Origin of the sequence: Rhizobium lusitanum, from assembly GCF_014189535.1 — a bacterium.
Lineage (GTDB): Bacteria > Pseudomonadota > Alphaproteobacteria > Rhizobiales > Rhizobiaceae > Rhizobium > Rhizobium lusitanum_C.
The window spans coordinates 111,872-224,763 of the sequence record NZ_CP050308.1 but is presented as its reverse complement, the minus strand read 5'-3'; the positions used below and the strand labels follow the sequence as shown (position 1 = coordinate 224,763).

The 112,892-nt window shown below is 58.4% G+C and carries 115 protein-coding genes, 2 tRNA genes and 3 pseudogenes (2 of these 120 running past the window's edge); 59 read left to right on the top strand and 61 right to left on the bottom strand.

The genetic code is table 11. The annotated features are described in order from the left end of the window. The 9 genes and pseudogenes from tatC to HB780_RS14835 form a co-directional block, all read right to left on the bottom strand. Window positions 1-104 carry the beginning of a twin-arginine translocase subunit TatC gene (gene tatC, locus HB780_RS14875; RefSeq protein WP_183693025.1) on the bottom strand. The gene continues 724 nt to the left of window position 1, outside the view, so the window shows 104 of its 828 coding nt (coding positions 1-104); its start codon is at window positions 102-104; its stop codon lies beyond the left edge, outside the window. After that, complete coding sequence (tatB, locus tag HB780_RS14870) at window positions 101-787, bottom strand: Sec-independent protein translocase protein TatB (protein ID WP_183693023.1); 687 nt, start codon at window positions 785-787, stop codon at window positions 101-103. The genes tatC and tatB overlap by 4 nt, the downstream gene beginning before the upstream one ends. Before the next feature lie 55 nt (window positions 788-842). Next, window positions 843-1,051, bottom strand: a pseudogene (locus tag HB780_RS14865) (twin-arginine translocase TatA/TatE family subunit). Window positions 1,052-1,301: 250 nt separating this feature from the next. Next, window positions 1,302-2,000 (bottom strand): SMC-Scp complex subunit ScpB, encoded by a 699-nt coding sequence (gene scpB, locus HB780_RS14860; protein WP_183693021.1) that lies wholly within the window; start codon window positions 1,998-2,000, stop codon window positions 1,302-1,304. 35 nt (window positions 2,001-2,035) lie between these two features. Next, window positions 2,036-2,887, bottom strand: a complete 852-nt coding sequence (locus tag HB780_RS14855; protein ID WP_183693019.1) for a segregation and condensation protein A — start codon at window positions 2,885-2,887, stop codon at window positions 2,036-2,038. A gap of 24 nt (window positions 2,888-2,911) precedes the next feature. Beyond that, entirely contained in the window at window positions 2,912-3,925 is a 1,014-nt protein-coding gene (nagZ, locus tag HB780_RS14850; RefSeq protein WP_183693017.1) for a beta-N-acetylhexosaminidase, read from the bottom strand. 131 nt (window positions 3,926-4,056) lie between these two features. Further along, window positions 4,057-6,780, bottom strand: coding sequence for an SPOR domain-containing protein (locus tag HB780_RS14845; protein WP_183693015.1), 2,724 nt, complete (start codon window positions 6,778-6,780; stop codon window positions 4,057-4,059). Between the two features lie 62 nt (window positions 6,781-6,842). Beyond that, window positions 6,843-8,603, bottom strand: coding sequence for an arginine--tRNA ligase (gene argS, locus HB780_RS14840; protein ID WP_183693013.1), 1,761 nt, complete (start codon window positions 8,601-8,603; stop codon window positions 6,843-6,845). Window positions 8,604-8,657: 54 nt separating this feature from the next. Beyond that, window positions 8,658-9,875, bottom strand: a complete 1,218-nt coding sequence (locus HB780_RS14835) for a deoxyguanosinetriphosphate triphosphohydrolase (protein WP_183697148.1) — start codon at window positions 9,873-9,875, stop codon at window positions 8,658-8,660. A 210-nt stretch (window positions 9,876-10,085) separates the two neighbouring features. On the opposite strand from HB780_RS14835, the gene erpA reads away from it, so the two are divergent. Both erpA and xth read left to right on the top strand, forming a co-directional pair. After that, a complete protein-coding gene (erpA, locus tag HB780_RS14830; protein ID WP_183693011.1) occupies window positions 10,086-10,418 on the top strand; it encodes an iron-sulfur cluster insertion protein ErpA in 333 nt (110 codons plus the stop codon). 125 nt (window positions 10,419-10,543) lie between these two features. Next, window positions 10,544-11,335: an exodeoxyribonuclease III gene (gene xth, locus HB780_RS14825; protein WP_183693009.1), complete on the top strand. Its 792-nt coding sequence runs from the start codon at window positions 10,544-10,546 to the stop codon at window positions 11,333-11,335. 77 nt (window positions 11,336-11,412) lie between these two features. On the opposite strand, the gene exoR is transcribed toward xth, so the two are convergent. From exoR to HB780_RS14795, 6 genes and pseudogenes are all read right to left on the bottom strand, one after another. Beyond that, a complete protein-coding gene (gene exoR, locus HB780_RS14820) occupies window positions 11,413-12,216 on the bottom strand; it encodes an exopolysaccharide production regulator ExoR (RefSeq protein WP_183693006.1) in 804 nt (267 codons plus the stop codon). Window positions 12,217-12,921: 705 nt separating this feature from the next. Further along, window positions 12,922-14,175, bottom strand: a complete 1,254-nt coding sequence (locus HB780_RS14815; RefSeq protein ID WP_183693004.1) for an OmpP1/FadL family transporter — start codon at window positions 14,173-14,175, stop codon at window positions 12,922-12,924. A gap of 405 nt (window positions 14,176-14,580) precedes the next feature. Further along, window positions 14,581-17,424, bottom strand: coding sequence for a valine--tRNA ligase (locus HB780_RS14810; RefSeq protein WP_183693002.1), 2,844 nt, complete (start codon window positions 17,422-17,424; stop codon window positions 14,581-14,583). Window positions 17,425-17,545: 121 nt separating this feature from the next. After that, on the bottom strand, window positions 17,546-18,460 hold the full coding sequence (locus tag HB780_RS14805; RefSeq protein ID WP_183692995.1) for a PopZ family protein: 915 nt from the start codon (window positions 18,458-18,460) through the stop codon (window positions 17,546-17,548). Window positions 18,461-18,704: 244 nt separating this feature from the next. Continuing rightward, window positions 18,705-19,377: pseudogene (locus HB780_RS14800) on the bottom strand (protein-L-isoaspartate O-methyltransferase family protein). A 153-nt stretch (window positions 19,378-19,530) separates the two neighbouring features. Continuing rightward, window positions 19,531-20,673, bottom strand: coding sequence for an acyltransferase family protein (locus tag HB780_RS14795; protein ID WP_183692993.1), 1,143 nt, complete (start codon window positions 20,671-20,673; stop codon window positions 19,531-19,533). 226 nt (window positions 20,674-20,899) lie between these two features. Between HB780_RS14795 and HB780_RS14790 the strand changes: the two genes are divergently transcribed. The 5 genes from HB780_RS14790 to HB780_RS14770 all read left to right on the top strand — a co-directional run bounded on the left by HB780_RS14790 (window position 20,900) and on the right by HB780_RS14770 (window position 24,135). Further along, window positions 20,900-20,973 (top strand) — tRNA-Cys (locus tag HB780_RS14790). Between the two features lie 189 nt (window positions 20,974-21,162). Further along, window positions 21,163-21,414: a DUF982 domain-containing protein gene (locus tag HB780_RS14785; protein WP_183692991.1), complete on the top strand. Its 252-nt coding sequence runs from the start codon at window positions 21,163-21,165 to the stop codon at window positions 21,412-21,414. Window positions 21,415-21,637: 223 nt separating this feature from the next. Then, complete coding sequence (locus tag HB780_RS14780) at window positions 21,638-21,901, top strand: hypothetical protein (RefSeq protein WP_183692989.1); 264 nt, start codon at window positions 21,638-21,640, stop codon at window positions 21,899-21,901. A gap of 527 nt (window positions 21,902-22,428) precedes the next feature. Next, on the top strand, window positions 22,429-23,535 hold the full coding sequence (locus HB780_RS14775) for a porin (RefSeq protein ID WP_183692987.1): 1,107 nt from the start codon (window positions 22,429-22,431) through the stop codon (window positions 23,533-23,535). Between the two features lie 252 nt (window positions 23,536-23,787). Then, entirely contained in the window at window positions 23,788-24,135 is a 348-nt protein-coding gene (locus HB780_RS14770) for a hypothetical protein (protein ID WP_183692985.1), read from the top strand. Between the two features lie 188 nt (window positions 24,136-24,323). Here the strand turns inward: HB780_RS14770 and HB780_RS14765 are convergent, their stop codons facing one another. From HB780_RS14765 to HB780_RS14755, 3 genes are all read right to left on the bottom strand, one after another. Further along, window positions 24,324-24,494 (bottom strand): hypothetical protein, encoded by a 171-nt coding sequence (locus HB780_RS14765; protein ID WP_183692983.1) that lies wholly within the window; start codon window positions 24,492-24,494, stop codon window positions 24,324-24,326. 225 nt (window positions 24,495-24,719) lie between these two features. Continuing rightward, window positions 24,720-24,968: a hypothetical protein gene (locus HB780_RS14760; protein WP_183692981.1), complete on the bottom strand. Its 249-nt coding sequence runs from the start codon at window positions 24,966-24,968 to the stop codon at window positions 24,720-24,722. A gap of 279 nt (window positions 24,969-25,247) precedes the next feature. Further along, window positions 25,248-25,322, bottom strand: a tRNA-Asn gene (locus tag HB780_RS14755). 117 nt (window positions 25,323-25,439) lie between these two features. On the opposite strand from HB780_RS14755, the gene HB780_RS33065 reads away from it, so the two are divergent. Continuing rightward, window positions 25,440-25,754 (top strand): hypothetical protein, encoded by a 315-nt coding sequence (locus HB780_RS33065; protein ID WP_286203116.1) that lies wholly within the window; start codon window positions 25,440-25,442, stop codon window positions 25,752-25,754. Window positions 25,755-25,765: 11 nt separating this feature from the next. On the opposite strand, the gene HB780_RS14745 is transcribed toward HB780_RS33065, so the two are convergent. Beyond that, a complete protein-coding gene (locus HB780_RS14745; protein WP_183692978.1) occupies window positions 25,766-26,323 on the bottom strand; it encodes a sugar O-acetyltransferase in 558 nt (185 codons plus the stop codon). Window positions 26,324-26,810: 487 nt separating this feature from the next. Here HB780_RS14745 and HB780_RS14740 point away from each other — a divergent pair, with 487 nt between their 5' ends. From HB780_RS14740 to HB780_RS14725, 4 genes are all read left to right on the top strand, one after another. Next, window positions 26,811-28,163: an extracellular solute-binding protein gene (locus tag HB780_RS14740; protein ID WP_183692976.1), complete on the top strand. Its 1,353-nt coding sequence runs from the start codon at window positions 26,811-26,813 to the stop codon at window positions 28,161-28,163. Window positions 28,164-28,256: 93 nt separating this feature from the next. Continuing rightward, window positions 28,257-29,141, top strand: coding sequence for an ABC transporter permease subunit (locus HB780_RS14735; RefSeq protein ID WP_183692974.1), 885 nt, complete (start codon window positions 28,257-28,259; stop codon window positions 29,139-29,141). 7 nt (window positions 29,142-29,148) lie between these two features. Further along, on the top strand, window positions 29,149-30,066 hold the full coding sequence (locus HB780_RS14730; RefSeq protein ID WP_183692973.1) for an ABC transporter permease subunit: 918 nt from the start codon (window positions 29,149-29,151) through the stop codon (window positions 30,064-30,066). Between the two features lie 77 nt (window positions 30,067-30,143). Then, a complete protein-coding gene (locus tag HB780_RS14725; RefSeq protein WP_183692971.1) occupies window positions 30,144-30,698 on the top strand; it encodes a chloramphenicol phosphotransferase CPT family protein in 555 nt (184 codons plus the stop codon). 86 nt (window positions 30,699-30,784) lie between these two features. Here HB780_RS14725 and HB780_RS14720 read toward each other — a convergent pair whose 3' ends face one another. Beyond that, complete coding sequence (locus HB780_RS14720) at window positions 30,785-31,897, bottom strand: sn-glycerol-3-phosphate import ATP-binding protein UgpC (RefSeq protein WP_183692968.1); 1,113 nt, start codon at window positions 31,895-31,897, stop codon at window positions 30,785-30,787. Between the two features lie 241 nt (window positions 31,898-32,138). Here HB780_RS14720 and HB780_RS14715 point away from each other — a divergent pair, with 241 nt between their 5' ends. Further along, window positions 32,139-33,596, top strand: a complete 1,458-nt coding sequence (locus HB780_RS14715) for a cryptochrome/photolyase family protein (RefSeq protein WP_183692966.1) — start codon at window positions 32,139-32,141, stop codon at window positions 33,594-33,596. Between the two features lie 4 nt (window positions 33,597-33,600). Here the strand turns inward: HB780_RS14715 and HB780_RS14710 are convergent, their stop codons facing one another. Next, complete coding sequence (locus tag HB780_RS14710; protein ID WP_183692963.1) at window positions 33,601-34,428, bottom strand: SDR family NAD(P)-dependent oxidoreductase; 828 nt, start codon at window positions 34,426-34,428, stop codon at window positions 33,601-33,603. Between the two features lie 298 nt (window positions 34,429-34,726). Between HB780_RS14710 and HB780_RS14705 the strand changes: the two genes are divergently transcribed. The 5 genes from HB780_RS14705 (at window position 34,727) to HB780_RS14685 (ending at window position 38,579) form a co-directional block, all read left to right on the top strand. Next, complete coding sequence (locus HB780_RS14705; RefSeq protein WP_183692961.1) at window positions 34,727-35,767, top strand: cysteine synthase A; 1,041 nt, start codon at window positions 34,727-34,729, stop codon at window positions 35,765-35,767. A 4-nt stretch (window positions 35,768-35,771) separates the two neighbouring features. Continuing rightward, complete coding sequence (locus HB780_RS14700; RefSeq protein ID WP_183692959.1) at window positions 35,772-36,509, top strand: alanyl-tRNA editing protein; 738 nt, start codon at window positions 35,772-35,774, stop codon at window positions 36,507-36,509. 63 nt (window positions 36,510-36,572) lie between these two features. Next, complete coding sequence (gene sseA / locus HB780_RS14695) at window positions 36,573-37,430, top strand: 3-mercaptopyruvate sulfurtransferase (RefSeq protein WP_183692957.1); 858 nt, start codon at window positions 36,573-36,575, stop codon at window positions 37,428-37,430. A 57-nt stretch (window positions 37,431-37,487) separates the two neighbouring features. Next, window positions 37,488-38,000: a GNAT family N-acetyltransferase gene (locus HB780_RS14690; protein ID WP_183697145.1), complete on the top strand. Its 513-nt coding sequence runs from the start codon at window positions 37,488-37,490 to the stop codon at window positions 37,998-38,000. Window positions 38,001-38,069: 69 nt separating this feature from the next. After that, entirely contained in the window at window positions 38,070-38,579 is a 510-nt protein-coding gene (locus HB780_RS14685) for a DUF1203 domain-containing protein (protein ID WP_183692955.1), read from the top strand. 16 nt (window positions 38,580-38,595) lie between these two features. Here the strand turns inward: HB780_RS14685 and ald are convergent, their stop codons facing one another. Continuing rightward, the gene (ald, locus tag HB780_RS14680) at window positions 38,596-39,714 is read right to left on the bottom strand and encodes an alanine dehydrogenase (RefSeq protein ID WP_183692953.1); all 1,119 of its coding nucleotides are present in this window, start codon (window positions 39,712-39,714) and stop codon (window positions 38,596-38,598) included. A gap of 132 nt (window positions 39,715-39,846) precedes the next feature. Here ald and HB780_RS14675 point away from each other — a divergent pair, with 132 nt between their 5' ends. Continuing rightward, window positions 39,847-40,308: an Lrp/AsnC family transcriptional regulator gene (locus HB780_RS14675; RefSeq protein WP_183692951.1), complete on the top strand. Its 462-nt coding sequence runs from the start codon at window positions 39,847-39,849 to the stop codon at window positions 40,306-40,308. A gap of 6 nt (window positions 40,309-40,314) precedes the next feature. On the opposite strand, the gene HB780_RS14670 is transcribed toward HB780_RS14675, so the two are convergent. Then, on the bottom strand, window positions 40,315-41,124 hold the full coding sequence (locus HB780_RS14670) for an endonuclease/exonuclease/phosphatase family protein (RefSeq protein ID WP_183692949.1): 810 nt from the start codon (window positions 41,122-41,124) through the stop codon (window positions 40,315-40,317). 104 nt (window positions 41,125-41,228) lie between these two features. Then, window positions 41,229-41,537, bottom strand: a complete 309-nt coding sequence (locus tag HB780_RS14665; protein WP_286203115.1) for a lysozyme inhibitor LprI family protein — start codon at window positions 41,535-41,537, stop codon at window positions 41,229-41,231. A gap of 425 nt (window positions 41,538-41,962) precedes the next feature. Between HB780_RS14665 and HB780_RS14660 the strand changes: the two genes are divergently transcribed. The 3 genes from HB780_RS14660 to HB780_RS14650 all read left to right on the top strand — a co-directional run bounded on the left by HB780_RS14660 (window position 41,963) and on the right by HB780_RS14650 (window position 45,258). Beyond that, window positions 41,963-42,322, top strand: a complete 360-nt coding sequence (locus HB780_RS14660) for a PilZ domain-containing protein (RefSeq protein WP_183692947.1) — start codon at window positions 41,963-41,965, stop codon at window positions 42,320-42,322. 136 nt (window positions 42,323-42,458) lie between these two features. Then, entirely contained in the window at window positions 42,459-44,447 is a 1,989-nt protein-coding gene (locus HB780_RS14655) for a bifunctional 2',3'-cyclic-nucleotide 2'-phosphodiesterase/3'-nucleotidase (protein ID WP_183692945.1), read from the top strand. A 274-nt stretch (window positions 44,448-44,721) separates the two neighbouring features. After that, window positions 44,722-45,258, top strand: coding sequence for an AAA family ATPase (locus HB780_RS14650; RefSeq protein WP_183692943.1), 537 nt, complete (start codon window positions 44,722-44,724; stop codon window positions 45,256-45,258). A 135-nt stretch (window positions 45,259-45,393) separates the two neighbouring features. Here HB780_RS14650 and HB780_RS14645 read toward each other — a convergent pair whose 3' ends face one another. Further along, window positions 45,394-46,362, bottom strand: coding sequence for a LysR family transcriptional regulator (locus HB780_RS14645; RefSeq protein ID WP_183692941.1), 969 nt, complete (start codon window positions 46,360-46,362; stop codon window positions 45,394-45,396). Between the two features lie 136 nt (window positions 46,363-46,498). On the opposite strand from HB780_RS14645, the gene HB780_RS14640 reads away from it, so the two are divergent. Further along, the gene (locus HB780_RS14640; RefSeq protein ID WP_183692939.1) at window positions 46,499-47,113 is read left to right on the top strand and encodes an FMN-dependent NADH-azoreductase; all 615 of its coding nucleotides are present in this window, start codon (window positions 46,499-46,501) and stop codon (window positions 47,111-47,113) included. Window positions 47,114-47,164: 51 nt separating this feature from the next. Here the strand turns inward: HB780_RS14640 and HB780_RS14635 are convergent, their stop codons facing one another. Then, complete coding sequence (locus tag HB780_RS14635; RefSeq protein ID WP_286203114.1) at window positions 47,165-47,299, bottom strand: hypothetical protein; 135 nt, start codon at window positions 47,297-47,299, stop codon at window positions 47,165-47,167. Window positions 47,300-47,475: 176 nt separating this feature from the next. Between HB780_RS14635 and HB780_RS14630 the strand changes: the two genes are divergently transcribed. Further along, window positions 47,476-47,952: an OsmC family protein gene (locus tag HB780_RS14630; protein ID WP_183692937.1), complete on the top strand. Its 477-nt coding sequence runs from the start codon at window positions 47,476-47,478 to the stop codon at window positions 47,950-47,952. An 81-nt stretch (window positions 47,953-48,033) separates the two neighbouring features. On the opposite strand, the gene HB780_RS14625 is transcribed toward HB780_RS14630, so the two are convergent. Beyond that, window positions 48,034-48,375 (bottom strand): HlyU family transcriptional regulator, encoded by a 342-nt coding sequence (locus HB780_RS14625; protein ID WP_183692935.1) that lies wholly within the window; start codon window positions 48,373-48,375, stop codon window positions 48,034-48,036. Between the two features lie 37 nt (window positions 48,376-48,412). After that, on the bottom strand, window positions 48,413-49,627 hold the full coding sequence (gene ilvA, locus HB780_RS14620; protein WP_435693937.1) for a threonine ammonia-lyase: 1,215 nt from the start codon (window positions 49,625-49,627) through the stop codon (window positions 48,413-48,415). Between the two features lie 439 nt (window positions 49,628-50,066). Here ilvA and HB780_RS14615 point away from each other — a divergent pair, with 439 nt between their 5' ends. Together HB780_RS14615 and HB780_RS14610 are read left to right on the top strand one after the other, a co-directional pair. Next, window positions 50,067-50,408: a hypothetical protein gene (locus tag HB780_RS14615; RefSeq protein WP_183692931.1), complete on the top strand. Its 342-nt coding sequence runs from the start codon at window positions 50,067-50,069 to the stop codon at window positions 50,406-50,408. 309 nt (window positions 50,409-50,717) lie between these two features. Further along, window positions 50,718-51,944 (top strand): tyrosine-type recombinase/integrase, encoded by a 1,227-nt coding sequence (locus HB780_RS14610; protein ID WP_183692929.1) that lies wholly within the window; start codon window positions 50,718-50,720, stop codon window positions 51,942-51,944. A gap of 59 nt (window positions 51,945-52,003) precedes the next feature. Here the strand turns inward: HB780_RS14610 and HB780_RS14605 are convergent, their stop codons facing one another. The 3 genes from HB780_RS14605 to HB780_RS14595 form a co-directional block, all read right to left on the bottom strand. Beyond that, a complete protein-coding gene (locus HB780_RS14605) occupies window positions 52,004-52,744 on the bottom strand; it encodes a hypothetical protein (RefSeq protein ID WP_183692927.1) in 741 nt (246 codons plus the stop codon). Window positions 52,745-52,963: 219 nt separating this feature from the next. Beyond that, a complete protein-coding gene (locus HB780_RS14600; RefSeq protein ID WP_183692925.1) occupies window positions 52,964-53,509 on the bottom strand; it encodes a hypothetical protein in 546 nt (181 codons plus the stop codon). Between the two features lie 419 nt (window positions 53,510-53,928). Next, a complete protein-coding gene (locus HB780_RS14595; protein WP_183692923.1) occupies window positions 53,929-54,150 on the bottom strand; it encodes a hypothetical protein in 222 nt (73 codons plus the stop codon). 787 nt (window positions 54,151-54,937) lie between these two features. Between HB780_RS14595 and HB780_RS14590 the strand changes: the two genes are divergently transcribed. Genes HB780_RS14590 through HB780_RS14580 form a run of 3 tightly spaced genes read left to right on the top strand, consistent with a single transcriptional unit; the run spans window position 54,938 to window position 56,858 of the window. Beyond that, a complete protein-coding gene (locus HB780_RS14590; RefSeq protein WP_183692921.1) occupies window positions 54,938-56,011 on the top strand; it encodes a MobA/MobL family protein in 1,074 nt (357 codons plus the stop codon). A gap of 38 nt (window positions 56,012-56,049) precedes the next feature. Further along, window positions 56,050-56,364 (top strand): hypothetical protein, encoded by a 315-nt coding sequence (locus HB780_RS14585; protein WP_183692919.1) that lies wholly within the window; start codon window positions 56,050-56,052, stop codon window positions 56,362-56,364. A 26-nt stretch (window positions 56,365-56,390) separates the two neighbouring features. Continuing rightward, complete coding sequence (locus tag HB780_RS14580; protein ID WP_183692917.1) at window positions 56,391-56,858, top strand: hypothetical protein; 468 nt, start codon at window positions 56,391-56,393, stop codon at window positions 56,856-56,858. A 49-nt stretch (window positions 56,859-56,907) separates the two neighbouring features. On the opposite strand, the gene HB780_RS14575 is transcribed toward HB780_RS14580, so the two are convergent. The 3 genes from HB780_RS14575 to HB780_RS14565 all read right to left on the bottom strand — a co-directional run bounded on the left by HB780_RS14575 (window position 56,908) and on the right by HB780_RS14565 (window position 60,038). Continuing rightward, on the bottom strand, window positions 56,908-57,654 hold the full coding sequence (locus HB780_RS14575) for a hypothetical protein (RefSeq protein ID WP_183692915.1): 747 nt from the start codon (window positions 57,652-57,654) through the stop codon (window positions 56,908-56,910). A gap of 199 nt (window positions 57,655-57,853) precedes the next feature. After that, a complete protein-coding gene (locus HB780_RS14570) occupies window positions 57,854-58,780 on the bottom strand; it encodes a M48 family metalloprotease (protein ID WP_183692913.1) in 927 nt (308 codons plus the stop codon). Continuing rightward, window positions 58,740-60,038, bottom strand: coding sequence for a type IV secretory system conjugative DNA transfer family protein (locus tag HB780_RS14565; protein WP_286203206.1), 1,299 nt, complete (start codon window positions 60,036-60,038; stop codon window positions 58,740-58,742). Before HB780_RS14565 ends, HB780_RS14570 begins: the two co-directional genes overlap by 41 nt. 9 nt (window positions 60,039-60,047) lie before the next feature. On the opposite strand from HB780_RS14565, the gene HB780_RS33060 reads away from it, so the two are divergent. After that, the gene (locus tag HB780_RS33060) at window positions 60,048-60,224 is read left to right on the top strand and encodes a hypothetical protein (RefSeq protein WP_286203113.1); all 177 of its coding nucleotides are present in this window, start codon (window positions 60,048-60,050) and stop codon (window positions 60,222-60,224) included. Here HB780_RS33060 and HB780_RS33055 read toward each other — a convergent pair. Then, a complete protein-coding gene (locus HB780_RS33055; RefSeq protein ID WP_286203112.1) occupies window positions 60,221-60,472 on the bottom strand; it encodes a hypothetical protein in 252 nt (83 codons plus the stop codon). The two genes, HB780_RS33060 and HB780_RS33055, sit on opposite strands and share 4 nt — an antisense overlap. A gap of 435 nt (window positions 60,473-60,907) precedes the next feature. Here HB780_RS33055 and HB780_RS14560 point away from each other — a divergent pair, with 435 nt between their 5' ends. Then, window positions 60,908-61,876 (top strand): TIR domain-containing protein, encoded by a 969-nt coding sequence (locus HB780_RS14560; RefSeq protein WP_183692911.1) that lies wholly within the window; start codon window positions 60,908-60,910, stop codon window positions 61,874-61,876. Window positions 61,877-61,890: 14 nt separating this feature from the next. Continuing rightward, complete coding sequence (locus HB780_RS14555; protein ID WP_183692909.1) at window positions 61,891-62,361, top strand: hypothetical protein; 471 nt, start codon at window positions 61,891-61,893, stop codon at window positions 62,359-62,361. An 8-nt stretch (window positions 62,362-62,369) separates the two neighbouring features. On the opposite strand, the gene HB780_RS14550 is transcribed toward HB780_RS14555, so the two are convergent. Both HB780_RS14550 and HB780_RS14545 read right to left on the bottom strand, forming a co-directional pair. Continuing rightward, window positions 62,370-62,948 carry a Fic/DOC family protein gene (locus tag HB780_RS14550; RefSeq protein ID WP_183692907.1) on the bottom strand — a complete coding sequence of 193 codons (579 nt, stop codon included), beginning with the start codon at window positions 62,946-62,948 and terminating at the stop codon, window positions 62,370-62,372. A 3-nt stretch (window positions 62,949-62,951) separates the two neighbouring features. Further along, window positions 62,952-63,161: a hypothetical protein gene (locus HB780_RS14545; protein WP_047524527.1), complete on the bottom strand. Its 210-nt coding sequence runs from the start codon at window positions 63,159-63,161 to the stop codon at window positions 62,952-62,954. A 456-nt stretch (window positions 63,162-63,617) separates the two neighbouring features. Between HB780_RS14545 and HB780_RS14540 the strand changes: the two genes are divergently transcribed. Continuing rightward, on the top strand, window positions 63,618-63,818 hold the full coding sequence (locus tag HB780_RS14540; RefSeq protein ID WP_183692905.1) for a hypothetical protein: 201 nt from the start codon (window positions 63,618-63,620) through the stop codon (window positions 63,816-63,818). Continuing rightward, window positions 63,815-64,330 (top strand): antirestriction protein ArdA, encoded by a 516-nt coding sequence (locus HB780_RS14535; RefSeq protein ID WP_183692903.1) that lies wholly within the window; start codon window positions 63,815-63,817, stop codon window positions 64,328-64,330. Before HB780_RS14540 ends, HB780_RS14535 begins: the two co-directional genes overlap by 4 nt. 47 nt (window positions 64,331-64,377) lie before the next feature. Here HB780_RS14535 and HB780_RS14530 read toward each other — a convergent pair whose 3' ends face one another. The 8 genes and pseudogenes from HB780_RS14530 to HB780_RS14495 all read right to left on the bottom strand — a co-directional run bounded on the left by HB780_RS14530 (window position 64,378) and on the right by HB780_RS14495 (window position 71,475). Beyond that, window positions 64,378-64,518, bottom strand: coding sequence for a hypothetical protein (locus HB780_RS14530; RefSeq protein ID WP_183692901.1), 141 nt, complete (start codon window positions 64,516-64,518; stop codon window positions 64,378-64,380). 5 nt (window positions 64,519-64,523) lie between these two features. After that, window positions 64,524-64,826, bottom strand: a complete 303-nt coding sequence (locus HB780_RS14525; RefSeq protein ID WP_183692899.1) for a hypothetical protein — start codon at window positions 64,824-64,826, stop codon at window positions 64,524-64,526. Beyond that, window positions 64,823-65,699: pseudogene (locus HB780_RS14520) on the bottom strand (phage integrase N-terminal domain-containing protein). The gene HB780_RS14525 and the pseudogene HB780_RS14520 overlap by 4 nt, the downstream one beginning before the upstream one ends. Window positions 65,700-66,697: 998 nt before the next feature. Continuing rightward, window positions 66,698-67,408 carry a hypothetical protein gene (locus HB780_RS14515; protein WP_183692897.1) on the bottom strand — a complete coding sequence of 237 codons (711 nt, stop codon included), beginning with the start codon at window positions 67,406-67,408 and terminating at the stop codon, window positions 66,698-66,700. Between the two features lie 86 nt (window positions 67,409-67,494). Next, window positions 67,495-69,300 carry a hypothetical protein gene (locus tag HB780_RS14510; RefSeq protein ID WP_183692895.1) on the bottom strand — a complete coding sequence of 602 codons (1,806 nt, stop codon included), beginning with the start codon at window positions 69,298-69,300 and terminating at the stop codon, window positions 67,495-67,497. An 8-nt stretch (window positions 69,301-69,308) separates the two neighbouring features. Continuing rightward, window positions 69,309-69,761, bottom strand: coding sequence for a hypothetical protein (locus tag HB780_RS14505; protein ID WP_183692893.1), 453 nt, complete (start codon window positions 69,759-69,761; stop codon window positions 69,309-69,311). Window positions 69,762-70,284: 523 nt separating this feature from the next. Beyond that, window positions 70,285-70,659, bottom strand: a complete 375-nt coding sequence (locus HB780_RS14500; protein ID WP_183692891.1) for a hypothetical protein — start codon at window positions 70,657-70,659, stop codon at window positions 70,285-70,287. Between the two features lie 270 nt (window positions 70,660-70,929). Further along, entirely contained in the window at window positions 70,930-71,475 is a 546-nt protein-coding gene (locus tag HB780_RS14495; protein ID WP_183692890.1) for a recombinase family protein, read from the bottom strand. A 343-nt stretch (window positions 71,476-71,818) separates the two neighbouring features. On the opposite strand from HB780_RS14495, the gene HB780_RS14490 reads away from it, so the two are divergent. From HB780_RS14490 to HB780_RS14475, 4 genes are read left to right on the top strand one after another with little or no spacing between them, the layout of a single operon-like run. Continuing rightward, on the top strand, window positions 71,819-72,265 hold the full coding sequence (locus HB780_RS14490; RefSeq protein WP_183692888.1) for a hypothetical protein: 447 nt from the start codon (window positions 71,819-71,821) through the stop codon (window positions 72,263-72,265). A gap of 45 nt (window positions 72,266-72,310) precedes the next feature. Continuing rightward, the gene (locus HB780_RS14485) at window positions 72,311-72,724 is read left to right on the top strand and encodes a type 1 periplasmic-binding domain-containing protein (protein ID WP_183692886.1); all 414 of its coding nucleotides are present in this window, start codon (window positions 72,311-72,313) and stop codon (window positions 72,722-72,724) included. 11 nt (window positions 72,725-72,735) lie between these two features. Then, the gene (locus tag HB780_RS14480; RefSeq protein ID WP_183692884.1) at window positions 72,736-73,281 is read left to right on the top strand and encodes a hypothetical protein; all 546 of its coding nucleotides are present in this window, start codon (window positions 72,736-72,738) and stop codon (window positions 73,279-73,281) included. Continuing rightward, window positions 73,278-73,475: a hypothetical protein gene (locus HB780_RS14475; protein ID WP_183692882.1), complete on the top strand. Its 198-nt coding sequence runs from the start codon at window positions 73,278-73,280 to the stop codon at window positions 73,473-73,475. Before HB780_RS14480 ends, HB780_RS14475 begins: the two co-directional genes overlap by 4 nt. A gap of 91 nt (window positions 73,476-73,566) precedes the next feature. Here HB780_RS14475 and HB780_RS14470 read toward each other — a convergent pair whose 3' ends face one another. The 5 genes from HB780_RS14470 to HB780_RS14450 all read right to left on the bottom strand — a co-directional run bounded on the left by HB780_RS14470 (window position 73,567) and on the right by HB780_RS14450 (window position 76,635). Further along, window positions 73,567-74,079: a hypothetical protein gene (locus tag HB780_RS14470; RefSeq protein ID WP_183692880.1), complete on the bottom strand. Its 513-nt coding sequence runs from the start codon at window positions 74,077-74,079 to the stop codon at window positions 73,567-73,569. Then, entirely contained in the window at window positions 74,076-74,549 is a 474-nt protein-coding gene (locus HB780_RS14465) for a hypothetical protein (protein ID WP_183692878.1), read from the bottom strand. The genes HB780_RS14470 and HB780_RS14465 overlap by 4 nt, the downstream gene beginning before the upstream one ends. Window positions 74,550-74,736: 187 nt before the next feature. Next, entirely contained in the window at window positions 74,737-75,129 is a 393-nt protein-coding gene (locus tag HB780_RS14460) for a VOC family protein (RefSeq protein ID WP_183692876.1), read from the bottom strand. Between the two features lie 571 nt (window positions 75,130-75,700). After that, window positions 75,701-76,108 (bottom strand): hypothetical protein, encoded by a 408-nt coding sequence (locus tag HB780_RS14455; protein WP_183692874.1) that lies wholly within the window; start codon window positions 76,106-76,108, stop codon window positions 75,701-75,703. 101 nt (window positions 76,109-76,209) lie between these two features. Further along, window positions 76,210-76,635: a helix-turn-helix domain-containing protein gene (locus HB780_RS14450; protein ID WP_183692872.1), complete on the bottom strand. Its 426-nt coding sequence runs from the start codon at window positions 76,633-76,635 to the stop codon at window positions 76,210-76,212. Window positions 76,636-77,447: 812 nt separating this feature from the next. On the opposite strand from HB780_RS14450, the gene HB780_RS14445 reads away from it, so the two are divergent. Together HB780_RS14445 and HB780_RS14440 are read left to right on the top strand one after the other, a co-directional pair. Further along, window positions 77,448-78,899, top strand: coding sequence for a toll/interleukin-1 receptor domain-containing protein (locus HB780_RS14445; protein ID WP_183692870.1), 1,452 nt, complete (start codon window positions 77,448-77,450; stop codon window positions 78,897-78,899). An 89-nt stretch (window positions 78,900-78,988) separates the two neighbouring features. After that, the gene (locus tag HB780_RS14440) at window positions 78,989-79,624 is read left to right on the top strand and encodes a hypothetical protein (protein WP_183692868.1); all 636 of its coding nucleotides are present in this window, start codon (window positions 78,989-78,991) and stop codon (window positions 79,622-79,624) included. Between the two features lie 15 nt (window positions 79,625-79,639). Here HB780_RS14440 and HB780_RS14435 read toward each other — a convergent pair whose 3' ends face one another. After that, a complete protein-coding gene (locus tag HB780_RS14435) occupies window positions 79,640-79,849 on the bottom strand; it encodes a DUF2188 domain-containing protein (protein ID WP_183692866.1) in 210 nt (69 codons plus the stop codon). Window positions 79,850-80,182: 333 nt separating this feature from the next. Here HB780_RS14435 and HB780_RS33050 point away from each other — a divergent pair, with 333 nt between their 5' ends. Next, a complete protein-coding gene (locus HB780_RS33050; RefSeq protein ID WP_286203110.1) occupies window positions 80,183-80,521 on the top strand; it encodes a ParB/Srx family N-terminal domain-containing protein in 339 nt (112 codons plus the stop codon). A 30-nt stretch (window positions 80,522-80,551) separates the two neighbouring features. After that, window positions 80,552-82,111: a ParB/RepB/Spo0J family partition protein gene (locus tag HB780_RS14430; protein WP_286203109.1), complete on the top strand. Its 1,560-nt coding sequence runs from the start codon at window positions 80,552-80,554 to the stop codon at window positions 82,109-82,111. Window positions 82,112-82,267: 156 nt separating this feature from the next. On the opposite strand, the gene HB780_RS14425 is transcribed toward HB780_RS14430, so the two are convergent. Next, window positions 82,268-82,564, bottom strand: coding sequence for a hypothetical protein (locus tag HB780_RS14425; RefSeq protein ID WP_183692864.1), 297 nt, complete (start codon window positions 82,562-82,564; stop codon window positions 82,268-82,270). A 925-nt stretch (window positions 82,565-83,489) separates the two neighbouring features. Here HB780_RS14425 and HB780_RS14420 point away from each other — a divergent pair. After that, a complete protein-coding gene (locus tag HB780_RS14420; RefSeq protein ID WP_286203108.1) occupies window positions 83,490-84,716 on the top strand; it encodes a Hint domain-containing protein in 1,227 nt (408 codons plus the stop codon). A 146-nt stretch (window positions 84,717-84,862) separates the two neighbouring features. After that, window positions 84,863-86,284, top strand: coding sequence for a Hint domain-containing protein (locus HB780_RS14415; protein WP_183692862.1), 1,422 nt, complete (start codon window positions 84,863-84,865; stop codon window positions 86,282-86,284). Window positions 86,285-86,288: 4 nt separating this feature from the next. Here the strand turns inward: HB780_RS14415 and HB780_RS14410 are convergent, their stop codons facing one another. Both HB780_RS14410 and wrbA read right to left on the bottom strand, forming a co-directional pair. Beyond that, complete coding sequence (locus HB780_RS14410; protein ID WP_183692860.1) at window positions 86,289-86,606, bottom strand: hypothetical protein; 318 nt, start codon at window positions 86,604-86,606, stop codon at window positions 86,289-86,291. A gap of 223 nt (window positions 86,607-86,829) precedes the next feature. Further along, window positions 86,830-87,429, bottom strand: a complete 600-nt coding sequence (gene wrbA, locus HB780_RS14405) for an NAD(P)H:quinone oxidoreductase type IV (RefSeq protein WP_183692858.1) — start codon at window positions 87,427-87,429, stop codon at window positions 86,830-86,832. 238 nt (window positions 87,430-87,667) lie between these two features. Between wrbA and HB780_RS14400 the strand changes: the two genes are divergently transcribed. The 8 genes from HB780_RS14400 to HB780_RS14365 all read left to right on the top strand — a co-directional run bounded on the left by HB780_RS14400 (window position 87,668) and on the right by HB780_RS14365 (window position 97,851). Further along, complete coding sequence (locus tag HB780_RS14400) at window positions 87,668-88,441, top strand: competence/damage-inducible protein A (protein ID WP_183692856.1); 774 nt, start codon at window positions 87,668-87,670, stop codon at window positions 88,439-88,441. A gap of 117 nt (window positions 88,442-88,558) precedes the next feature. Next, a complete protein-coding gene (locus HB780_RS14395; RefSeq protein ID WP_183692854.1) occupies window positions 88,559-89,401 on the top strand; it encodes a universal stress protein in 843 nt (280 codons plus the stop codon). A gap of 349 nt (window positions 89,402-89,750) precedes the next feature. Further along, entirely contained in the window at window positions 89,751-90,248 is a 498-nt protein-coding gene (gpt, locus tag HB780_RS14390; protein WP_183692852.1) for a xanthine phosphoribosyltransferase, read from the top strand. 771 nt (window positions 90,249-91,019) lie between these two features. Further along, complete coding sequence (locus tag HB780_RS14385) at window positions 91,020-94,814, top strand: vitamin B12-dependent ribonucleotide reductase (protein ID WP_183692849.1); 3,795 nt, start codon at window positions 91,020-91,022, stop codon at window positions 94,812-94,814. A 201-nt stretch (window positions 94,815-95,015) separates the two neighbouring features. Continuing rightward, complete coding sequence (locus tag HB780_RS14380) at window positions 95,016-95,711, top strand: HAD hydrolase-like protein (RefSeq protein ID WP_183692848.1); 696 nt, start codon at window positions 95,016-95,018, stop codon at window positions 95,709-95,711. Window positions 95,712-95,861: 150 nt separating this feature from the next. Next, entirely contained in the window at window positions 95,862-96,434 is a 573-nt protein-coding gene (locus tag HB780_RS14375; RefSeq protein ID WP_286203107.1) for a flavin reductase family protein, read from the top strand. Window positions 96,435-96,623: 189 nt separating this feature from the next. Continuing rightward, complete coding sequence (locus HB780_RS14370; protein ID WP_183692844.1) at window positions 96,624-97,232, top strand: DUF2026 domain-containing protein; 609 nt, start codon at window positions 96,624-96,626, stop codon at window positions 97,230-97,232. Window positions 97,233-97,440: 208 nt separating this feature from the next. Beyond that, window positions 97,441-97,851, top strand: coding sequence for a hypothetical protein (locus HB780_RS14365; RefSeq protein WP_286203106.1), 411 nt, complete (start codon window positions 97,441-97,443; stop codon window positions 97,849-97,851). Window positions 97,852-97,988: 137 nt separating this feature from the next. Here the strand turns inward: HB780_RS14365 and HB780_RS14360 are convergent, their stop codons facing one another. Next, window positions 97,989-98,411 carry a MerR family transcriptional regulator gene (locus HB780_RS14360; RefSeq protein WP_183692840.1) on the bottom strand — a complete coding sequence of 141 codons (423 nt, stop codon included), beginning with the start codon at window positions 98,409-98,411 and terminating at the stop codon, window positions 97,989-97,991. 70 nt (window positions 98,412-98,481) lie between these two features. On the opposite strand from HB780_RS14360, the gene HB780_RS14355 reads away from it, so the two are divergent. Next, window positions 98,482-100,770 carry a heavy metal translocating P-type ATPase gene (locus HB780_RS14355; RefSeq protein WP_183692838.1) on the top strand — a complete coding sequence of 763 codons (2,289 nt, stop codon included), beginning with the start codon at window positions 98,482-98,484 and terminating at the stop codon, window positions 100,768-100,770. A gap of 66 nt (window positions 100,771-100,836) precedes the next feature. Here the strand turns inward: HB780_RS14355 and HB780_RS14350 are convergent, their stop codons facing one another. Continuing rightward, on the bottom strand, window positions 100,837-101,805 hold the full coding sequence (locus HB780_RS14350; protein ID WP_183692836.1) for a DUF1402 family protein: 969 nt from the start codon (window positions 101,803-101,805) through the stop codon (window positions 100,837-100,839). A gap of 164 nt (window positions 101,806-101,969) precedes the next feature. Here HB780_RS14350 and HB780_RS14345 point away from each other — a divergent pair, with 164 nt between their 5' ends. Then, a complete protein-coding gene (locus tag HB780_RS14345) occupies window positions 101,970-102,293 on the top strand; it encodes a hypothetical protein (RefSeq protein ID WP_183692834.1) in 324 nt (107 codons plus the stop codon). Here the strand turns inward: HB780_RS14345 and HB780_RS14340 are convergent. Continuing rightward, window positions 102,281-102,955, bottom strand: a complete 675-nt coding sequence (locus tag HB780_RS14340; protein WP_183692833.1) for a transglutaminase-like cysteine peptidase — start codon at window positions 102,953-102,955, stop codon at window positions 102,281-102,283. The two genes, HB780_RS14345 and HB780_RS14340, sit on opposite strands and share 13 nt — an antisense overlap. Before the next feature lie 275 nt (window positions 102,956-103,230). Here HB780_RS14340 and HB780_RS14335 point away from each other — a divergent pair, with 275 nt between their 5' ends. Continuing rightward, window positions 103,231-104,520 carry a hemolysin family protein gene (locus tag HB780_RS14335; RefSeq protein ID WP_183692831.1) on the top strand — a complete coding sequence of 430 codons (1,290 nt, stop codon included), beginning with the start codon at window positions 103,231-103,233 and terminating at the stop codon, window positions 104,518-104,520. Window positions 104,521-104,658: 138 nt separating this feature from the next. Then, a complete protein-coding gene (locus tag HB780_RS14330) occupies window positions 104,659-106,281 on the top strand; it encodes an ABC-F family ATP-binding cassette domain-containing protein (protein ID WP_183692828.1) in 1,623 nt (540 codons plus the stop codon). A gap of 27 nt (window positions 106,282-106,308) precedes the next feature. Here the strand turns inward: HB780_RS14330 and HB780_RS14325 are convergent, their stop codons facing one another. From HB780_RS14325 to HB780_RS14310, 4 genes are read right to left on the bottom strand one after another with little or no spacing between them, the layout of a single operon-like run. Next, on the bottom strand, window positions 106,309-107,322 hold the full coding sequence (locus HB780_RS14325) for an OmpA family protein (protein WP_183692826.1): 1,014 nt from the start codon (window positions 107,320-107,322) through the stop codon (window positions 106,309-106,311). Next, entirely contained in the window at window positions 107,316-108,296 is a 981-nt protein-coding gene (locus HB780_RS14320; RefSeq protein ID WP_183692825.1) for a hypothetical protein, read from the bottom strand. Before HB780_RS14320 ends, HB780_RS14325 begins: the two co-directional genes overlap by 7 nt. Continuing rightward, window positions 108,296-109,114, bottom strand: coding sequence for a hypothetical protein (locus tag HB780_RS14315; protein WP_183692823.1), 819 nt, complete (start codon window positions 109,112-109,114; stop codon window positions 108,296-108,298). Before HB780_RS14315 ends, HB780_RS14320 begins: the two co-directional genes overlap by 1 nt. Then, entirely contained in the window at window positions 109,092-110,540 is a 1,449-nt protein-coding gene (locus tag HB780_RS14310; protein ID WP_183692821.1) for a hypothetical protein, read from the bottom strand. The genes HB780_RS14315 and HB780_RS14310 overlap by 23 nt, the downstream gene beginning before the upstream one ends. 265 nt (window positions 110,541-110,805) lie before the next feature. Here HB780_RS14310 and HB780_RS14305 point away from each other — a divergent pair, with 265 nt between their 5' ends. The 3 genes from HB780_RS14305 to dapA all read left to right on the top strand — a co-directional run. Then, complete coding sequence (locus tag HB780_RS14305; protein WP_183692820.1) at window positions 110,806-111,822, top strand: ketopantoate reductase family protein; 1,017 nt, start codon at window positions 110,806-110,808, stop codon at window positions 111,820-111,822. A 153-nt stretch (window positions 111,823-111,975) separates the two neighbouring features. Then, window positions 111,976-112,203 carry a hypothetical protein gene (locus HB780_RS14300; RefSeq protein ID WP_183692818.1) on the top strand — a complete coding sequence of 76 codons (228 nt, stop codon included), beginning with the start codon at window positions 111,976-111,978 and terminating at the stop codon, window positions 112,201-112,203. 14 nt (window positions 112,204-112,217) lie between these two features. Further along, on the top strand, window positions 112,218-112,892 hold the 5' portion of the coding sequence (gene dapA, locus HB780_RS14295; RefSeq protein WP_183692816.1) for a 4-hydroxy-tetrahydrodipicolinate synthase. 267 nt of this gene lie beyond the right edge of the window; the window shows 675 of its 942 coding nt (coding positions 1-675); the start codon lies at window positions 112,218-112,220; the stop codon falls past the right edge of the window.

Here is a 112,892-nt window from a genome sequence, read left to right as displayed (position 1 = left end):
ATGAAGGCGATGAAGAACGTCACAAGCGACCAGATCAGCCGCGTGCGCAGTTCCATGAGGTGTTCGATAAGCGGCTGCGGCTTATCGTCAATATCACCCGTCATGCCTTGTCCTTCGTTTTAGACGCTGTTTTGGCGACCGGTGTTGTCTTGGCCGCCGTTACACGCTTTTTGGGAGCCGCGGCAACGGGAGCCTCGGTGGCAACTACGACGACCTTGCGCGGCGCACGCTTCGGCTTTTCCGCAACGACCGGCGTTGCGGCCACCGCAGCAGCCACCTCATCCGTCTTGGCCGGTGTCTTTGCCGGCGACTTACGTACGGCCTTCGGCTTTGTAGGTGTTTCCTGGGTAACGGCAACCGGTGCCGGCGCAACGACCGGAGGCGCCCCGCTTATCGCAGAGGCAACCGACGGCGTTTCCGGCAGTCCCATGGACGGCTCCGAAACCGGTTCGGCGGGGGTCGATGTGGCGGCAGGCTTGTCCGACGTCGTCGAACGCTGCAAATCCGCCTTGATATCGTTACCCATCTGCCGCAGCGGGTTCATTGCCTCACGCAACGAATTGACCGGGTTGAGCTTCTGAGCGTCGGAGATCGTCTGGCGCACATCGTCCAGATCCGCCTCGCGCATGGCCTCATCGAACTGCGAACGAAACTCGCCCGCCATTTTTCGGGCACGCGCAGTCATCTTGCCGATCGTTCTAAGCGTCGCCGGCAGTTCCTTTGGGCCAATGACCACAAGCGCCACCACGGCGATAACCAGCAGCTCGGACCAGCCTATATCGAACATAAAAAGGCTCCTGGGCCGACAGCGAGCGTTTCAGCCCCTGACGCGCCCGACATGATTACTTCGATTCGTCGGCCTTGTGTTCGACGGTACGGGACGTTGTCGACTGCGCCGGCGGCGTCGTCTCTTCGTCGTCGTTCATGCCTTTTTGAAGCTCTTGATGCCCTTGGCGACGTCACCCATCAGCTCCGGGATCTTTCCACGGCCGAACAACAACAGCGCGATGGCCAGAACAATCAGCCAGTGCCATATGCTTAGAGAACCCATTGCGATAACTCCGATTTCAGTGTCTTCCCGATGTAAGACGTTTGTGAATGTTTTTCAAACACCAAAATGTACTGCATCGACGCTTATGGGAATACCGAGCGCCAATGCAATAGCCAAACGTCTCCAAACCCGGAGAATGACGCCCATATTCGCATCCGCTGATGGCAAAACCGAGACCTGACGCTGTTGGATGGAAAAAACTTAACACCCCAAGCCCACCTATAACGGGCTTACAGGGCCGATTTCGGGTTCAATCGTCCGAAGCGCCGCCCGGTGTCAGGAGGCCGAGCTCCTCAAGATCCATCTGCGTGATCGGATCTTCATCCTCGGTCAATTCATCGCTCATCAACGGCGAAGGCACGTTGAAATTGGCGGGGATCCGGCCAGAGAGCAGGCCTGCACCCTTCAACTCCTCGAGACCGGGCAGATCGCGCAATTCTTCAAGGCCGAAATGATCGAGAAAATCCCTTGTTGTGCCGAGCGTCACGGGCCGTCCGGGCGTGCGCCTGCGGCCGCGAAAACGAACCCAGCCGGCCTCCATCAGCACGTCGAGCGTACCCTTGGAGGTCTGCACGCCTCTGATATCCTCGATCTCGGCGCGGGTCACCGGCTGATGGTAGGCGATGATCGCCAGAACTTCCAACGCGGCACGCGACAGTTTCCGGGCCTCGTTGTCATCACGGCGAATGACGAAGGAAAGATCGGCGGCCGTGCGAAAGGCCCAGGCGCCATCGACCTGGATCAGATTGACGCCCCGCATCGCGTAATCGGCTTTCAGCCGCTGCATGATGGAGCTGATATCGGCGCCCTGCGCCACACGCTCGGCGATAAAGCCCTCGGAAACGGGCTGCGCGGAGGCAAAGACCAGCGCTTCGGCGATGCGTTCCGCTTCGCGCAGAGCACGCTCATCGATAGCCGCCACCGCTGGCGTCGCCACATCATCATCCATATGCTGATCGTTATCAGGACCGCTCACGCTCGCACCTATTCCGCAGCCTCAAGCTCATCGACATCATGCTTCGGCCCACGCCGCATATAGAGCGGCTGGAACGCACCCTCCTGGCGAATTTCCAGCTTGCCCTCGCGCACGAGTTCCAGCGAGGCGGCGAAAGCACTGGCGATGGCGGTGACTCGCTCGCTGGGACTGGTCATATAGCGCAGCAGATAGTGTTCCAGGGCCGTCCAGTCGGTGATCTCGCCGATCATCCGATTGAGGATCGTACGGGCGTCGCCCAATGACCAGACCTGGCGCCGCTCGATCGTTACCTGCGTGACCGCTTGTCGCTGGCGCAGGCCGGCATAGGCGCTCAGAAGATCGTAGAGGCTGGCATCATAGGCGGACCGGCGGCGGTCGGGAATATGTTCCGGCGCACCGCGCACGAAGATGTCGCGGCCGAGGCGATTGCGGTTGACGAGGCCAGTTGCCGCATCGCGCATGGCTTCGAGGCGTTTCAGGCGAAAGGCAAGCGTCGCGGCCATCTCCTCGCCGCTCGGGCCGTCTTCCTTGCTCTGCTGTGGAATGAGCAGCTTCGACTTGAGATAGGCAAGCCAGGCGGCCATGACGAGATAATCGGCCGCAAGCTCGATACGGATGCGACGGGCCGTGTCGATGAACAGCAGATATTGCTCGACCAGCGCCAGAACGGAGATGCGCGACAGATCGACCTTCTGGTTGCGGGCAAGATGCAGCAACAGGTCGAGCGGGCCTTCGAAGCCGGCGATATCCACGACCATGGTGGGCTCGTGCATGCCGCGCTCGCCGTTGCCGTCCTGCCATAGCTTGTCCATCGGCGCTGTCGCCTGCTGGCTCTTTTCCGTGCCGCTCACCTTGTTCACCCGTCAAATCCCCGGAGTATGGTCCTAGGCCACCGCAAACATCGTATCGAATTCGGCGCGAATCGAAGCTTCATCCGCGCCATCATTATAGCCGAAAGCTGCTTCCACCGCTTTCACCCGCTCCAACGCAGCACCTGCCAGCACCGGCACATTGCGCACCACCTGCTGCATCTCATCCATGACGCCATTGCAATGCAGCACGATATCGCATCCGCCCGCAACAATATTCGCCGCCCGCTCGCCGATCGTGCCGGCAAGAGCATTCATCGAGGTATCGTCGGAGAGCAGCAGGCCCTTGAAGCCGATATGGCCGCGGATGATCTCCTCGATGACCTTGCGCGAGGTGGTCGCCGGATTGGCCGGATCGATGTCTGCAAAGACGACGTGGCAAGTCATGGCCATCAACTCGTCCTTGAGCGCAACGAAGGGCGGGAAATCATGCGCTTCCAGCTCTGCACGGGACACGGTGACGACCGGCAATTCATGATGCGAATCGGCAAAACCGCGACCATGGCCGGGCATGTGCTTCATCACCGGCAGGACGCCGCCGGCCTTCAGGCCTTCGGCCGCAGCACGTCCCATCTCGGTCACCGTCACCGGATCGCCGCCATAGGCACGATTGCCGATGACATTGCTCGACCCTTCGACCGGTACATCCAGCACCGGCAAGCAATCGGCATTGATGCCGAACTTCAGAAGATCAAAGGCATGGAGCCGCGACATCAGCCAAGCGGCGCGCAAACCCTGCTCACGGTTCTGGCGATAGATATCGCCCAGCGCCTGGCCGGACGGATAATGCGGTAGGATCGGCGGACGGATACGCTGCACCCTGCCCCCTTCCTGATCGATAAATACAGGCGCATCGCGACCGACGCTATCGCGCAGGGACGCGACCAGATCGGCAATCTGCGCCGGCTCGGAGATGTTGCGTCCGAAAAGGATGAAGCCCCATGGCTGTTCCGCCTGATAGAAGGAACGCTCTTCGGGTGTGATGGAATGGCCGCTACAGCCGAGGATCATGGATTTTGATTCGGTCATGTCCGAATCATAGCGGCGGCTTCGTGAAATGCGAAGCACGTCAAGGCGAGATACATAAAAAGAAGCTGGCTCAAAGGAAAACGGCGGGCTCTCGCCCGCCGTTTTCAGCTGATGCCTGGTGCTTGGATCTCTTATTTCGAGATCAGGCAGGTGCCGCCCGCGGCGCGTAGGCGCACGCAGAGGTCGGCGGCATCGTCCTTGGAGCCGGCGACGACACGAACGCGATAGTAGGTGCCCTTGCCGGCAATGTCGGCCTTGCGGATTTCGAGCGGGTGACCGCCGATAACGCTGGCAAACTTGGTCTTCAGGTTCGCCTGCGACCGCTGCGCTTCCGCCTCGGAAGGCAGCGAAGCGATCTGCACGCCATAGGCACCGCCGGCACTTGCCGAGGCGACAGGGGCCTGCGTTGCGGCGGGGCTTGCCGAAGCAACCTGCTGCGGCTTCGGCTGGGCCTGTGCCGGATGGGCAGCGACGTTTTCAGTGGCCGCAGCCACCTTCTGCGCCGGCCGCGCGCTCGGAACCGGGGCCGTCTTGACGACGCGGATCGGGGTGCTTTCAGCGCTGGCAGCGTCATTATCGACACTGGCCGGTTGCGATGCCTGCGTGTCCGTGGTGGCCGGGCGAAGATCGGTGGAAGCGACCTGATTGTCGGTTGCCGGCTTGGCCGCATTGGTTTTCGGCGCCAAGGCCGGAGCAGCAGCAGCCGTCGTGGATGTGCCGGCTGCCGGCTCGTCACGAGCGACCAGCGAGCCATCCGGCTTGACGATCATCGTACGCACCTTGCGTGGCGAGACCGACGGAACCTGTCCGTCATCGTTGGCGGCCATATCGGCATTGTCGCCGTTCTGGCTCGGCAACAGCCGCGGATCCTGGGTTTCGCCAACCGGAGTCGGCGTGACCTGATCGGCACTGCCGTCATCGGGCGAGACCGCTTCGGGGATCAACGTCTTCTGAACGACATCGACCGGCTGCTCGTTGGAGGACACCAGCTGCTTCTGCTTTGGCGCGGCAGCGCCATCGCCGGCGACTCGGTCGTAGACGGCCTTGTCCTGATTCGGCACAACCGTTCCGCCCGGATTTTCCGGAGCGACCTTGATCGGTTCGGCATCGGCCGTGATCACACGCGGCTCACCGGAGAAGCTCGAAATCGGCGAACCGTGACGAACCCAGCCATAGATGCCATAGGCGCCGAGACCGAAAACCGCGATGAGAGCAGCCGCTGTCGCCACGCCACGGAACGAGCGTGCCGGACGCCGGACGGCCTGCACGACCGGGTTCAGCGTCATGCGCGCGACATTCTCAACTGGATTGGATGCCTCGCGATAAGTACGGCGGAAGTCCTCCTCCAGAGCCCGCTCGAACTCGTCGAACTCTTCGACAGGCTGCTTGGCGGCTGCGGCAACAGGCTTTGCCGCCGCATTCTTGGACCAGGACGCTGCAGCCATCGCGCCGCCAAGAGCGGCTGCGGCCGCCGGCTTGATCGGCTCGGGTGCTGCTTCCTTGGCAGGCGTTCCGAACAGGCTCGCCATTTCGGCATCGATATCGAAATCATATTCCGAGGGAACCGCGATCGGCGCTTCCGGCTCGACAGGCGGCAGGTTTGGAACATGCGAGCCTTCGAAGGTCTCGATGCGGTCTTCCGTATCTGAGATTTCCGACGGGTCGAAAGGCAGAGCCTGATCGATATCGAGCATCGGCGCTGCCATTGCAACAATCGGCGCTGCGGCAACGACGGGTGGCGCGGCAACCGCAGCCACAGGAGCCTGTACTATCGGCGTAGCTCTCGAGACGATCGGCTGCGGCACAGCGACCGGAGCAGGCGGCGTGACCGGAGCAGACTTATTCGCTTCCGCGAAATCAAGTTCGGCAAGCTCCATCTCGATATCAGCGAGATCGAATTCGAAGTCCTCTCCGGCGAAGGGATCCTCAGCCTCCAGCAAGATCGGCTTCGGCTCTTCGCGCTGCGGCGTAGCAACAGCAACCGGAGCGACGAAAGCTTCGACGGCAGGGACAGCCGGCGTTACGGGCTGCGAGGCGAAAATATCAAAATCCGGCTCGACCTTTGCCGCCGGCTCACTGCCTCTGGCAGGAACGGGATAGCGGTCGACATCGGCCAGCAGATCGTCGATCTCGGCGGAAAGAGCCGCCGCGTCGAAGCTCGGCGACTTGACCGGCTCCGCCGCATTGGCGACGGGCTGAACCACGACAGGCTCGACGCTCTGAGCAGCCCCCATCGTCGGCAGTTCAAAATCGAGCGCATCCACGATGGGCTGCGCTTGAGCGACCGGGGCGACCACGGGAGCCTGAACAAAGGTCGTTGCCGGCGCGGACGGAGGCGCCAGTGTGAAATTGGCAAGCGGCAGACGCACAGTGGCAGCGGCGTGCTGCGGCGTCGGCTTGACGACCGGGGGAGCGGCGGGCTGCGGAACCGATGCGGCCTGCAATGCAGGCGCGATCGACATTTCAAGTTCATCGATCAGATCGCGTGCACCGACGGTCGGCTTGATCGGCGCCGCAGGCTGTTGCTGCAACTCGACAGGCTGAGGTTCGTGATACTCGGCACTGACCGGTTCGGCTGGACGAGAGAGCTCGGCTTCACCCGCGAAGGGCTGATCTTCCGGCAAGGCCGGAATGTCATTCGCAGGACTTAAACGTGGCGCATCATAGCGCTCGAATTCCCGGAGGAGCTCGTCTTCGAGATCGAAGGCCGGCTCTTGCCGTTGAGACGCAGGCGCCGCCTGAGCGGCAGGCCGCGGCTCGAAACCGACGATGCGGGCGAGTTCGGCAAGCGGATCATCATCCGCAAAGAACCCGTCGTTTCCGCTTGCGCGATACGCCAACTGTTTTTCTGCCATCACCCAATCCACTCGCAAACGCTACAGTTAAATGCCAGTGTAATGTGGGCAAACGGTGACGTTTATCGCATTTCATCCGGTGCGGCGGTCCCGGTTATACCAAGACCCGACTTCAAAACCGACGCGACAGCGTGCACCAGCCCAAGTCTGGCAATGCTCAATTCTCGGTTCTTATCGTTAACAAATCGTAATTCAGGTAAATCTTTACCTTTATTCCAATGTCCGTGGAAAGAACTTGCCAGATCGTAAAGATAAAAGGCGATGCGATGAGGCTCCTGCGCCTGCGCTGCAGCTTCGATGATTCGCGGGAATTCGGCAATCTTTGCGACGAGCTGCAACTCGGCCGGATCGGAGATCACGCCGCCAACCGCTTTCGCCAGATCGAGCGAGGCAATATCGAGATCCGGAAAGGCTTCCTTGGCCTGCCGAAAGACCGACATGCAGCGCGCATGCGCATATTGCACGTAGAATACCGGATTGTCCTTGGACTGTTCCGTGACCTTGGCGAAATCGAAATCCAGCGGCTCTGAGCTCTTCCTGTACAACATCATGAACCGCACGGAATCGCGGCCGACCTCGTCGACCACCTCGCGCAGCGTAACGAAATCGCCAGAACGCTTCGACATCTTCACCGGTTCGCCGTTACGGAACAGCTTGACCAGCTGGCACAGCAGCACCGTCAGCTTCGCCTTGCCCTCGGAGACGCCGCGCGCCACGGCTTCCAGCCGCTTGACGTAGCCGCCGTGGTCGGCGCCGAGAATATAGATCATCTCGCTGAAGCCGCGATCGAACTTGTTCTTGAAGTAGGCGACGTCGGCGGCGAAATAGGTATACGAGCCGTCAGACTTGATCAGCGGCCGGTCGATATCGTCACCCACTTCCGTCGAACGGAACAGGGTCTGCTCGCGATCCTCCCAATCCTCAGGCACCTGCCCCTTCGGCGGCGGCAAGGCACCCTTGTAGACATAGCCCTTGAAGGTGAGGTCATTGATGGCGGTGCGGATAAGGGCCGCGCCATTGGCATGCAACGTCCGCTCCGAGAAGAAGACGTCGTGCTGGACGTTCAGAGCCGCCAGATCCTCGCGAATCATCGCCATCATCGCGTCGATGGCGCGTTCCTTGATGATTGGCATCCATTGTTCTTCCGGCATGCCGCGAAGCTTGGTGCCGAATTCCTTGGCCAGCGCCTCGCCGACCGGAACCAGATAGTCGCCGGGATAGAGACCCGCCGGGATGTCGCCCACCTGCTCGCCGAGCGCCTCGCGGTAGCGGATGAACACAGACCGCGCCAGCACGTCGATCTGCGAGCCGGCGTCGTTGATGTAGTATTCCTTGGTGACCTCATAGCCCGCAAAGCCGAGCAGGTTCGCCAGTGTGTCGCCGACCACGGCGCCACGGCAATGGCCGACATGCATCGGCCCCGTCGGATTGGCGGAGACATATTCGACATTGACCTTCTGGCCGACACCGAGCGTTGAGCGACCGAATTTCTCACCTTCGGAAATCATCGTTGCCAACAGGCGCTGCCAATAGCTGACAGACAGGCGAATATTGATGAAGCCCGGACCGGCCGCTGAGACATCGGCGACGTCGGCATCTTCCTTCAATTTCGCGATGATGATCTCAGCAAGCGCGCGCGGATTCATACCCAGCGGCTTTGACAGCACCATGGCCGCATTGGTCGCGACATCGCCGTGGCTGGCGTCCCGAGGCGGCTCCACGCCGATACGGCTGAAGTCGAGCTCGGATCGCTTTTCCCTTACAATATCAATTTGCTCGAGAGCGCTCTTAATTCTTACTTCGAAGTCGGTGAAAAGGTTCATCATATTATCCACGCATAGCTTTGGCGGGCTCTGTCGGCCCAACGCCGCCGCTGCCTACCGCAAATCGGGAGTCTGGTCAAACAAACGCCTATGGGCGCTGATGGCATAGGTATCGGTCATACCAGCCAGATAATCACCCACATGGCGCGCCTTGGCGGCGACGGCAAGGCCGGCAATATGGTCGACCCAATAGTGGCTCTGCATCTCCTTGGGATTGTCCATATAGGCCTGGAACAGATCGGTGACGATCTGCGCGGCGCCAGTACGAATACGCATGATATCCGGGTGGCGGTATATCCGCTTGAACAACATCCGCTTGATCTGCTTGTCCGTCTCGGCCATCTCGGGAGAGAAGGTGGCGATGACGCGGCCAGCGCCCCGGATATCGGCAACGCTGCCCGGCCTGATCTCGCTCAGCGCCTGCTGCGCAACGGAGATCACGTCCTCCACCATGCGCGTGATCTGCCGGCGCATGATTTCATGCGTGAAGCGGCTTGCCTCCAGATTGGGATAGCGCGCCCTCACCTCCGCCATCAGCTCCGAGAGAAATGGTATTTCCTCCAGCATGTCGAAGGTGAGATAGCCCGAGCGCAGGCCGTCATCGATGTCATGGGTATTGTAGGCGATGTCGTCGGCGATCGCCGCGACCTGTGCCTCCAGGCTGGCATAGGTGGCAATCTCCAGATCATGGATTTCGCAATAGTCGAGGATCGGCTGCGGCACAGGGCCGCGCGTGTCCTTGCCATCTGGCGTCAGCAACGGGCCATTGTGCTTGACCAGACCCTCCAGCGTCTCCCAGGTAAGGTTCAAGCCATCGAATTCGGCATAGCGGCGCTCGAGTTTCGTGACAATGCGCAGGGACTGCGCATTGTGGTCGAAGCCGCCATAGGGCAGCAGCATCTCGTGCAGCGCGTCCTCGCCCGTATGACCGAAAGGGGTATGGCCGAAATCATGAACGAGCGCCACGCCCTCGGCGAGATCCTCGTCGAGCTTCAAGGCACGCGCCAGGGCGCGGGCAACCTGTGCCACTTCGATCGTATGCGTCAGGCGCGTGCGGTAATGATCGCCGTCCTGCGCGATGAACACCTGCGTCTTGTGCTTCAGCCGCCGGAAAGCGGTCGTATGCACGATGCGGTCGCGGTCGCGCTGGAAATCGGAGCGCGTCGGGCTCGATCCCTCTTCATAGAGCCGTCCGCGCGAAGTCCAGGGGTCGGTCGCATAGACCGCCTTCTCGCCATAACCGAAACCCAATGCATGCCTGTCGATCGTCATCATCCATCCATTCAGGCGCCAGCCCATTGACGCCGCCTCGCGGCCTTCATACCTATACCGAATACAAACAGCAAAATGGCACATGGCTCAACCATGAAACCATAGCTGTCACCCGCCGCGCTTTCATGATAAAGGCTATTGATATCAGCCGTTTGAAAGCGGGACGGCCCATTGGTTCTCTCCGGATCTTGACCCCGGCAGGAGGAAAGCATGACAGAGACAAGTGTAACCCTATCGGACGCAGCGGCAAAGCGAATCGCCGTGATCGTCAGCGCCGAGGCCGGCAAGCGCGCGCTTCGCGTCGCGGTCGAAGGTGGTGGATGTTCGGGATTTTCCTATAAGTTCGATCTCGCCGAAGGCCCACAAGACGATGATATCATTGTTGAAAAAGGCAATGCCACCGTGCTGATCGATCAATTGTCGCTGGTCTATATGGCCGGCTCCGAGATTGACTTCGTTGACAATCTGCTCGGCCAGTCCTTTCAGATAAAGAATCCGAATGCGGTCGCAAGCTGCGGATGCGGAACAAGTTTTTCGATCTGACGCTCCCGCTTTTCCACAGATTGATCGCCGGCCGGAAGCTCTCGCTGCCGGCCGGTTTTCATTTGGACGTGGTCAAGGCCGATTGCTGCGGATAAAAGAAGGCAAAGCAGAGGAGCCGCCACGTCATGAAGATCGCCACCTGGAACATCAACGGCGTCAAAGCGCGTATCGAGAATCTCTGCCAGTGGCTGAAGGACTCTGACCCTGATATCGCCTGCCTGCAGGAGATCAAGACGGTCGACGAAGGCTTCCCGCGCCTGGAAATCGAGGCGCTCGGCTATCATATCGAGACGCATGGCCAGAAGGGCTTCAACGGCGTGGCGATCCTCTCCAAGACGAAACCCGACGAAGTGACACGCGGCCTTCCCGGCGACGATAGCGATGAACAGTCCCGCTTCATTGAAGCGGTGTTCTCCGTGCCGGACCATGGCGTACTGCGCGTCTGCTGCCTTTATCTGCCGAACGGCAATCCCATCGACACCGAAAAATATCCCTACAAGCTCGCCTGGATGGAACGCCTGCGGAAATTTGCGGCCGACCGGCTCGCTCTGGAAGAGCCGATCATTCTTGCCGGCGACTACAATGTCATCCCGGAGCCGCATGATTGCTTCGATCCGAAGGTCTGGGAGAATGACGCGCTGTTCCTGCCGCAGACCCGACAGGCATTTCGCCAACTCGAAAATCTCGGCTTTACCGACGCGGTGCGCGCCACGACGGACGCAGTCAAATTATATTCGTTCTGGGATTATCAGGCCGGCGCCTGGCCGAAGAACAACGGCATCCGCATCGACCACCTGATGCTGTCGCCGGAAGCGGCCGATCGCCTGACCTCCACAGCCATCGAGAAGCACGTCCGCGCCTGGGAAAAGCCGTCGGACCACGTTCCGGTGATTGCGCATCTCGATTTTCAGAATTAGATCGCCGCTGCAACATCGCGCAGCGATGAGCGCGAGCCCCGCGCGCGCTCAGGGGAATCAGCCACCTTGAAAGCCGGTTACTCGGCGCCGGCGACATCCAGTTGATGTGACATGGCGACGGCGACGCGGCGGTCGTTCTCATTGGCGACCGAAAAACCCTGCTCCTGCAGGTCTTCCATCCAGCCGCAATCCTTCGGCTTGCACTTGTCGAGTGCCGCCGTCATGAAGGCAAGGCCCCGTACGGTCTGGCCTTCCTGAAACAGAATATTGCCGAAGACGGCCATGGCGCCGGGATGGCCGCTCTTGCGGGCCTGGTTCAGCCACTTCTTCGCCTGCTGCACGTTGGGCGCACCGCCCTCGCCCGACAGCATCATCTGCGCGAGCTGGAACTGCGCTTCGGGAACGCCGAAGGTCGAAGCAACCTGGAAATAGAGCTGACGCGCCTGATTGAGGTCAGTCTTGACCGGGGTGTTCTGAATGCCGGTCTTGTAATAATTGGCGAGCGCCAGCAGCGCGTTGATGAAGAAGCCGGTATCTTCGGAGCCGGGCTCCACACCCTGCTGGGCGATCTCGCTATAGATCTTGAAGGCCTCGAAATCGTCCTGCGTTACGCCGTCGCCGTCGGCATACATGTTGGCCAGAGCCCAGCGCGAACCGGTATGGCCCTTTTCGGCCGCGTAACGATAGGCTTCGACAGCCTCTTCCTTCTGGCCGTTCTTGTAGGCCCGGAAGCCGAATTTGAAGAGATCGAAAGGACCGGATTCCTTGGTGACGCCGGCATTAATATCGAATGCCCGGCATTGGCCTGTCATCACCACGAAGGTGGCAAGCGACAGGCTGAGTAACATCACTCTCGCTGATATGAACTCGGACTTAAACATAACAGTCGACTTCTCTCGCTCCATCCGCATTCGTCACGGCAACCCCATCTGCGCCGTAAGGTTTGCGAATGTATTCCCTACCCGCGCGCGAACCAGCGAAACCTCCCGTTAAGGACGTCCGCATGGCGCCGACCAGAGGCCGTTTGCCACATTTCCGAGCATAGTTCGAAATTATGTCCAAACGAGCATTCTCGCCTTCGCGTTCGCGCGTCGCTGCCGAAACAGCACCCCATTCCACTGCTTCAAAGGAGAGACTTGAGATCGGACGATTTCTGGATTCCCGCGAGAAACAAAGCACTTCCGACTGCATCGGAAACGTCACCGTTCCGATCCCGGATTGCTCTTTCTGCCAAAGTGGAAACTGACCCATCAACCGTTTACGCACTCTCTACAAGGCCTGCCCCTGTGCCCGTATAATCGCTGCTCCTCATTTGTGGCGGGAAATGGACAAATTGGGCAGCGGACACGCACCTGTAACCGGTTGAAATAGAGTGTTGCGGATTCGTCACAAAGAAATTGCTGATCTTGTGGTTTCATTAACCATAAAGCCGCTATGCAAGACTGTTTTGCATGCCAAATCCGCAAATAACCTTGGCCTGAACTTGATACTGAAACGCCGCGAGACCGAATGGGGCTCGCGGCGCGGGAATCACTTGAAGTAACGACGAGATTTTTCCGAAATTACTTCAATTCAATGCGTTAGGCTCAAAAGCTCACCTTCATCGAAGTAGACAGCGCAGCCACGAGGTCATTGCCGTAGCTGTAGTTGACGTCATTGCCGAACGTAAGGCCGTTATACGTAGCCTGGCCGGATTTACCGCTCGTCAGCAGGCCAAGCGCGCCGCCGAAGGTGAACTGGACATGTTCCGTTGCCTTATAGTTGACGCCGGCGCCGAGCGTCCAGGTATCCGAGTTCATGCCATAACCCTGGCTGGTGCCGCGATCCCAGGTCAAGCTGAGCGCGCCGCTCCATTTGTCATTGAACTTGTGACCGATACCGCCGGAGATCGTCCAGCCGTCTCGATAGAGCAGGTCAAGCGAGGTGAGCTCGGTCGCCCCGCCCGGACGGCAGGATATGCCGCGTGTGGAGGTCGGGCAAAGCGCAATGCTCTGCAGAAGGCTCCAGTTGGTCCACTTGACCGAACCGAAGGCCAGCCAGTCCGGAGCAATACCGGTCTGCACTTTCCATTCGAGCGTGTCCGGCGCATCGGCCGAACCGAAAACGGAAGTGGTCTTGCCGAAGAATGCACGGATCGGCGGCAATTCCGTCAGATCGACGGTGCCCTTGAGGTTATCGTATTTGACCCGGCTGTTGTAAAGCAAGCTGGTACGGAAGGCGTATTCCTCGATCTCATAGGCAAGACCGGCACGCCAGCCCCAACCATGACCATCGACGTCCAGCGAACCGACACCGTCATAGACGGCGGAAAGCGGGGCGGGAATGGCCGAGACCAGGCGGGACTTGTAGCCGGTAACCTCTTGGTAGAAACCGCCACCGATCAAACGCAGTTGACCCGGACCGGCATCGAACTTGTAGGAGCACGTCGCCGCATAATTATGCGTGCGCAGCTTGGTTTCGATTTCATTGTTGGCGCCGGCCCAGTTGAGGCCCGGATTGCTATGACCGCCGAACGGTTCGGAATAGTCGGCCATGCAATCGAGGTCATCGGTGATGCCGACCTTGAAGCCGATATACGGGATGGCATAGTTCTCGGTGACATCCGTGGAACTACTGCGCCCGTTGAGATTGCCGTCAGCCGGATTGGTATCCTTGGCATTCTTGAACTGGCGACCGGGCATGACATAAGTCACACCGGATTCGAAAGCGTAACGACCCTTGTCGAAGAGTAGATCGATATCGTAACCGCCGCGATCAAGCCCACCCGCGAATGCGGCGCTTGCAAATGACGATGTGATTACGAGTGCGAACGCACCCTTCAACGCAATACGAAATGCCATTGTGTCTCCCCCACTTGTGCATCTATGTGTCTGATTGTTGCGATGATTATCCGACTTGGCAATGCACCGCTGATGCTCCAGAAGTTCCCGGCATAGTGACTGATTTACGTAAGAAAGTGAGCTATATGCTCCATTACAGTTCGCGTTAGATATTTTTTTCTTCTTTAAAAGCATTTTCTACCCCACGTAGATTATTATTCTCTACTGAAACAATTCTGTTACAATCCGACAACAGTTTCGCTTTTCGAGAAAGCTATCGATTTAGGGGTAATTGTTTTTACCTGCGCGAAGCTGGCGATGGGCAAGATTGGCTGTTTTTGGTGATTCCATCGAATCGATGACGCATACAGAAAAGGGCACGCGGCCTTCGTCCGCGTGCCCTTTTCATTTGGATTATCCGTGACCTCAGCCGGCTTCGCTGACCCTGGCGAGAGCGACCTTCAGGCTGGCGAGCTGCCCCTGAAGTTCGTCCAGACGCTCCCGCTCGGCCGCAACCACATCCGGATTGGCATTGGCGACGAACTTCTCGTTCGACAGCTTGCCGACGATGCGGGCCATCTCCTGCTCGTTCTTGGCGATCCCCTTCTCCAGGCGTGCCTTCTCAACGGAAAGGTCAATAAGGCTGCCGAGCGGCAGGCAGGCGGTCGCTTCGCCGACGACGATCTGCGCCGCGCCCTTCGGCGCGGTATCCGAGAGTGAAATCGCCTCGACACGAGCCAGCCGCTTGATTGCTGCGTCGTGGCGGAACAGACGTTCGCGGGTCAGGCTGTTGGCACCAACGATCACCAGCGGCGCCGTGGCAGCCGGCGGCACGTTCATTTCAGAGCGCACGGAGCGCAGGCCCGAAACCAGGTCGATCAGCCAATTGATCTCATCGGCAGCGACATCGTCGGCATAGGAGGGAACCGGCCACTCGGCGTGGCAGATCAGGCCGTCGCGCTCCTTGCCCTCGCCCGCCGTATGCGCCCAGAGCTCTTCGGTCATGAAGGGCATGAAGGGGTGCAGCAGCTTGTAGGTCTCTTCGAGAACGTAGGCTGCGCAGGATTGCGCCTCCGCCTTGGCGCTTTCGTCGTCGCCGCTGAAGACAGGCTTCAGGAGCTCGAGATACCAATCACAGAACTGGTTCCAGATGAAGCGATAGAGCGTACCGGCGGCATCGTTGAAGCGATAGGCCTCGATCGCCTCGGTAACGTCGCGCTCCGTCCGGGCAAGCTCGGTCAGGATCCAGCGATTGATGGTGAGCTCGGCGGCTTCCGGCACGAAATGCGGATCGCTCTTGGCACCGTTCATCTCGGCAAAGCGCGTGGCGTTCCAAAGCTTGGTGCCGAAGTTGCGATAGCCGGCGATGCGGGACGGATCGAGCTTCACGTCGCGGCCTTGTGCAGCCATGATCGCCAGCGTGAAACGCAGGGAATCGGCACCATACTGGTCGATCAGTTCGAGCGGATCGATGACGTTGCCCTTGGACTTCGACATCTTCTGCCCGTTCTTGTCGCGCACCAGGGCGTGAACATAGACCGTGTTGAAGGGCTCGACCGGATCGCCGTTCTTGTCCTTCATGAAATGCAGGCCCATCATCATCATGCGGGCAACCCAGAAGAAGATGATGTCGAAACCGGTGACGAGCACGTTGGTCGGATAGTAAAGCGCCAATTCCGGCGTCTCATCCGGCCAGCCTAGTGTCGAAAACGGCCAGAGTGCCGACGAGAACCAGGTGTCGAGTACATCTTCGTCACGCGTCAGGATTTCGCCCGGCTTGAAGTTTTCCAGCAGGTCCTCGACATAGGCCTTCATCGGCCCTCCATGCGAGAGATAATGCTGGATCGCCGCCTGCAGCGCCTCCTCCTCGGTCTTTTCGACAAAGACCTGACCGTCCGGGCCATACCAGGCCGGGATCTGATGACCCCACCAGAGCTGACGGGAAACGCACCAGGGCTGGATGTTTTCCATCCAGTCGTAATAGGTCTTGTCCCAGCTCTTCGGAACGAGCTTGGTGCGGCCTTCGCGAACGGAGGCGATCGCCGGTTGGGCAAGCGTCTTCGCATCGACATACCATTGCTCGGTCAGGCGTGGCTCGATCGGAACGCCGCCACGGTCGCCATGCGGGACCGTGTGTTTATGCGGTTCGATCTTGTCGAGCAGGCCAGCCTCTTCGAAGAGGCGGACAATGATCTTGCGCGCCTCGAAACGATCCGTGCCCTCCAGTTCATCCCATGCGCCGTGCAGGGCTGCGGGATGGTCCAGACCTTCGAGGAAGTCCTCGTTGTCCTTGATGGTGATGGAAGCTTCCGGCGTCAGGATATTGACAACGCGTAGCCCCCGGCGCTTGCCGACATCGAAATCGTTGAAATCATGCGCCGGCGTCATCTTGACCGCACCGGTGCCCGCGGTCGGGTCCGGATATTCGTCGGCGACGATGGGGATGCGACGGCCGACGATCGGCAGAATGACATGCTTGCCGACAATCGCCTTGTAGCGTTCGTCTTCCGGGTTAACCGCAATGCCGGTATCCCCGAGCATGGTCTCAGGTCGGGTGGTGGCGACGACCAGATAGTCGCGCGTTTCCCATTCCGTGGCCTTGCCCTCTTCGTCGAAGGCAATCGGATGCTGATAGGTGACGCCTTCTTCCAGCGGATAGCGCAGGTACCAGAGGTTACCGTTGATCTCATGCTGCTCGACTTCGATATCCGAAATCGCCGTCAGCATCTTCGGATCCCAATTGACCAGCCGCTTGTCGCGATAGATCAGGCCTTCCTTGTAGAGCGTGACGAAGACCTCGAGAACGGCCTTCGACAGACCCTCGTCCATGGTGAAGCGTTCGCGCGACCAGTCGCAGGAGGCGCCGAGGCGCTTCAGCTGGTTGAAGATAAGGCCGCCTGACTCTTCCTTCCACTCCCAGACCTTTTCGATGAAGGCTTCGCGACCCATGACATGGCGACTAGGCTGCTGTCTTTCGGCAAGACGCCGCTCGACGACCATCTGCGTGGCGATGCCGGCATGGTCCATGCCGGGCTGCCACAGCACGTCCTTGCCGCGCATACGCTCGAAGCGCACCATGATGTCCTGCAGCGTGTTGTTCAGTGCATGGCCCATGTGCAGCGAACCGGTGACGTTCGGCGGCGGGATGACGATCGTGAAGGTTTCGGCGCCAGGCTTGGCGTTCACACCGGCGCGAAAGGCGTCGGCCTCATCCCATTTCTGGGCGATCTTCGGTTCAACTGCGGCGGAATCATAGGTTTTTTCGAGCATTTTGGGACCGGATCTTGAGGGTTCGGTTATGCGGGTTGTAAATAGGATGGTCGCTGGCAAGTCAATAAAAAAGCCGCCCCGGAAGCCGGAGCGGCGGATCGTCCAACCGAAGCTCAGGCTGTCAGCGGCGCGGGCCGCGTGCCACTCGTTCGATTTCTTCACGCACGAGACGCTCAACCAGCGTCGGCAAGTTGTCGTCAAGCCAATCCTGCAGCATCGGCCGCAGCATCTCCTCAGCGATCTCATCCAACGACCGGCGTTCACTGCCGTCGATCGCGGCGGCGAGTTCGCCGAAGGACCGTGCAACCTGCGCACCGGCGGCCTCGGACATCAGCGAAGACGAGAGTTCAGCCTGTACTTGCGGCAGGAAGCGATCAGCGGTGGCTGCAGCCGACTGTTGTGGCGGCGGATTGAAAAGGGGAACTTCGACCGGTGCGGCTACGTGGGCGACAGCAACTGGGCGCTCTTCCGCTTCAGCTTGCGCTTCGACCTTGGCCGCATGCAGGGCAGCCTCGGCGAGAAGTGCCGCCGTTGGCGCGGTTACGGCCGACACAGGGGCCTCGGCAACGGCACTACGCAACGGCACGCCGGCGAGCGACTCAACGCGGGCCTCGGCAAGGCGCGCGACCATGTCCGGCGGCAATTCGCGTAGCTGCGGCACTTCGCGGGCCGGGTTTAGTTGTGCAGCATTGCGTTCGGAAGCGGCACGAACACGCGCGGCGACATCGGCAAGCGACAAGGTGCGACCGGATGCTTCCGGCTCGCGCATCGGCACCTGCGAATTGGCGGCGACGAAACGCGGCTCGGGGTCCGCAGATGTGGCCGACGATACATTAGCCAAGTCCGCAGCGGCGAATTCCTCATCGACCGTAAGGTGGATATCGTCATCGCGCTCATCGTCAGCGGTGGTGTAGACAGCAGGCAGGGACGGCGAAATAGAATTGGCGGCACCGGGTTCGTTGCTCTCGATGATCCGGCGGATGGACGCCAGGATCTCCTCCATGGACGGTTCACGCACGACACTTGGCTGAGCCATATTCATCCCCGTTTTCCCAGATACAACGACCGGAATCCCGTCAAAGGAGCGCCCGAATCAGCGCCACCCTAGAATACTACCCTTGGGAAAAAAATCACCGCGAAAGCACTAAGCCCGCTGATGCACAGTTTTGTTACGGCCAAAGCGAATCGCATGCGATTGCCGATTTTGTCGCGGGTAAGCCCAACGAAAAACGGGCGCTTCAGGCGCCCGTCTTAAAAGGATCATTCAGCCGTGCTGCCGATCAGAACACGAATTCCTTGGCCTTGGCAAAGCCCGGCAGCGGCTTGATCGACGCATTGAAGAAAACGTTTTCCGAAAGAGCGCCGCGTTCGCGCATGAAGACAGTGGCGCGGGCGGCGTGGCCGAAACCCAGCACGACGATCAAACGACCGCCTTCGCCGAGCTGATCGAGAAGCGCCTGCGGCAGCTGTTCGACCGAACCATCGACAAAAATGACGTCATAGGCACCGCTTGCGGCATAACCTTTTTCCAACTCACCGGTGACGACGGTGACGTTGTCATGGCTGAGCGCTGCGAGATTGGCCTTGGCCGTCGCGGCCAGCGCCTCGTCGGATCTCGAGCGCGACAACCTTGTCGGCCAGGATCGACAGCAGTGCCGAGACGTAACCCGTGCCGCAGCCGACATCGAGAACCTTGTCTTCCTTGGTGATCGCGCCGAGCTGCAGGAGCTTTGCCAGCGGCGAAGCTTCCATCAGGAAGCGCGCGGGCGTGCCTGCAGCCGCGGGACAGACCTCGATATCATTGTCGATATAGGCCAGGAGCTTCGACTTCTCCGGCACGAAATTCTCGCGCGGCACCGTCAGAAACGCATTCAACACGGAATGGGAGGTGACATCCGTCGTGCGGATCTGGTTCTCGACCATCTTCACGCGTGCTGCTTCGAAATTCATCATATCCTCTCGCGCCCGAAGGCTAAGCCGGTTTTGCTTCTGTGCTCCGTGTTCTTAATCGCGTGCGGCTGCGCTTTCAAGGCGTTGCTGCGGCGGACGCAGAGATTCATAACGATGCGTCGCGCCGCGACAACAACGGCTTTGGTGATGGGCGGATCAAACCGCTCTCTTTTTGCTGATCGCAGCAGGTTCCGTCGCAACGAGGTCGCCTCTACCGAGACTGCGGCCGAACTCATGAAACGGCTTCTCTATATAGAGATAGGACAGTCGCGAAACGATCAGCGATCCGATGAGCGTCACCGCCAGCAGGTAACCGGCCTGCGCCCAGGGTGACGTGATCCCGAGGCTCGGCAGCGTGGCAAGCGCCAGGAGCAGAACCAGCATATGCGAGAGATAGAGCGAATAAGCCATGCTGCCCAGCCATTCCAGCGGCCGGCTGCAGGCGATGGCCGAGATTCGTTCATAGACGGCGCCCCTGCCCTCCCGCGCCGAAACGATGACCAGGATCGCCGTCAGCCAGATGACGAGCGGCAGATAGTCGACGGAACGCTGTAATATACATAGGCCTACTCCGATCAGCCAAAGCTGCGGCAATGGCAATGATTTGAGGAATGGCTCGCCAAGGGCACGGTGCTTCATGAAATAGAAGCTGGTGATACCGATGCCGAAATCGACCAGCCATTTGCCGAGAAAGCTTTGCGGCAGCTTCGGCGAGACCGCCGTAACGGCTAGCGCCAGCAGAACGAGAATGACGATTCGCAACCACGACACCTGCTTCATCATCAATCCGATCAATAGCGGTGCCATCAGATAAAACTGCCATTCGAGCGAGATGCTCCAGGCCTGACCGAGAAAGGCATAATCTGTGAACGGCAGGAAGCGCGGCGGCACCAGCCCATGCAGGCCAGTGACATGCGCCATAAGGTGCCAGGGCCAGTAGGCAAGCGTATCGGTGGCAATGCCGACACGCGCCGCTTTCATCGAGCCATCGGGTGAAGCCGCCCATATCTGCACGGCAACTCCTGCAACCGCGACGGAAATGGCCAGATAAAACAGATAGGCTGGGAAAATTCTGAGCGCACGCCGCGCAATATACAGATGATAGGATTCCGGCCGCTTGTCGATCAGCGCAGTGATGGCGAAGCCGCTGAGGATGATGAAAACATCCACCGCATGTTCATTGTAGAACCGCTCCTGAAACAACCGTCCGTGAATGGCGACGGCGGAGGCGACATGGCCGACAAGAACCCAGATCGCCAACACGCCCCTGAGGGCCTCGAATTCCCTGACATATTTCATAAACTGCTCCACCAGCTTATCCGAATGTTCGGTTGGAAATAGAGGAGCAATCTATTTTTGCAATGCAGCAATACTTCCGCAAATGCGTGATCGCGGCGACAGGCTCGTGAGAGGCGCCCTACTGAAGCCAACGACAAGTTATTTGTTCATCGGCCGCGATAGGTCTTGCACTCTCCTGAGATTCGTTCTAAACGCCCGCCATCACTCGCCTTTACTAAAATCGGATGGCCTCGTGGCGGAGTGGTTACGCAGAGGACTGCAAATCCTTGCATCCCGGTTCGATTCCGGGCGAGGCCTCCATTTTTCTTCGCTGAAATCAATTGCATATGCGATCATCAAGCTGGAAAGTTCTGGCTTCATGTTGCGCCGTGTTACGCACCGTCCCCAAAACATTCCAGCGAGCCTCGATCCGGACGAAACCGCCTCGCCAGGCGAAATGAATCGGCCTATGAGACAGCCTATAGGCATCCACAAATTTGAGAGTTTCCGATGACGGAAAGAAAATGGAGCAAGGCGGTCACGATCGCTCTTGAGAAACCCGAAGAGTGGGTGATCATCGATACGACCCAAGCGGCTTCCTGGGCGATGATCGAGGATTGGCCTGTTGAGGAAGCCCCTGCGCTGGACCGCGCTCTGTCCGTCTGCGCCGACGTGATCAGCGGCAAGCGCACTCCCGAGGACGCACGGCAGGCGTTCATTGCCGCAGTGAAAGAAGCCAAGATACCGATGAAGGAGGGGTGAGGCTATTGCCCTCTTGGGCAATACTCCCGGCGCGCCTGCTATCCCTTTTGTTTTGCCTCAACTCCGGTTGAGGCTTGCCCCACAGGGGCTTCTTGCTACTGCATTTATGGTCCGGACGGTAGACGCCAACATTGTCTAGCGGATGCGGTGCGACAATAAAATTCGGAACAATCAAGCTGACGGCGACGTTGGGATACTGCCCAGATGAAGAGGAGTATTTCTTATGCGTCACCTTATTGGCTTTACGAAAAAGGTTACGGAACAACCGTTCCACCTCGTTGAGACTGACAGTCAGTCACCGCAGTTCACCGTTGGCCAGGCCGTGAAAATCGAGCCATCCGCTAACTGGCTTCAGATTTACCAAATCGGAACTCGGGTCTATCCAGACGAACTGCACACGACCGTCATCGTCGGCGACCTGTCGCCCGCCGGCGCTCTCAGCGATGGCGAAAATTGGTCCGGTGCTCCTGACTGGGATAAAGAGTAGCGACCGTCTCCGCCATCAACCTCATGCGGCTTCCATTTGAAGCGTCCCCTCGGAGCGCTTTAGGTGCGCGCCGGGGGGGGTCTCAGGGTCTATCCCGTGGGCTCTCGCAGTGGATATCGCCCACACCGAAGCAACACACGGCATGATTCAGATGATGTTCAGATACGAAGACATCCAAGATCTACACCCATAACGCTGAGCGCACGAGACTGCTGATTCCATCGGCGTCCCCTTCCCGCACCCTTCCCCAGGTTACAGAGATGCCCTGCCCGCAACCACCGGAATGCCTGCAAAACAAGGCGATCCGGTGATCTGCGTCATTTTTGCAACAAAGATTTTTTTCGAGTAGCGTACATATAGTTCGCCAATCTTAGTAACTTGCAAAACCAGCGAAGCGGGTTCACCAAATAGTTCGTGAAGCTTACTACTTCGCACCTACTGATAGGGAACATGAACGGGATGGGGATTGGGCACGCCACTTTTTGGCGCAATATCTCATGCCCAATCAGGAAAAGATTGGAGTTACTATGAACATCAAGAGCCTTCTTCTTGGCTCCGCTGCTGCGCTCGCAGCAGCAACCGGCGCTCACGCGGCGGACGCTATCGTCGCCGCCGAGCCGGAGCCCCTCGAATACGTTCGCATTTGCGACGCCTATGGCGCCGGCTATTTCTTCATCCCGGGCACCGAAACCTGCCTCAAAGTCGGCGGCAAGCTTCGTACCGAAGGTGAATGGTACAATGCTTATAACCGTGACAGCAAGCAAGGCACGCTCTGGCACACCCGTGCGGAGTTGAATGTCGATACCGCGACCGACACCGAGTACGGCCCGCTGAAGACCGAAACCATCGTTCGCTGGGACTGGAACGACGGCGGCTCGACGAGCACGAACCTGCTGTGGTCGTATATCAGCCTCGGTGGCTTCACCGTCGGTAAGAAAGACTCGGCCTATAACCTCTACATCGGTTACGCCGGCGACGTCATCAACGACGACGTGGTCTATGACGGCCCGTATGAACTCAACCAGTTGACCTACAACTACGACGCCGGCAACGGCTTCACGGCTGTGATCTCTCTGGAAGACAGCAATTCCAGCGGCACGGATTCTTCCTCCTATGGCTCAAGCTGGTGGACGGACGACAAGACGAATCACTACGCTCCTGACGTTGTCGCCGGTGCGGGCTACAAGGCTGGCGCATGGTCCTTCAAGGTCGTCGGTGGTTATGACTCCATCGTCGAAGAAGGTGCCGTCAAAGCTCGCGTCGATGCCGACTTCGGCGGCTTTACGGCCTTCTTGATGGGCGGCTACAACACGGACGGCGACAAGCTGAACAAGTATGCCGGCACCAACCAGGATGTCTCCGCCTGCACCACGTCAAGCGGCACCGTCAATGCCTCCAAATGCGGCTGGGGTGACTGGGCCGTCTGGGGCGGCGTTGGCGTACCGGTCAACGACAAGCTGAAGTGGAACTTGCAGCTCGCCTATACCGACTCGAAGATCTTCGAAGCAACGACGAACCTGAAGTTCAACCCGGTCAAGGACCTGCTCGTCGAGCCGGAACTGACCTACGTTCACTACGACTACGTCAAGGACGATACCGTCGCTGGTATTCTCCGCTTCGAACGCAACTTCTGACCTGATCTGACTTGACCTCCGATCAGAGAAGAGAGGGGCCTGGCTTTCCCTGCCAGGCCCCTTTTTCATGCCTGATCCCGGCCACCTGCCGCCCGCAACGGCTCGCCCCCTTCCCTGCTCCCGCAAATCCGGGCATCACAATCGTATTGCGTGTTGCCATGGGAACCATATTAACCTCAAAGTGGAACATTACCGCGCTCGCGGCGTTTGCTCACTGAAAAGGGATATGGTTCAAACAAAGGAGTCGGTGCTTTGAAAAAATTTGCTTCGATTGCCCTGGCCGCTTCGCTGGTCATGGGAACAATGCTGGCCGCCGTGGTTCCGGCAAGAGCGATGCCGGTCACTAACTCGCCCTCGACCAGCGCTTCCGATATCGTTCTGGTTCAGGAACGCGGATCTCGGCGTAACCAGGATTTCGATAATGGACGGCGGGATTGGCGCGAGCGCCACCATGATCGCCGCCATTGGCGCGAGAGTCGTGACCGCCGCTGGGATCGCCGTTCGGACCGTCGCCGCAATTGGGGTGACGACCGGCGCTATGATGACCGGCGCGACTACCGTCCGCGCCGCGGCGGTGTCATCTTTGAAATCCGCCCATGATCTAGGATGCGTGATCAGGATGGCGAGTGCGATGAATTTCGTTAGCGATTGATCGATAAGACGACGATCGCCAATCCGGCCTTCTTACGTACCCCATAAAACATTCCGGCCGCTGTCGATAAGAATTCGACAGCGGCCGGTTTAATTTGTCGCCGGTAAGCGCCACCGGCGTAAACACTGACGCCGAATTAACGGCAGACGCGTTCCTTGCGAATGACCCAGTGGCCGTGAACCTTGTGCTTGACCGTCTTCACGAAGCAATCGTGATGATGACGATGGAACGGAGCAGCCTGCGAAGGCGTGCTGACGGCGACGAACGATGCCAAGGCAACGGCGGAAGCGAGAATCAGGTTTTTCATGTCGAACCTCTAAAGCATTGGGGGACTATGCTGCGCGATTGCGCCCGCCTTTGATGCGCCGATTCACCTTAACGTTACATGAATGTATCCTCACGTTTTCGAGAGCGATCATGCCGTGAAGTCAAACGTACCGGAATGATAGAGATCGCGGCCGTCGGCGGGAAGGCCGGCGGCTTTCTCAGCTCCCATGTGACCTCCATCTGGAGATCTCTGAAATATGGAAATCTACTTCCGGCGGCGATCCCGCAATGCATCGATTAATCGGTGCACCTTCTCGGTCGCGTAAACGATATCTTCCCTGGGCAGATGCACGGTGATTTCGATCTCTTGCCATCGCCCGCCTTGATCTTTTGCATAGCGGACGGCGGCTTTGAGGGAATTGAATTCAACTGCGGGAGCGTCAGCAATCCAGAACTGCACGGTGCATTTCGCTTCACCATAGTCTGAAAGGGCTTTGAGTGGGTCTAGGGCCATGCCGCGAGCTTTACACCGTTGGCAGTTCGTTGGCTACTGGGGACGAAACCACCGGCTTCCTCTGTTATCGCGGGGCGATGGACCGCCACCGGACGCCTTAAAGTCGAAAATGGTTGTCTCAATCCATTCGGTATCGAGGGCCTTGCCAGAGCTGGCGAAAGCGCCCACCGATCTGGCCGAACATCAATTATCCAAAGACTAAAAAGGGGGAGAGAAAGAGAAGAAATAAGTGCCTGCTACCGAAAAAATATCAAGATAACAGGCACTTATGTCTAAAAATGGCTCCCCGGGCCGGATTCGAACCGGCGACCTGTCGATTAACAGTCGAATGCTCTACCGCTGAGCTACCAGGGAATACCGCTTGGCGCGGTGTGAGTGGGCTAATACAAATGCTTTCCCGATTTGCCAAGCGATTTTTTCGAAAAAAGCGATTTCTCTTGTATTATTTTCGTCATCTACCATCTCTTGTGGATGACTGACCAAAGCAGAACCACAGAAAATAGCGGTCGTAATGAGGGCAAAAAGGCCCGCCGTTTCGGCATAGACCCCGGCACAGGCGAGCTTGTCATAGGCTCCATCCGCATTCCGCTCCCCAGATCCCGGCTTGCTCGCATTGGTCTCGGCATCGCGTTGATTTTCGGCGGCCTTCTCGGCTTCCTGCCCATCCTCGGCTTCTGGATGCTGCCGCTCGGTTTCGTCGTGCTGTCGCATGACCTGCCGGTCGTGCGGCGCTGGCGCCGTCGCTTTGCCGTGTGGTGGACAAGACGGCGCCGTCCGGCGAACTGATTCCCGCTCCTTTACTTTGAGGACATAGCTCTGGCCGGGTTGCCGACCACGGTCGCGCCCGCCTGCACGCTTTTCGTGACCACCGCGCCGGCTCCGACAATTGCGCCGTCACCGATCGTCACGCCGCCGAGAATAATGGCGCCACCGCCGATCCAGACAGCCTTGCCGATCTCGACCGGCCGCGCGATTTCCTGCCCGGCGCATCGCAGCGCCGGATCCCTGTGATGTTCCGGGCAATAGATCTGGACGCCCGGCCCCAGCATGCTGCCTTCGCCGATGCGCACCGAAGCGCTGTCGAGAATGGTGCAGCCGGCATTCAGATAGACCCTGGGACCAAACCAGATGTTGATACCGTAGGAGCAGTGAAACGGCGCCTCGATAAACAAGCCCTCGCCGGCGCCTGCAAAAAGCGTCGACAGCGCCGGGCCGAAATTGCCGCGCTGTAGGGGCGGCATCGTGTTGTGCTGATGCACGGCATTGCGAGCCGCCACACGCAGGGCGTCCAGCTCGGGGTCGAGGCAGCAATACCATTCGCCCGCCGCCATCTTCTGCCGTTCGCTCTGCGCCATTGACTGGCCTCCTCCAATGCTTTGGTTGTCGTGAAGAGACGATCTTGCATCATGACAAGTGTGAACGGCAAGACGCGCCCATCGCTCAGCCCGCACTACCGGGGAAAGCCGCCTGCACCATGGACATTTCCCCGATCATCAATGTCAGCGGATGGAGCGCGATCAGGGCAAGTATAGCCATGATCAGGAACAACTCCTTCATTATATAGCGCTCCATCCCGACAAGACACGGGATCGGCGACGCATGTCCGTCCCTCCCGAGATCACCAATATTAGACAAACATCAAGTTACGCTTGCCGTGCCAACTGTGCCGTCGGTTCAATTCATCCGCAACAGGTCTTTAAAAGCGCTTGTAGGGACGAAAAACCGCCTCCGAGCGGGAGATTCGTATCCACAACAAACTGTCACACAGCATGTCTATAACGCCGCTACCGCGGGCTTGCCCAAGACCATCGGTTCCGAGCTTTCAAGAGGGAAATAGGGATTATGTCGACACTTAAAAACTGCATTTCGGCTGCCGCTGCCGGCGCCATGAGCTTAGCGCTGGCTCTGCCTGCTGCTGCCGCTCCGACCAAGTTCGATTTCTGGTTCGGCCTGTCGGGCGATCTGGAGCGCGTCGTTCAGACGATGTGCAAGAACTTCAACGAATCGCAGAAGGACTATGAAGTCTCCTGCGTCAGCCAGGGCAGCTACGACGCCACTCTGCAGAACACCATTGCCGCCTTTCGCGCTGGCAAGCAGCCGACAGTCGTTCAGGTTTACGACGCCGGCACCGCGACCATGATGCTCTCCGGCGCCTATTATCCCGCCGGCAAGCTGATGTCCGAGAACGGCTATAAGATCGACTGGAACGATTACTTCCCCGGCATTGCACGCTACTACGCAACGTCGAAGGGCGAACTGCTCTCCTTCCCGTTCAACTCCTCGACCGCCCTGCTCTACTGGAACAAGGACGCCTTCGCCAAGATCGGCAAGACGGAAGCTCCGAAGACCTGGGAAGACGCCGCCGCCGACATGAAGGCGCTCAAGGGCGCTGGCTACGATTGCCCGATGGCCATCAATATCTCCGGCAACGAAAGCTGGCAGCTGATGGAGCAGTTTTCGGCGCTCCACAATCAGCCGATCGCCACCAAGAACAACGGCTATGACGGCCTCGATGCTCGTCTGACGGTCAACAAGACCTCGTTCGTCAAATACGTCACCGACCTCAAGAGCTGGTACGATCAGGGCCTCATCAAGATCAAGTCGAAGGATCTCGGTCAGGACATGGTTCAGGCCTTTGCATCGGGCGATTGCCAGATGATCATGACGTCGGTCGGCGATCACGGCACGGTCGGCAAGACGCAGAAGGCCGGCATGAGCTGGGATGTTGCCGAACTTCCGGTCTACGCCGGCACCGAGCGCAAGAACTCGCTCGTCGGCGGCGCTTCGCTCTGGGTTCTCTCCGGCAAGTCCGCTGATGAATACAAGGGCGCCGCTGCGTTCCTGAACTTCGTCCACGACCCCAAGACCGCTCTCTTCTGGTCGAGCAACACCGGCTATATCCCTGTCACGAATTCCGGCTTCAATTTTATGAAGTCCTCCGGCTTCTACGACAAGGCTCCCTACAAGGGCCGCGAAGTCGCCATCGCCAGCCTGACCGCTTCCGAACCGACCCCGATCACCCGCGGCATCCGTCTCGGCAACTTCACGCAGATCCGCGCTGAGTTCGGCAACCAGATGCAGGCTATCTTCGCCAACAAGGTCGGCGTGCAGGAAGGCATCGACAATCTGGTCAAGAATAGCGACGCCGTCCTCGAGCGCTTCGAAGCCACCTACAAGGGCAAGCAGCTCCCGTAAGCTACAAGCCACGACAGACAGCGTCCGCCGGGATTTCCCCGGCGGACGTTTGTCATGACCGAGAATGGCATCAGACCAAAGCCGGAAGAAGCAATGGAAAAGCGTACGACTTTCAGCAAATGGAGTGTCGGCATCCTGTTCGCAGTGCCGCAGCTCCTCCTCATCTTCACCTTTTTCTATTGGCCAGCCGGCCAGGCGATCTACTGGTCGCTGACGCTGCAGCAGCCCTGGGGCGGCGGCAATATCTGGGTCGGGCTCGACAATTTCAGATCGATTCTCGCCAGTGCCGATTACTGGAACTCGGTCACGATCAGCATCACTTTCGCTGCCATCAGCACCGGCATCGCCATGGGCGCCGCGTTGGTACTTGCAGCGCTGACCGACCGGCAGCTCCGAGGGTCTAAATTCTACAGCGTCGTGCTCATCTGGCCCTACGGCATCGCAGCTCCCGCATCGGCGATGGCCTTCCGCTTCATCCTGGCACCGGAAGCCGGCCTTATCTCCGTGGTCAACCAATGGTGGCCAGGGATCTGGGATCCGGGCCTCAACGGCGCAGACGCGATGGCCTGCATTATCGCCGCCTACTCGTGGAAGTATATCGGCTACAGCTTCATCTTCTTCCTTGCCGCCTTCCAGGCCATTCCACGCTCGCTAATCGAAGCGGCGGCGATGGACGGCTCCAGCGTTCTCCGGCGCTTCTGGGATATCCAGTTCCCGCTAATCACACCGACGATCTTTTTCCTGCTGGTGATCAACATCACCGAGAGCTTCCAGGATTCCTACGGCATCGTCGATATCATGACGAGCGGCGGGCCGCACAACTCGACCAACCTCATGGTCTACAAGATCATTTCCGACGGCTTCAAAGGCCTCGATTATTCCGGCGCGGCGGCGCAGAGCATCGTTCTGATGCTGCTGATCATCGTGCTCACCATTTTCCAGTTCCGCTTCATCGAGCGGCGCGTTCATTATCGTTGAGGCTGACATGGTCGAGCGCACCCCAATCCTGAATTTCCTCACCCATGTGATCCTCTTCCTCGGCTTCGTCGTGGCAGCGGCGCCGATTGTCATCGTGGCGATCGCCGCTTCCCACAATATGGTCGACGTCAATCAGGTGCCGATTTCGTTGATCCCCGGTACCGATTTCTGGGCCAACATGAAGACGGCCTGGACCACAGCCGATCTCGGCCCGAAGCTGCTGAACAGCCTGATCTTCGCGAGCGGCGTGGCGGCGGGCAAGGTGATCCTTTCGGCACTCACCGCCTTTTCGCTGGTCTATTTCCGTTTTCCCGGCCGTAATGTCATCTTCTGGCTGGTCTTTGTGACGCTGATGCTGCCGCTGGAAGTACGTGCAGTGCCGACCTATGCGGTCGTCTCCAATGCGCTGTCGCCATACCAGGCGATCCTCGACGTCACCGGCATCAGCTGGCTCATCGAGAAGGTTACGGGCATTCAGATCTCGCTGAACCTGGGACTGCTCAATTCCTATCCCGGCTTGATCCTGCCGCTGGTTGCCACGGCGACCGGCACTTTCCTCTACCGTCAGTTCTTCTTGACGATACCGGACGAGCTGACCGAGGCCGCACGCATGGACGGCGCCGGATCGCTACGCTTCTTCATCGACATCCTGATGCCGCTGTCGCGCACCAATATGGCAGCACTCGGCACCATCATGTTCCTCTGGGCCTGGAACCAGTATCTGTGGCCGCTGCTGATCACCACCGATCCGTCGCACGCAACCGCAGTGGCCGAACTTAAGCAGCTCATCCCGAACGCTGGCGGCGGCCTTCCCGAGTGGCATATCGCCATGGCCGGCACGCTGATCGTCATGCTGCCACCGCTCATCGTGGTCGCCCTGATGCAGCGCTGGTTTGTTCGTGGCCTGATCTCCACCGAGAAGTGACCGGGATGCCTGTCGTGCCTCCCATAGGGCACGGCAGGCTCTTGACGGCGACCTCATAGTGGGTTGCGATTGGCGCCATGACAGCCAGGATCATTTTTCTCAATGGGGTCGGTAGCGCGGGCAAGAGTTCGATTGCCAAGGCATTGCAGACCATCGCCTCTGAGCCCTATCTGCATGTCCAGATGGATGCCTTCATCGACATGTTGCCGGAAGCCTATCAGGAACATCCCGACGGCTTTTCCTACGAAACGACCCTGGAAAACGGAAAACCGTTCGTCGCCATCGATACCGGTCCGATCGGCGAAAAAGTCATGCGCGGCATGCGGCACGCGATTGCCGCCATGGCACGGCAAGGCAACAATCTCATAATCGATGACGTGCTGTGTGACGGCGGCGAGATGCCGGAATATCGAGCGCTGCTATCGGACTTCCGGCTCGATATTGTCGGGATCTTCGCGCCGCTTGATGTGCTTGAGGCCAGAGAACGGCAGCGCGGGGACCGGATGATCGGGCTGGCGCGATGGCAATATGGACGCGTTCATCGCAATATCCACTACGATCTGGAAGTCGACACAAGCAAGGCGACGCCGATGGAATGCGCCACACTGATCAGGGATCGGTTCGGCCTCTAGGCCAAGCTCCGCCTTCACCTGACAAAGAAAAGCCCGGAAACCTGTCAGGATTTCCGGGCGCACTTGCTGAAAATTGATATCTGAAATTAGTTCGCCATGACCTTGAGGGGCGTGACGGTGGCAATCGCGTCTAGTCTGAGCCCGGTATCCTGGGCGAAGAGATGGATGTGCGGCTGCGGTAGCTCTAGCGCCACGGCCTGACCGGTTTCACCGGATGTATGGTCGGCGACCGCCACGGCGAAGCTGGAGCCGTTGATATCGCAATGGATGACGCGGCCGGCGCCGAGCTCCTCGACGAAATCCACGGTCGCAGGAACGGCGCCGGGCGTGCCGGCCGGCACCAGACGAACATGTTCCGGGCGAATGCCGAGAGCGACCGTCTGGCCGGCATGGCGCTTGCCGATATTGGCGTCGATGGAGAACGGCAATCCGTCGAAGATGAACTGCTCGCCATTTGCCGAGAAGGTGCCTTCGAGGAAGTTCATGGCCGGCGAGCCGATGAAGGAGCCGACGAAACGGGTGCGCGGCGTGTTATAGACTTCAAGCGGCGTGCCGACCTGCTCGACATTGCCCTTGTACATGACCACCAGCTTGTCGGCGAGCGTCATGGCCTCGACCTGATCGTGAGTCACGAAGACAGAAGTAGCGGACAGACGCTTGTGCAGGCGACGGATTTCGACGCGCATCTGTACGCGCAGCTTGGCGTCGAGGTTGGAGAGTGGCTCGTCGAAGAGGAAGACCTTCGGTTCGCGGATGATGGCGCGGCCCATGGCAACGCGCTGGCGCTGGCCGCCGGAAAGTTCGGCCGGCTTGCGGTCGAGGAAATCCTCGAGGCCAACGATGCGGGCCGTTTCCTTGATGCGGCGGTCACGCTCCTCGCGCGGCACGCCGGCGACCTTCAACGCATAGCCCATATTGGCCGCGACGTTCATGTGCGGGTAAAGCGCGTAGTTCTGGAAGACCATGGCACAACCACGCTCGCGCGGCTCAAGCTGGTTGACGACCTTGCCATCGATGACGATCTCACCCGAGGTGATATCCTCAAGACCGGCGATCATGCGCAGCAGGGTAGACTTGCCGCAGCCGGAAGGTCCGAGAATGACGACGAATTCGCCGGAACGGAAATTCAGGTCGACGCCATGCACGACCGGATTGCGTCCATAAGCCTTGCGAACCTGCTCGATCCGGATTTCTGCCATCTTGTTCTTCCCTGCCTGTCATCTCTGGGCCTGCCAGTTGGCTGGACTGCTAGCGAACTTGCATTACAGAACGGTGACAACAATCCTTATATCATAGGACGCATCGAGATTTTCTCAGGAGAGTTGCGAGCGTTATTTCATGGCGGTAGGCGCGGCAAGGAACTATATCTCCGCCAAAACCGTATGTTGTTGCGGCTGCAATGAAATAGATGAAAACGCGAAAGAACCATCGGCCTAATCAATGAGATCATCGCAAAACGAGCCGAAGCCCATCCTCTTGTGGTTTCGCAAGGACCTACGGCTCGACGACAATCATGCCTTGCAGGCGGCGGCGATATCAGCACGTCCCGTCATCCCCGTCTATATTCGAGAGCCGGAAGCGAACGGCTGCGGACCGCTCGGTGCGGCACAGGAGTGGTGGCTCCATCATTCCCTGACCGCCTTGCAAGACAGCCTCCACGAGCTCGGCAGCAAGCTCGTTCTCCGGAAGGGCGACGCACTCGCGGCAATTGAAAAGCTTATCGAAGAAACAGGCGCCGAGGCCATCGCCTGGAACCGACGTTATGACCCAGCCGGCATAGCGATGGATATTCAGGTCAAGAAAGCATTGCGCGACGCCGGCATGGAGGCAAACAGCTTTGCCGGCCAGCTTTTGCACGAGCCGTCGCGCCTGCGCACGGGCACCGGTACCCCCTACAAGACCTATACGCCGTTCTGGCGGGCCTTGGAGCAATCCGGCGAACCGCCATTCCCCGTCGATGCGCCCGCAAAACTTGACGCACCCAGCCACTGGCCTCAATCGGATTCGCTCGGGTCATGGTCACTGCTGCCCACCAAACCCAACTGGGCCTCAAGTTTCGCGGATATCTGGACTCCGGGCGAAGCCGCCGCCCGTGAGAGGTTGGATGATTTCATTGAAGCCGCTCTCGATGGTTATGCTGTCGATCGCGATTTTCCCGATAGGCCGGCAACCTCGCTGCTTTCGCCGCATCTGGCGCTCGGCGAGATTTCCCCAGCCCGGATTTGGCACGCCACGCGAGGTCTTCCCGAGAAAATCCCGACAGACAATATCGTGCGCTTTCGCAAGGAGATTGCTTGGCGGGAATTTTGCTATCACCAGCTTTTTCAGTTTCCCAAACTCAACTCCGCCAACTGGAACGACCGATATGACGATTTTCCTTGGCGCTCGGATGCCGAGTTGTTCGACAGGTGGCGGCGCGGGCAAACCGGGTATCCGATCGTCGATGCCGGCATGCGGCAGCTCTGGCGTCACGGCTGGATGCACAATCGCGTTCGCATGATCGTCGCCTCCTTCCTGATAAAGGACTTGCTGATCGACTGGCGCAAAGGCGAAGCCTGGTTTCGCGATACGCTTGTCGATGCCGACCCGGCGAGCAATGCTGCAAATTGGCAATGGGTAGCAGGGTCCGGCGCCGATGCGTCGCCCTTTTTCCGCATATTCAATCCGGTGCTGCAGGGCGAAAAATTCGATCCGGATGGCGGCTATGTCAGGACTTTCGTGCCGGAGCTGGCAGATCTCGACAGCAAATATATCCACCGGCCATTTGAAGCGCCTGAAAACGTGCTTCAGCGCGCAGGCATAACGCTTGGTGAGCACTATCCCCTGCCGATCGTCGATCACGCCGTGGCACGGCGACGTGCCCTCGACGCACACGCATCGCTGCGAAACGAAACCTGATCGCTTACTCAGCCGGATGCGGAGCCGCCCGTGCGCCAACGGACTGACGTTTGCCACCGCTGACAATGCGCCGGACAAGGCGGAAATAGAGGCTGTACGGCAGGAGCTTCATGAGTTTCATCTTGTAGGTGAAGCTCTTCGGGAAGGTGATTTCGAATGACGGCGATTTCAAGCCGGCTGCGATCGCCTCGGCGGCGTCATCCGTCGACATCAGTCCCGGCATCAGAAATTTATTCTTCGCGGTCAGCGGCGTCTCGATGAAGCCCGGCGTGACCAGCTGGATGCGGATGCCGACGCGGCCAAGGTCGAAATTCAGGCTTTCGGCCATGTTGATCAGAGCCGCCTTGGTGGCGCCATAGGCGGCACCTCCCGGCAAACCGCCATAACCTGCCGCCGAGGAGACGATCGCGATCTGGCCGTGTCCCCTTGCCCGCATATGACGCACCGCCGGCACCAGACAGTTGACGACGCCGTGCAGATTGACGGCGAAGCTGCGGTCGAACACATCATGGTTCAAATCTTCGGCACGCGCCGGCAAATAGATGCCGGCATTCAGAACGACCAGCGCCAGCGGGCCGTGCTGGTATTCGATTGCCGCGACGGTGTGCTCCATATCCTCGGCATTGGTAACGTCGCCGTCGAGCACGACGATGCTGCCCGAAAGGTTATTCGCTTCCGTCTGCAGCTCCAGCAGCTTGTCATGACGGCGGGCGGTGACAGCGACTTTGTAGCCCTCGCCGGCAAGCTTCAGCGCCAGCGCCCTGCCGATCCCGGAGCTGGCGCCGGTGATCCAGATCACTCCATGTTCGGGACGGGCGATGAATGGGCTCATGGCTTTTCTCCTCGGCTGGTGACCTGCACGGATGCCGCATTCAGGCGGTCTTCCTCGGCATTTTAGGGCTAGCGCATCATTGTGGCCGCTTTCGGCCAGCATCCAGCCGGCGTGGTCGAAATCCGCATCGGATGGACGGAGGAGCGGACTTTCCGAAGGTGGCCAGGCCGGTCTTTCGCCGTCCGAAACGAATTTTGCGGCTCTGACGGGGAGCATGGAACAGAATTTCTTGCCTACACTGCCTTGTGAAGGGAAAAGACCATTCTTACAGTAGTGCTGAACAGAAGGCAGAGATTCCATGACCGTCCATCCCTCAGTCCTAGAAGCAATCGGCAATACGCCATTGATCAAGCTCAAGGGCGCCTCCGAGGCGACGGGCTCGACCATTCTCGGCAAGGCGGAGTTCCTGAACCCCGGCCAGTCGGTCAAGGATCGCGCCGCGCTCTACATCATCCGCGATGCGGAGAAGAAGGGCTTGCTTAAGCCCGGCGGCGTCATCGTCGAGGGTACGGCTGGCAATACGGGCATCGGCCTGACCCTTGTCGCCAAGGCGCTCGGCTACCGCACCGTCATCGTCATTCCGGAAACACAGAGCCAGGAAAAGAAGGATGCGCTGAAGCTGCTCGGCGCCGAACTCGTCGAAGTGCCGGCGGTTCCTTACAAAAATCCGAACAATTACGTGAAGCTTTCCGGACGGCTTGCCGAGCAATTGGCAAAGACCGAGCCGAACGGCGCGATCTGGGCCAACCAGTTCGACAATGTCGCCAACCGGCAAGCGCATATCGAGACCACGGCGAAGGAAATCTGGGTCGACACAAACGGCAAGATTGACGGCTTCATATGCTCGGTCGGCTCCGGCGGCACGTTGGCGGGCGTGGCCATGGGCCTGCATGCCTTCAACAAGGACATCAAGATCGGCATCGCCGATCCGGAAGGGGCAGCTCTCTACGAATTCTACAAGAATGGCGAGCTGAAATCCTCCGGCTCCTCGATCACAGAAGGCATCGGCCAGGGCCGCGTGACGGCAAACCTGGAGGGGTTCACGCCCGATTACGTCTATCAGGTCACCGATGCCGAAGCCCTGCCCTATGTCTTCGATCTCGTCGAATATGAAGGTCTCTGCCTGGGCGGTTCGACGGCGATCAACATTGCCGGCGCGGTGCGCCTCGCTAGGGATCTCGGCCCCGGCCATACGATCGTGACCATCCTTTGCGACTACGGCAATCGCTATCAGTCCAAGCTTTTCAATCCGGACTTCCTGAAATCGAAGGGCCTGCCGTTGCCGTCATACCTTGCGAAGAACGCCGACATTCCGATCCCTTACGAAAACCAAGCGTGACGTTATGCCGGTGAATGCCCTTTATCGTGACGATTTCTATCTTTCTACCGCCGAAGCCGTCGTCACCGCAATTCACGACGATAGGGGCATCGAGCTCGACCAGACCTGCTTCTACGCCACCTCGGGCGGACAGCCGGGCGACACCGGTTTCTTCGAGCGCGCCGACGGCTCTAAGATCATGCTGGGACAGACCAGACATGGCCCGATCAAGGATATCATCATCCATGTACCGCTCGAGGGCGAGGCGCAGCCTATCCTCGGCGAGAAGCTGGTGCTGCATGTCGACTGGCCGCGCCGCTACAGACTGATGCGTATGCACACGGCCTGTCACCTGCTCTCGGTCGTCTGCCAGTTTCCGATCACGGGAGCCGCCGTCGGCGAGGATGAAAGCCGGGTCGATTTCGACATGAGCGAGACGATCGACAAGGACGAGGTAACGGCGAGGATGATGGCGCTCGTCAACGAGAACCACCCCGTCTTCGTCCAATGGATCACGGATGAGGAGCTCGCGGCCAATCCGGGCATCGTGAAATCCAAGAACGTGCGCCCGCCTGTTGGCCTCGGCCGGGTCAGCCTTGTCTGCATCGGCGAGAATTCCGCCGTTGACAGCCAGCCCTGCGGCGGCACACATGTGTCGGAGACGCAGGAAGTCGGGGCAATCCATATCGCCAAGATCGAGAAGAAGGGCAAGGAAAACCGCCGCTTCCGCATTCGTTTCGGCTCGCCCACGGACGAAGCGTAGAGCCGCCCAAGTCCCAAATCCTGACACAACCCCAAAATTAAAAGTAGGCAGGGAGAGATCATCATGACAGCGGAGAAAAGCCGTTTCGTCGTATCCGCCGATTGGCTGCAGAATGAATTGGGCGCCAAGGATCTGCGCATCCTCGATGCATCCTTCTATCTGCCGGCGCAGAAGCGCGACGCCGATGCCGAATATGCCAGCGGCCATATTCCCGGCGCCATCCGCTTCGATCAGGACAAGATAGCCGATCATTCCACTGGCCTGCCGCATACGGTTCCCTCGCCGGAATTCTTTGCGGCCGAAGTCGGCAAACTCGGCATCAGCGAAAACGATCGCATCGTCGTCTATGACGGCCCCGGCCTGTTTGCCTCGCCCCGCGTATGGTGGCTGTTTCGCGCCGTGATGGGTGCAAAGAACGTCTTCGTACTCGACGGCGGCCTGGATGGCTGGAAGGCCGAAGGACGGCCGCTGGACACCGCCCTTCCCGCATTCGAGCCCGTGACCTTCAAACCGACTTTCAATGCCGCCCGCGTCGTCTCCTTCGACGAGATGCGCGGCATCGTCGATAGCGGCTCCCCGCAGATCGCCGACGCCCGCAGCGCCGGCCGTTTCGCCGCCACTGAACCGGAACCACGCGAAGGCATGCGCTCCGGTCACATGCCGTGCGCAAAGAACCTGCCATCGGGCGTCTTCGCCGTGAACGGCAAGTTCAAATCCCTGCCCGAGTTGCGCGAAACCATCGAGAAGGCAGGCATTGATATCGACAAGCCTGTCGTGACCACTTGCGGCTCCGGAATCACCGCCGCCATCATTACACTTGCGCTCGAATCGCTCGGCCATGACGCCAATCGGCTCTATGACGGCTCCTGGTCGGAATGGGGCAGCCGTTCGGATACGCCCATCGTTACCGGAAAAGACTGAGCGTTGCGCCCCGTGAAGACACCCTCGTCGCTCAAGGTCCATATCACCCGTCTGGAAATGACGGCGCCGCCCAAGGCGAGCTTGTCCGTGCCCGTCAACATCCAGACCGCGATCATGCGTTCGCCGGGCATTCCGCTGCCCTTTTACCGCTATCTCTATCGGCAGGTGGGCGCTCGCTGGCACTGGGTCGATCGGCTCCGTATGTCCGATGAGGAGTTGACGGCGCTCCTGCACAACGAGCGCAATGATATCAGCGTGCTCTACGTCAACGGCGCGCCGGCCGGTTTCTTTGAATATTTCCGCCAGGACGATGATACCATCGAGCTCAGCCATTTCGGCCTGATCGAGCACGCGCTTGGCCTCGGCATTGGTAAATGGTTCCTGCTGCAATCGCTCTACGCCATTTGGACCCTGAACCCGCAACGCGTTACCGCGACCACCAACAATCTCGACCATCCGCGCGCGCTTCAACTCTACCAGATGTTCGGATTCTCCCCGGTCTCGACCGGCGAAGGCATTGTGCGGCCGCTGAGCGACAAGGAGTTATTGGAGCTGGTGAAAAAAGCCTGACCGCAGGAATCGGGTGGCTTCACCCGTTCAGCAAGCGCATCACATGACGAACCTCAAAGGAGATTTGTCATGCCCACTATCGCTTTTGCCGCCATGCCCACGTCCGACGCCGAAGCCCTCTGGAGCGGCGGCGCGGATGCCTATGGTCACCAGCCGGAGACAATGACCTCCGACGGCCCCGGCCATCCCTGCCGCCATTGCCTGCGCAATATCGATGCAGGCCAAGAATTTCTCGTCTTCGCCTATCGGCCGTTTCCGGAGTTGCAGCCCTATGCCGAGACCGGGCCGGTCTTCCTGCATAAGATGCCTTGCGAGCGCTATGCCGCCGAGGAAGTCCTGCCACCAATGCTGACGACCAGCCCCGATTTCATCGTGCGCGGCTATGGCGAGAATAACCGCATCGTCTATGGCACCGGCGCCGTGACGCCGATTGGAAACATTCCCACCTATGCGGCGGAATTGCTAGGGCGCGATGGCATTGCCTATGTGCATGTCCGCTCGGCGCGCAACAACTGCTATCAATGCAGAATAGATAAAAAAGAGGCACCGGCATACGGTGATGCCGGCACCTCCATCTGACGTAGCGCGATGGGATTTACGCTACGTTCAAGACGCTTTCCGGCGCGAAGGCTTCGTAGCCCAGTGCCTCTGCCACCGGCTTGTTGGTGACGCGGCCCTTGTGCACGTTGAGGCCATTGCGCAGATGCTTGTCCTCGGCAATCGCCCGCAGGCCGCGATCCGCCAACGCCAGGCCGTGATAGATGGTGGCGTTGTTCAGTGCATGCGCCGAGGTGACGGGAACCGCGCCTGGCATGTTGGCGACGCAATAATGCACGACGCCGTCGACCTCGTAGGTCGGCTCGGAATGGGTCGTGGCATGCGAGGTTTCGAAGCAGCCGCCCTGGTCGATGGCGACGTCGACGATGACGGAGCCCTTTTTCATGCCGGTCAGCATTTCACGCGTGACGAGCTTCGGTGCGGCGGCACCGGGGATCAGCACGGCGCCGATGACGAGATCGGCGGAAAAGACCTCTTCTTCCAGCGCCTGGATGCTGGAATAGCGCGTATGGACGCGGCCGTTGAAGATATCGTCCAATTGGCGCAGGCGCGGCAGTGAACGGTCGAGGATGCTGACATCGGCGCCAAGGCCGGCCGCCATCTTGGCGGCATGCAAACCGACGACACCGCCGCCGATGATCGCCACCTTGGCCGGAAGAACGCCGGGCACGCCACCGAGCAGAATTCCAAGGCCGCCATTGGCTTTCTGTAGAGCGGTTGCGCCCGCCTGGATCGACAAGCGGCCGGCAACTTCCGACATAGGCGCCAGCAGCGGGAGGCCGCCGCGCTCGTCGGTGACGGTTTCATAGGCGATGGCGGTGACGCCGGAGGCGATGAGACCCTTGGTCTGCTCCGGGTCGGGCGCGAGATGCAGGTAGGTGTAGAGAAGTTGGCCGTCACGCAGCTGTGCCCACTCGGACGGCTGCGGCTCCTTGACCTTCACGATCATGTCGCACTTTTCGAAGATGTCCTTGGCGCTAGCGGCGATCTTCGCACCAGCCGCGATATAGGCGTGATCATCGGCGCCGATGCCGGCACCGGCCTTGGTCTCGACCCAGACTTCGTGACCGTGGGCCACATATTCGCGGACGGACGCGGGCGTCAGGCCGACGCGGTACTCGTGGTTCTTGATCTCTTTCGGGCAACCGACACGCATATCATTCCTCCCTGAATGCTCGTCCCGAATGAGACCACCTCCGCTTTGAAATGTCCTTGCAAAGAGAATTTGCCCGGCATTCATTTTTCGTGGATTATTGCGCAGAAAGAAAATTCTTCGAAGGATCTTCGAATGTTGGACCTAGACACCATGGATCGTTCGATCCTGCGGGTACTGCAACAGAACGCCAGGATCACCAATGCCGAGCTTGCCGAAAAGGTCGGCCTGTCGCCGTCCGCCTGTTCGCGCCGGCTTGATATACTGGAAAAGAGCGGCGTCATCGGCGGCTATCATGCGCGGCTGTCGCACAAGGCGCTGGATTACAAGATGATCGCCATGGTGCATATCTCGCTGTCCGGTCAGTTCGCAAAGACACTTTCGGAATTCGAGGCGGCGGTGAAACTGTGCCCGAATGTGCTCGGCTGCTACCTGATGTCCGGCGAATACGACTATATCCTGCGCATCGCCGCGCGCGATCTCGAGGACTATGAGCGCATCCATCGCGACTGGCTCTCGGCCCTGCCGCATGTGGTGAAGATCAATTCCAGCTTCGCGTTGCGCGAAATCATCGACCGGCCGAATGTCGGCCTGTGAGCGGAGCTAACGTAGATCCAGCAGCAAGGCGCGATGATCGGAGACTTCCGGTTCGGCGACGGCGTCGAACGCCACGACCTCGACCGTCGGCGTCACCAGCATATAGTCGGCGAAACGCGGCTCCTTGCGGTAATGAGAGGTGCGCGTGTCGCTATGTCCCCGCGAGGTGACGAGATCGGAAAGCCCCAGGGACGCCAGGGCCTCGAAGGTCACACTTCCAGGGAGGACGTTGAAATCGCCGCAAACGACCAGCCGCTCCTCTCCCGGCCATACCTGACGGATCAGGTCGACGAGCGCCTTCGCCTGATGCTGACGCGCTGGGGTGTCCCCCTTGCCTTCAGGGTCACGCAGGCCATGCATCTGGGCGATGGTGATAGGATAGCCGGCTTCATAGTCGAACAGACGGATACAATGGGCATTGCGCGACCGGGGATGCGGCCCCCAGCCGTCTGAAGAGAACTCCCCATGGACGAAGCCCAGAGCCTGGCCGATGACCGGATATGTCTTGCGAACGAAGGTCGCCAGACCGAATTCGGAAGCGATCCGCTGATCGCCATCGAAGAGCTCACCGCGCGCCACAGGGCAGAAAAAAGCGTCATATCCCGGAAGGGCGGCCTTGATCTCATCGAACAGATTGACCCGCTGCTGAAGTTCGACGCCGTGGTCGCGATAAATCAACCAGTCGGCTTGCACGCCCGGTGTCCGTCCCACCTCCTGGAGGCATAGAACATCCGCATCGACTTCGACCAGATACCGCATCAACGGTTCATGCAGCAGGCCGCCCCATACATTCAGCGAAACGATGCGTAATGTCATTGTCTTTGTGAAATCCCGGAGCGACGTGGCATGGGCGGAACAAACGTGAGATGAGGTTGTCATAACCCGACAGTTCAGCACGCGGCAAAAGTGGCAGAAGGTGGCTAGTTGCCCTTGAACAGCTCGCCATAGCTTTCGAGGTCGGTAATCCGCTTGTCGATCACGCCAGCCCGACATGAAACATAGTCCAGCACCGCCCGTTCCGCGCCCCAGTCGCCATTTGCATATAATTGGCAGGAGCCTTCCTTGTAGGTGTTCCAGAGACGCTGTTCCGCCAGAAGATCGGTTTTGGTTTGACCCGTCGCCTGTTCAAACACCTTCTTCCAGGTCGCGTTCAACTTGTCATCTTCGCGCTTCAGCCATTGTTGTCCGCAGCCGCCCCATGCCGCGTTGCTGCCGTCCGACTTGTCCATGCAGCTTTGCCAATCTTTTTCCCACCGATCGGAATCCTCGGAGAAAGCCGGGCTTGCACCGCCCGCTGCGAGCGTCAGAAAAACCGCCATAGCGGCTAATGATCGTGTAGATGCCTTCATCTATCTGCCTCCCGGAGAGTACTATAAGCCCACAGCGCCGCAGCCATCGGAACGTTTGGCTGATGATTAGGATTACCACTAGAAGAAGAGAGGCTGCAACAAGTGGGAGCAGACGTCGTCCAAAGCCTGATCTGGACCCCAGCACTTCCATTCGAGATTTTATGGCAAGGGCGCAAGCTTGATACCGAGGCTCGTGATTCCCGATTCGGAACGGATAATCGCAATTTTACCGATCATGCTAAACACCTTTCAATGCATGTCCGCTATCCGTGAGATGAATGATGCGCACGCGTCGAGGTGAAATCATGCAGTCATTTTCAAAACCGCCTGCCCAATACAATCTGAAGATCAAAGCGAGACGTTCGCAGCGCCGCCGCGTCCGGTTGGTGGGCCAGGTATGGTATCTCACGAAGGCGGTGACCGGCCGCGTGGTCGACCTTTCCGCCAGTGGCATCGCGCTGGACTTGCAATCCCCGACCCATGCAGCCGCCGGCAGCAAGGTTCGCGTCGAGTGCACGGACATCGGCATGCTCGACGGTATCGTGCGCTGGGTCCACAATGGCAGAATCGGCATCGAATTCGATCCATCCTCCAATGCCTCGGCTCTGGTCGCCTCCTATTTTCGCTTTTTCCACAAGGACATACAGCCGGTTCTCAGGCGCTGACGGCCTGTTTGCTCGCTGGGCGCCGGAACCACAATAAGCCTGTCATATTACAGGTGCACACCTTCAAAAATCGTCCTAATCTCCCTCACCCCCAGAGGTGATCGAGAACCGTAATTTATCGTTGAAGGAGTGTTTCATGTCTTCCATTCTGGAATTGCCCAGCATGTCGCGCCGTTCCCTGCTGCAGGGCCTTGGCGCCACAGCCGCGCTGATCGTCCTGCATCCCTTCGCTGCCCGCGCGGCCGGCAACCAGGCGCATCTGCGTCTCATGGAAACGACTGATATCCACGTCAACGTCTTCCCTTACGACTACTACGCCGACAAGCCGAACGACACGATGGGCCTATCGCGCACCGCGACGATCATCGACAACATCCGCGCCGAGGCCACCAATTCATTGCTGATCGACAATGGCGACGTGCTGCAGGGCAATCCGATGGGCGACTACATGGCCTATCAGCACGGCATGAAGGAGGGCGACGTTCATCCGGTCATCAAGGCGATGAACACGCTCGGCTATGAAGTTGGCACGCTCGGGAATCACGAGTTCAACTATGGCCTCGATTTCATGTTCAAGGTCCTGGGCGGCGCGAACTTCCCCTTCGTCTGCGCCAACCTGACCAAGGGCCAACTCGCCTCCGACCCGAAAAAGGACGACCTGTTCTTCAAGCCCTATCGGATCATCGAAAAGAAGATCAAGGACGGCGCCGGCAATGAAAGCACGGTCAAGATCGGCTTCATCGGCTTCGTGCCGCCGCAGATCATGCTCTGGGACATCAAAAATCTCGAAGGCAAGGCGCAGACGCGCGATATCGTTGAAGCCGCCAAGGCCTGGGTGCCGGTCATGAAGGAAGAAGGCGCTGATATCGTCATCGCCCTTTCGCACTCCGGCATCGACGGCAGTGCGCCCTCCGACAGGATGGAAAATGCCTCGCTCTATGTCGCCGCCGTTCCTGGCATCGACGCTGTCTTCACTGGCCACCAGCATCTCGTCTTCCCCGGCCCGAAGACCTGGGATGGCATCAAGGATGCCGATCCGGTCAAGGGCACGCTGCATGGCAAGCCGACGGTCATGGCCGGCTTCTGGGGCTCGCATCTCGGCCTGATCGACCTGCTCCTGGAAAAAGACGGCAACAGCTGGAAGATCGTCGACTTCACCGCCGAGGCACGGCCGATCTATCACCGCGACGACAAGAAGAAGGTCATCGCCGATGTCGCCGACAAGAAGGAAGTGGTCGAAGCCGCCAAGGCCGAGCACGAGGCGACGCTCGCCTATGTCCGCACGCCAGTCGGCAAGACCTCGGCGCCGCTCTACTCCTATTTCGCGCTCGTCGCCGACGATCCCTCAGTGCAGATCGTCAGCCAGGCGCAGATCTGGTACATCAAGGACATGCTGAAGGAGACCCAGTACAAGGATCTGCCGGTGCTTTCGGCAGCCGCGCCCTTCAAATGCGGCGGCCGCAACGGCGTCGACTATTATACCGACGTTCCCGCCGGCAATATTGCCATCAAGAACGTCGCCGATCTCTATCTCTATCCGAACACGGTGCAGGCGGTCGTCATCAACGGCGCGCAGGTAAAGAACTGGCTGGAAATGTCGGCGGCAATGTTTAATCAGGTGCAGCCGGGCGCCAAGGATGTCGCTCTGCTCAACGACAGCTTCCCATCCTACAATTTCGACGTCATCGACGGCGTCACCTATCAGATCGACCTGTCGCAGCCGCGCCGCTTCAGCGATGACGGCAAGCTCTTGAACGCCGATGCAAACCGCATCCAGAACCTGCAATTTAACGGCAAGCCGATCGACGCCGCCCAGAAGTTCGTGGTGGTCAGCAACAACTACCGTGCCGGCGGCGGCGGCAACTTCCCGGAGATTGCAGCCGACAAGGTCGTCTACAAGGCCCCGGACACGAACCGCGACGTCATCGTCCGCTATGTCCACGACCAGGGCACGATCAACCCGACCGCCGACGGCAACTGGACCTTCAAGCCGCTTCCAGGCACCACCGTCCTGTTCCCAAGCTCCCCCAAGGCCAAGGACTTCCTTGCCGAGGTGAAGAGCGTCAAGATCGAGGACGCCGGCGAAGGCACGGATGGTTTCAGCAACTTCCGGCTGGTTCTGTAGTCGGCTAACAGTTCTGCAAAAAATGGAAAGGCACCTCAAAGGTGCCTGCTCCCAACTGAAATGTGGAATTAAGCTAGAACAATGGTGCCGAACCCGCTTGCAGCACGAGTGTTGCGGGCGGTTCACCCGCCGAGAATATCGTCGTGAAGCATTCCGCAGACTCAATTGTTACGGAATGCTTTTTTTCAACGTCACGAAATTCGGTCGTAAAACTCCTGCTTTAATTGGGAGCTTGGCGACGGCGGGCTTGAGCGACTAATTAAGCAGAGCGGAAATGGGCGTCAAAAATTATCTGATCGAAGGCATTTCTGGCACCGGCAAAACCACGGTGTGTGAAGAACTGCAGAGACGCGGTTACCATGCCATCCACGGTGACCGAGAGTTGTCTTATCACGGCGATCCCGAGACGGGTGAACCGCTGGATGTCTCCGAGCAACAGCATGACATTTGGTTTGTGCACCAGCACCACATTTGGGATATGGACAAAGTCAAATCCTTGGTCGCTGATCAACGCAACCCGATCTCGTTCTTCTGCGGCGGCTCCAGGAATTTCCTCCGCTTTATTGACCTGTTTGACGGGGTTTTCGTTCTCGACATCGATTTAGACACGTTGAACAAGCGACTTGCCGGGAGACCAGAAGACGAATGGGGCGGAAGACCTAGCGAACGGGAATTGATTGCGCGACTGCACGCAACGAAAGAGGATGTTCCGCAGAATGCAATTAGCATTGACGCCACTGCGCCTATCGCACGCGTTGTCGACAATATTCTCTCGAGATGCAGAGTTGGCGATCGAGCGCCTCGAGTGTAAGGACGCCTGAACGGCCTGAGCAGGCACCGAACGAGCGCCTGCGGCCAATCGCAAAATTCGAAGTTGTGCGATCGATTTTTGCGACATCAAGTATTCAACATTTCAGTTGGGGCCGGCCTCAAAGGGTGCCTATTCTCATTCCGCCGCCAGCGGGTTCTCGGCGGGATGGTACACGTCCATCGCGGCCTTGAAGTCGACACGGTCCGGGCATTGCGACAGGCGTTCACGGAAGGCTTCGATCATCCAGGCGGCCGCCGGACCCGGGGGATTGGAGAGCTTGCGCACGGCATAGATCGGATATTCGCCCTGCTCATAGGCATCGAGGTCGAGATGCACGAGCCGGCCCTTCTGCAGGTCCTCATAGATCAGCGAAGCCGGCAACCCGCCCCAGCCAAGGCCACCGCGGATCAGTTGATGCTTGGTAGCGATATCGCTGAGGTGCCAGATCTTGTAGGACAGGACATTGAAATCGCGCCCCTTGGTGAGGTTCGAAGCATCGGTGACGACCAGTTGCACCTCTTCGCGGACGTCGGTGAGGTTTAGCGGCCGCTTGATCTGGGCGAGCGGATGGCGCGGCGAGGCGACCGGCATCATGAAGGAATGGCCGATGCGCTCGATCACCATGGAGTCGTCCTGCTTTATGACCGCGCCGCCGATTCCGATCGTCGATTTGCCGCTGGCAACCAGCTCCATCATCGTGCCGAGCTCGCCGGCATCAAGCCGCAGCGACACGGACGGAAAACGGTCACGGAATTCACTCAGGACGTCGACCGTGGCATTCGTCGGCACCATGACGCTGATGGCAACAGCCACCTCCGCCTCAAGCCCGGTCTTCAAGCCCTTGACCCTGGCGCGCATCAGCTGGAGATCGGAAAGGATGCGGCGTGCATCCTCCAGCATCACCCTGCCCGCATCCGTCAGCTTCGGCTGGCGCGAGCCCGAACGCTCGAACAGCGGCATTTCGAGCTGCGCCTCGAGATTGGCGATCGTATAGCTGATGACCGACTGCGCGCGGTTAAGCACGCGCGAGGCTGCGGAGAAGCTGCCGGATTCGGCAACGGTCAGAAAAACCTGTAATTGGTCAAGTGTTGGATTGGGAAGCATTGGCTATCCATTTTATCGATCATTCCAATCCATATTATCATAGTTTTTCTCGATAGCACTGAAGACTTATCTATGGATGCGAAACGTGGCCGGACTTCCCTACCGGTTATCGCAACCCATTGATAAGGAACATAGCATGTCCTCCATTCTGCTTCTGACATCCAGCCCGCGCTCCGACTCCTACTCCACCAAGATCGCGACCGAGCTTGCCGACAAGATCAAGGCCCAGAACCCGGGCAAGACGATTGTCCATCGCAATCTGGCCGGCGCGCCGCTGCCGCATATCGACGAGTTCTTCACGGCCGCCATCCGCACGCCGGCCGACGCTCGCACGGCTGAACAGAACGAAGCCATCAAGATTTCCGAAGCGCTGGTGGACGAGCTGCTCGCCGCCGACACGATCGTCATTGGCACCGGCCTCATCAACTTCAATATCTATTCGTCGCTGAAGTCCTGGATCGACAACATCGCCCGCGCCGGCCGCACCTTCACCTATACCGAAACCGGCCCGAAGGGCCTGGCTACCGGCAAGAAGGCGTATATCGTGCTCGCATCCGGCGGCGTCTATTCCGATGGCCCGGCTGCTCCGCTGAACCACGCCGTTCCCTACCTGAAGTCGGTTCTCGGCTTCCTCGGCATCACCGAAGTCGAAACGGTCTATGTCGAAGGTCTCGCCTTCGGTCCGGAAGCTGCTGAAAAGGCAATTGGCGCCGCTCAGGCCCGCGCATCCGAACTGGCACTTGCCGCTTAATTCGCAAGCACGACAGCAGATCACGGCGGCCGGTTTATACCGGCCGTTTTTTTATGTCCCGCCGTCTTTCGCCAGCTCGCTCATGAAGCCTCTTGCGGCCCTCAGAATCTCGTCGGAAAGCGCCGTGTCGTTTGCAACGCGCGCAAGGCCAACCGCACCAGCCATCAGGACGGCGAGCTTCCTCATTGAGGACTTTGCAAATCCTAGACTGACGGATTTAAATCGCCGAACAGGACCGGTCTGTTATCTATTTCAAAAGCGGCTTTTGCCTTCGGATAATCCGTTGCGGTATACGCGGTCACGATGCTTCGATGGAATGCATCCGGAGCATAGACACCCGAGTCGTAGGTCGGAGGATTGCCGTGAAAGATAAGCTGCACACCTATCATGTCAACGTCGTCTGGACCGGCAATGACGGTACGGGAACGTCGAGCTATCGCGGCTATCGACGGGATCATGAGATACGCGCCGAGGGCAAACCGACGATCGCCGGCTCTTCCGATCCGAGCTTCCGTGGCGATCCCACCCGCTGGAACCCGGAGGACCTGCTGGTCGCGTCGCTTTCCGCCTGCCACAAGCTTTGGTATCTTGGCCTTTGCGCACAAGCCGGCGTGATCGTCCTATCCTATGAGGACGCGGCGGAGGGAACCATGCTGGAGGAGAGCGGCGGCGCCGGGCAATTCACCTCGGTCGTCCTGCGCCCCAGGATCGTGATCGACGCCACGTCGGACGCAAAGACAGCGCTTGAGCTGCATCACAAAGCCCACGAGATGTGCTTCATCGCGCGCTCGGTGAATTTTCCCGTTACCAACGAGCCGCAGATTTCGACGGCGACATAGTGATTGCAGGCCATTGAAAGAACCTTCGGTTCCTTCAATGGCGATCGCCGTTCACGGCTTACTACCAGCCGGTTTTGGAAATTAGACTTGGCGGACCTTCTCACCGTCACCAAACAGCGATGGGCCGTTCTGATCGATGATCTGCCGCGCCTTGCGGAAGGTCGATTCAAGCGCGTCGTCGGCAGAGGTGAAAACATCGGCGCGGATGAAATTGCGCACCAGCGTATCGCCGTTCACATCCTTCTCGATCCTGCCCATCAGGCGGAACTGATTGCCCTCACGCTGCGGCGTCGCATAGATCGTGCAGTCGCCATGCGTCTGCGGCTCGGCGCTGATGGAGGAGCCGCCGGTCTTTTCGGCGCTCGTCGCCGAAGCGCCGCCGCCGGTGAAGATCGAGAGAATATTGGACAAGATCGAAGCCATGAATCGCCTTTAGCATGAAGGACGTGAGGTCGCAAAGTTAAATGATCAGGTTCGCGAGGATCTCATTCTCGGTGATGTCCTCATAACCCATGCCGGCACGCTCGAACTTCTCGACCAGTTGCTTGAAATTGTCGGAATCCTTGGTCTCGATGCCGATCAGGATGGAGCCGAAATTGCGGGCACTCTTCTTCAGATATTCAAAGCGGGCGATATCGTCATCCGGCCCGAGCAGATTGAGGAAATCGCGCAGCGCGCCGGGGCGCTGGGCAAGGCGCAGGATGAAGTATTTCTTCAGCCCGGCATAGCGCATGGCGCGCTCCTTGACGTCGGGCAAGCGCTCGAAATCGAAATTGCCGCCGGAGACGACCGCGACGATCGTCTTGCCGCGAATGGCATCGGGATCCATGGTCTCCAGCGCGGTGATCGCCAGCGCGCCCGCGGGCTCCAGCACGACGCCTTCGACGTTCAGCATATCGGCGATCGTCACGCAGATGGCGTTTTCCTCGATCAGCCTGACCTGCTCGGCGGCAAACTCCTTCAGGGCAGCAAAATTCAGGTCGCCGATACGGCCGACCGCCGCGCCATCAACGAAATTGTCGACCTTCGTCAGCGTCACCACCTGCCCCGCCTCGATGCTGCGCCTAAGGCTCGGCGCTCCTGCAGGCTCTGCAAAGACGAATGTCTCCTTGCCAAGGCGATCGGCAAAATAGCCGGTGATGCCCGCCGCCAATCCACCGCCACCGACGGGCAGAATGATGTAATCCGGCAAAACACCTTCCGGCAATTGCTCGGCGATTTCGTCGGCAACCGTCGCCTGCCCCTCGATGATATCGGCATGATCGAAAGGCGGTACCATGACGCCGTCAATATGCTGCACATGTTCACGCGCCGCCTGATAGCACTGGTCGAAGAAGTCGCCGAACAGCTTGATGGTGATGAATTCGCCGCCGAATATGCGGGTCTTGTCGATCTTCTGCTGCGGCGTTGTCACCGGCATGAAGACCACGCCTGGCACGCCGAAATGGCGGCAGACGAAGGCAAAGCCCTGGGCATGATTGCCGGCCGAAGCGCAGACGAAGGTCTTACCCGTGCCGCCCTCGGCTATCACCTTGCGAAAGAAATTGAAGGCGCCGCGGATCTTGTAGGAGCGCACCGGCGTCAGATCTTCGCGCTTGAGCCAGATGTCGGCTCCATAGCGCGCGGAAAGATGCTCGTTCAGTTGCAGCGGCGTTGCGGGAAAAAGGCCACGCATGGCCTCGGTGGCGTCGAGAACATTCTGCTTGTCCACGGGCTTTATCCGTCCTTGTTCAATTCGCCTTCGCTATGACACAGGAAACATGAGTAACGAAAGCCTGTTTGTAGTAGTTTCCGACTTGTCCGAGCGAGATTGCCATGCTTGCGGGAGCAAGGTTTGCGACAATCAAACGCGCAACTGCCATGATTTACGCCAGCGGTTGCAGCCGACAGCTACCCCCTAAATCTTCGAATTGACACGGTGGGACCGTCCGTCTCCAATGCGACCAGCCATCATGATGATGGTTAGAGGCCCGCTCTAATCCGGTTTACCCGGTGTCGGCGGGCTTCGCTTGGTCTATTATTATCCGTCGCCGTGACGTGACCTATAATTGCAAAATTAAATTGAGAATCGCTCGATAGCTGAATATCTCTGGCTTCACCCAGAGGAGATCATCATGCGCTTCACCCGTCCTATGCTCGCCGCTCTCACTCTCGTCGTATTGGCATCCTGCACATCCCAGGAAGAAGACTTCAACTCCATGATCCCTATCGTCAAAGAGAGCCCAAGTGCTCGCGCGAAGGTCATATCAAAGTGCATGGCGCAGCCCATGCAGCCGGAAGCGCTGGATCAGATCGCTTTCTACGTAAAAGCTCAAAGGAGCGAGGTGAAAAAGCTCTTTTGCCAGCGGCTGACAAACGGTGTTGCGTCGGGAAAGATCACATACAGCGACTTCAAAGCCGTATTCCAAAAGAAGATGGTGACGCCGGCGCTGGTGAGCGTTCTCAGAGGGCGGTAAGACAACCGCGCCGGAACGATCCGAATGTGCGGCAAGGCGAGCTACGTTGTGCCCCTTGCCGCAAACATTCCCTTGACTGAATCGCTCAAGTGCTTGAAGGGAAAGGCACGCGGACGTGGCGAAACTGGTAGACGCAAGGGACTTAAAATCCCTCTGAGTGATCCGTACGGGTTCGACGGCATGGAATAAAACAACATGAAATCATGTGTTTAGAATTTCGAAAGCCATAATTTCTCCGCCTTTTTGGCGTACACATTCCATACACAGTCTGATGCACACTTTTCTGAGCGCGGGGAATGGGGTTGAAGAATGGCTAGCCATGAGATTTTAGGCGGCAAGGTTCTCGTCTATCGCCGCGAGAACAGCAAAAAGTGGCAGTGCTCGACCCGCATCAACAGCAAGAACTGGCGGATGAGCACCGGCGAGGAAAGCCTGGCCCTCGCGAAGGAAATCGCCGAGGACTGGTTTTTCCGAATGAAGGCGAAGGAGAAAGGCGGCGGCCTCAAGGACGAGAAGACCTTCAAAGACGCTGCCAAACGTTATCTTGAGGAATACGACGTAGTGACCGGCGGCAGCCGCAACCGCACATACGTCGCCGGCAACGAGCGCCGCCTGCGCCTTTATCTTTCGCCCTTCTTCGAAGAGTTGGGATTATCGGAGGTGACGGCGGGCAAAGTGCAGGAATACCGTGTCATGCGGTACAAGTCCGCGCCCGAGATCACGCCGCCGAACGATCCTGACGGCAAGCCGGTCAAGAAGCTGCCTGCCAAGAACACGTTGCATCAGGAGATCGTCACGCTTCGCCAGGTGCTCAAGACCGCCATCCGGCACGGATGGCTCACCCACCTGCCCGATCTGTCCACACCGTACAAATCAGCAGAGAAAATCTCCCACCGGGCGTGGTTCTCTCCAGACGAGTACAAGCGGCTCTATACCGCGACCCGGAACCGGGCCGAGAAACATCGCGACAAGCGCTTCCAGTGGCACGCTGAACAGTTGCACGACTTCGTCCTCTTCATGGCCAATACGGGCCTACGCCCCGATGAAGTCAACCGGCTCCAGTATCGGGATGTCGAAATCGTCGAGGATGAGGAAACGGAGGAAACCATCCTTCTCATCCAGGTGCGCGGCAAACGTGGCGTCGGTTATTGTAAGAGTATGCCCAGCGCCGTCTTTCCGTTCGAGCGGCTTCTCAAGCGGAACGAACCGAAGCCGGATGACCTGATTTTCGCTGACAGTCATCCGACGCTGTTCAACACGATCTTGGAGGAGCAAGGGCTGAAGTTTGACCGTGAGGGCAGTCGCCGCACGGCCTACAGCCTACGTCACACCTACATCTGCCTCCGGCTCATGGAAGGCGCCGATATCTATCAGGTGGCCAAAAACTGCCGGACGAGCGTGGAGATGATCGAGAAATACTATGCCTCGCACATCGCGACGAGCATCAGTGCGGCTGCCGTGAACGTCCGGCGCAAGGTGAAATCGAAGAAGCAGGTCGTTGAGTATGAGAAGCGGAATGCACATCGAAGCCAGTAGTCACTATCTATCGAAAAAGACTTTGGTACGCGAGCCGACGTCGTTGCTCGTTTAGGCGATTATTGGACGATCTCTGAAGCCAGGCAGAGGTCTTCGGCCTGAACGCGTTCGTTGATATGGCGGGCCAACTCACAGACTTTGGTTCTGGCGAGGGTGACAAATGCGAAATCGAGCTTAATCTTGCCTTTAGGATCAAGGGCAATCGCTGCGTAATCCGCGATGTATTTAGCATCTGCTTTCCCGTCGCGATGCACGATAATGTGCCGCGCTTCAAGATAAGGCATCGCCTCATCAACGAAGTTCTGCTGGATCTTCAAATCCAGTTTGATGTTGAACTTCTCAATCAACTTAATTGTACTGCGCTCGTTTTCCAGAGATCGAAAGACATTTTCTGAAACCTTAATCAACAAGGCATCCCAGGATCCCGCCTTTAGCACATCGATCATCTTCATATCGACGCTCGACCCGCTCAGCAGCCGCGGGTAGTCAATCCCTTTCATGGCAGCCGCCTTGATGGTTTCCTGTAAGAACTCGCTGAAATCCTCATACAGATCTTTCATGAATGATCCGTAGAGCGCCTTTTGAAGGTGGATGCCGACAATTTTTCGCGATTGATGACTATTTATCCGGCTCGCAAGCTTTGGATAAAGCTGGTTGCTCAGGCCCATGTGTGTAGCAATGTTATGATTGCTGTTTTTGACCTTCGAAATAAACGTAGTCACCAGCACGTCCGACAATTCTATATCGGCCTCATAATCCGCCACACGGGCAATGAATCTCTGATAGGGTTTGGTGCGCATCGTTTCCTCCGTTTTCGATCAACTTACGGATGAAGAAAGCTCCAACCTTACGCTGCCCCTGTGTATTCTATAGAAACCCTCAGGGGCGCCGCCCGCGCGCGCAAAGGGCCGAGCCTCGGCCCCGTCTGCGGCCGCACCAACCCTCTTGCCCTTGCCACCCCCGACCTCACCGGCAGGCAGGGTTGCTGGAGGTTCCTGCGACCCGTTTCTTAACAAGGATTAAGCCGCAGCGGTAGCCGTTGCTGCGACTGCAGGCTTCACCTGGAAATCTTCGGATCCGACCTCATTTGCTCTCTCCGCGAGCGCTTCATATTTTTCCTTCGTCACTCCCGAATGACCGCTCTTGTAGAGATGCCGGATCACTTTATGGGGATTGAGAATCACTGCGTGAGAAAACCGCCCCGCGGCTCCGTTCTTGGTCAGGATGAACCCTAGCTTTTCAAGCTGCTCTACGCGCTCCTGCCACATACGGACCGCCTTTGGACCTGAGTAACCGGAGTGCGTGGCAAGGGCGGCGGCGGCAGCGAGGGAAACATACATCTCATTGTACGCTCGGCACCACAGTTCAAGAAAAGTGGAGCCAGCTGGCTTGCCTTTTGTCAGGTCATTGATGATTGCCATGATAATGGGCATCGTGCGAGGTACGGGAGTATAGCCATCGTCATACCCCGCGTCCCACAACAGGTTTGTATCTAGCTCGGGCCACAGTGACGCGCGGAGAGCTTCGGTCTTGCGGGCAGCCCGCTTCTTTTTGATTGGTGCCATGCGGCCCCCCATACGTTAGAGACAAGATAAGCGGTTGGGGTTTGGACCCCCAACCTAGTGCTGGCTTTTTGAACTGTGCAAGCTTGAATTTGCACGGTCCTTCATGGCTCAGTCTGGGTGGCTTAGGTTTGGACCCCAAGCCTGATTTGAGCCAAGTTAGTGGAATGAGCTGGCATTCATCCCATGCCGTCCATGAACCAGCGGCATGGGTAAATTTTTAGCAAAAAAATACAATAAAAACAACTACTTAAATAGCTTTCGATTGCAGTGTGACTTGGGAAAAGCATTGTAGCGACATTGAAATGGCCGCCGCATATAGTGCAGCATAGTAGACTATCGCGCACTGAGCCACTTTTTTTATCCAACGAAAACAGCGCTAAATCGCCGAAATACCAGTATCGGATGATCAGATTATCGGGTCATCGCGTGTTCGGGTCATCGGGTGCCGTGACGCGGGTGGCCTCGAACGGTAACGTTAGAGTGCGGATCGCGCCGAGGCGTGTCTTAGGTCCATAGCCGAGGCATTTGCTGCCATCGGGTAGCAGACGCATGGTCGCGCCAATAATGATAACCGCGAAAGAGCCCCAGAAGAGCTTCGGATTGTAGGCTGATGCTCCGAAAGCCTGGGCGGCCCCGCTCACCAACGCGCACGGTGCTGCATTCGGTAGGGAGTGGGGCGCGAATTCCTAGAAATTGCTCTACTTCATGGGATCATCACTGCGCAAATTTCAGATTGTCGTTCAAGGTAAATCCAGGTTCCATGCGTGTAGACTGGCAAAGATCCGGCCTTTTGCGGACAAACAACTTCACTTTGGTCGGGAACGTACTTGGTGCGGACGGCGGGGGTCGAACCCGCATAGCCAAGGCCGAGGGATTTTCTTACCAGCTACGGCTTTCACCGCCGCCTCTCGGCGTTTGTGGTCTGGACTATACCTTCACCTTAGCTTTCGCCGTAGGTGCTGCCCGTCTAGTCTCTACACCTTCCTCTTGCGAGGCTTGGCTCGGGATTGCCATTTAACAGGTTTCCCCGACTTTGAGCAGTTCTACAGCCAGCGTTTCCGCCGGTGCACTCAAATTTCGTTTAAGTCCCTTGTGTCTACCAATTCCACCACGTCCGCGTGGTGTCCTCTGCTAGCAAAGAGGAGAGCCATTCTCAACTGCTAATCACGTGGTCGTACAAGAGTTTTTGCGCAACGGTCAGAATGCTCTGCGATACCCGCTTTTGCTGCGGTCACCTTGAAAGAAATCAACATCTGAGTGTATCAATGCGTAACAGCGCACCTACGCATCGCCCAATGTGTACGCATTGAGCTAGAGAGGCGATGCGTTGCACGGTTTTCTTACCGGCCGCGAAGGGGGCGGCACGGAGAAAACCGGCAAGTGCGTCAGGGGACACCCCTGAACCCCGTCCGTGCCAAGGAGAGGCTGGTGGCCATCTACCACCTGAATGTCAAGAACATCAGCCGGGGCGACGGACGCACGATTGTCGCCGTCGCTGCCTACCGGGCTGGGGAAACGCTTCCAAACGAAGCCGAGGAACGCCTCTCGGAATTCGGCGGGCGGCGTGACGTTGTCGCCAACGAAATCCGCCTCCCCTCCGACGCGCCGCCCTGGATAGCGGATCGCGCGCAACTCTGGAACGCCGTCGAGGTCGCCGAAATCCGCAAGGACGCGCGCCTCGCCAAGGAAGTGGAGTTCGCGCTCCCGCGCGAGCTGCCGCGCACGGCATGGCTGGCTGTTGCCCGCACCATGGCTGATGCGTACGCAGCGCAAGGCTTTGTGGTCGATCTCGCCATCCATGATGACGGCACCCAGCATAATCCTCATGTCCACCTGCTTATGACCACGCGTGTGGTCACAGCCGAAGGCTTCGGCCCAAAGATCCGCAGTGCGGACGGACGGCAGTTCGTGACCGAGGCGCGCAGCCTTTGGGCGCGGGTCGCCAACGACGCGCTGAGAACGGCCGGGATTTCGGTCACAATTGACAGCCGCAGCTACGCAAAACGCAGTTTGGAGCAGAAGCCCGGCCGCCATCGCGGCCCGGATCCCGAGGAACGGCGGGCACGTCGCGCCCGCGCGCGCAAGGAGAGAGAGCTGATGAGACCCGGAGAGGCCGACAACGATTTCCCCGTGCCAGATCCAGACGGAGCGCCGATCCATCCGCGCGAGCTGGAGGCGGCGGAAGGGCGGATGCTGGATGACATGCACCGCAATGTTCCGGCGGAACGCGGCGGCCAGGAGAGCGGCGCTACCCTCGCCCGAGCCACCGTTGAGCAGCAGAACAGTCGCGAGATGAGCGAGGATGAGGCCGCCGCGTACCGCCTGGCCCCCGAGAACATGCTCGACTGGCTCGATGCACCTGCCACGCTGGAAGATCACACGGATACGAAGGTACTCGAGCGCTGGGAAAATCACCTTGACTGGCTGGAGCTTGAACAAACTCAGCCGCCCACGTCGCCAGAGGACGGACTTTGGCAGGAACCTGACCGCAGCCGCAAGTAGCACTTGCAAGATCCGTATACTCGCCCCATGATCGTTCCATGACCAAGGTTTACACAGGTTCGGTACTCGGGATCCGCACACTGACGGAAGAGCAACGCGCGGAGGTGCGCGAAGAGCTTGCGTGGCTGGAAACCGACCTTGTCCGCCGCCGCAAGAAGCTCGCGTTCTGGACTGAGTGCAAGGCCCGAGCCGAGGCTGATCCGGCAATGCCGCAAGCCAAGCGCGACGGTGCCTTGTATTTTTTCAAAGAAGCGCAAAAGCTGATCGCGTCGGGAGAGACGCTGCGTGCCTATCTGGTGGCCGAGCTTCAAGAGCAGCCTGAGCACCAGCCAGCTTATCACTACGCCCACTAGGAGGCCGGGATCGCCCGGGTAGCGTCATGACCGACGAAGAAGCCCTTGACCATCTGCAGGATCAGGCCCGCACACTTGAGAAGGAGGTCAAGGACAACGATTACCATATCGAGCGCTGGACGCACGCTCTGGCCAAGGCTGAAGACCCCAGCCATGCGATTTCAGGGCTGCATGACTATCACAACCGCCAATACGGCCTCATGTTCGAACTGGGTAAGCTCGAAGCGAAGATCGAAGATCTCCAGAACCGCATCCGCGAACAATCTGACCACGAGCAGGAACTGTCTCTCGCTCAAGATTTTGTGGCGGGCCAGCCCATTCCTCAGGAAGATTACCTGGATTGGTTGCGTCCGGCACTCGATGCTTCTGATACGCCACAGGAGCAAGATCAGGCAGAGCGTGATCTTCAACATGAAGACGAAGAGCGGATGCTGAAGGAAATGCACCGCGAGGATCAAGAGCCGGAGGATTATCTGGATTGGTGGAAAAAATGAAGCAAGTGTCCCCCTCGCGCCGTTGGTTCGGAGCTACCAGTGTGGAAACTCATTCCTTTTCCGGGCGCCGATAAGAACTTTTCGGCCTGCGACTATTTGTTGGCCAATGAAGATCGGGGCGTACCGGCCAACTCGCACCGTGGTAGCTGAAAAACTTGGGCGCTATCGGCCGAATGCCCAAAAAATCTCCCAGATCTTCCGGCGTCATGACACGCGTCCTAAGACTTGCAAATGGCTCTTTACCAGAGTTTGCAGCAACGAGGTTTTTCAGCCGAAAATCCATCGTTAGAAAGCAAAAAAGGCCGTGACGTTCAGCCGTGCAGATATGCCAGGCGTCAAGATTGTTCTTTTGTCCGAGCTTTTCTACCAGGGCAGCGTAAAGGGGGTCGTCAGACTGAGCCAGGCGTTTTTGCTGCTGCTCCTTCGAATTGGGAAGATTCATCCAGGCTGGCCCCATCGTCAACGGCGCGTGTCCATCTACGCTTCTCATCCGAATGTCTCGGAAAAAGCCATGATCTAACCAGCCATACCCCTGAAAGCGACCAGTTGGTTGACGAAATCGTTCTTGCTCCAGCTCGGCCGAAGTATAGCAATCCAGCAGCCCCCTTTTGGCTAAAGATGCGAGACCCGGCATGAAAGTAGTGTTTCTGTACACCTCCGAGGCGTCGTCGGGTTCGTGGACGCAAACCCGTGCGGCATAGCCGGTTTCAATATCGATGCCGCCCCATTTCTTAGGCCCGGTAGATATCCAGCCAGTTTCGTGGGTGATGCTGTGGCCAAGCAGACTATTGTCCACGAGGACACCCAGCTTCGTCTGGCTCAGGCGTTTCTTTGCCTCTCTAGTCGAGGCGACAACAAGAAAGTCGACGAAGCCGGGTAGATATCGGAATCGCCAGTGCTCGACCCTCCTCTGCCATATATCTCGCAAGCCCATGCGCAACTCACCTATAAGTGTTTCGATATATATTGTGATTTCTATTTTTGGAAAACAGGCCTCATTCCTTGATATATGCAATGTCTTCCACTTTCGGCGGAAGCACTGCGGATGGCGCAAGTGCAGCTGTCTTCTTGCGTGACAGCGGAATACGCTTGAGGAAGCGTTCCGACTGTAACGCCGCACGGCGCTCCTTAAGCGTCGGATGCGTCGAAAACAGCGAGCTTGTGCGGCCACGGAACATGAGCCGTGCGTGTTCGCGTTCAAATGCGCTCAGCTCCGGGCCGTTATGGAGCCTTTCCAGCGCCGAGATCATATGTTCCTTGCTGGTAAGGGCCGCGCCGATGGCGTCGGCCCAGTATTCGCGCTTGCGCGAGAGGTTCAGCACCGACAGCTCCGAGAACCAGGTGAGTATCCACCTGCCCCAGCTCTGGAGGGTGTTCGAGAACCCAAGATACCAGACCAGCGAGTTCTGGAACGAGCGGGCCAGCCCCATGCGGCGCATGTCGTTGTTGGCGATATGGCCCAGCTCGTGGCCGATAATCGCGTCCACTTCGTCCTCGCTTAGTGAATCGATCAGCGGCTGGCCGATCACCACCAGGGCGTTGGCGGCATTGGCGCCGATCGCATAGGCATTGTTGTGGGGCATCACGCCCACCCATGGCCGGGTCTTCAGCCCTAGCTGCGCAGCAAGGCTATAGACGCGCTGGGCCAGCGGATCGTCCTCGGTCAGCAACTTGATGCCATGCTCACGCACCGCACCTTTGCGCTGCCCGCCAAGGCCGACCAGGCCCCAGAACGTGCCCCACAGCGGTACGGCCACAAAGCCGCCGAAGGCGCTTCCGGCCAAAACGCCGAACCCGATCCCGACCGGCGCGGAGATTAGGCCTCCCCACGCCAGCCCGATCCAACTGCCGATGACGAGGCCCAGCCAGGTCGGCACACTGCTATTTTGGAGTTTCCGATAGTTGATTTTGATTTCGGTCATGATCGTCCCCTTGCGATACCATTCCGACGCGTTGTCTGCAGTTTTCGCTTTTCTCATGCACCACGAGCTGCGTCCTGAACGGCCGTGTGCCGGCGATATCCGTGATGCCGTAGCGCCAGCCGTCACCCTGCCACCCGCCCAGCAGCTCCCGGATCTCGTCGTTGGTCAGCAGCGGACGGCCGAGGAACTGGATACCTTCCGTCATCGAAAAGCTGGTGTTGGTGGAAGCGCCAGTATCCCATCCGCCGAGATGGGACGAGACGTTGGCTGTGGCGCTGGTCGTTCGGTGGGCATGCGTCTTGTGGCCGAGATAGCCGCCAATCAGCTTGGCCGTCTCATCGTCGTTGATCCCGAAGAACTGCTTGACCGCGCAATTCAGGAACGGCTGCCAGCTGGTGCCGGGATAGTGCTCCTGGATCGCGTAGAGATTCTGCAGGAAGAACCACAGGCGCACCCCCGCCCCGACGTGCGTGTTGATCGCGTCCCGGTATTCGGGAAACGGCCCGATGTTCAGGAACTCGTCGAGCATGAATAGCACCGGGATGTCGGGAACGCGCGGGTTGGCAAGCATCGCGTCGAGCGCAGCTTTCAGTACCACTCTCAGCCATCCCGAAAAGGTCTTCATCATGTCGAACGGGATCTCGACATAGACCGTGGCGGGCCTGTCCTTGAGGCTTTCAAAGCTCACGTCGCTCCCGCTGACGCTGCGCTGGATATCAGGGTCTTTCCATTCGTAAAGCTTGCTGGTCAGAGACTCCTGCAGGACTTTCAGCCCGCGCTGGGGATCCTTTTCACGGATTGCGCGCGCCGCATCGGCCGACGGCGGAAAGGCCTCCATCCGTTTTGCGACCGCGAGAAGGTTGGTGCCCTTCAGCAAGGCCATCTGGCAAGCCGTCGCCAGCGTCTGGCGATTTGGCGGCGCGTTGTGACGGACAAACATAATGATTGCCGTCATGAACCCGACCGCATCGTCAGCGAAGAACGACGGTGACTTGGGATCGCGCGGAAACATCTGCTGCGCGATCGAGCGAGCGTCCGCTTCGCGGCGCACCCGGCTGACAGGATCGAAGCGATGAACGGGCTTGCCGGAGCCATCATCCAGGGGTGCAATCCGATACACCGGCCCCAGCCCGCTCCGCCACTTCGACGTGGCGTCAAACAGCTCGCCCTTCGGATCGAGGACGACGCAGCTGCCTTTGTAGCGCAGCAGGTTCGGAATGATGGTGGTTTTGCCCTTGCCTGACCGTGTCGGCGCGATGGTCAGGAGATGGCCATCGCCATCCCAGTGGACAAATCCGGCAGGCTTGGCCTGGCCTTCGTCGCTGAACGTGCCCAGCAGGAGGGAACGCGGATCGTCGAAAGCTTCCCTGCTGCGCAGGTAGGGCCGCAGATCGGCCGGGGTCGGCCACCTGGCCGAACCATAGAGTGGCGGCGGATCGGCTAGTTGGCGTTCGCGCGCTTCGCGGTCGGCCAGATCGCGTTTGGCGCGTTCAATGATAGGGCCAGGATCACGACCTGATCGAATGGCGGCTTCAACGGCATCGGCAACCTCCGGGCCATACAGCTTTTCGATTTTCTGCCGCGCTGAACGTCCCTCGCATACCTAAAGGTCTTGAGTGTCCAGCTTCCGACTTTCAGAGTGGAAGCGAGGTCGCGCTGCAGATAGCCGAAAGGATCGAACTTGTTGGTCATTATGTCACCCCAGCCCAACTAGAGCGAGAGTAACAACTGAAACGAGAAAGGCAACCGGATTCAAATCCTTCTAAGGTTGAAACAATTCGCGGCGAACGCCAAGCGACTTGTTGAACGCTTACTTGGGATTACTCGGTCTTGACGACAGGCTGACCCTGCCGTTTCAGGCCCGGATGCATAAGGGCGGAACCGCCCATGTATCGCGGGCCTTGCAAAGGTAAGTGCCGATCACGCGTGAACACGCAGGCGCTTTGTATCTGTGCATGACGGCGGTGGACACCGCTGACGCAAGACAAGATCGGCCTTCGGAAGCGAAGGCACCTGCCGTTATGAAGTTCTCCCCCGCTCAATCTAAGCTAACACAGCAAAACATGAAGTACTGTCTTGTCAGCTATTGCGAAGCGTCACATATTTCCCCGAAGAAGTGGAGGAAATATGCCAAGCGTCTTCTTTTCGTATTCGCACGCAGATGAAGTATTACGGGATAAACTCGAAAAGCAATTGTCCATGCTCAGGCGGCAGGGCGTTATCGAGACCTGGCACGACAGGCGTATCAGTGCCGGCGAAGATATCCACCAGGCAATTGACGGTCACATCAACACGGACGACATCATCCTGTTGCTTGTCAGTGCCGACTTCATCGCCTCCGATTACTGCTACGACATCGAAATGCAGCGCGCGATGGAGCGCCATGAGAACGGCGAGGCCATCGTCATTCCCGTGATCCTTCGCGCATGCGACTGGCACCACGCGCCGTTTGGAAAGCTGAAAGCGGTTCCTTTGGACGGCAAACCGATTACCCAATGGCCCGACATCGATGAAGCCTTCCTTCAGGTCGCGAAGGCCGTGCGAGAAGCAGCCGCACGCTTCGGCAGAGTGGTGACGACCTCGCCTATCCGGGCGGCCGTAGCGCCCATCTTGGCCACCTCTCCGGCTGCTGAAATCGTAAGTCCGCGGTCGAGCAATCTGCGACTCGCGAAGGCCTTTACGCAGAGAGACAAGGATCAGTTCAAGCTCGATACGTTCGAATATATTGCGCGCTTCTTCGAAAACTCCCTGAAGGAGCTCGGCGAGCGCAACCCCAACTTCGAAGGTGTCTTCCGGCGCGTCGATGCCAACAGATTCTTTGCCACCATCTATCGTGACGGGAAGGATGTCGCCCGCGGCACCATCTACGTGGGCGGCGACGCGTGGGGACAAGGTATCAACTACGTCCAAGGTGAGACGGTCGCCAGTAATAGCATCAATGAGTCCCTGACGGTCGAGGCAGACGACCAAGCCCTCTACCTGACAAGCATGGGCATGATGTCTTACGGGCGGGATCGTGATCAGAAGCTTTCGCAGGAAGGCGCCGCCGAATTGCTTTGGGGCGTCTTGATCGGCCCGCTGCAGGGCACTCGCTAGTAGGAGGAAGCATAATGCTGTCACCGACTGAATTCACGATCGGCACCTACGAGAGTGCCACACCTCTCAGTCTTATCCTGCCCCGCGCAGGATATGAGATAGCTGCATTGATCGGTCATATCAACAAAGCACCTGCCGCAGTGCTCCTCTCAGGGCAAAATGCTTTCCAATGTTTTGAGACTGCGGGAAAAGATGAATGGCGAGGTCTTATTATTCCGAACGTCCGCATTGAGCTCGACGAAACGAGCGTCTTTGAACCAAACCAAATCTCAATCCCCTTGGGCACCCTTATCAGAGTCGATACCCGGCTCACCATTTGGGCCAAGAGAGACCATTCGATCGGCTCATCAACCTCTTTTAAGCTTCACGACGAACTGGCGTCGATCAATGAGTTTCGTGCGGGGTTCACGAGGTGGCAGATTGTGATCGGAGAAGGACAGGAAAAGCGCGTGCTCTGGCAAAAGCTGGATGAAAGCAAAGACTAGTCGGGCTTTTAAAGCATGCGCCTGATTTCGGCCGTGAGCGGCGCCAGATTGCCGCTGAAACTGAGGATCATCGCTTCCAGAAACGGTTTCGGCCGCAGCTTGCGGTCGTCCAGCCGATAACCCGCGTTGCGGGTGAGCATTGTCAAGAACACCAGCTGGATGCGGCCGTTGCCTTCACGGAACGGGTGAATGGCATTGATCTCACCGAGGAACCAGGCCGCTTCCTGCGCGAAAGCGTCCTTGTCGGCAGCGGCCGCAAGGTAGCCGCGCGCGGCCAGCGCGGCGAACAGGCGATCCGCCTCATTCTGAATATACTCGGGATAGCAGAACCAGTTCTCACCCTTGCCGGTGCGGATCGTCCGGGTTTCCCCGGCCCAGTCGTAGACATCCTGGAAGAAGTGCCGATGCAGCGCGCGGTAATGCGCAAAATCCAGTTCACCATCCGGGAGGGTTTCCCCGGCCCTGGAATCGAACATCAGCTGCTCGAACTCGTCTAAGAGATCCTGATCCTCGATATCCGCCTTGTTGCGCAGCACATGGGTGCCGGGATAGCACAGCGGATCCTCGACGGCGTTATAACGAACCACCCGTCAGCCCTTTTTGAAGGCCTTGATGATCTCGCTGCGATAGGCGTCACCCTTTAGACCGCTGGCCGTCAGCTTCTGCGACAGCACCTTGGACGCGGCATTCATGGAGAGCCCTTCGACCTGAGCGAACTTCGCGGCTTTTCTGCCGCCGATGGGGCGGGTCACGAACTTGCCGGTGGCAGCCGAACGGGCTGTTTTCGTTTCCTTTGTCATGACTCACTCTATCATTTCCGTCGCGCGGTTGCCTACTTCTTTATGGGGGGTGTGGGAAAGTCTGGCCTGCCGGCCGCTCAGGCCGCACACGCCTGGCCCTTCCTGTCGCCTTGTTGCGGAAGATGCCCGGGCCTTACCCGGGATATGGATGACGAACGTCCGTCCATCGCCGGCGAGCCTCCCGCCTTTCTCTGTCAGTTGCCGTTTTCGCCTTCTGGAAACCGATACTGTGGTGAGCCTTGGTGAGGGTTTGCCGGGGTTTTCGCACGTTGGCCGATTCCTGCCCCCGCTGGCCGGATTGGTCGCCAGACTGGACTGATCCGTGCCGTGCGCAATGGATCTTCCGCCGCAAGCGGTCTCCCGAGAAGACCATTGCCCGCGTCCCGTGGCGATCAGGCCTGAGTGTCGGCGACCGGCCGCATGGGGTGGCCGGATCAACCAAAGAGGAAAACACCAATGGCAAACACCACCACATCCAAGGCTCCGACCCACGAAATCTTCCACGTCGTCGGCGAAGATAAAACCCGCTGGACAAAGATAGGGATCGGCTGGGAGCACGGCGACAGCGACGGACTCAACCTGATCATCAACTATACACCTCTGGTTCCAGGCCGCATCGTCGTCCGCAAGATCAAGGCGCAGGAGACCGAGGAGTGAGCCCGGTTGGGTTCAGCGGCTGGGCGGAGTCAATGTACTTCGCCCAACCCTACACCATCAGCGCAACCGGCTTCTATTTCATCGATCTGGAGGAGTATCAGACAAAGGCGGCGACCGCCGTGGACGATTTCGGCCAGCCGGTCGAGGAGTTCGAGCTTCACTACATCGACGGCGAATGTGCCGAGTTGTTCAATGCGGTTCGTGTCTCGCAGGCCAGTCTGGCCGAATGGTTCGAACTGCTTGACGCGCTCGGCCGGGATGAGGATCGCTATCGGATCGCCTGCCATCTCGCCGGACTCGGCTATGCCCTCGATGAGCTTGCCGATCGGTGGGACGATTACAGCGTGTATCGCGGCACCGCCGCGGATTACGCGGCGGAAATCATCGCGGATTGCTACAATCTGCCCGGCCCTATCGTATCCTACATCGACTACGAACGGCTGGGACGGGAGATGGTTCTTGGCGGCGACATTACCGAACTGGACGACGGCATTATCCTCATCGGAGGATAATGCCCCCAGCCCTCCCCACGGCGCCAACGCCGTGGCCGCGAACGCGGCTAGTGGCCCAGCAGCTGAATCACCATGAGATACAGGAGTGCCAGACCCAGCATACTCCACAAGAGCCTGCCGAAGACGCTGATCGCCGCCAGCAGCGCCTGCATGATGATCAGCAGCGCGAGCAGTGTCAGGACGATCATGACGCCTACCATGAAATCACCAGTTCCGGGTATTCCGTGACGATCGAAGGACGGTAGGCTTCTTGCTCAAGGTAAGTCGGCCGCCAGGTATAATGAAACTGCTCATCGTCGAGCCATATCTCCAGGGCTTTGGCGGCATCCGTGTCCGACAGATCGAACGGCAGCTCTTGCACGATGCGGTAGTGGCGGTGACCTTGAAAGGCCAGTTCGTCGATGGCAGTTGCGACCGCCTCTGGCTTGAACAGCTTGTTCGCGTATTTCGTCCGCACGTTGGCGGCCATCAGGAAGTTGCCTTCAGAGCGCTTCATTGGAACACACTCCCCAGATAGGTATCGGTGATCTTGAGACGACCATGGCCAAGCTCGGCCGAGATCTGCCGCCGCGCGGCGCGATCGGCCTCACGTTCCTTGGCGTCCATCTGTTTCCAGGTCTTGCCGCCAGCAAGCGGGCATAGCTGGCCGGTCAGCACCGCATAGCGACGCTGCGCATAGGCGTGCCGGAACCCGTGGGTATTCCCGCAGGCCCACCTTGCCGGTCTGGTATTCATAGCGCTTGAGCTGTTCGACGTAGGTCAGATCGGCGGGGATCAGGGAATCCTGTCCTTTGGCGATCGTCACGACGTGCTGCAGCGCGAGGCGCTGTTCGGCGGTCGTGATCGGAATTTTTCTCGCTCTTCCGCCTTTCGTCCAACTTGCTTGCAGCGCGATGTGGTCGGCGCGCAGGGCGACATGCGGCCGGAACTTCAAGGCCTCCTCGCGGCGCAAGCCGAAGGCGACCTGCAGCAGGATGGATGCTTGGATATGGGGGCTTTCAATGTCCTGGAATTTCGTCTGGTCGAGCGTCTGCGCGCGATTGCGCGTGACCTCGCCACGCTCCCCGACGCCGTAGGCGGCGTTGTCGCGGCTGACGACATTCGGCTTGCCTATTTTCTCGGCCCACCAGCGCAACCAGCTCAGCCGGTTACGGACGCTGGCGTCGGTCTTGTCCTCGTTGAGCCATTTCTCGACGAGGGCTTCGATATGTTTGGGTTTAAGAGATGACGCCGCCGGCAGCTTGTAGCCAAGCTCCTCGAGGTCGTCGGCCATTGCGGCAAGGCCGCGCTGGCGATTGGTTTGGGTGCCGTAGGAACCGTCCCGATTGCGCCGGCACAGGCGCACCAGATCCATAGTCAGATCGTCCATCAGACTCTATCCTTTAGATGAGTGTTGATGGCCGATGCGAAGAGATCCTTGGATCAATACATCCCGCGAAAAGACATCTGCGGCGTGGGCCGGAATGCGGTTAGTCTCCTTTCGTACGGTAAGAGCCGTCCTGAGCCAGCCGGGTGGCTGGCCGATGTGGTATGCCCTGGTGGGCGACCGACGCGGGTTCGGTGAACACGCATCGGGGGTCGCGCCGCCGCGGCGGCGCACGTATATGATGAGCAAACATGTCGCTCTCCTTTTGGGTTGGGAAACGGTGAGGAAGATGGATCAGGCGCTATGCTCGATCTGCCGGGATTGTGACCGGGGACGCCTGTTAAATGCCAGCGCATTGCCTAAAAAATGATGCCGTTTCGTCCCGGCCGAAATCGGCATCATTCATCTGTCATGTGAGATCATTCGTGCAAAGAAATGGAGTGATTGGGGTTTGGCGAGTCCGTCACTCCCCAACAGATTGGCGAGTGACGGCTCGCCGCCGTCCGCGCGGTCGGACATGGGATGTCCGACCCGTCCCGCCTTGGCTTCGCGCCCTCATGCCTGTTGTTCTGCGATGGGCATCGGTCAGAGGTGGTACGATGATCCACCTTCAGCAACCCGCAAGTCGTCTTCCGCCGCCCGTGGGGCGGTCTCCCGAGCACAGACTGGCAGAACGCTGATGCTGGCGGATCTGATCGAAGCCACCTGCCGAAGGTTGCCCATCTGGAACGCGGGCAAGACGAACGTGCGCTCCGCTGCGGCGGGAGCGCGGGCGGATGCCTGATCTGTTTCTAAATAGGAGAAGTTTGATGGGGAAGGCCTTCCCCTGCCTGCAACCCGACGGGCGGTTTTACGTCACCCCTTCTGCGGGGAGCCCGCAACGCCCCGAAACGATGCTGGAAGGTTATGTTTGTCCATTCACATTATAACGTGAATGGCAAAGCACTCTTTCCACTATGATAACCGCCGGGAAGGTCTCGTTCGCGCAGCGGACGCTTGGATCATTGCGCGGCACTTGCATCCCGCTCCGCAGTAAATCGAATTTCGAGTGAATCCGCAAGCCAGATCTCCAATCCATCAAGATAGTCGGCCAGTTTCTCAAGGTTAGTCGCAAAGACACGAATGTTGATGAGCTTCAGATCAGGGCCGAGCGACCTCCGATGTTCGATTGCCCCCTTTGGTGCATTCGCCTTCTTGCGTTTGACCGTGGCATAGCGAAACCTCTGACCATCGGGATCATGGTCGTGTATCTGCGCAATGTAGGAAGCAATCGCGTCAAAGTCTTCGTCCGGCAACCCATCAACACCGTGTATATCACAGACCGGCTTTAACAACGGCCTAACCATATCCCACAATGAAGTAAGATCGTGCTTTCCGAGATCATTCTCGTCTTTCGCCGTGACTCCGTGTCCAAGGAGCATGGAAGCCGATCGAAAAATATCCTTGAGCACCAGCTCAATGTGATGCCGGTAAAGATACACGATCGGGTAAATAAGCAGATCCTGGTCAGAGCTGCTGTTGCAAACCTCGACCGCCAATTGGAGTGCAGCTTTTCGGAATCCGCTTTTATAAGCGTGCCCGAACTCGCCCCAATGGGAAATGCAGGCATTGGACTGCCAATCCTCCCGGTCGCCGCCGAATAAAATATCGGTCGCGCGAGGCGGAGCAGACTTGCCGAAGATAGACTCTGTTCTATCCACTTTCTTCGACACCCAAATACGCTCCAATATTAGATAAAGGACATTATCACATATAGGGGGGAGCACGGCAGATCTATGATGTCTTTCTCCAGGGCAACCTATAGAGGGCTCGTTTTGGGAATCGTGTATTGGTAAACATTGTTGGACTGTGTCTGGAACTCGAGCGTAACGCTGTCACTGGTAAACTTTGCGAGAGGCAAGAACTCGCTGATAGTTTCGATGCTCTTGTAACTGTTCACTGCAAAAGGTTTCCTGGGAGTCCCGGGCGCGTGGGCAGTATCGTCGAAAAACGAGATCTTTGCTATTTTCGACGCACCACGGACAATGAAATATACGCCGGGATTGTGGGTGGCGCCGAACGTCGCGGCTCCGTCGTCAAACCAGTACTCGATCTCAAATGGCAGCCCAGGAAGTTGCTTTACCTTCTGCAACAGATTTGGATTCGTAATAAGCTCGCAGCCCGCAACACACAAACCTTCACGCTTCGATGCGCTGGCCAGCATTGTCTGGTAGAGAGCTTGTGCCTTGTCGATCCGGGTCTTGCAAGATGTGGCGATAGCCTTGGTTTCATCTGGGGCATCACTGGCACCTTCAGCGAGATCGGCGGCAATTGACCATCCCATGGGAGTAAAGTTCACCGAACTTGTGGCGGCATTTAGCGTGGACAGTCTCGTCGGTGGAGAGCAAATCTTAATTCCGGATTGCTCGTTGGATTGCATGCCATAGTTTAACGAAAGCAATGCTGCTCGGTCGTTGTTGCTAACGCCATCAGTCATGGCCGTTCGAACGACATCGTACGATAAACGACACGCCTGAATTTGCGTTTCGACATATCGCAATTCACATCCTAGCCCATCCCGTAAATCCTTTGAACGCTCTACTGCATCGTCATCATAATCGGCTTGGTTCTCGAGAAGAGTCTCAACCCGGGTCAATCCGTCAAGCAGCTTTAGTCGAAATCCGTTAGCCATCTCCAGGAAGTAAGCGTAGTTGGACTGATCCGGATCAATAGAAGCATTGCCGATGAGCTTGCCAAAACCGGTGGTTCGGAAGCCGATGATGGCCGCCCTCGTTTTATCTTGCTTAGATACATAATCAGATAATGTTTTCTTTATATCCGTTAAGTTTGTTGGATCGTCGATCACGAGATTTGCGAGGCCTGGCGTACCCTCGCCTCCGACTGTGTAGACGCGAATACTCATAGAGCCATATTGCATCGCTTGGCGCACAATCTCGGAGTAGGACGCGCTCCCTGACGCAGAGAAGCCTGCAGAGAACCCGGCACTGAGACTAGCGCGGATTTCGGATCGATGTTTTTCATCGAGGTTGTATATGGAAAAGACCGCAGCCGCGATGACTCCGCGATCAACCTGCGATACGTAACCGACGCCGCATTTAGCAATCAGATCAAGCGGCTGTTTGATCTTGGCGGCCTCATCGTTCAATTTCGGTTGCTGCATCCCAAACGAGCCGTAATGCGATTTTGCCGTCACCATCCACGTAAGGCTGTCTTCCTTAACTTCGTCCATGGAGAACGAAGAGAAACTACCCGCAGCAGAAAATGGTCCATATGAACCTGAGAGGGCCAGCGAGATATTTACTTCCTTAAAAAACTCATATTTCGAAGAAATTTGCTTAATCGAAAAGGTCGTCGCAACGCCAAATTTATGATCAGGCTCGGACTGTTGCTGCGAATTTGTCGACAAACAGACATTTGCGCCGAGAGCCCCGAGCTGACACTCTGCGGTAGACGCAATGCATTGCGGAAACGTCCGCTGGGGATAAAGTGGATCGAAGCCACTCCCTAGATAAATTGTCGCGTCAGGTATGTATCCGTAATTCTCGGCATGGCTTGGCCAAAACAACGAGAAAAAGGCGGCGACCGCCAAAAGATAACGCTTCATAGCTCCCCCTAAGGTAACTCGCAGCCGACCGGATAGCTTAACGGTGTTGGCAGCACCGTTCCCCCTGAGAATTTTGACAGGCAATAGCGTTTGATTGCGACGACATCGCCAGCACGAGGTAGATACTCAACGTCAACAGAGCAGTAGCCTTTTACATGGCCCCCACCTTTCAATTCTCCGCAGCCTTTGGTATAGTAGTAACATAGAAACTTTGTATCGTTGATAATTGAGGCGCTCATCTCATGAATGCAAGCTCCTCCCTCATGAAATACCTTTTCAGTGCCTTTTTTGTATCTATATCCACCCCATTCTTCGTCGGTTATATCGTAGTAATTGTTATGTGAACTCGAATTTGTGTTGCCGCCGGAGTCATAATACTTGCTTACCCCGACGCAAGTACTCTTTGATCCCGAAACGAACGCGTTGAACGTCGTCTCAACGCATTGATCGATCTGCGACATAGTTCCTTTGTCGATCGGCACTGGATCCGCGTAGATTGGATGCGCGCACGTTAGCACAACCGTGATCGCTAGGAGGCATGTCGGGAAGCGTTTGACGCGAGGGATGATTATGGAGCTACGTTTTCGCATTTCAGGACCACCCCGCTTAGAGTTACCATCCCAGTGAGCTCAGCCATTTGCCTCTTGCAAACGGACCCATCCGAGGCTGGCGTTCCGGAAATGTCGCAGCCGAACTCTGCTGTCTGATCCGCACCTTTGACTTGGCATATGGTACTGCAACTTTGGCGGGCCGGCGCCTTGTACGATTTTGGTGGCAGAATCAGAAGCCTGCCCGTAACCACATCAAACTTGCAATCACCGGGGTCATCCTGCGGAACGGTATTTTCCGCAGGAGGCTGCACAATCTGTATTTGGTCCGTCTTTTTTGGCGCACCTTGAGACCATCCCATCGACGGGAGGCAAATCGCGGCCATTAGGGCCCAGAGAACTGAACGCACCACACCCTCCACCGTCGTTACTGTCTCTATTTGCAGTTAAAACCTCCCCCGACGATACTGCTGAACGGCCCGTTTTTTGAGCAAAGCTTTCCATTCGTAGTATTCACGGGAAGTGCTGCGACGCAATTCACTTTAGTATCGTTTCCAGAGCTTGTTTTTAGCTTACAAGAAGCGTCACAAGTTAAATTATTCTTAGTTTTATTTGTACCGACAATTTCGACAGAATCATCTATCAAGATCTGACAATCTATAGTCACACCATCTATGGATTTTATCATGCTTTTTCCACTAGTTGCCGATAGAGTTTTATGGCTGCGTGTGGAATTTTCACCTGCGAATGCAGAGCTTTGTGCAATAATAAATAAAGCGACTAAACACACTCCAAAAATGCGATTAAGCATATTTGGCCCTCCCCAAATATTATCTAATTTTTACTTTCTCTCCAAAACAACCTAGAGTCAACAATGACTACACAGAATTACCCGCCATCCTCTACTTTAGCGTAAAGTCGATATTCTCCGCTTCCGCGTGATTTAAAGCGCTTGCGTAAGCATTTGATGGATTTCGTTACAGAATTTTGCGAGAAATAGTCAATTTTTCTAATTAGTTGCCTCAAACATCCTTGGCAGATTCACGAGGAGTGGCTCTTCATCGAGCAAGATGTTAGCGAGTCAATTTGAAATCCGAAGTATTGTACTCTCGCTTACCCCAAACGCCTTTGCAATTCGCGCATATGGCTCACCCCTAGCCTTTCTCTCAAGTACCTGAGCCCTCTGGAGCGGGTTCAGCTTCGGCTTGCGCCCGAATTTCACCCCTTTGGCCTTTGCGATGACGCGGCCATTCTTGGTGTTCTCAAGGAGCCGCAGCCGATATTGCTTACCGGCCCAACCATGCAGAAATAGCGTCACGTCGGCTTCGCTGGAGGTGGAGTCGAGGGCCTGATCAAGAAGTCGCAGCCGCGCACCAATGCATTGAATCTCGCGGAGAATGAGCAGCATATCGAGCGGGTCGCGCGCAACACGATCCGACACGGTGGCGAGAAGGGTATCTCCGGGCTCAAGGCTGGCCAATAACCGCAGAAATTCCGGCCTCCCCTGAGTATCTTTTGCACTCTGCTTCTCCTCGATGATGCGATCACACCCCGCCTTTTGAAGCCTGTCGAGCTGATAGGCGAGATCCTGCTTTTTCGTGGAAACGCGAGCATATCCATAGATCATGACGGTATCCTGCCAAATAATCTGACGGGATCGAGGGGCAAGCGCACGCCTTAGAGGCCTTATATTGTTTAATATTACCTGAAATTGCAGCGCGTCAAAAATCACGACATTTGCAAGAGAGGGTAATTCACATTCTGTAACTGGTTTTATTGTTCAGCAAGACTTTAAATACTTGATTCGTTGCTGTCGACACTCGACGCCCCTGCCCTGATCGGTTGACCGTCAAAAATCGTGATTTTTGATATCCAGAACCTGCCAAAGGCACAGGCCGAACGGCGGGTTTAGCCGTTCTGTCACGGCCCGGACTCCGCCCCGGTCTCATCTCGTTTGTGGGGCCTCTTTCATGCAAAACACCATCAAACGGCCGACGATCGGGTGGGGTACCGTTCTCGTCGCACTCCTAGCAACGGCCAGTCCAGCGGGCGCGTCGATCGAACGGGTGCCCGCCATCGACCCTCACACCACGTCCTGCGCCGCCTACGTCAACCAGCTGCGCCACAGCAGCATCGGGCGGTTCGTCTTCGCCGTGAACCTGCGGCCGGTGACGGCCCACAGTCCCGTCACGGCCGAACCAGGCGACGCGCAATATGTCAGGCTCGCGGACGCACCCATCGAGATCAAACGCGAGTTGCTGCGTGCCCTGACCGATCTCGGACACGGCGGCAGCGGCGACCCGCGCGGGATTTCGCAGTCGGAAGATACCCGTATTAGCCGACTGTTCCAAACCAGCGTCGAGGCCGATTTACAGACCGCTGTCGAAGCCCTCGGCAACACCCCTCCCAAGAACTGAACCCCCGTGTCCATTGCGGCACGGCTAACCCTCGGAGACATATCCATGATGATGAAACTTACCCGATACGGTCTGGCATTCGCCATGGCTGCCATGATCGCCGGGCAGAGCGTGGCCGATGAACAGGTCGACTTCCAGATCAAGTGGCGGAAGATGGCCGCTTACGCCCAGGCGGTCTACGCCCAGTACCCGGCCCAAAAGCCCTATATTCTGCATAACAAGACGCCGGATGGGCAGGGCCTGGCGGATGAAGTGTATGCGGCTATCCGCAAAAGCGGCAAGGATGCCGTTGCTTATGAAGGCTTTACCCAGGGAGATCCCGCCGGGGATTACCGCTTCATTGAAACGGCAGACGTGCTGTTTTGCGGCTGCACCAGCAGCGAGGCCAAGGCCGTGAAGGACGCCGCTGTGAAGCAGGGCTTCACCGGCCAGTTTGTTCACCTTTCCCTGCCGAAATGAGCGATCACGCCATGAGGATCATCCTTGCCTCGGCACTCCTAGTACTGACGGCGGCTGTGACAGCCGCCGCTCAGGACGAACCCCGACATCCGCCGCTCAAACGTCAGGTGTTCAAGCTCAACCCCAAAGATGGGTGTTTCCGCTACACCGGCACCGCTTTCGAGCTCTCCGGCCGGTTCCGCGCCGGAGCTTACGTCAGCATCACCATGCACACCCTCGACGAGGCGGGCCAGCCCGCCCCGGCCGGAGACGAGCAGCGTATCCCGATCATGGATGCGCCGGAGTACAAGACTGCCGATCCGGCGTCGTGGTTCGGCCCGCTCCCTGCGAGCCGGACATATTCGATCGGGTTCATGCCCTCGTACACGCACGGCTCCCTCGGCCAGGTGGTGATTTGCGGGCGCGTGGCGCCGCCAGAGCAGCAGGTCCAGCCGCTCTACACGCAGCAAGAACGTCAGCGATTGAACAAGCTGGCTGATGATATGATGGCCAAAGACCCCTACTCGCGGGCCTTGCTGGAAGAACCCAAGGTTCTGCCCAACCGGGATGACGAATGATGGAAACGCACCAGGCGCTCGAACGGCTTCAGAGGCAATTGGTCAGCATGGATGCGCCCGTTGAGCTGCGCCGGAAGATTATGGCCAAAGTGGCCGTGTGCGAGGAACGCTATATCCCGCTGACTTGCGATACGCTGATTGCGGCCCTGGAATGGTTCGACGCCGTACGTCAGGGCGCTACGGTCACACAATAGCTCCGCTCAACGATTATTGGTCTTTGCCGGGTTCAGTATGCCCTTGCAGGTATCGCAGCGCATACAGCAGAATTAAGAACGGCGCCCGGCCTCAAGCTAGGGGAATATCGATTATCGCCAAAATCAGACGGGTTGATTTTGCGCTGTTGGCGAGTACCCTTTCAAGGGCATCAGCGTCATGTCCTTCTTTGGCTGCCTTGAGGTCGGCGGCCATGCTGAGAGTCAGTTGCGCGAGAATGCGAACTAGATCCCCTCTAGTCTTCACTGACGACAGGCCCAGATCCGAATAGCGCCACCCTTGCATGTTCACGCGGCGGGCGAATGCGGGACTGTCTGCCTTTTGGAGCAAGGCCGATCCACCACTCTCATAACTCTTGATAGCATTGTCGATTGCGTTCGAGAACTTCCCAAAAAATGCATCTCCGATAATACTTTGAACTGCGCAGTTGCCATTCGTAATTTCCTGGACGCCTGGCCCCAACTGTTCGCCGGATATGTCATTCGCTCTATGGATGATTTCCTCAATCGATCCGCTGATCCCTTGCGCACTAGCCGTTGCGACGGTGAAAGCAATGAAAATAACGACCGAAATAAAGCGCCTCATTTCCCTACCTTCTCCATTGTTTGATCCAGATCACGGCATGCTGTGCTGACAGCCTCTAATCGCTGGCCAAGAAGCATATAACCCTCGCTCTTGAAACCAGGGCAAATCTCTAGCAACAGCCCCATATAATGCGGCTCGCTCAGCGCGCCCGCCATCCGTTGAGTCCGGGCCTCCCCGATCAGCCCATCAAAGGCCTGCAACTGAACCTTAAGCCTAGCGCTGAGCGGCTGCACGTCGGAAGGGTTTCTCGCTTTGTTTGCTGCGTCTAGGTCTTCGAGCGTGCTGGCAAGTCTTTGAGACGCGCCTTGGATTTCGTTGTACATCCTGTATTGATAGTCAGCGTGCAATGTAATCTGAGCTGCCTCTAGCTGACCGTAAACAAGATAAGCCGTATAGGCGGCGGCCACAGCGGCGAGGAATGTGCCGACAGCGCTTACGCATTGAGCCCAGACCTCAATCCGGTCTTTCATCCCGCACCGCCTTCAACAGCTACTGCATTCTCAAACTCTTAGCATGAGCGCACCTTACTACTTGCCAAGTGGTCTGTGTAGGGGCCGACATGTCAAAGAACGGTACTGACTTCGCTCAGCTCGACACGGTGCATAAATCAGGCAGACCGCATAAAAAGTCCACGCATTTTCATATGAAGATCGATGTTCACTCCGAGGCGTAGCAGACAGCCTGCAATTTGTTTCCATCAGGATCGCGGACATAAGCAGCATAGTAATTCGGGCCGTAGTGAGGCCGAGGGCCTGGCTCTCCTTCGCTCTTACCTCCCAGTTTCAGGGCCTGTTCATGGAAAACATGAACCTGAGCTTTCGTATCGGCAATGAAGGCAACATGCGTTCCATTTCCCCATGTTGCAGGACGGCCATCCTCCGGGGTGTAAATGTAGATGGTCGGCATCTGCCCGTCTCGTTCATAGGCCAATGGCTTTTCTGGTGGCTTGGGCAACCTGGAAAAGCCAATTGCTCCCAGCACGGCGTCATAGAATTCTGCCGAGCGTTCCTTATCATTCGTTCCCAAGGTGATATGGCTAATTATGGACACGGAAAGTTCCCTCGTTTCTGAGCAGGCTGTCGAGTTTTACAATTCTACAGTGATTACTACTGACAACGATATGTCAGTAGTAAATGGTGCGCGGAGCGTCTTGCCGGGACTCCAGTTGACCGGGTAGGCACTAACATGGAACGCACGAGCGGATGCAGTCGATCCCGCTCCCCCTTGGGGCCGCTATGCTGAAGCTCCTGTGGCTGCCTGTTTTCCGCCCTTAGCGTGGTGAGAATGTCCGAAATCCCGCCTGCGGCGGCGCCATGCTGATTTCTCCGATGCTCTTCATTGTTCATGTCAATCACCCACCGATCTGTGGGTATCGCCCCCGCATATCGACGATCGTGCTGGGGTAAGCCGCGGAGGTGCCCTGCCACCACCGCGTGGCGGGCAGTGACAGGGCATGCCGCTGACGCAGGTGGCATTGCGACAGCGGCGGGGCGGCGCAAGCTATATCAGACAATCTAAGCGAGATAAATTGATGTCCACCAGGAGAAGCGGCGGTACGTGGAAACCACCGGGCTCAAGGCTGATACCACGTTTCAACCGCTCCAGAGTAGCTACGAGATGGTTAGGACGCCTTCTGGCTAACGCCTTGAAATTTCAAGGCGAGCACAGCGCAACACAGTGCTGGCAGAATGCCGAAACAACCGAGCTCAAAGATTGACGGCAAGTTGCGGCTCAAGGGCGTCCATAGTAGCAGGCTGGCCGACGTGGTTGTGGCGATATACCCGGAAAGCGGTGAAACCAAGAGGAATGCTCGTGCGCTCAAGGTATCCCGTAGCGGCAGCATGAATGTCAAATGGATCGCAACCGGCAACACACCGAGGACAGCGGCAATCGGAATCGCGACGATGGCAACCGGCAGCACGTCCTGAAACGAACGGAGGAAAAGCAGAGCGACCAAGATGTTGATCACCGCTATCTGAGGGCCGAATGCGAGGTTGTACAGAACAAAAATGCGCGTTTGATATGTCACTACGTATCCGCTCCGGCAACTACCGCAAAACGAGAACAACTTGAAAGTGTTTAAACCCTGAGATCAAGCCGAGGCGGACGCGGTTCAGGTGCATTTCCATCCTATTCTTCAGCCAGGCTCCCGATTAGCGACAGAAGCCTGCTCCTCACGCGGGGTGGCAGCAGCAGGATATCCTCCATCAATCGCCCACCTTCAGCGGTCGCGAGATACGCGATGCGCTCGTCAATCTCGGATGTGACCTGACTTGGCTCTCCTGCGAGCGGATCAGGAAGCCCTTCGAAAAACCGTGCCACGGGGATCCGCAGGTAGCTCGCCATCTTATAGAGCATCGAGGCGCTGACGCGGTTTTTGCCCGTCTCATATTTCTGCATCTGCTGATAGCTGAGGCCGATACCTTTTCCCAAATCGGTTTGTGACAGGTTGGATTGAATTCTGAGAATGCGGATCTGCTGTCCGACGTGACGATCGACAGGATGGCCTTCAGAATCGGATGACGACGCCGGCCATTGCCCATAATTAGCTCTCATGTGTAGCTACCTCACAGTCACAAAAGACCGTGATAGCCACGTTGGCGCATCTCCGCTTTCGTAATCTTGCTACTAAATTCATGCTGCCAAAACTGTTTGGAGAATATCCAACAATTTCCCGATAGTCTCCAAAGGGAGGAGTACAACGATGGCCACCGTTCTTTATTTCGCCGACAGCCAGTCTAAAGGTTGCGGTGCCACGGTTCGTTTGCCGTCCGGGGAGCCGTGTATGCTGTCTATCGCACAGACAAGTGTGCAGGTGAAAAAATCGCGGTTTGGTCTGCTTGGGGCGATCCTGTACCGCGAAACCGAAACCTACAAAGCTACCAGAACTGCCATAGGCTCTTGCCTACCTCTATCCCAACGACAAGACCCCGGCCGGTGTTCATAGTCTTGTTTTACACGCATTCTTCAATGCGCTACTTCATTGCGACAACGCTGCGGAAGTGAGCCTTATGTTGAATGACGCCGTACGACAGGCTGAACGGCAGGCTGGTTGCGCCTTGGAGGATATATCGTCCGAGAATTTCCCCGAATGGGCTGTTCCGACCCATCGCTGAAACCTATAGCGGTTGTGGCCAGGCTGGTCGGATCAGAACTTGACCAATGCTCGTAAGCGGGTCGCTTCGCAAACATTACTAGTTCTCGGAATGGGCTGTGGGATCGACTCAAGCACTATCCTACGATTGCGGGGTCAAACCCTGCCACTCTTAAATTCACAGGATTCTATTCCACAGATACAAGACATGATTGCAGCTGTTCTTTTTTCGTTCTAAGCAGTTGGAAGTTAAAGCGGTGAGGCGAAGTTGGTCATGTCCGAAGAGTTGGCAAATCCGAAGCTCTTTATTTCGTACTGCTGGAGCAATCAGGATCATGAATCCTGGGTTGTGAGATTCGCCGAAGAACTGGTCAGCCAGGGCGTGCATGTCATTCTGGATAAATGGGATCTCAAACCTGGCAACGACGCCAATGATTTCATGGAAAGTATGGTCAAGGACAAGACCGTGACCAAGGTCATCATGATTTGCGATGAATCTTACGTCACCAAATCGGACGGCCGGAAAGGCGGTGCCGGGACCGAGGCTCAGATCATCACGCCCGAGATTTACACGGAGACCAAGCAGGATAAGTTCGTTGCAATCGTGCGGGAGCGAGACGAACAGGGCAAACCGTTCCTACCAACATACTATAAAGGACGGATCTACTTCGATCTTTCCGATCCGGCGACATATGCAGAGGAATTCGACAAGATTGTTCGATGGGCTTGGGACAAACCCTATCACCAGCGCCCGGCGCTTGGTTCAGCGCCAAGTTTTCTGAAAGCGGACAATGCACCAGGCAAGATCGCGAGCGTGGTCGCTCATCGAAGGGCCTTGGAAGGAATCAGGGGCGGCGCTTCAAATGCAGTTGCCCTTGCCGGCGAGTATCTTGAGATCGTTATTGGCGGTTTGGAAAGCTTCAGACTTGCGACGAGTGATCAGCATCGCGAAACGTTTGACGAGATAGTCATCGCAAGTATCGAGGAATTCACGCCTTATCGCAATGAGCTCATTGAGCTGTTTGCCGCTATCGCCCGGCATATGCCAACAGAAACCATGGCTGAACTTTTGCACCGCTTCTTCGAACGATGGTTGCCTTACTTTCAAGCCCCAGAAATCGCGCGCAGCTATAGCGAATGGGATTTCGACAACTATCGATTCATTGCGCACGAACTGTTCCTGTACGCAATGGCGGCCTTTCTCCGGTTCGAGAAGCTCGATATGGCCGCCTATCTCACGAATACGGAATATTACTTCCGCGATCGCCTTGCCGCTGGATCAGAAATGCGATCCTTTAATGTCTTAGACGCCCATCTACACTCGCTCGAACATCGCAATAAGCGCATGAAGTTAGGACGTTTTTCTCTTCAGGCTGATATGTTAAGAGAACGCAACCAGGGTACTGGCGTTGTATTCCATCATCTTATGGCTGCAGACTTTGTCTTGTTTCTTCGCGGTATTGCGCAAGAACGTTACGGTTCTTGGTGGCCAGATACTTTGGTTTATACGGGCCGGTCGGAAGGACCGTTTGAGATGTTCGCACGAGCGAAATCGGCAAAATATTTTGAGCGGTTAAAAGGGTTGTTGGGTGTCGATAGTGCATCGACCTTCAAAACGTTTATCGAAGAGCTAGTCGCAAATCGTGATCGCGTTCCCAGGTGGCATGTCCATACGCTGAACGTGGGCGGGTTATGTGGATTGGCAAGCTTGGCAACGTCTCCCTAGTAACCTCGCGTTATGCAACCCTCACGGTCTCAAGTAACGAGAGGTACAAAAGGGGCAAACGCCTTTTTCATTGATCAGAGGCCATTCAAGTGGGCAATTTATACCCTATTTTGCTGTCAATCGCGTCGTTTGCGTTATCGCTTTTCACCTTGTGGGTGACGCAATTTCGCCGTGGTCATCTCAAGATGACGCAGCCCGCCCTGCTCTGCCTCATGCGCGAGCAGCCATCTGGGCGGTACAAATTTTTTATCCGAACATTGCTCTATTCAACGGCCAGCAAAGGCTGCGCCGTTGAGCACATGTTTGCGCGGATACAGACGACTTACGGATCTTATCTTTTTGATTTTTGGGGCCATACAGAATCTGGAAAACTCACGCTGGGTAGTGGCCTTTTTGTCGGGCAGGCAGGAGTTTGTGCGGATCACCATTTCAACCCGCGACGCGACGCCAACGAGTTCTTCTTCTGCGATGGCGACTATCATATCGAGATATTCGCCAAAATCGTCGGTCGAGGAAAACCTCAAAAGCTCAAAGAGCTGAAATTCACGATCGACAGCCTTCAGGCGGCAACTCTGATCCAGATAATGGATACCGAGCTTTATCTGTATTGGAATGCAGAGTCGGCGAATTACGACAGCGAGTTACGGAAAAACAACGAAATGTTTCCGCTGGAGCCGCCGAAGTTCCCTTCGTGGTTTAATCCAGGCGGCCAGAATCTAGGCTGAGGTATCGCCGCGACCTTACGGCTTCCGCCATTTGTCAGGATGCCCCTTGTCTGTATTGCGAACGCGCTCGACCAAAGGCGTTGAGCCAGGGCTGAGTTCTTTCGCACGTTCGATAGCTTCCTTTTGCGTGGGAAGAACGTCGCTTGCCCTCTGAGAGCCAGGACGCCGCACTGCATAATCACCTTGTTCCCGGCGCTCGATAAAGAGCTCATCCTTCTTGGTCATTCTGATTGTCTCCTGACAAATCAGCCATACAACCTGGAACAAATTGGCTGAAACGCTATGCATGTGGGGCGCCTGAAATACCTCCGCAAGAGGCCTGATCGGCCCGAAGCTGATTTTGGTCAAGTCGCATGTGGCTTAAGCGGGGGCCAAGTGGCGTTGCCCCTTTCTTCCCCCAACAGGTCTTCCGCCCAGCTTCCTCCACTGCGTTCCGTGCAGCCGGGTCCCCGCGAAGACTGTTGTCCCCTTCCATCCCCATCGCTCGCGCGACCCCGGGAAGCAGAACGCGGTTCTGCTCCGTGTTCGATTTGAACAATCAATGGAAGGACTAACACCATGGACACCATCGCCATGACCACCGCAACCGCCACCGAGCCTGTCAGCATCCGTGCGACCATCGAGCCGATTGCTCTGTCCCGGCTAGTGCCGAGCAAGGCCAACGTGCGCTGCACCAATAGCACTATCGGCGTGTCGGAGCTGGCCGACAGCATCGAGGCCCACGGCCTCCTCCAGAACCTCACCGTCCGCAAGGGCAAGAAAGGCAAATACGAGGTGGTGGCAGGCTCCCGCCGTCTGGCGGCCCTGCACCTGCTGGCCAAGGAGGGACGGCTGGCCGAGGATGCCGCAATCCCCTGCAACGTCCGTGACGACGACAACGACACCGAACCGTCGTAGGCCGAGAACGTGCAACGGGAAGCCATGCATGTGGTGGATGAGATTCTGAGCTACCGGCAATTGGCAGAAAACGGCATGGCCCCGGACATCATCGCCTCCCGCTTCGGTCAATCCGTCGTCACCGTGCGCCAGCGTCTGAAACTCGCCAAGCTCTCGCCCAAGGTGCTGGAAGAACTGCGCGGCGACGACATGAGCATCGAGCAGGCGCGTGCCTTGGCGCTGAGTGACAGCCACGACGAGCAGGAACGGGTCTGGTTCGAGTCACCGTCCTATAACCGTGACCCGCGCAGCTTGCATTCGATGCTGACACGGGAACATGTGCGCAGTACCGACCGGCTGGCCCGGTTCGTGGGGCTTGAGGCTTACGAGGCGGCTGGTGGCGGCATCACCCGTGACCTGTTCGGGGACGACAGCAGCACGTTCCTTACCGACCCGGCGTTGCTGACGCGCCTTGCCATGGCGGGCTTGGAACAGGCGGCGGAACCCCTGAAGTCCGAGGGGTGGGCGTGGGTGGAAACCTCGCTGGAAACCTCGGCCCTCTACACCAGCGGCTACGGACGCATTTATCCGCAGACCCGCGACCTGACCGACGACGAACAGGCCGAGTTGTCGGCCCTTGGCGAAGCTTGCGATGAAGTACAGGCGCAGCTTGAGACCTACGAAGAGGGTGACCCTGCCATCGAGGCCGACGAGGCCAAGCTGGCGGACATCGAGCAGCGTATTGACGCCATCCGGGATGCAACCCGCCGCTATGCCCCACAGGAGACGGCGCTGGCCGGATGCATTGTCGCCATCGACCATGGCGGCGGACTGCATATCAGCCGGGGTTACGTGAAGTCCGAAGACCGGGACAGGCTGGCGCATTTGCAGCGTGGCGAGACCGAGGCAGCGGACAGCGAAGACGACGAGGCTTCGGCCCCGGTGGCCGTACCAGAACCGGGCTATTCCGCCGCGCTGGTGGAGGAGTTGACCGCCATCCGCACCGCCGCCTTGCGCGTCGAGCTTGCGAACCGTCCGGCGGTGGCGCTTGCCGCCCTGCTTTATCCGCTGGTGGGCCGTATCTTCCTCAGTGGCTACGTCTCCTATGATGCCGCCGTGGAAATCAGCGGCCAGCGCCGGGAACTGGCCCTGTCCATCAAGGAACCGGGCGAGGTTCGCGCTCTTGCCGCATGGCAGGCGATGAAGGAGGCATGGGGCGATACGCTTCCCGGCCAGCCTGCCGACCTATGGGCGTGGTTGCTCGACCAGTCCACCAACAAGCTGCTGGAATTGCTGGCCTTCGTGACCGCCGCCAACCTCAACGGTGTCAAGGCCAAGCATGAGCAGAGCCGTGACCGTCTCGCGAATGTGGAGCGGATTGCCGTGGCAGTGGGTCTCAACATGGGCACGTACTGGACGGCAGATGCGGCGTTCCTTGGCCGTCTGAGCAAGGCGGGCATTGCCGAGGTGCTGGTCGAGGCCGGATGCGCCGCTCAGGTGGCACGCGCCATCGAGAAAGCTCCGAAGGCCGAGGCGGTGGCCGAAGCCGAGAAGCAGCTTGCCGGGAAAGGCTGGCTCCCTGCCGTGCTACGGACGGCGACTGCCGACTAGCCCCTATCTACCGCTATCCCCATTGGCCCGGGCCTCGTGTCCGGGCTTTTGCGTTGCCGGGGAAACGCTCAGGCTGGCGCCGCCGGGTTCGACCCGCCCGGCGCCAGGGCGAGAAGCCCCCCTTTGGCCCTTCCTCTCGCGCTCTCCTCCCGCCCGCTAGTCGATAATATCGATGATCTCGTAGCTCTTCACAATCGCGCCAACGCCGTCGTTCAGGAGCGCCAGGAGGCTTTCTTTCGAGATGGGCACGGTCTCGATCTTCTCCAGCTGCATCGGCGACCAACTGTTCTCGGGTTCACTCTCAACATCTTCACGGAGTTCGCGCAGCGCCTCGCGGGCACTGTCCTCGTCGTCAAAGAATATCGAGTATATGCCGATAAAAGCCCAGCGATCCGCACGACGTTTGTCGACAGATGCGGAAGTGTAAAAGGTGAGCGACTCAATCTGGGGCATGCTTACCTCCAAATGCTTTCGGCGCTGCGGACGACCGCCGTGCTCGGATATGACCGGCGTTCCAGCCCGGTCACAACTCATAAAAGTATGAGCTCTTGGTCAATTGTAGGATTCTAAATCCCTCGGAGTGATCCGTACGGGTTCGACCCCCGTCGTCCGCACCAAATCTACAGGCAACCGCCAGACACGGGCCTTTTTATCGGAAAATTCGCTTGCAAAAAAGGCGACCCGCTGGGCCGCCTTTTTTCGTCTACGTCAGCATTGAACGCCTAGCGAATTTCAATTCTGAACGCGCTGCGCGGATACCATCAGCCGTCGCTGTAACGACGATAGCCTGGCGGGCAGGTTGATAGCCGGTCCGGGACCCACCATCCCCATTTTCAAGCGCCAAGGCCCTTCATCCAGGCGGCTGGCAGCACGCGCCACCGGTTGGGTCATGCGAGCCAGGGAGACACCTGGTGCCTTCGGACATTGTCCCGGCGACCACTGGCCGCATGCGCCCGCTTCAGGCAATCGGGATCAGGAACCCGTATGGACACCCTCGGCCTCCCCCTTCAGCCCGAAACGCCATATTTATTAGGTGACCTTTATTTTAGGCTTGCAATATATATCCCCTTGAACAAGGGAATGGGATACGTTACGCGTAACCAACGGCAAGTAGCTTTGTGACGGAACAAAGTGCAACCCTGGCCATCTATACTTACCACGGCGACCCAAACGCACTGACTGTAGCAGGGAGATCGCATACAAGTACTCCCGCCAAGCCGCCGACCAGATTCAATCTACGAGGCAATTGCTACATAGATGCTCGACTTTTTGTAGAAATATTATTTTTGACTGCTGACATACTTCACCTTGGCGCACTGGGCGCGGAGATGATGCAATCACGGGCTACAAAGGCGATGGAGCCGCTCAGGAGGGAAGAATGACGAATTATACCTGGAATGGGACCAACGGCGACTGGAACACCGCTGGCGACTGGTCGCCCAATGGGACGCCGGGGGCGGTAGACACGGCCACGGTCAACAGCGGCTCGGTCGACGTCAGCTCGATAGACTTTGTGGGAGCTTCCGCCCTTACGGTGAACGCCGGGGGCAGCATGACGATCGAGGGCGTGCTCGAAATCGGCGGAGCCCACCTCAATATGGTCCCCAATACGCTCTCGGCGATCGGTCCCATCACCGTCAACGGTGGCGCGCTGATCGCCGGCGGTTTCCTTACCTCGGCCAGCGGGACCATCATCCTCTCCAACTATGGAACATTCCAGTGGAATGGTGGCCAGTTCGTGGGAGGCGCCGACGCCTCGGGACTGACCGTCGATCTCGGTGCGACGGATAGCGGCACGTTCGTGTTCTCGCAGCCCTTCAACGGCACTATCACGGACTTCAATGCCGGCGACATCATCTCCTATAGCGGCACCGGCACGGTAAATTCGGTCGATATCGTCGGCAACGCCGCCATATTCAACACAAGTGCGGGAACATTCACGATCAACTTCGATCCGAGCGTGAATACCGCCGACTTCGTAATCTCTGGCAACACCATCACCACCAACCAAGTGCCCTGCTTTGTCTCCGGCACACGCATCCGTACGACGCGTGGCGAGATAGCTGTGGAGGACCTTCGCGTCGGTGGCCTGGCCGTGACATCCTCGGGCAAGGCACGACCCATCGTCTGGATCGGCCACCGCCGGATCGAGCGCCCGGCGCCTGAAGCCTGGCCGGTGCGGGTTATGGCCGGCGCGTTCGGTGACAACCTTCCCGTTCGTGACCTCTTCCTCTCGTCTGGCCACGCAGTCTGCGTCGACATGGCCGGCGAGGTATTCGTTCCAGTCGGCCAGCTGGTCAACGGATCGACCATCGACTGGATCGAGGTTCCGGAGGTGACCTACTGGCATGTGGAGCTTGAGAGCCACGATGTGCTGCTCGCCGAGGGGATGCCTTGCGAGAGCTACATGGATGCCGGCAATGGTGCTTTCTTTGGCCGTGCGTATAGCCGCCTCGGTAAAGTCGATCCTCAGCGCGTCGCCGAGAGCTTGGCCCGATATGCCCGGCCGTTCGTTGACGGCGGCCTGATCGTCGAGGCCATCAGGGAGCGCCTCGCCTGCCGCGCCGAGGCGATCACTCCGAAACAAGCAAGCAAAGCTGCGTGATCTTAGGTGCCCTGCCGACCTCAGTCCGCAAGCGTCGTAGCCTTACGAGGTAGAACTGCTCTTGCTCCACGAACTGGAGCGGTAGGGATACTGGAATCAACCACACGCTGGTCTCAACGGACGAGCAGTTTATCAGGGGTTGTCCGATGATGTCCGAGGTGCCGGCCAGCTTCGTTTCTGGAACTCGCATCCGCACCCCGCGCGGCGAAATCGCCGTAGAAGACTTGATTGCGGGCAACTTGGTGATAACCGCCGCCGGAAACGTGCGCGCCATCGTCAGAATCAGCTCACGGACGATCCGCAAGCCCCCGCGCGAGTACTGTCCGGTGCAAATCAAGGCTCGGGCTTTTCCGGGCGACACTCCCAAACAGGATCTACAGCTGTCACCAAGCCACGCGGTGCGTGTGCGGGCAGTGGACGATGTGTTGATCTCGATCGGCCAATTGATTAATGGCGCTACGGTTGCCTCAGTCGACGTCGATGAAGTCACCTATTGGCATCTCGAGCTGGAAAGCCACGCGGTGCTCCTGGTCGAGGGGCTCGGCTGCGAGAGCTGCCTGGATTGCGGCGGCGTTTGGTTCGCCGACGCCCCACCCGCGGAACAAACGACGGCCGTCGTCGAGCAACGCGCGCAATCGCTGGTAAAAGGCGGCGCGGTCGTGGCAGCGATCCGCCAGCGTCTGCTCTCCCGCGCGGAATCGATGGGCTGGCGCCACACCACGGGAATGGACCCACACCTCATGGTGGATGGCCGGCGCGTTGAGCCGACGATCGATGACAATCTGGCGGTGTTTATCTTCCCAACCGATGCCAAGGAAGCCATACTCGGGTCGCATACTTGGGTCCCGGCTGACGACGGCGCAAGCCCGGACAGACGGACACTCGGTCTTTCGATCCATGGCCTTGCACTCTTCGACGGTCTCCGTGTCAACCGTCAGCTTTCGCTCGACGAGGTTGAGGGCTTTTACCCTGAGGAGGCTGTCCAGGGCTGCGCTTGGCGCTGGACCAACGGTCGGCTTCCCCTGCCTCCCGACCTCTGGGCCGATTGCCGCGGCCATGCCATCCTGCGCCTCGCCTTCGACCCCGACGCCGGCAGATCCTGGATTCCACCCATGACCACGCCAAAGCGTGAGCTCCGCCGAGCGTTCATGAGTAGTCCAGAGGTTCACCTCGTCAGTCCTGCCAATGACGATCGAGACGTACCGCCCGCTCCCATCATTGATATTGCCCACGAGCTTGTCGCTGAAGGACCTGCTCCCCACCACCCGCAGTCCAGCCATCTCCGTGTCGTCGATTTACGCCCCGGCGGGATGCTTCTCGGCAACCTTGTTCACGGCGCCCTGGATCAATTTCGTCGTCATGTCTTCGCTCCTTGTCGCATGGTTTTGATCCGGCGTCCGGCCCTGCACGAGGCCAAGTCCGACACGGTCCTGCATGACGATGATGTCGCGAGAAGCGTTGGGCATATGCCAGATGCTTGCCACGTTGACGGAACCGGAAACCTGGTGGTTCCCCAACAAAAAAGGCGACCCATTGGGCCGCCTTTTTTTCGTCTGCGTCAGCGTTGAACGCCTAGCGAATTTCGATCCTGAATGCGCTGCGCGGATACCACCAGCCGTCACTGTGGCGGCGATAGCCCGGGCGGGCGCGTTGATAGCCCTGATAGCCATTCCATCCACCGGGGCGGTAATGCGGCTGACGACGGTTCGGGCGATGCCTTCTGTCGTCCCAACGGCGGCGGTCGCCCTCACGGTATTGTACCTGTTCGACGGCGGTGCTTGCCGCCGGCTTGGCTGTATTGAGCGGCGCGGCAACCGAAGGCGTAAAGGATGCGAGTCCCATGATCAGCGTCAACGCTCCAGCGCCGACGATATTGAAAATCTTGCTCATGACGTCTCCATTCAAAGTTTGCAGCTCTTCATTGAACCCTAATTGATGAACGCATCATGAATGCCACCAGAAATAGCGATCACATCAAAGGCATCGCCTCTATCGCACTTTGCAGTAGTTTTTTTGCTGACGGGACCGGCTATTGGCACGGATGCCTGCTGGCTCCACAACACAAAAAAGCGCAGCTTTCGCTGCGCCTTTTGATGGATTGGCAAAGTACTAATCAGGCGACGAGCTTGGCCGCGATCTTGGCGACGTGGGCTCCCTGGTACTTCGCGGCTTCCAGTTCGATTTCCGAAGGCTGACGCGAACCGTCGCCATTGGTGATCGTGGACGCGCCGTAGGGCGAACCGCCCTTGACTTCTTCCGTGCCCATCTGGCCCTGGAAAGCATAGGGAAGACCGACGACGACCATGCCTTGGTGCAGAAGCGTCGGAATGAAGCCGAGGATCGTCGATTCCTGGCCGCCGTGCTGGGTGGCGGACGAGGTGAAGACCGAGCCGACCTTGCCGACTAGCTTGCCTGCAAACCACAGGCCGCCGGTCTGATCCCAGAAATTGCGCATCTGCGAAGCGACCGTGCCGAAACGCGTGCCGGCACCGACGATGATGGCGTCGTATTCGGCCAGCTCATCCGGTGTTGCGATCGGCGCGTCCTGGTCGAGCTTGAAACAGGAAGCCTTGGCGACCTCTTCCGGCACGAGTTCCGGAACGCGTTTGACGGTTACCTCGGCGCCGGCCGACTTTGCACCTTCAGCGACGGCATAGGCCATCTTCTCGATGTGACCGTAGGCGGAATAGTAAAGTACCAGAACCTTAGCCATGGGTGTCTCCTGTTTGTTGGACGCGCTGATTGTCGGGGCAAGTTGTACCAGCGACGGGACAAGGACGCAGCCCCGGCAACTGGAACGGACTGTTCACCTGACGAAGACGAAAATTCATTTGCGGTCGCTTTTCTAACGCAGAGGATACGAAAACGGCAGTTTTCATTCGCCGCAAACGGCGCTACCTATTTCAAAACCATTTTCGAACGCGCGCCTGCGCAATTCCACGGATACTTCCATGACCAATGAAACCATTGTCACCGCCGCCATGCTGGCCATCGGCGACGAACTGCTCTCCGGCCGGACGAAAGACAAGAATATCGGCCATCTCGCCGATGTCATGCTGCTGTCCGGCATCGACCTGAAGGAAGTCCGTATCGTTGCCGACGATGAAGACGCCATTGTCGCCGCGCTGAATGCGTTGCGTGGCCAATATGACTATGTCTTCACCTCCGGCGGCATCGGCCCGACGCATGACGACATCACCGCCGACGCCATCGCCAAAGCTTTCGGCGTGCCTTGCCAGCACGATGCGGAGGCGATGCGAATCATGGCGGAGATGTATGCCAAGCGCGAGATGGAATTCACCGAGGCCCGCCAGCGCATGGCGCGCATGCCCGTGGGATCGAAGCACATCGCCAATCCGGTATCGACCGCGCCGGGGTTCAACATCCGCAACGTCTATGTCATGGCCGGCGTACCGCAGGTTTTTCAGGCCATGCTCGACAATGTCGTGCCGACGCTGCGCTCCGGCACCCGCATGCTGTCGGCGGCGATTTCCTGCCCTTACGGCGAAGGCGAGATCGGCACGCTGCTCGGTGCCATCCAGAAAGCCCATCCGGATACCAGCATCGGTTCCTATCCGCGCTATGTCGGCCAATCCTTCTCGACCGAGATCGTCGTGCGCGCCCGCTCGGCCGAGCTGGTCGAAAGTGTCGCAGCTGAAGTTCAGGCGATGATCGAGGCCATCAGGCAGTCGAAAGCCAAGGAAAATCAGTCCGCTGAGGCATGACGCTCGACGAGGTCTTTTTCATCAGGGAGGGAACCGGAGTGATATCGGCGCATTAATATCATGCGGAATGCTGATATAATGAACCGAACCGATCCCTTCCGCACGGGAGATCACGTCATGTCCTATAAAACCATCTTGGTCATTCTCGACACGCCAGACAATACAACGGTCGCGGTCGATTTTGCGGCAGCGCTCGCCAAGGAGCATGGAGCTCATATTATCGGCCTGCATGCGGAAATCGTCTCAACCGTGCCGCTGGTCGCGCCGATGGAGATCCCCGATCCGGTGGCCGTGCAGGCCCTGCAGGACATGGCACACAGCCAGGCGATCGAAGTCGAACAGCTGTTTCGCGCGAAAATGGAGCGCGAGGGTCTCGATTACGACTGGCGCAGCTTCTTCAGCACCGTCGGCTACGGCTCCGAACCCCTGATCGAAAGCGCCCGCAGCGCCGATCTGCTGATCGCCGTGCAACCCGACCCGTCCAAATCGTCCGACTCGAATGTCGATGTCGAAAGCTTCCTGTTCGAAAGCGGACGGCCGGTGCTGATGATCCCTTATATACTTACGCAGCCAAAACCGATCCGCCGCGTGCTGATTGCCTGGAACGGTTCGAAGGAAGCCGCCCGCGCAACGTTCGATGCCATGCCGTTTCTAAAGGCTGCCGATTCCGTGGAGATTCTGTCGATCGACACGTCCGAGAGCTCCAAGCGCTCCCCAACGGACACCAGCCTCGAGATCGAGGCAACGCTCGCCCGCCATGGCGTTCGCGCCACGCTGACGACGGAAAGCTGCGGCGGCAAGACGCCATCGCAGGTCATCGAGAACCGCCTCGCCGACAACTCGATCGATCTGCTCGTCATGGGCGCTTATACGCATTCCTGGCTCTGGCAATTGATCTTCGGCGGCACGACGCGGACATTGCTGAAATCGATGACGGCGATGACGCTGCTGGCAAGGTAAGTACGTTTGTGATTGCCTGAGGTGCGCACGATCGCCCGGTTTCGAAGCGCTGCTGTGCCTTTTGCACACCCTGCCGAATGTGTGGCATAGCGGCAGCTCTTGCCTTTTCGCCGTAAATCCAGCAGAAAACAGCGACCGATGACAGAATTCCCGCCAGGGAACCATTCGCGCGGTCTACGGAACATGACCCAAAAGCGCCAGGCCGCTTCCGGGTAAGATCATGTTCAGGCAGATGGCGAGCGAATCGCGTTTCAGGATTTAGTCCATGGTCCGCGCCCGTCGCGGGGTCTGCTCAGGGTCGCCGGTAGCGCCGGTGTGTCGTTATGTCTGCTCCCGGAGCTCCTGAGCCATGTCCCTGCCCGATAAAGCCTTTCCCGTATCCTGGGATCAGTTCCACCGCGACGCCCGCGCCCTTGCCTGGCGGCTTGCCGGCCTCAACAAGAATTTCAGGGCGATCGTCTGTATCACCCGCGGCGGCCTCGTGCCTGCTGCCATCATTTCGCGCGAACTGAACATCCGCCTGATCGAGACCGTCTGTGTCGCCTCCTATCATGACTATTCGACCCAGGGCGAAATGGATCTGCTCAAGGGAATCACACCAGAGCTCCTCACCGACGGCGGTGAAGGCGTGTTGGTTGTCGACGACCTGACCGACACGGGCAAGACGGCTGCCCAAGTCCGCACCATGCTGCCGAAAGCGCATTTCGCCTGTGTCTACGCCAAGCCAACCGGCGTGCCGACCATCGATACCTTCATCACCGAGGTCAGCCAGGACACCTGGATCTACTTCCCCTGGGACATGGGCTTCACCTATCAGGAGCCGATCGCCAAGGGTCATCGCGGCTGAGATCCGTTCGGGACTCACACGAATCACTGGTGATTCTCCGTGACGCATCCGATCTGGCTAATATATCAGGAATAGAGGTGGGCGCTTCGGCGTCCACTATATTTAGTGCTCTTCTCTCAGCAAGAACACGCGGGATTCAAGGCCTTCCGCCCGAATCATAAGACGCCGCAGCATGGTTTTGCTCCAAAACCAATGGTTTCAGGGTCACGTTCACAATATTGTCGCGTTGACCTCCGTCGTTGATGGTATTTACCCCCAAAGCGATCGTCCGAAAGGCGAGCTTTTTCCGCCAAGCGCTTGAATCTTCTGATGTCCCAGCGTTTCCCCGGTTTCCACAGGTATCCCCACAAGATATTGTGGTTAAAAATCTGTCGCAAACCACCCCTTGACGGAATCGGGTCTTTCAAACTTAATAAGAAACGTTGCGGCGGCGACTGGGCCAGGCGGGATAACGAGGACTGGTCCTCAATTCGAAATCGGATTTTGATTCAGGGCGATGAACCATTGCTGGTCGCGCCGTGAGGTTTTTTGTGCCGATGTCGATGCTGCCAAAAAAACACATGCGGGGACTGGCAGCAATAAGCTGTTAATACTATATTTAGTGTTTGCAGCCACCATCGACACAAGATAGAGGAAAGTCATCTCCGAATGACACCCCCTGTCAGATAGCGGAATGAACAATGGCTGCGCGTTCAAGTCGCGAGGCCAGACGAGAACTTTTGCGCCCTGTTTACGAGGCAGGTGTGCTCCAACGAATGAGGTTATGGGACCATGCGCATCGAGCGTCGCTTTACGAAGGCAGGCCAGTCACCCTATGCGGAGATCGAATTCCGCAAGGCCACCAGCGAGATCAAGAATCCCGATGGCTCGATCGTTTTCCGCCTCGAAAACATCGACGTGCCGGCGCAGTTCTCGCAGGTCGCCGCCGACATTCTGGCGCAGAAGTATTTCCGCAAGGCCGGCGTTCCGACCAGGCTCAAGAAGGTTGAGGAAAACGACGTTCCTTCCTTCCTGTGGCGCTCCGTTCCCGATGACGCTGCCCTGAAGGACCTGCCGAAGGAAAGCCAGACCGGCTCCGAAATTGATGCGCGTCAGGTCTTCGACCGTCTGGCCGGCACCTGGACCTATTGGGGCTGGAAGGGCGGGCATTTCTCGTCCGAGGAAGACGCGTCGGCTTTCTGCGACGAGCTTGCCTATATGCTTGCCACGCAGCGCGTCGCACCGAACTCACCGCAGTGGTTCAACACCGGTATGCACTGGGCCTATGGCATCGATGGCCCCGGCCAGGGCCACTATTATGTCGACCCCTTCACCGGCAAGCTCACCAAGTCCAAGTCGGCCTATGAGCATCCGCAGCCGCATGCCTGCTTCATCCAGTCGGTCGAGGACGATCTCGTCAACGAAGGCGGCATCATGGACCTCTGGGTTCGTGAAGCCCGTCTCTTCAAGTACGGCTCCGGCACCGGCTCGAACTTCTCGCTGCTGCGCGGCGAAGGCGAAAAGCTGTCCGGCGGCGGCCGTTCCTCCGGCCTGATGAGCTTTCTGAAGATCGGCGACCGCGCTGCCGGCGCCATCAAGTCGGGCGGCACGACGCGCCGCGCCGCCAAGATGGTCGTTGTCGACATCGACCATCCGGATATCGAGGAATACATCAACTGGAAGGTCAAGGAAGAGCAGAAGGTTGCCGCCCTTGTTACAGGTTCGAAGATCGTCGCCAAGCACCTGAAGGCGATCATGAAGGCGACCGTCAATTGCGAAGGCGACAATGACGATTGCTTCGACCCGGCCAAGAACCCTGCCCTGAAGCGCGAAATCCGCGCCGCCAAGAAGGATCTGGTTCCGGAAAACTACGTTCAGCGCGTCATCCAGTTCGCTCGCCAGGGCTACAAGGATCTCGAGTTCAAGACCTACGACACCGACTGGGACTCCGAAGCCTATCTGACCGTTTCCGGCCAGAACTCGAACAACTCCGTCTCTATCAAGGACGAGTTCCTGCGCGCCGTCGAGAACGATGCCGACTGGCACCTGACCGCCCGCAAGGACGGCAAGATCATGAAGACCCTGAAGGCACGCGACCTCTGGGAATCGATCTCCTATGCCGCCTGGGCATCGGCCGATCCGGGCCTGCACTTCAACACGACGATGAACGACTGGCACACCAGCCCGGCCGCCGGCCCGATCCGCGCATCCAATCCGTGCTCGGAATACATGTTCCTCGACGACACCGCCTGCAACCTTGCCTCGCTGAACCTGATGATGTTCAAGGATGCAGCGACCAAGCGCATCGATATCACTGACTATGAGCATGCCGTCCGTCTCTGGACCGTCGTTCTCGAAATCTCGGTGATGATGGCGCAGTTCCCGTCGCGCCGCATTGCCGAACTCTCCTATGAATATCGCACGATCGGTCTCGGCTACGCCAATATCGGCGGCCTGCTGATGTCCTCCGGCATTCCCTACGATAGCGACGAAGCCCGCGCTATCGCCGGCTCGCTGACCGCGATCATGACCGGCATTTCCTATGCGACCTCGGCTGAAATGGCCTCCGAACTCGGGGCGTTCCCGATGTTCAAGCCGAACCGCGAGAACATGCTGCGCGTCATCCGCAACCATCGCCGCGCCGCCTATGGCGAGACCTCCGGTTATGAAGGTCTGTCGGTCAACCCGGTGGCGCTGATCCACTCCGAAAATCCGGACCAGGATCTCGTCGCCCATGCCAAGGCTGCCTGGGACAAGGCGCTGGAACTCGGCGAAAAGCACGGCTACCGTAATGCCCAGGCAACCGTCATCGCGCCGACCGGCACGATCGGCCTCGTCATGGATTGCGACACCACCGGCATCGAGCCGGACTTCGCCCTGGTGAAGTTCAAGAAGCTCGCCGGCGGCGGCTACTTCAAGATCATCAACCGCGCCGTTCCGGAAGCGCTGCGGACGCTTGGCTATAGCGAAAGCCAGCTTGCCGAGATCGAAGCCTACGCTGTCGGCCACGGCAACCTGAACCAGGCGCCGGCCATCAACCCTTCGACGCTGAAGACCAAGGGCTTCACCGACGAGAAGGTGGAAACCGTCAACGCAGCGCTGAAGAGTGCCTTCGACATCAAGTTCGTCTTTAACCAGTGGACCCTCGGCGCCGACTTCCTGAAGGGCACGCTGAAGGTTTCCGACGAGCAGATGGCAGACATCAGCTTCAACCTGCTCGACCATCTCGGCTTCTCCAAGAAGGATATCGAAGCTGCCAACATCCACGTCTGCGGTGCGATGACGCTGGAAGGCGCGCCGTTCCTCAAGAACGAACATCTCGCGGTCTTCGATTGCGCCAATCCTTGCGGCAAGATCGGCAAGCGTTACCTCTCGGTCGAAAGCCACATCCGCATGATGGCCGCCGCCCAGCCCTTCATCTCGGGCGCCATTTCCAAGACGATCAACATGGCCAACGAAGCAACCGTCGAGGATTGCAAGAACGCCTACATGCTCTCCTGGAAGCTCGGCCTGAAGGCGAACGCGCTCTATCGCGACGGCTCCAAGCTCAGCCAGCCGCTCAACTCCTCGCTGATCGAAGACGAGGATGACGAGGATGCACTGGAGGAATTCCTGCAGGCTCCGGCTGCCGCACAGGCCGTCACCGTCACCGAGAAGATCATCGAGCGCATCATCGAGAAGGTCGTCCGCAGCCAGGAGAAGCTCCCGGGTCGCCGCAAGGGTTACACCCAGAAGGCCAAGATCGGCGGACACACCATCTTCCTGCGCACCGGCGAATATGACGACGGCCGCCTCGGGGAAATCTTCCTTGACATGAACAAGGAAGGCTCGGCTCTGCGCGCCCTCATCAACAACTTCGCCATCTCCGTCTCGCTCGGCCTGCAATATGGCGTGCCGCTCGAGGAATATGTCGACGCCTTCACCTTCACCAAGTTCGAGCCGGCAGGCATCGTCACCGGTAACGACGCGATAAAGAACGCCACGTCGATCCTCGATTACGTGTTCCGTGAACTGGCCATCTCCTATCTCAACCGCCACGATCTCGCGCATGTGGACACCTCGGACTTCAACAATACGGCGCTCGGACGCGGCGTATCCGAAGGCAAGGCCGATGTCGTCTCCAAGGGCCTGACCCGCGGCTACAAGCCGACACTGGTGCCGACCTCGGGCGAGCGCCCGGCAGCCGAGATCAAGGGTTCGGCCACGGCCGCTCCTGCCCGCGCCGCCTCTGTCTCGACGATCTCCGCTTTCTCCGGCAACGCCGTGCGCAAGCTGGAACCGACGAGCGCCATCTCCACCTCGGAAGTCGTCGCCTTCAAGCGCGATTACGAGGAACGCGCCAAGGAACTGGCCGAAGAGATTGCCGAGGAAGTGGCAGAAGAAACCGGCCTCTTCACCGACAAGGCGGCGGACGATGCGGCAGCAGCCAAGACCGACGCCAAGAAGCTGGAATCCGAACGCCGCGCCCGCTCCATCATGCAGGGCTACACCGGCAACATGTGCACCGAATGCCAGAACTTCACGATGGTCCGGAATGGAACCTGCGAGAAGTGCGACACATGCGGCAGCACGAGTGGGTGCAGCTGATCAAAAGTGAGCGGGCTTGTTTGGGCTTGTCACAAAGTGATTATGCCTAGGTTTCCGCGCATTCTGTTCTGTTAGAAATGTCAGAGAGCGGCCGAAAGGCCGCTCTCATTCGTTGGAGCGAACCTTTTGCCGCAATCATTGCGAGGCCATAGGTTCCTGTTCGCTTCCCTTGACGCGTTCCCCTGATATCCGTGTTTATAAATGGCTCTGTTTTCGACCATCGATAGAGAAAGTGAGATCCCCGTGCCCTACACCGCTTCCAACCTCCTCCTCGATCTCGACGGAACATTGGTCGATTCCCAACCAGGTATCCTTTCAAGCTGCCGCGCGGCATTGCGTGCTCTTGGCCATGAAACGGACCCGGAGATGGATATCCGCTCGATCATTGGCCCGCCGATCGAAGACGTGATGCGGTACCTTCTCAGCTCATTCGGCGATGATCGTGTCGCGGAAGCGGTCGATGCCTACCGAGCTGACTATGGAACTCGAGGTCTGTTGCTGAGCGAGCTTTACCCCGGCATCAGGGAAACACTCGTCGAGCTGCATTCTCAAGGCACCCGCCTTCTTCTGGCGACTTCCAAACGACAAACATTCGCACAGCGCATTCTCGACAATCACGGACTGTCGGACCTTTTCCAAGGCATATATGGCTCGGTGCCCGGAGCCGGTCTGGACCATAAGCCTGAACTGCTGGCGCATATTCTGCAGGATACTGGACTGGCCGCCCAGAACTGCCTGATGGTCGGCGATAGAAAGTTTGACATCGTCGGAGCCCACGCGAACCAGATGCGTGCCGTCGGTGTTCTTTGGGGCTATGGTAACCGTGAAGAACTCGAGCTTGCTGGCGCGGATCTTATTCTAGCAGCACCAGAGGAATTGAGATCATTATCGAGGTAAGAGGCGCGCTACCACAGGCTATCTGGACACGCAGCCACTGTGAGAATCTCATGCACTATGATTCGCACTACCCGATAATTCTGCCTCCGCTCATCAGGAAGCCACAGGCAGTGATAACGTCATCTATCTGGACTTCCGATGAACGAACACATGAATTCCGTTGAGCTCAAGAAGGCCTTTCGTCTGATCAACCACGGCCCGACCGTGCTCTTGTCCGCACGACATGGCGGCATCGACAATGTCATGGCCGTGGCCTGGTGTTGCGGTCTTGATATCGATCCACCGAAGCTCACCCTGGTTGTCGACAAGGTTGCGCAGACGCGCTCCCTCATCGAGGAGAGCGGGGTTTTCGTCGTGCAAGTTCCGACGGTCGCCCAGCTTGCGCTGACACGGGAGGTCGGAACCCGAACGTTATACGAAGAGCCAGACAAGCTTCAGACATCAGGTATCTCGATCTTCGAAGTGCCGGGACAGGATCTGCCGTTCGTTGAAGGCTGCTCGGCCTGGCTTGTCTGCAAGCTGATCAATGAGCCGCATATTCAAGACACCTACGACCTCTTCATTGCCGAAGTCATCGCTGCGTGGGCGGACGACCGTGTGTTCCGGGACGGCCACTGGCATTTCGAAACGGCGGGGCCGGAATGGCGCAGCCTTCATCACGTAGCGGGTGGACACTTCTATGCCATTGGGGAGTCGCTTTCGACGGCGGCCGAAACGACCTGAAATCGCGTGCCCTTATATTCGATGCCTAATTGCGCTCAACTCCTGCCGTCCAAGACTGTCCGTAGCAACACAAGATCGAATGTGACCCTGGGCGAAGGATAGAGGCCATATCTGTCACATCTGACGTTTACATGGCCGCTGCCATCACTTACGGGAAGCCCCATATTGTGGGTTTAAGGGCGAACGATCATGCTGATCAAGCAAAGCGACTACCATCGGATTTACCGGGTCATCAATAGCCTGCTGATCAACGAAAACGCCAACCCAGCGACGGCTTCGATGTATTTCAGCACGTTCGGAGCCTTCATTCTAGAACATCATTTCAAGATCAAAGCAAAGCCGAAAGGCGGTCTCGCCGCTTACAATCTAGACGGAAAACACATCCTTTTTGCTGACCAGCGCGACGATGGCTATGTCTCCGGCGCAGGCGAGAATTTCCACTGCTGGGTCGAAGCGGACGGTTGGGCAATCGACTTCATGGCCCCTGCGTTCTCAGAAAGTGCGCCGGGCCTGCTTATCCATTCGAAGATGTTTCAGCGTCCGCTTACATCCATGGCTCCGTCTATCAACGATCTCGGCCAGTCAGGCGATTTCTTCTATCATTCCGAGCCGGAGGCGACGGCCGAGCGTTTCGCGGATTGGCGCAAGCATCCGATGATCGGAGACCTCGCCACCGTTGCCACGAACTGGTTCCGGAAGTCTCCCAAGCAAATGCAGACGTCTATCACCGTTCGGAACAAGGATGGGAAAACCAATGTTGTGCCGCTCGTCGGCAATTCCCTGGTTGGCGCGTGGTGATGCTCGGAAGCCCGTTCGAGCCGAAATAGCAATTGTGATATGGCTCGGATTTTGCCTGCAAAGACCTTGCTAGATACTGTAGGACACCCCGCATCCAAGCAGCCATCGACCAATTGATGGCACGTCGAGGCATTCAGAGATGGTCATAAACACTCGACGCCGGTCTGCCTGGCAACTCCTTTTGCTGCCCTTACGGCTCGTCATAGCCGTGCTGGTGCTCATCAGCGAAGTCGCCCGACCACTATACCGACCATTCGTGAACTGGTTCTCCTCACTCTCCATCGTAGTGCACTTCGGCGAGTTTGTTGGTTCATTGCCACGAGGCGTCATTCTCGTTCTGTTCGTCGTCCCGCTTGCGATTGCCGAGCCGCTGAAGATTTATGCTCTATTCGTCATTGCCAGGGGTCATGTGATCTCCGGACTAGTCATAATCGCATTGGCGTACCTGATGAGCTTCCTGTTGGTCGAACGTCTTTTCCACGCAGGCCGGGAGAAGTTGCTGACTTACGGCTGGCTGAAATGGACCATGGATCGTGTGGAGACCGTTCGGAACTCGGTGGCCGACATGAAAAGAAGCGTCATCGCAATGGTACGCAGTTGGCTTCGACAAGGCGCTTGAACAAAGGCCGGCTGTTATCCAGCTTGGTGCTGATCAGTCTCGGCTTGAGGAAAAACATTGCTTTTCATGATGCTCGATGAGGCACCACAACATAGCAATCTGGGTGAAGTTTGCACGGAACTCAACATCCGCCCACATCAATGCTGCGGATGCATGCACTCCCCGTGATCCGCAAGAACCTCGATCACCCGGCACTGATCGACGCGGCCGTGGCCGCAGCCTTTTACCATCATTTCAAGTTCCGCTTTCAGCGCTGTCAGGCTGCGGATGCGCTGTTCGACCTCGATCAGGCGGGCCTTGGCGATGGCGTCGGCCGAGGCGCAGGATTGATGCGGGTCGTCCTGCAGCGCCAGCAGCGTGCGGATGGAGTCGACTTCGAAGCCGAGTTCACGGGCGTGGCGGATGAAGGCCAACCGATGCAAATGCGACTGCTCGTAGGAGCGCTGGTTGCCCTCGCTCCGCTCCGGCTCGGCCAGCAGACCGATGCTCTCGTAATAGCGGATCGTCGGCACCTTCACGCCGCTTTGCCGGGCCGCTTCGCCGATCGTGATTTTTTTCATATTTTCCTCTTGCACCTCTAGTCACTAGAGGATGTAGGAAGGATGCCACGGTTTGACAAGGAAGCGGATCATGGCAGCAGCAACACAGACACGATACAGAGTTGGCGGTATGGATTGCGCATCATGCGCCGCCAAGATCGATACAGCCGTGCGGCGCATGCCCGGCGTCGAGGATGTCTCGGTTTCGGTGACCGCCGGAACAATGACCGTGCGCCACGACGAGACCAGCAACCTTGTCGCCATCGAAAAGAAGGTGGTGGGTCTCGGCTATTCCGTCGCGCCGCTTGCCGGCAAGGCAGCACCCTCGCCCGCAGAACATCAACATGACGATCATGGTCACCAGTGCAAAGGTGATCATGACCATTCCCATGATCACAGCGGCCATGATCATTCGGCGCATGACCATGCCGCTCATGATCATCATGCCGATCACAAGCCTGCGGAAAAGGAAGTGGAAGGGCTGCATGGCCATGACCATGCGCCGACGAACGGCCCGTGGTGGGCGAGCAAGAAGGGCCGGCTAACGATCCTGTCCGGCGGCGCGCTGGTTGCCGCCTATGCCATCGGCCATCTCGTCCCCTCGATCGCACCCTATGCCTTCATCATCGCCATGCTGGTTGGCCTCGTGCCGATCGCGCGCCGCGCCGTGATGGCGGCTCTGGCCGGCACGCCCTTTTCCATCGAAATGCTGATGACCATTGCGGCAGTCGGCGCGATCGTCATCAACGCCGGCGAAGAAGCGGCAGCGGTGGTCTTCCTCTTCCTCGTCGGCGAACTGCTGGAAGGCGTGGCCGCCGGCAAGGCGCGCGCCAGCATCCAGTCGCTGGCGACGCTGGTTCCGAAAACCGCGCTGGTCGAAGACGGCGGCCAGACCCGCGAGATCCAGGCCGACAGTCTCAAGGTAGGCGCGATCATTCTCGTGCGCCCCGGCGACCGTATCGCTGCCGACGGCGTCATTGTCGAAGGAGAAAGCGCTATCGATGAGGCGCCGGTCACAGGCGAAAGCACGCCCGTGCGCAAGGGTATCGATGCCAAAGTTTTCGCGGGTACGATCAATACGGACGCCGTGCTGCGCGTTAAAGTCACGGCGGCGGCCGCCGATAACACCATCGCCCGCGTCGTCAAGCTGGTCGAGGAAGCCCAGGAATCCAAGGCTCCGACCGAGCGCTTCATCGACCGCTTCTCGCGCTACTATACGCCAGGCGTTGTCGCCGTCGCGGCACTGGTTGCGGTGACGCCGCCTCTTACGATGGGCGCGAGCTGGGCAGAATGGGTCTACAAGGGCCTCGCCATCCTGCTGATCGGCTGCCCCTGCGCGCTTGTCATTTCGACACCGGCAGCCATCGCTGCGGCCCTTTCGGCGGGCGCTCGCAGCGGCCTGCTGCTGAAGGGCGGCGCCGTGCTGGAGACCATGGGCAAGGTAACGACGGTCGCCTTCGACAAGACGGGCACGCTGACCGAGGGCAAGCCAAAGGTGACCGATGTTGCCGGATTCGGCTTTACCGAGGCGCAGGTATTGTCGCGGGCGGCAGCGCTGGAGAATGGCTCGAGCCATCCGCTTGCTCTTGCGATCCTGGAGCGGGCAAAGACTGACAGGCTCCCGGTTCCGCCTGCCGCCGAAGCAAAAGCCCTGCCCGGCAAGGGCGTCAGCGGCCGGGTTGGCGGCGAGGCCATATTGCTGCTCTCACCACAGGCGGCGCGGGAGATCGAAGTATTCTCGGCCGAGCAGGATGCCCAGATCGTGGCCCTGAACGATGAAGGCAAGAGCGTTTCCGTGCTGGTCGTGGACGGCAAGATTGCCGGCCTGATCGCCATGCGCGACGAGCCGCGCGCTGACGCTCGCGCCGGGATCGAGGCGCTCAGAGCGGCCGGGATCAGCGCCGTCATGCTGACCGGCGACAATGCACGGACCGCTGCGGCCATCGCCAAGGGTCTCGGCATCGAAGCCCGCGCCCAGCTCCTGCCGGAAGACAAGCAGCGCATCGTGCGCGAGTTGCAGGCGCAAAAGCAGGTCGTCGCGAAGGTCGGAGACGGCATCAACGATGCGCCGGCGCTGGCAGCGGCCGATGTCGGCATCGCCATGGGTGGCGGCACCGACGTGGCGCTGGAGACGGCCGACGCCGCAGCGCTTCATGGCCGCGTGACCGATGTCGCCAACATGGTCGTGCTATCGCGCACGACGATGAGCAATATCCATCAAAACATCACCATGGCACTCGGCCTGAAAGCGGTGTTCCTGGTGACCACGGTCGTCGGCATCACCGGCCTCTGGCCGGCGATCCTCGCCGATACCGGCGCCACCGTGCTCGTCACCGCCAATGCGATGCGGCTTCTCGGATGGAAGGCCGCGAGATCTTGAGGTTAGGCCTCTGTGCTTGTAACGGCAAAGGCGGTCGGCATCGCTGCCTTACCCGCCTTTGGCCATTCATGACCCAGCCAACAGACCCTGAAGCTCCGGCAGCTTGTCGTTGACTAGCCAGCCGTAATAATTCTCCTCCGGCAGCTTGCGGCCACCGGGCTTGTCGGCATCCTGCCGGAGCGATAGCGCCCGGCGACGCGGCTGTCCGACATTGTATAGCGTTGCGGTCAGGCCGGGATTGTCGGAGATATCGAAGCCCTGATCCCGGTATGCCTCTATGGCATCCCTGATGATCGCCGCAATGTAGAGAACGCTGCGCGCCGGATCCATGATGTCGCGATATATTGCCTGCGGATCGTCCGGCGATAGTTTCGCCAATCCACTGGTGACATGTACCCGGTCGGTGACCTCCAGCGCCGTCAGGGGGCTGATTTGCCCGAGGCCGAAGGTCTGTCCGGCATAGAAGGGCTGAAAGAACGCCCGCTGGAACGTCATGTTCTCATAGGAGACGCCGTCGATGGTCTTGCCGCGAAAATTCTGGTCCCACGCCTCGTCGCGGCACTCCCAGAGCTCGGTGCTGCCGGTGAAGCCATTGCAACGCGCAAATTCCGGCCTCTTCACGAAGGACTGTACTGACACGCCCTTGTAGCTGAACGTGAAGTCCGCCTTCGAATAGGCAAGCGCCTTGACGTAGTAGGACTGAACCCTGTCGACGATCGTGATGTTGTAGGTATGCTCGCCGACAAGAGCGCCGATGATGTGGATCGGGTCGATCTGATAGGTTTCGGCAGCCTTCTTGATCTGCTGCATCAGGCTCTTGTCCTGGCGGAGCACCGTGAGGATCTTCTCGTATTTCTCCTCATAGGTCGTCGAGAAGGCCTTGGCACGCATCGCCGATGTGCTGGGGATTGCGGGCTGCTCGGAATTGCGATTGCCAGAAGGCACGCGCACCATGTCCCGGGCGGCGCAAGTGGAGGTAATGGCGAGAAAAAGAATGAGGCTGGTCGCCGAAATCTTCGATAGGCTTGTTCGCATTTGATAATCGCTCTCGTAAAAGGCACCGACCACAGGACCGCCTTCATATTCGAACAAGCTCCTGAAACAAGGCTGAGCGGTTCTTCCGCGAGGCGAATCACAATAAACTTTAGTTGAGACGGCACCTGCCCGCGCGCAAACCCACGGCTTCAGAGAGGAACCCGGTGAACCATCTTTTCGTGACCGGAGGCATTCTGCTTGCCGCCGCCCCTGGCGCCGCAATTCCCACGATGGACGACGTTCCGACACTTGCTGCGGCCGCGATCGTGCGAAGGGTTGATGTCCCGATGTCGGCCATCCATATATCGAGCGTCAAGCCAAGCACCAGGATGCCCGGGTTCGTCGTCTGTGGGATTGTCGACGAGCAATCCGCCGAGGGGGATAAAAACGAGCGCTTCTTTGTCGTCATACCCGGTGACTTCGCGATCCTTGACCGCGACGGACCGAAGCTCGTGGACACCTATTGGTCTGCAAATCAGTGCAAGTGAGTTGCCAGAGCCTTGCTGATCATGGCTAGTTCTTCGGGCGTGCGGCCCGGTTCTAGTCGGAACCAGACATTCGGATCGTCAGCGGACTGCCGCTTGATATAGGTGTAACCCGTCGCGCTCCATGTCTTCACGGCATCGTCCAAATTGTCCAGAACGAGATCGCCGTCATTCGTTCGCGCCATCAGCACCAGATGCCCCTCATTATGCTTGTCGAGAACGACCGTCAGCAACAAGGCCGAGTGGGGCCAGCCAGCTTCTATCAGGAGCTTTCTTTTCAGCAGAACATAGTCGTTGCAATTGCCCATGCCGTCATCGGGATAGGTCCACCAGTTCATGATCCCCATCTTGTAAATTCCATAGTGGTCGTCGTCCCCGACGCCCTGGATCTCATGATTGACCAATTGGTTGATCTGCTGCAGTTCGGCCCATCGGTCCTCGTCGACCTTCGCGAATTCTTCGCTCTTCTGCCCCGCGGCGCATTCGGCGGGCTGGGCTTCGCAGAAGCTGATCCAGCCGATGGGTACGGTTGTCCTCACGGTTACCCGCGCAAAACTATGCGTCTGCGAGCCGGACATATTGCCTGCAGGCTTTGCGATGGTCGCGCCCGAAAAGAATAAAAGCCCGGCTAGAAACAGAATGCATGTGACGAATAGCGATCGCATCTTTGGCTCCATGAACGGAGCCATGAAGCCGGAGGGCCGTCAAATTTATTCAAAAGAAGATTGTTTGCATTTTAGGCTTCCTGCGTTTTTCGCCTGACGGAGCCATCGAGATCGATCGCATGATAAAAAATCTCCGAACGATCAAAACCGGCAGTCGGCCTTCTTTTGAGCCCTGCAACCAGCCTCTCAAGGATATTATGGCGCCCTCCCCACTGGCGCGGCAGGGCATTGACGCATATCCTTACTGGCATCCTCATCAATTATAAGAGCCGGTTTTGTTTCTCGAAATTTCAATCGTCGTCCTGCTGACCATCCTCAACGGTGTCCTGGCAATGTCGGAACTCGCCGTGGTTTCCTCCCGACCGGCACGTCTCAGGGTTCTTGCGGATCAGGGCAGCAGAGGTGCCCGCCTGGCGATCAAGCTGACCGAGCACCCGGGCCGTTTTCTATCGACGGTCCAGATTGGCATCACGCTCGTCGGCGTCCTGTCCGGCGCATTCTCAGGTGCGACGCTCGGCGCACGCTTCACCAACTGGCTCCTCGCTCAAGGCATGTCCCAAACGCTGGCCGACGCCATCGGCGTGGGAACGGTCGTCATGGCGATCACCTACCTCTCCCTGATCGTCGGCGAACTCGTGCCGAAGCAGATTGCGCTCCGGGCTCCCGAGACGGTCGCAAGCAAGGTCGCCCCGGCGATGACCGTTCTCTCGAAGTTCGCTTTGCCGCTGGTATGGCTTCTCGATGCCTCCGGCCGTCTGGTGCTCAGCCTTCTCGGGCAATCAGGAAAGGGTAGCGACGGCGTCACCGACGAAGAGATCAAGACCATTCTCGCCGAGGCGCAAAGCGCCGGCGTGATCGAGAGGGAAGAGTCCGCGATGATTTCCGGCGTCATGCGCCTCGCCGACCGTACCGCGCGGGCGCTGATGACACCCAGGCGCGAGGTCGAGCTGATCGACGTCGACGACAGTGCGGAAGAGATACGCGCGCAGCTTCATAGGACCAACCGTTCGCAGCTTCCCGTACGCAGGGGAAGTTCCGACGAGGTTCTCGGCATTCTGTTCGTCAAGGACTATTATGACGCGATATCCACCGACGGCCACGCCGATATCAAGGCGCTGACGCGCGAGGTTCCCGTCGTGTCGGATCTTGCCACCGCCAACACCGTCATCCAGATGATCCGCACGTCGCCCACCGACATGGTGCTTGTCTTCGACGAATACGGACACTTCGAAGGCGTCGTCACCTCCGGCGACATCATGGAAGCGATCATGGGCGTATTCCAGACAGACGCCGGCGAGGAGCCGGCGATCGTTCGCCGTGACGACGGCTCCTATCTCGTTTCCGGATGGATGCCGATAGACGAATTCTCGGAGTTCATGAACATCCCGCTGGACGAGGATGCCGAATACCAGACCGTCGCGGGTCTGGTCCTGGAGGAGCTGAAGCACCTTCCGGAACTCGGGGAGAGCTTCAGCAGGAACGGCTGGCGCTTCGAGGTCATCGATCTCGACGGCCGGCGGATCGACAAGCTTCTGCTGTCACCCGAAAAGACCGAGGCTGTATAGCAGCGGCCCGGCCGACTGTGCTCTTCTCGTATCGGCGGCGATTTTCGACGGATCGGATGGCTGAAAACCTGGGACAGACCGAGAGACACGTGGCATAAGGGCGCCAAAATCTCTCTCTTCAGGCCTCGCGTAGACAATATGATCCGTATCGAAAACATCAGCAAGCAGAACAGCCACCGCATCCTCTTTATCGAGGCGTCCGCAGCGCTCAACAGGGGCGAGAGCGTCGGGCTCGTCGGCCCCAACGGCGCCGGCAAGACGACGCTGTTCCGGATGATTACCGGACAGGAGCTGCCCGACGAAGGGCAAGTCTCCGCCGACAAGGGCATCACCATCGGCTACTTCAATCAGGATGTCGGCGAGATGGAAGGCCGCAGCGCCGTCTCCGAGGTTATGGAAGGTGCTGGTCCGGTCAGCATCGTCGCCGCCGAACTGCGCGAGCTTGAGGCGGCCATGATCGATCCCGATCAGGCCGATAACATGGACGATATCATCGAGCGCTATGGCGAGGTGCAGGCGCGCTACGAGGAGCTGGACGGCTATGCTCTGGAGGGCCGCGCCCGCGAAGTGCTGGCGGGCTTGAGCTTCACCGAAGAGATGATGGACGGCGACGTCGGCGGGCTGTCGGGCGGTTGGAAAATGCGCGTGGCGCTCGCCCGCATTCTCCTCATGCGCCCCGATGTCATGCTACTCGACGAACCAAGCAACCATCTGGATCTCGAAAGCCTGATCTGGCTGGAGGAATTCCTGAAGGGCTACGAAGGCGCACTGTTGATGACCTCGCACGACCGCGAGTTCATGAACCGCATCGTCACCAAAATCATCGAAATCGACGCCGGCTCGCTGACGAGCTATTCGGGCGACTACGAGTTCTACGAACAGCAGCGGGCGCAGAACGAGAAGCAGCAGCAGGCGCAATTCGAGCGTCAGCAGGCAATGCTTGCCAAGGAAATCAAGTTCATCGAACGCTTCAAGGCCCGTGCCTCGCATGCCTCGCAAGTGCAGAGCCGCGTCAAGAAGCTGGAGAAGATCGACCGGGTGGAGCCGCCGAAGCGCCGCCAGACGGTCGCTTTCGAGTTCCAGCCGGCACCGCGCTCAGGCGAAGACGTGGTCAATCTGAAGAACGTCCACAAGAAGTATGGCAGCCGTGTCATCTATGAAGGGCTGGATTTCATGGTACGGCGCAAGGAGCGCTGGTGCATCATGGGCATCAATGGCGCCGGCAAGTCCACCTTGCTGAAGCTGGTAGCGGGTTCGACGCAGCCGGATGAAGGCAGCGTTGCCTTGGGCGCCAGCGTCAAGATGGGTTATTTCGCCCAGCATGCCATGGACCTTCTCGACGGTGAACGCACCGTGTTCCAGCAGCTCGAACACGATTTCCCGCAGGCGGGCCAAGGCTCCCTGCGCGCGCTTGCCGGATGTTTCGGGTTCTCCGGCGACGATGTCGAGAAGCGATGCCGGGTGTTGTCGGGTGGCGAGAAGGCGCGGCTTGTCATGGCGATCATGCTCTTCAACCCGCCGAACCTCCTCGTGCTCGACGAACCGACGAACCATCTCGATCTCGACACCAAGGAAATGCTCATCAAGGCGCTGTCGCAATACGAGGGCACCATGCTGTTCGTCTCACATGACCGGCATTTCCTCGCGGAGCTCTCCAACCGCGTGCTCGAGCTGACGCCCGAAGGCGTCCACCAGTATGGCGGCGGTTATACGGAATATGTGGCGCGCACTGGCCATGAGGCGCCCGGCCTGCATAGCTGAGCATAGGAACGTTGGGGCAGTGTGCCCTCAGTGCACACTGACGGGGAGAGGCGCTGTCCCGTCGACCACCGCGACAGGCGTGGTCCTGCCGCGGACGCGGATTTCGATGCGGCGGCGGGTTTCAACAGCACCCGCCTGCCCCGCCGAGATCGTATCGCCGGGCAGGATCAGCTGGGCGGCCGACATCGGCAGGATCGTCGCATTCTTCAGCTTTGGATTGGCTTTCAGAACATTGGCGACGGCGATGGCGCGTGCCAAACCAAGCCCGGCATTGTCGGACGGCTCGACGGCCGATATCGGCAACCTGCCATCCATGGCGCCGATCAATGTGTCGTCGAGATTTGAGATTTTCCGCGCGACCGGCTGTTCGTCCGTATGGCCGATCACCTCGACAATGTTGGCTCCATAGGCGCTCAGATTGCCGGCGATCTCATTGACAACCGTGGTGTCGAGCAACTGCACGAAGGTCTTGGTCAATTCGGTGCTGCCCGACTGGAAATAGTTCGTCCTGACGTCCTCGAGATTGATGATCGGCGGCCACTCGTGGGGCCCTGTTCCGCCAAGCCCTCCAGCGAGGAGCTTGTTCATTTCGTCGGGCGCCTTGGCAAGATCGACGCCATGCTGCTTCAGCACCTCGGCCACCTTGGCAAGGTCGCGCAGATCCTCCGATGTCGTCCCCTCCATGTTGAGACTATCAAGGGTTTCGCGCGCCAGTACCAGTTCGCGCCACTCCTTTTCCAGCTTCACCTGGTCCGCCGGCGAGAGATCGCCGGACTTGAGCTGCCTTTGCAATTGTACGATGAGCCAACTCTGCTCGGAACGCTTCTGTTCCAGAAGGACAAGCTGCTGCTCGGCCTCCTTCAGTTTGCGCTCTGCTTCATAGCGATGGCTCCGCTCCTGCGAAATCATCGCCGCCGCGACCAGCAACAGGCAAAAGACCAGGAGCAGCATGGATTCAGCCATGGTCAAGCCGAGGATGAGGCCACGATTGTAGCCCTTGTGTTCCAGCTTCGGCTTGGCGTCTGTGGCGCGTATCACCATAGATGCCACCGGCGTTTGCGACCCGCCGTCACGGAGAGCACGTCTTCATGAGTGGGCGCGGTCTCGACTGCGGACGATTTCTCAGGCTGCGCATCAACCAATTTGAGTTCAGGCGATAGTGGCCGTCCCGGCAGATCCGCGATCCGGCTCAGCGTCCGTTCGATATTCCGCAACGGCTGCAACTGCGCTTCGGCCATGTCCTTGATGGCGGCGATGGCCGGCGCGAGTTCGGCCCGAACCACATCTTCCGGCGCGCGAATATCCTCGAGCTTCTTGCCGACTGTTTCGACGGCGGTGCCGAATTTTCCGATGATCTCGGATAGCTGAGAGGTCGTCTCCGTCAGTTGCGCCGCCGCCTCGTTGATCGGCTTGACCGCCTGTTTCGCCAGGACCTCGAGTATCTTCTGGATTTCTTCGCCGTTACGCTCGGCCTGGCGCCCAATCTCCTCGAACCCTTCCGACAACATTTGCTGGCTGACTCGCCGGTAATGGGCGAATTCGCGCGACGAAGCGTCAAGCTCCGTGCGCACCCGCCGCGTCATCTCGGCCAGCTCGTGGCGCGTACTGCGCTCGATGTCGATCGGATCGCGCCGCATCTGATTGAAGAGAATGCGCAGCGTCACGCCGGCGATGGTCGAAGTGACAGCGATGCCGAAATTGCGGACGATCGTCTCGATCGAGGTCTCGCCGGCGAAGAGATAGAGCGAGACGCCGAGGCTCGACAGGGTGAAGAGGAATCCCATGTAGTAGAGATTGTCGCCCGTCTGCTCGTTCTGCAGGCGAAACCCCGCGAAGGCCAGCGAAGCCACGAAATAGATCGCCATCAGCAACAGCGGCACGCCAGTCACGACCGGCAGCGGCCAGTCCAAAAGCTTTGAGGTCCAGATGAAGATCATGCCGCCGATGGTGGTGGAGGCGAAGAGGACCATCGGCCCGTAGTCGCGCATAGCGAACCTTGCCTCAGCGTCGGCCATCAGCGTATCCCCTCCAGTCGGACGAAGCCGTCGAAATAGCCATTGTTGTTTTTGACCCATTGCGCCCAGAAGCCGCCAAGATCCTCCATGCTGAACTTCGTATTCGGCCTTTGAAAGGCGAAGATCCTGACCATGACACCATCCAGTGACGTCCGGTACTTATCGCGCGCGGGGCTTGCCTGGAATTTCTGGTAGGAGGCGCCGTCGCGATAGTTCGAGAAGACGTCGGTGTGCTCCAGCATGTCGGACGCGATGTAGAGGTGCTTCGGCATGCCGGGAGCAGCGCTCGCAAAGACCTCCAGATTGATCTTCTGGATCGCGGCCATGATCGGCGATAGCTTGCCCGCCTCGCCCACACTCAGCTTGCCGGCGATATCGGCAAGCGGCTTCTGGAACCCCTTCTCCCAGCGCGCCTGCGCCAGCCGGGGATTGCTGGTCCATTCATCGACATTAGCGCCGCTTCCGGGATTGCAGCCGTGGAAGGTCTGGATGAGCTCGCCCTCCTTCGCCGTCAGCGCGTAGATATCGATCGCGCCGCCGACGGGCACATCAGCGACGATCTTCTGGAACTGGTTGCGCAGGTCTAGCGCCGTCGTGTCCGAGATCGGATCGGTGACGTCGAGGAGGATTGCCGTTTCCGATTTCGGTCCGCCCACCGGGCAAAGCGATGCCTGGTCGACCGCAACATTGGCGCTCGCCTTATAGCGCAGCCAGCCATAGCCGCCGACGATGCCGAGCGACAGGACGGCAAGGCAAACCGTCGCGATGATCAGACCGATGGAGCTACTGCCCCGGCTACGCCGCTTGCGTCGCGCCAATGGTACTCTCCGGGAAAAGATTGTCGAGCTTGTGATACTTCTCGATGGCGCTCTCGAATTCGTCGCCGATCCGCTTGATCTGTTCGCTCAATTCGGCCTGCGCGCTCTGAATACGCTCGCCAAGCAATTTGTCGTCCCATTCCTCGTTGCTATGCAGCACCGGCACCAGCCGCTCAAGCTGATAGCGGGAGGCGAAATAAGCCGGCTCCGGCTCCGTGCGTGCGCCTCTGTTGGCCTCGCGATAGACGGTCAGAAGCGTGTTGGCGGTGCGCTCGAGATGGTTCTGGTGTTCGGCGAAGAGGCCGGCGGTTCTGGCTCGGTGGGCGAGGATCGCGGCGGTCTCTTGCCGGCGCATGCTGAGATCGCGGATGATCGCTTCGATCTTGCTGTTATGTTCGTCGCGGATATCCCGGAGATCATCGATCAGATCGAGCTTGCGATCGATATAGCTGCTTCGCGCTGTATCGAGGCGCTTCTGCACGCCGGCAAAACCCGGATAGGGATCGGTCAGGTAGCAGCCGTCGATGAAGGCGAAGAGCGAAAACATCAGGCCGACGGCAAACAGCATCCAGGAATTCAGCTCCTGCAGACCGAGCGGCGCCGTTTTCAGCCGTTGCATCACCTCTACGCCGGCGCCGGAAAGAATCGTTGCCGACACTTCGCGGTAATGCGCCAGCGCAATGTTGATCGCCAGCGCCACCGCGACATAGGCGACCAGACCGAGCAGTCCGAGCAGCTTCAAAAGAAACGACCGGTGCACGAGGAAACGGACGCAGAAGAAGGAAAACATCAGCGCCGCGCCGATGTTCAGGAAGGCAAAGGCCGCCGCTTCCGTCACGCCGCCGACGACACCCTGCTCACTTCCCTTGGCAAGGAAGCTGCCGTTCATCACCATCTCGATCAGGATGAGAAAGACGATCAGCGCCACCTTGAAGCCCCAGGCGGCCTTGCTGGAAATCTTCGCTGCGCGCTGCAACTTGTGCCTCGACTTGAAATCCACCAATTCGTCCTCGGCGGTCTTCAGATTACGGCGCAGGCCATGCAGTTCATCGACGCCGCTTGCCACCTCCGCCTTGAAATCCGAAATGCTCGAGGCATTCGCCTGCCGGATCAGCCCGAACTGCCCTTCGAAATCAAGGTTGCGCAGGCGGCTGTCAAAGGTCTGGAACTGGTCCTCGAGGACCTGATGGGAGCTTTTCTTCTCCGCTTCGATCCAGGCAACCACATGCTGCTCGGTCTCGTCGAGCGATTGCGCGCTCGGGCCTGGCCGGTTGAGCCTGCCGGCGGTCGCACCCTTGTCCTTCAGGCTGAGCGTCGTGCTCAGCTTCTCCAAATCAACAACGGGAAACACATCGGTCGAGGCCCGAAAATCATGGCTTGTCTCCCGAACGGTCTCCCAGAGGCGGTTTAAGGCTTCAAAACGCAATGATCTTCCCCAGGCGAAACCATCAACTTTAAAAGGACTAGTGATAGACCGATATCGCACCGGTTGTCCCTGGTCCAGAGCAGTACCGGCGAAGTTAAAACGGGATTGTGGTAAAGAATAGCCCGAAAGAATCTTGCCGGTCGCGAAGCTATCGCGCTTGGCGGCAAAGACCCGGGATTTTTGTCATCACCCTCAATAAACCACTCGCCAAATCATCACGATCGCCTAATTTGCTCCAATCGCGACTGATCCGGAGATCAAGGCCATGACACCCTCCCCCTTCAAGAATATCTGTATTTACGGCGCGGGCGCGCTCGGCGGCGCAATTGCGGCAAAACTGGCTTTGGGGCTCGGGGAACAGGCACGCATTTCCGTCATCGCACGCGGCGCGCATCTGGATGGCATTCGCAAGCAGGGCATCCATCTCTGGGAAGCCGAGGCAGACAAGCCGCTCGTGGCTCAGGTAACGGCGACCGCCGATGCGGCAGAACTGCCGCCACAGGATCTGGTGATCACCGGACTTAAAGGCCACCAGCTCGGCGCGGCGGTGCCCGGCATCGCCAAGCTGCTGCACGCCGGCACGCGTGTCATGATGATCCTGAACGGCATACCCTGGTGGTATTTTCATCGGGACCAGCAAAGCGGCCATGCCGAACTGCAGATGGAGGAACTCGACCCGAACGGCGATCTCTGGCGATCGATAGGTCCTGAACGCGTCATCGGCTGCGTCGCCTATCAGGGCGCCGAAGTCATCAATCCCGGCGAAATCGAGCTGAGCAACAAGGGCCATTTCATCCTCGGCGAACCCTCGGGCGAGACATCAGGCGATATCGAAGCGATAGCGGCCCTGCTGAAGCAGGCAGGCGTCAATATCTCGATCTCGCCGCGCATCCGTGACGAGATCTGGAGCAAGCTGATGGGCAACGCCGCCTTCAATCCAATCAGCGCCCTAACGCGGGCGCGGATGTCGGGAATCATGGCCAACCCTGCTTTGTCGACCATGGTCGGCGAGGTGATGCACGAGGTGAAGGCCGTGGCGGAAGCCCTGGGTTCACAAATAGCGATCTCCATCGAGGAACGCCTGGAACGCTCCCGTCACATCGGTCCGGTACGCACCTCCATGCTGCAGGATCTTCTGGCCGGCAAGGCGCTGGAAATCACCCCGCTGGTCGGCACCGTCGTCTCGCTCGGCAAGCTGACAGGCGTGCCAACACCGACCTCGGCGACGATCCTGGCGCTGGTGACGCAATTGGATCAGGAGAACTTGCGGGCGGCGGAGTAGCTCCAAAGCCCCTCACCCCATTTGCACGGGAGAGGGAGTTACAGAGCCAGCATCCGCATCTTTATATCCCACTTATTTCTTCGCCTCTCGCCGCGAATGGATTTCCTATGCAGCTTGGCATTACCATCAGGGCCGAATGTAGAGGTAGACGTCATGCTTGATACACATTCTCCAAACCTGACCGAGTCCATCCGCTTCCTTGTCCACGACAGCGATAAGAGGCACCAGCGCGTTGCCGCTTCCGCCCCTATCGGCAAGCTCCAGCCGAAACGCCGGCTCCGCAACCGGCAGGTCCGCGAGAAGCGCACGTTCTATGCGATGTTCGCCTTCGGGCTGCTGCTTGGCGCCCTCGAGCTCTTCATCGTGCTGCACTATCTCTAAGCGGCCTCAGGATCATGACGAAAACAGCCTTGCAAAGGCGCATTGGCGGCGCGATCACCGCGCTCGTCACGCCGTTTCGTGACGGCGCGCTCGACAGCGTCGGTCTGATGGCCCACGTGGAATGGCAATTGCTCAGCGGCATTGACGGGCTACTTGCCTGTTCGCTGACCGGCGAAGGACCGGTGCTTGACGAGGCCGAGCGAGAGCGGATCATCGAAATCTGCGTCGAGCTGGCGGAAGGGCGAGTTCCGGTCATCGTTGCCACCGGCACCAATGATACGGCAACGACCATCGAGGAGACACGGCAGGCTGAAAAGCTTGGCGCCGACGTCGCCTTTGTCACTCTTCCCTATTATTCCAAGCCCACCCAGAAGGGCATTATCCATCACTTCGAGCGGCTGGCGGAGAGTACCGACCTGCCGCTGATCATCCATAATCTTCCGTCCCATACCGCTGTCGACCTGACGCTAACGACGGTCGCGCGGCTGGCGGAGATCCCCTCCGTCATCGGCATTGCCGACGGCAGCGGCGACGTCACGCGCATCGGTGCCTGGCGGCCGTTGCTGCCAGGATGGATCGGGCTCTATTCGACACATGATGCGACGGCACTCGCCTTCACCATTGCCGGTGGACGAGGATCGTTTTCGAGCGCCGCCAATATCGTGCCGCGGCTTTTCCACTCCATGCAG

What these genes read in the sequence shown, in the direction of transcription:
- tatB (WP_183693023.1), bottom strand. Translation starts at nt 787, where the DNA reads ATGTTCGATATAGGCTGGTCCGAGCTGCTGGTTATCGCCGTGGTGGCG.
- scpB (WP_183693021.1), bottom strand. Translation starts at nt 2,000, where the DNA reads ATGGATGATGATGTGGCGACGCCAGCGGTGGCGGCTATCGATGAGCGT.
- nagZ (WP_183693017.1), bottom strand. Translation starts at nt 3,925, where the DNA reads ATGACCGAATCAAAATCCATGATCCTCGGCTGTAGCGGCCATTCCATC.
- HB780_RS14845 (WP_183693015.1), bottom strand. Translation starts at nt 6,780, where the DNA reads ATGGCAGAAAAACAGTTGGCGTATCGCGCAAGCGGAAACGACGGGTTC.
- argS (WP_183693013.1), bottom strand. Translation starts at nt 8,603, where the DNA reads ATGAACCTTTTCACCGACTTCGAAGTAAGAATTAAGAGCGCTCTCGAG.
- HB780_RS14835 (WP_183697148.1), bottom strand. Translation starts at nt 9,875, where the DNA reads ATGACGATCGACAGGCATGCATTGGGTTTCGGTTATGGCGAGAAGGCG.
- erpA (WP_183693011.1), top strand. Translation starts at nt 10,086, where the DNA reads ATGACAGAGACAAGTGTAACCCTATCGGACGCAGCGGCAAAGCGAATC.
- xth (WP_183693009.1), top strand. Translation starts at nt 10,544, where the DNA reads ATGAAGATCGCCACCTGGAACATCAACGGCGTCAAAGCGCGTATCGAG.
- exoR (WP_183693006.1), bottom strand. Translation starts at nt 12,216, where the DNA reads ATGTTTAAGTCCGAGTTCATATCAGCGAGAGTGATGTTACTCAGCCTG.
- HB780_RS14815 (WP_183693004.1), bottom strand. Translation starts at nt 14,175, where the DNA reads ATGGCATTTCGTATTGCGTTGAAGGGTGCGTTCGCACTCGTAATCACA.
- HB780_RS14810 (WP_183693002.1), bottom strand. Translation starts at nt 17,424, where the DNA reads ATGCTCGAAAAAACCTATGATTCCGCCGCAGTTGAACCGAAGATCGCC.
- HB780_RS14805 (WP_183692995.1), bottom strand. Translation starts at nt 18,460, where the DNA reads ATGGCTCAGCCAAGTGTCGTGCGTGAACCGTCCATGGAGGAGATCCTG.
- HB780_RS14795 (WP_183692993.1), bottom strand. Translation starts at nt 20,673, where the DNA reads ATGAAATATGTCAGGGAATTCGAGGCCCTCAGGGGCGTGTTGGCGATC.
- HB780_RS14785 (WP_183692991.1), top strand. Translation starts at nt 21,163, where the DNA reads ATGACGGAAAGAAAATGGAGCAAGGCGGTCACGATCGCTCTTGAGAAA.
- HB780_RS14780 (WP_183692989.1), top strand. Translation starts at nt 21,638, where the DNA reads ATGCGTCACCTTATTGGCTTTACGAAAAAGGTTACGGAACAACCGTTC.
- HB780_RS14775 (WP_183692987.1), top strand. Translation starts at nt 22,429, where the DNA reads ATGAACATCAAGAGCCTTCTTCTTGGCTCCGCTGCTGCGCTCGCAGCA.
- HB780_RS14765 (WP_183692983.1), bottom strand. Translation starts at nt 24,494, where the DNA reads ATGAAAAACCTGATTCTCGCTTCCGCCGTTGCCTTGGCATCGTTCGTC.
- HB780_RS14760 (WP_183692981.1), bottom strand. Translation starts at nt 24,968, where the DNA reads ATGGCCCTAGACCCACTCAAAGCCCTTTCAGACTATGGTGAAGCGAAA.
- HB780_RS33065 (WP_286203116.1), top strand. Translation starts at nt 25,440, where the DNA reads ATGACTGACCAAAGCAGAACCACAGAAAATAGCGGTCGTAATGAGGGC.
- HB780_RS14745 (WP_183692978.1), bottom strand. Translation starts at nt 26,323, where the DNA reads ATGGCGCAGAGCGAACGGCAGAAGATGGCGGCGGGCGAATGGTATTGC.
- HB780_RS14740 (WP_183692976.1), top strand. Translation starts at nt 26,811, where the DNA reads ATGTCGACACTTAAAAACTGCATTTCGGCTGCCGCTGCCGGCGCCATG.
- HB780_RS14735 (WP_183692974.1), top strand. Translation starts at nt 28,257, where the DNA reads ATGGAAAAGCGTACGACTTTCAGCAAATGGAGTGTCGGCATCCTGTTC.
- HB780_RS14730 (WP_183692973.1), top strand. Translation starts at nt 29,149, where the DNA reads ATGGTCGAGCGCACCCCAATCCTGAATTTCCTCACCCATGTGATCCTC.
- HB780_RS14725 (WP_183692971.1), top strand. Translation starts at nt 30,144, where the DNA reads ATGACAGCCAGGATCATTTTTCTCAATGGGGTCGGTAGCGCGGGCAAG.
- HB780_RS14720 (WP_183692968.1), bottom strand. Translation starts at nt 31,897, where the DNA reads ATGGCAGAAATCCGGATCGAGCAGGTTCGCAAGGCTTATGGACGCAAT.
- HB780_RS14715 (WP_183692966.1), top strand. Translation starts at nt 32,139, where the DNA reads ATGAGATCATCGCAAAACGAGCCGAAGCCCATCCTCTTGTGGTTTCGC.
- HB780_RS14710 (WP_183692963.1), bottom strand. Translation starts at nt 34,428, where the DNA reads ATGAGCCCATTCATCGCCCGTCCCGAACATGGAGTGATCTGGATCACC.
- HB780_RS14705 (WP_183692961.1), top strand. Translation starts at nt 34,727, where the DNA reads ATGACCGTCCATCCCTCAGTCCTAGAAGCAATCGGCAATACGCCATTG.
- HB780_RS14700 (WP_183692959.1), top strand. Translation starts at nt 35,772, where the DNA reads ATGCCGGTGAATGCCCTTTATCGTGACGATTTCTATCTTTCTACCGCC.
- sseA (WP_183692957.1), top strand. Translation starts at nt 36,573, where the DNA reads ATGACAGCGGAGAAAAGCCGTTTCGTCGTATCCGCCGATTGGCTGCAG.
- HB780_RS14690 (WP_183697145.1), top strand. Translation starts at nt 37,488, where the DNA reads ATGACGGCGCCGCCCAAGGCGAGCTTGTCCGTGCCCGTCAACATCCAG.
- HB780_RS14685 (WP_183692955.1), top strand. Translation starts at nt 38,070, where the DNA reads ATGCCCACTATCGCTTTTGCCGCCATGCCCACGTCCGACGCCGAAGCC.
- ald (WP_183692953.1), bottom strand. Translation starts at nt 39,714, where the DNA reads ATGCGTGTCGGTTGCCCGAAAGAGATCAAGAACCACGAGTACCGCGTC.
- HB780_RS14675 (WP_183692951.1), top strand. Translation starts at nt 39,847, where the DNA reads ATGTTGGACCTAGACACCATGGATCGTTCGATCCTGCGGGTACTGCAA.
- HB780_RS14670 (WP_183692949.1), bottom strand. Translation starts at nt 41,124, where the DNA reads ATGACATTACGCATCGTTTCGCTGAATGTATGGGGCGGCCTGCTGCAT.
- HB780_RS14665 (WP_286203115.1), bottom strand. Translation starts at nt 41,537, where the DNA reads ATGGACAAGTCGGACGGCAGCAACGCGGCATGGGGCGGCTGCGGACAA.
- HB780_RS14660 (WP_183692947.1), top strand. Translation starts at nt 41,963, where the DNA reads ATGCAGTCATTTTCAAAACCGCCTGCCCAATACAATCTGAAGATCAAA.
- HB780_RS14655 (WP_183692945.1), top strand. Translation starts at nt 42,459, where the DNA reads ATGTCTTCCATTCTGGAATTGCCCAGCATGTCGCGCCGTTCCCTGCTG.
- HB780_RS14650 (WP_183692943.1), top strand. Translation starts at nt 44,722, where the DNA reads ATGGGCGTCAAAAATTATCTGATCGAAGGCATTTCTGGCACCGGCAAA.
- HB780_RS14645 (WP_183692941.1), bottom strand. Translation starts at nt 46,362, where the DNA reads ATGCTTCCCAATCCAACACTTGACCAATTACAGGTTTTTCTGACCGTT.
- HB780_RS14640 (WP_183692939.1), top strand. Translation starts at nt 46,499, where the DNA reads ATGTCCTCCATTCTGCTTCTGACATCCAGCCCGCGCTCCGACTCCTAC.
- HB780_RS14635 (WP_286203114.1), bottom strand. Translation starts at nt 47,299, where the DNA reads ATGAGGAAGCTCGCCGTCCTGATGGCTGGTGCGGTTGGCCTTGCGCGC.
- HB780_RS14625 (WP_183692935.1), bottom strand. Translation starts at nt 48,375, where the DNA reads ATGGCTTCGATCTTGTCCAATATTCTCTCGATCTTCACCGGCGGCGGC.
- ilvA (WP_435693937.1), bottom strand. Translation starts at nt 49,627, where the DNA reads ATGCGTGGCCTTTTTCCCGCAACGCCGCTGCAACTGAACGAGCATCTT.
- HB780_RS14615 (WP_183692931.1), top strand. Translation starts at nt 50,067, where the DNA reads ATGCGCTTCACCCGTCCTATGCTCGCCGCTCTCACTCTCGTCGTATTG.
- HB780_RS14610 (WP_183692929.1), top strand. Translation starts at nt 50,718, where the DNA reads ATGGCTAGCCATGAGATTTTAGGCGGCAAGGTTCTCGTCTATCGCCGC.
- HB780_RS14605 (WP_183692927.1), bottom strand. Translation starts at nt 52,744, where the DNA reads ATGCGCACCAAACCCTATCAGAGATTCATTGCCCGTGTGGCGGATTAT.
- HB780_RS14600 (WP_183692925.1), bottom strand. Translation starts at nt 53,509, where the DNA reads ATGGCACCAATCAAAAAGAAGCGGGCTGCCCGCAAGACCGAAGCTCTC.
- HB780_RS14585 (WP_183692919.1), top strand. Translation starts at nt 56,050, where the DNA reads ATGACCAAGGTTTACACAGGTTCGGTACTCGGGATCCGCACACTGACG.
- HB780_RS14580 (WP_183692917.1), top strand. Translation starts at nt 56,391, where the DNA reads ATGACCGACGAAGAAGCCCTTGACCATCTGCAGGATCAGGCCCGCACA.
- HB780_RS14570 (WP_183692913.1), bottom strand. Translation starts at nt 58,780, where the DNA reads ATGACCGAAATCAAAATCAACTATCGGAAACTCCAAAATAGCAGTGTG.
- HB780_RS33060 (WP_286203113.1), top strand. Translation starts at nt 60,048, where the DNA reads ATGGCCATCGCCATCCCAGTGGACAAATCCGGCAGGCTTGGCCTGGCC.
- HB780_RS33055 (WP_286203112.1), bottom strand. Translation starts at nt 60,472, where the DNA reads ATGACCAACAAGTTCGATCCTTTCGGCTATCTGCAGCGCGACCTCGCT.
- HB780_RS14560 (WP_183692911.1), top strand. Translation starts at nt 60,908, where the DNA reads ATGCCAAGCGTCTTCTTTTCGTATTCGCACGCAGATGAAGTATTACGG.
- HB780_RS14555 (WP_183692909.1), top strand. Translation starts at nt 61,891, where the DNA reads ATGCTGTCACCGACTGAATTCACGATCGGCACCTACGAGAGTGCCACA.
- HB780_RS14545 (WP_047524527.1), bottom strand. Translation starts at nt 63,161, where the DNA reads ATGACAAAGGAAACGAAAACAGCCCGTTCGGCTGCCACCGGCAAGTTC.
- HB780_RS14540 (WP_183692905.1), top strand. Translation starts at nt 63,618, where the DNA reads ATGGCAAACACCACCACATCCAAGGCTCCGACCCACGAAATCTTCCAC.
- HB780_RS14530 (WP_183692901.1), bottom strand. Translation starts at nt 64,518, where the DNA reads ATGATCGTCCTGACACTGCTCGCGCTGCTGATCATCATGCAGGCGCTG.
- HB780_RS14525 (WP_183692899.1), bottom strand. Translation starts at nt 64,826, where the DNA reads ATGAAGCGCTCTGAAGGCAACTTCCTGATGGCCGCCAACGTGCGGACG.
- HB780_RS14510 (WP_183692895.1), bottom strand. Translation starts at nt 69,300, where the DNA reads ATGAAGCGTTATCTTTTGGCGGTCGCCGCCTTTTTCTCGTTGTTTTGG.
- HB780_RS14505 (WP_183692893.1), bottom strand. Translation starts at nt 69,761, where the DNA reads ATGTCGCAGATCGATCAATGCGTTGAGACGACGTTCAACGCGTTCGTT.
- HB780_RS14500 (WP_183692891.1), bottom strand. Translation starts at nt 70,659, where the DNA reads ATGCTTAATCGCATTTTTGGAGTGTGTTTAGTCGCTTTATTTATTATT.
- HB780_RS14495 (WP_183692890.1), bottom strand. Translation starts at nt 71,475, where the DNA reads ATGATCTATGGATATGCTCGCGTTTCCACGAAAAAGCAGGATCTCGCC.
- HB780_RS14490 (WP_183692888.1), top strand. Translation starts at nt 71,819, where the DNA reads ATGCAAAACACCATCAAACGGCCGACGATCGGGTGGGGTACCGTTCTC.
- HB780_RS14485 (WP_183692886.1), top strand. Translation starts at nt 72,311, where the DNA reads ATGATGATGAAACTTACCCGATACGGTCTGGCATTCGCCATGGCTGCC.
- HB780_RS14480 (WP_183692884.1), top strand. Translation starts at nt 72,736, where the DNA reads ATGAGGATCATCCTTGCCTCGGCACTCCTAGTACTGACGGCGGCTGTG.
- HB780_RS14475 (WP_183692882.1), top strand. Translation starts at nt 73,278, where the DNA reads ATGATGGAAACGCACCAGGCGCTCGAACGGCTTCAGAGGCAATTGGTC.
- HB780_RS14470 (WP_183692880.1), bottom strand. Translation starts at nt 74,079, where the DNA reads ATGAGGCGCTTTATTTCGGTCGTTATTTTCATTGCTTTCACCGTCGCA.
- HB780_RS14465 (WP_183692878.1), bottom strand. Translation starts at nt 74,549, where the DNA reads ATGAAAGACCGGATTGAGGTCTGGGCTCAATGCGTAAGCGCTGTCGGC.
- HB780_RS14450 (WP_183692872.1), bottom strand. Translation starts at nt 76,635, where the DNA reads ATGAGAGCTAATTATGGGCAATGGCCGGCGTCGTCATCCGATTCTGAA.
- HB780_RS14445 (WP_183692870.1), top strand. Translation starts at nt 77,448, where the DNA reads ATGTCCGAAGAGTTGGCAAATCCGAAGCTCTTTATTTCGTACTGCTGG.
- HB780_RS14435 (WP_183692866.1), bottom strand. Translation starts at nt 79,849, where the DNA reads ATGACCAAGAAGGATGAGCTCTTTATCGAGCGCCGGGAACAAGGTGAT.
- HB780_RS33050 (WP_286203110.1), top strand. Translation starts at nt 80,183, where the DNA reads ATGGACACCATCGCCATGACCACCGCAACCGCCACCGAGCCTGTCAGC.
- HB780_RS14425 (WP_183692864.1), bottom strand. Translation starts at nt 82,564, where the DNA reads ATGCCCCAGATTGAGTCGCTCACCTTTTACACTTCCGCATCTGTCGAC.
- HB780_RS14420 (WP_286203108.1), top strand. Translation starts at nt 83,490, where the DNA reads ATGACGAATTATACCTGGAATGGGACCAACGGCGACTGGAACACCGCT.
- HB780_RS14415 (WP_183692862.1), top strand. Translation starts at nt 84,863, where the DNA reads ATGATGTCCGAGGTGCCGGCCAGCTTCGTTTCTGGAACTCGCATCCGC.
- HB780_RS14410 (WP_183692860.1), bottom strand. Translation starts at nt 86,606, where the DNA reads ATGAGCAAGATTTTCAATATCGTCGGCGCTGGAGCGTTGACGCTGATC.
- wrbA (WP_183692858.1), bottom strand. Translation starts at nt 87,429, where the DNA reads ATGGCTAAGGTTCTGGTACTTTACTATTCCGCCTACGGTCACATCGAG.
- HB780_RS14400 (WP_183692856.1), top strand. Translation starts at nt 87,668, where the DNA reads ATGACCAATGAAACCATTGTCACCGCCGCCATGCTGGCCATCGGCGAC.
- HB780_RS14395 (WP_183692854.1), top strand. Translation starts at nt 88,559, where the DNA reads ATGTCCTATAAAACCATCTTGGTCATTCTCGACACGCCAGACAATACA.
- gpt (WP_183692852.1), top strand. Translation starts at nt 89,751, where the DNA reads ATGTCCCTGCCCGATAAAGCCTTTCCCGTATCCTGGGATCAGTTCCAC.
- HB780_RS14385 (WP_183692849.1), top strand. Translation starts at nt 91,020, where the DNA reads ATGCGCATCGAGCGTCGCTTTACGAAGGCAGGCCAGTCACCCTATGCG.
- HB780_RS14380 (WP_183692848.1), top strand. Translation starts at nt 95,016, where the DNA reads ATGGCTCTGTTTTCGACCATCGATAGAGAAAGTGAGATCCCCGTGCCC.
- HB780_RS14375 (WP_286203107.1), top strand. Translation starts at nt 95,862, where the DNA reads ATGAATTCCGTTGAGCTCAAGAAGGCCTTTCGTCTGATCAACCACGGC.
- HB780_RS14370 (WP_183692844.1), top strand. Translation starts at nt 96,624, where the DNA reads ATGCTGATCAAGCAAAGCGACTACCATCGGATTTACCGGGTCATCAAT.
- HB780_RS14360 (WP_183692840.1), bottom strand. Translation starts at nt 98,411, where the DNA reads ATGAAAAAAATCACGATCGGCGAAGCGGCCCGGCAAAGCGGCGTGAAG.
- HB780_RS14355 (WP_183692838.1), top strand. Translation starts at nt 98,482, where the DNA reads ATGGCAGCAGCAACACAGACACGATACAGAGTTGGCGGTATGGATTGC.
- HB780_RS14350 (WP_183692836.1), bottom strand. Translation starts at nt 101,805, where the DNA reads ATGCGAACAAGCCTATCGAAGATTTCGGCGACCAGCCTCATTCTTTTT.
- HB780_RS14340 (WP_183692833.1), bottom strand. Translation starts at nt 102,955, where the DNA reads ATGCGATCGCTATTCGTCACATGCATTCTGTTTCTAGCCGGGCTTTTA.
- HB780_RS14330 (WP_183692828.1), top strand. Translation starts at nt 104,659, where the DNA reads ATGATCCGTATCGAAAACATCAGCAAGCAGAACAGCCACCGCATCCTC.
- HB780_RS14325 (WP_183692826.1), bottom strand. Translation starts at nt 107,322, where the DNA reads ATGGTGATACGCGCCACAGACGCCAAGCCGAAGCTGGAACACAAGGGC.
- HB780_RS14320 (WP_183692825.1), bottom strand. Translation starts at nt 108,296, where the DNA reads ATGGCCGACGCTGAGGCAAGGTTCGCTATGCGCGACTACGGGCCGATG.
- HB780_RS14305 (WP_183692820.1), top strand. Translation starts at nt 110,806, where the DNA reads ATGACACCCTCCCCCTTCAAGAATATCTGTATTTACGGCGCGGGCGCG.
- HB780_RS14300 (WP_183692818.1), top strand. Translation starts at nt 111,976, where the DNA reads ATGCTTGATACACATTCTCCAAACCTGACCGAGTCCATCCGCTTCCTT.